The 112,409-nt window shown below is 73.9% G+C and carries 110 protein-coding genes (1 of these 110 running past the window's edge); 70 read left to right on the forward strand and 40 right to left on the reverse strand.

Features of this window, described 5'->3' with window-relative positions:
* On the forward strand, positions 1-291 hold a 291-nt coding region (locus tag ACTHLI_RS14570), incomplete at its 5' end, for a hypothetical protein (protein ID WP_440185159.1).
* Here ACTHLI_RS14570 and gabT read toward each other — a convergent pair.
* Together gabT and ACTHLI_RS14580 are read right to left on the reverse strand one after the other, a co-directional pair.
* Complete coding sequence (gene gabT / locus ACTHLI_RS14575) at positions 292-1,650, reverse strand: 4-aminobutyrate--2-oxoglutarate transaminase (RefSeq protein ID WP_440185162.1); 1,359 nt, start codon at positions 1,648-1,650, stop codon at positions 292-294.
* A gap of 52 nt (positions 1,651-1,702) precedes the next feature.
* Complete coding sequence (locus ACTHLI_RS14580; protein WP_440185164.1) at positions 1,703-1,990, reverse strand: hypothetical protein; 288 nt, start codon at positions 1,988-1,990, stop codon at positions 1,703-1,705.
* Between ACTHLI_RS14580 and ACTHLI_RS14585 the strand changes: the two genes are divergently transcribed.
* From ACTHLI_RS14585 to ACTHLI_RS14615, 7 genes are all read left to right on the forward strand, one after another.
* The gene (locus ACTHLI_RS14585) at positions 1,962-2,729 is read left to right on the forward strand and encodes an FKBP-type peptidyl-prolyl cis-trans isomerase (RefSeq protein ID WP_440185167.1); all 768 of its coding nucleotides are present in this window, start codon (positions 1,962-1,964) and stop codon (positions 2,727-2,729) included. The two genes, ACTHLI_RS14580 and ACTHLI_RS14585, sit on opposite strands and share 29 nt — an antisense overlap.
* A gap of 51 nt (positions 2,730-2,780) precedes the next feature.
* Positions 2,781-3,251, forward strand: a complete 471-nt coding sequence (locus tag ACTHLI_RS14590; RefSeq protein WP_440185170.1) for an OsmC family protein — start codon at positions 2,781-2,783, stop codon at positions 3,249-3,251.
* The gene (gene dxr / locus ACTHLI_RS14595) at positions 3,244-4,338 is read left to right on the forward strand and encodes a 1-deoxy-D-xylulose-5-phosphate reductoisomerase (protein ID WP_440185173.1); all 1,095 of its coding nucleotides are present in this window, start codon (positions 3,244-3,246) and stop codon (positions 4,336-4,338) included. The genes ACTHLI_RS14590 and dxr overlap by 8 nt, the downstream gene beginning before the upstream one ends.
* Before the next feature lie 130 nt (positions 4,339-4,468).
* Positions 4,469-5,872, forward strand: coding sequence for a M50 family metallopeptidase (locus ACTHLI_RS14600; RefSeq protein ID WP_440185175.1), 1,404 nt, complete (start codon positions 4,469-4,471; stop codon positions 5,870-5,872).
* Between the two features lie 118 nt (positions 5,873-5,990).
* The gene (gene ispG, locus ACTHLI_RS14605) at positions 5,991-7,124 is read left to right on the forward strand and encodes a flavodoxin-dependent (E)-4-hydroxy-3-methylbut-2-enyl-diphosphate synthase (RefSeq protein ID WP_440185494.1); all 1,134 of its coding nucleotides are present in this window, start codon (positions 5,991-5,993) and stop codon (positions 7,122-7,124) included.
* A 173-nt stretch (positions 7,125-7,297) separates the two neighbouring features.
* Entirely contained in the window at positions 7,298-9,073 is a 1,776-nt protein-coding gene (locus tag ACTHLI_RS14610) for a proline--tRNA ligase (protein ID WP_440185178.1), read from the forward strand.
* Positions 9,074-9,076: 3 nt separating this feature from the next.
* Positions 9,077-9,253 carry a hypothetical protein gene (locus tag ACTHLI_RS14615; protein ID WP_440185181.1) on the forward strand — a complete coding sequence of 59 codons (177 nt, stop codon included), beginning with the start codon at positions 9,077-9,079 and terminating at the stop codon, positions 9,251-9,253.
* A 31-nt stretch (positions 9,254-9,284) separates the two neighbouring features.
* On the opposite strand, the gene ACTHLI_RS14620 is transcribed toward ACTHLI_RS14615, so the two are convergent.
* The 3 genes from ACTHLI_RS14620 to ACTHLI_RS14630 are packed head-to-tail and all read right to left on the reverse strand — an operon-like array spanning position 9,285 to position 13,733.
* Positions 9,285-12,224, reverse strand: coding sequence for an AAA family ATPase (locus ACTHLI_RS14620; RefSeq protein WP_440185183.1), 2,940 nt, complete (start codon positions 12,222-12,224; stop codon positions 9,285-9,287).
* The gene (locus tag ACTHLI_RS14625) at positions 12,221-13,375 is read right to left on the reverse strand and encodes an exonuclease SbcCD subunit D (RefSeq protein WP_440185186.1); all 1,155 of its coding nucleotides are present in this window, start codon (positions 13,373-13,375) and stop codon (positions 12,221-12,223) included. Before ACTHLI_RS14625 ends, ACTHLI_RS14620 begins: the two co-directional genes overlap by 4 nt.
* A gap of 49 nt (positions 13,376-13,424) precedes the next feature.
* Entirely contained in the window at positions 13,425-13,733 is a 309-nt protein-coding gene (locus ACTHLI_RS14630; RefSeq protein ID WP_440185189.1) for a hypothetical protein, read from the reverse strand.
* An 82-nt stretch (positions 13,734-13,815) separates the two neighbouring features.
* Between ACTHLI_RS14630 and nusA the strand changes: the two genes are divergently transcribed.
* The 4 genes from nusA to ACTHLI_RS14650 all read left to right on the forward strand — a co-directional run bounded on the left by nusA (position 13,816) and on the right by ACTHLI_RS14650 (position 18,902).
* Positions 13,816-14,814 (forward strand): transcription termination factor NusA, encoded by a 999-nt coding sequence (gene nusA / locus ACTHLI_RS14635; RefSeq protein ID WP_440185191.1) that lies wholly within the window; start codon positions 13,816-13,818, stop codon positions 14,812-14,814.
* Positions 14,815-15,137: 323 nt separating this feature from the next.
* Complete coding sequence (infB, locus tag ACTHLI_RS14640; protein WP_440185194.1) at positions 15,138-17,972, forward strand: translation initiation factor IF-2; 2,835 nt, start codon at positions 15,138-15,140, stop codon at positions 17,970-17,972.
* Positions 17,973-18,090: 118 nt separating this feature from the next.
* On the forward strand, positions 18,091-18,525 hold the full coding sequence (rbfA, locus tag ACTHLI_RS14645) for a 30S ribosome-binding factor RbfA (protein ID WP_440185197.1): 435 nt from the start codon (positions 18,091-18,093) through the stop codon (positions 18,523-18,525).
* Complete coding sequence (locus ACTHLI_RS14650) at positions 18,522-18,902, forward strand: DUF6804 family protein (RefSeq protein ID WP_440185200.1); 381 nt, start codon at positions 18,522-18,524, stop codon at positions 18,900-18,902. The genes rbfA and ACTHLI_RS14650 overlap by 4 nt, the downstream gene beginning before the upstream one ends.
* Before the next feature lie 58 nt (positions 18,903-18,960).
* On the opposite strand, the gene ACTHLI_RS14655 is transcribed toward ACTHLI_RS14650, so the two are convergent.
* Together ACTHLI_RS14655 and ACTHLI_RS14660 are read right to left on the reverse strand one after the other, a co-directional pair.
* Positions 18,961-19,827, reverse strand: coding sequence for an A/G-specific adenine glycosylase (locus ACTHLI_RS14655; RefSeq protein WP_440185202.1), 867 nt, complete (start codon positions 19,825-19,827; stop codon positions 18,961-18,963).
* The gene (locus ACTHLI_RS14660) at positions 19,824-20,279 is read right to left on the reverse strand and encodes a GNAT family N-acetyltransferase (RefSeq protein WP_440185205.1); all 456 of its coding nucleotides are present in this window, start codon (positions 20,277-20,279) and stop codon (positions 19,824-19,826) included. Before ACTHLI_RS14660 ends, ACTHLI_RS14655 begins: the two co-directional genes overlap by 4 nt.
* 34 nt (positions 20,280-20,313) lie before the next feature.
* Here ACTHLI_RS14660 and ACTHLI_RS14665 point away from each other — a divergent pair, with 34 nt between their 5' ends.
* Positions 20,314-20,901 (forward strand): hypothetical protein, encoded by a 588-nt coding sequence (locus ACTHLI_RS14665; RefSeq protein ID WP_440185208.1) that lies wholly within the window; start codon positions 20,314-20,316, stop codon positions 20,899-20,901.
* 52 nt (positions 20,902-20,953) lie between these two features.
* Here the strand turns inward: ACTHLI_RS14665 and ACTHLI_RS14670 are convergent, their stop codons facing one another.
* Complete coding sequence (locus ACTHLI_RS14670; protein ID WP_440185211.1) at positions 20,954-21,949, reverse strand: ketopantoate reductase family protein; 996 nt, start codon at positions 21,947-21,949, stop codon at positions 20,954-20,956.
* A 39-nt stretch (positions 21,950-21,988) separates the two neighbouring features.
* Here ACTHLI_RS14670 and truB point away from each other — a divergent pair, with 39 nt between their 5' ends.
* From truB to ACTHLI_RS14690, 4 genes are read left to right on the forward strand one after another with little or no spacing between them, the layout of a single operon-like run.
* Positions 21,989-22,855: a tRNA pseudouridine(55) synthase TruB gene (truB, locus tag ACTHLI_RS14675; RefSeq protein WP_440185214.1), complete on the forward strand. Its 867-nt coding sequence runs from the start codon at positions 21,989-21,991 to the stop codon at positions 22,853-22,855.
* Positions 22,852-23,220, forward strand: a complete 369-nt coding sequence (locus ACTHLI_RS14680; protein ID WP_440185216.1) for a hypothetical protein — start codon at positions 22,852-22,854, stop codon at positions 23,218-23,220. Before truB ends, ACTHLI_RS14680 begins: the two co-directional genes overlap by 4 nt.
* 42 nt (positions 23,221-23,262) lie before the next feature.
* Complete coding sequence (locus tag ACTHLI_RS14685; protein ID WP_440185219.1) at positions 23,263-23,697, forward strand: hypothetical protein; 435 nt, start codon at positions 23,263-23,265, stop codon at positions 23,695-23,697.
* A gap of 2 nt (positions 23,698-23,699) precedes the next feature.
* The gene (locus tag ACTHLI_RS14690; RefSeq protein ID WP_440185221.1) at positions 23,700-24,635 is read left to right on the forward strand and encodes a bifunctional riboflavin kinase/FAD synthetase; all 936 of its coding nucleotides are present in this window, start codon (positions 23,700-23,702) and stop codon (positions 24,633-24,635) included.
* A gap of 56 nt (positions 24,636-24,691) precedes the next feature.
* Here ACTHLI_RS14690 and deoC read toward each other — a convergent pair whose 3' ends face one another.
* On the reverse strand, positions 24,692-25,417 hold the full coding sequence (gene deoC, locus ACTHLI_RS14695; protein ID WP_440185224.1) for a deoxyribose-phosphate aldolase: 726 nt from the start codon (positions 25,415-25,417) through the stop codon (positions 24,692-24,694).
* A 60-nt stretch (positions 25,418-25,477) separates the two neighbouring features.
* Between deoC and ACTHLI_RS14700 the strand changes: the two genes are divergently transcribed.
* On the forward strand, positions 25,478-26,020 hold the full coding sequence (locus ACTHLI_RS14700) for a GDSL-type esterase/lipase family protein (protein WP_440185227.1): 543 nt from the start codon (positions 25,478-25,480) through the stop codon (positions 26,018-26,020).
* A gap of 175 nt (positions 26,021-26,195) precedes the next feature.
* On the forward strand, positions 26,196-27,782 hold the full coding sequence (locus ACTHLI_RS14705; RefSeq protein ID WP_440185229.1) for a stealth family protein: 1,587 nt from the start codon (positions 26,196-26,198) through the stop codon (positions 27,780-27,782).
* Positions 27,783-27,798: 16 nt separating this feature from the next.
* Here the strand turns inward: ACTHLI_RS14705 and ACTHLI_RS14710 are convergent, their stop codons facing one another.
* The 3 genes from ACTHLI_RS14710 to ACTHLI_RS14720 all read right to left on the reverse strand — a co-directional run bounded on the left by ACTHLI_RS14710 (position 27,799) and on the right by ACTHLI_RS14720 (position 30,789).
* The gene (locus ACTHLI_RS14710; protein ID WP_440185232.1) at positions 27,799-28,794 is read right to left on the reverse strand and encodes a phosphodiesterase; all 996 of its coding nucleotides are present in this window, start codon (positions 28,792-28,794) and stop codon (positions 27,799-27,801) included.
* A gap of 197 nt (positions 28,795-28,991) precedes the next feature.
* Positions 28,992-29,861, reverse strand: a complete 870-nt coding sequence (locus ACTHLI_RS14715) for a carbohydrate kinase family protein (RefSeq protein ID WP_440185235.1) — start codon at positions 29,859-29,861, stop codon at positions 28,992-28,994.
* A gap of 1 nt (position 29,862) precedes the next feature.
* The gene (locus ACTHLI_RS14720; protein ID WP_440185238.1) at positions 29,863-30,789 is read right to left on the reverse strand and encodes a pseudouridine-5'-phosphate glycosidase; all 927 of its coding nucleotides are present in this window, start codon (positions 30,787-30,789) and stop codon (positions 29,863-29,865) included.
* Between the two features lie 89 nt (positions 30,790-30,878).
* Between ACTHLI_RS14720 and ACTHLI_RS14725 the strand changes: the two genes are divergently transcribed.
* From ACTHLI_RS14725 to yidC, 4 genes are all read left to right on the forward strand, one after another.
* Positions 30,879-32,336, forward strand: a complete 1,458-nt coding sequence (locus ACTHLI_RS14725; RefSeq protein WP_440185241.1) for an FAD-dependent oxidoreductase — start codon at positions 30,879-30,881, stop codon at positions 32,334-32,336.
* 43 nt (positions 32,337-32,379) lie between these two features.
* Complete coding sequence (locus ACTHLI_RS14730; protein WP_440185244.1) at positions 32,380-34,605, forward strand: DEAD/DEAH box helicase; 2,226 nt, start codon at positions 32,380-32,382, stop codon at positions 34,603-34,605.
* Positions 34,606-34,807: 202 nt separating this feature from the next.
* Positions 34,808-35,059: a DUF6412 domain-containing protein gene (locus tag ACTHLI_RS14735; protein ID WP_440185246.1), complete on the forward strand. Its 252-nt coding sequence runs from the start codon at positions 34,808-34,810 to the stop codon at positions 35,057-35,059.
* A 108-nt stretch (positions 35,060-35,167) separates the two neighbouring features.
* Positions 35,168-35,893 carry a membrane protein insertase YidC gene (gene yidC, locus ACTHLI_RS14740; protein ID WP_440185249.1) on the forward strand — a complete coding sequence of 242 codons (726 nt, stop codon included), beginning with the start codon at positions 35,168-35,170 and terminating at the stop codon, positions 35,891-35,893.
* Positions 35,894-36,011: 118 nt separating this feature from the next.
* On the opposite strand, the gene ACTHLI_RS14745 is transcribed toward yidC, so the two are convergent.
* The 6 genes from ACTHLI_RS14745 to ACTHLI_RS14770 all read right to left on the reverse strand — a co-directional run bounded on the left by ACTHLI_RS14745 (position 36,012) and on the right by ACTHLI_RS14770 (position 43,757).
* Complete coding sequence (locus tag ACTHLI_RS14745) at positions 36,012-37,145, reverse strand: glutathione-independent formaldehyde dehydrogenase (protein WP_440185252.1); 1,134 nt, start codon at positions 37,143-37,145, stop codon at positions 36,012-36,014.
* A 142-nt stretch (positions 37,146-37,287) separates the two neighbouring features.
* Positions 37,288-39,390, reverse strand: a complete 2,103-nt coding sequence (locus ACTHLI_RS14750) for a S9 family peptidase (RefSeq protein WP_440185255.1) — start codon at positions 39,388-39,390, stop codon at positions 37,288-37,290.
* The gene (locus tag ACTHLI_RS14755; RefSeq protein WP_440185258.1) at positions 39,387-40,721 is read right to left on the reverse strand and encodes a maltokinase N-terminal cap-like domain-containing protein; all 1,335 of its coding nucleotides are present in this window, start codon (positions 40,719-40,721) and stop codon (positions 39,387-39,389) included. Before ACTHLI_RS14755 ends, ACTHLI_RS14750 begins: the two co-directional genes overlap by 4 nt.
* A 37-nt stretch (positions 40,722-40,758) precedes the next feature.
* On the reverse strand, positions 40,759-41,175 hold the full coding sequence (locus tag ACTHLI_RS14760; RefSeq protein ID WP_440185261.1) for a hypothetical protein: 417 nt from the start codon (positions 41,173-41,175) through the stop codon (positions 40,759-40,761).
* Positions 41,172-41,309, reverse strand: coding sequence for a hypothetical protein (locus ACTHLI_RS14765; protein WP_440185263.1), 138 nt, complete (start codon positions 41,307-41,309; stop codon positions 41,172-41,174). Before ACTHLI_RS14765 ends, ACTHLI_RS14760 begins: the two co-directional genes overlap by 4 nt.
* 42 nt (positions 41,310-41,351) lie before the next feature.
* Positions 41,352-43,757 (reverse strand): ATP-dependent DNA ligase, encoded by a 2,406-nt coding sequence (locus ACTHLI_RS14770; protein WP_440185265.1) that lies wholly within the window; start codon positions 43,755-43,757, stop codon positions 41,352-41,354.
* Positions 43,758-43,883: 126 nt separating this feature from the next.
* On the opposite strand from ACTHLI_RS14770, the gene ku reads away from it, so the two are divergent.
* Together ku and ACTHLI_RS14780 are read left to right on the forward strand one after the other, a co-directional pair.
* Complete coding sequence (gene ku, locus ACTHLI_RS14775) at positions 43,884-44,711, forward strand: non-homologous end joining protein Ku (RefSeq protein WP_440185268.1); 828 nt, start codon at positions 43,884-43,886, stop codon at positions 44,709-44,711.
* Between the two features lie 40 nt (positions 44,712-44,751).
* Positions 44,752-45,249, forward strand: a complete 498-nt coding sequence (locus ACTHLI_RS14780) for a 2-phosphosulfolactate phosphatase (RefSeq protein ID WP_440185270.1) — start codon at positions 44,752-44,754, stop codon at positions 45,247-45,249.
* Between the two features lie 25 nt (positions 45,250-45,274).
* On the opposite strand, the gene ACTHLI_RS14785 is transcribed toward ACTHLI_RS14780, so the two are convergent.
* A complete protein-coding gene (locus ACTHLI_RS14785) occupies positions 45,275-45,784 on the reverse strand; it encodes a DUF6328 family protein (protein WP_440185272.1) in 510 nt (169 codons plus the stop codon).
* Positions 45,785-45,827: 43 nt separating this feature from the next.
* Here ACTHLI_RS14785 and ACTHLI_RS14790 point away from each other — a divergent pair, with 43 nt between their 5' ends.
* Positions 45,828-46,982: a PrsW family intramembrane metalloprotease gene (locus ACTHLI_RS14790; protein WP_440185275.1), complete on the forward strand. Its 1,155-nt coding sequence runs from the start codon at positions 45,828-45,830 to the stop codon at positions 46,980-46,982.
* A gap of 64 nt (positions 46,983-47,046) precedes the next feature.
* On the opposite strand, the gene ACTHLI_RS14795 is transcribed toward ACTHLI_RS14790, so the two are convergent.
* Positions 47,047-47,763, reverse strand: a complete 717-nt coding sequence (locus ACTHLI_RS14795) for a M50 family metallopeptidase (protein ID WP_440185277.1) — start codon at positions 47,761-47,763, stop codon at positions 47,047-47,049.
* On the reverse strand, positions 47,760-49,085 hold the full coding sequence (locus ACTHLI_RS14800; RefSeq protein WP_440185280.1) for an MFS transporter: 1,326 nt from the start codon (positions 49,083-49,085) through the stop codon (positions 47,760-47,762). The genes ACTHLI_RS14795 and ACTHLI_RS14800 overlap by 4 nt, the downstream gene beginning before the upstream one ends.
* 66 nt (positions 49,086-49,151) lie before the next feature.
* Here ACTHLI_RS14800 and ACTHLI_RS14805 point away from each other — a divergent pair, with 66 nt between their 5' ends.
* From ACTHLI_RS14805 to ACTHLI_RS14820, 4 genes are all read left to right on the forward strand, one after another.
* Positions 49,152-49,529, forward strand: a complete 378-nt coding sequence (locus ACTHLI_RS14805; RefSeq protein ID WP_440185282.1) for an FKBP-type peptidyl-prolyl cis-trans isomerase — start codon at positions 49,152-49,154, stop codon at positions 49,527-49,529.
* Positions 49,530-49,594: 65 nt separating this feature from the next.
* Positions 49,595-50,119 carry an adenine phosphoribosyltransferase gene (locus ACTHLI_RS14810; protein ID WP_440185285.1) on the forward strand — a complete coding sequence of 175 codons (525 nt, stop codon included), beginning with the start codon at positions 49,595-49,597 and terminating at the stop codon, positions 50,117-50,119.
* Positions 50,120-50,220: 101 nt separating this feature from the next.
* The gene (locus ACTHLI_RS14815; RefSeq protein ID WP_440185288.1) at positions 50,221-51,555 is read left to right on the forward strand and encodes a DUF4192 family protein; all 1,335 of its coding nucleotides are present in this window, start codon (positions 50,221-50,223) and stop codon (positions 51,553-51,555) included.
* 5 nt (positions 51,556-51,560) lie between these two features.
* A complete protein-coding gene (locus ACTHLI_RS14820) occupies positions 51,561-53,786 on the forward strand; it encodes a HelD family protein (RefSeq protein ID WP_440185290.1) in 2,226 nt (741 codons plus the stop codon).
* 19 nt (positions 53,787-53,805) lie between these two features.
* On the opposite strand, the gene ACTHLI_RS14825 is transcribed toward ACTHLI_RS14820, so the two are convergent.
* Entirely contained in the window at positions 53,806-54,981 is a 1,176-nt protein-coding gene (locus ACTHLI_RS14825) for a MarP family serine protease (protein ID WP_440185293.1), read from the reverse strand.
* 217 nt (positions 54,982-55,198) lie between these two features.
* Here ACTHLI_RS14825 and rpsO point away from each other — a divergent pair, with 217 nt between their 5' ends.
* On the forward strand, positions 55,199-55,468 hold the full coding sequence (gene rpsO / locus ACTHLI_RS14830; RefSeq protein ID WP_440185296.1) for a 30S ribosomal protein S15: 270 nt from the start codon (positions 55,199-55,201) through the stop codon (positions 55,466-55,468).
* A gap of 75 nt (positions 55,469-55,543) precedes the next feature.
* Here the strand turns inward: rpsO and ACTHLI_RS14835 are convergent, their stop codons facing one another.
* A complete protein-coding gene (locus ACTHLI_RS14835; RefSeq protein ID WP_440185299.1) occupies positions 55,544-55,960 on the reverse strand; it encodes a transferase in 417 nt (138 codons plus the stop codon).
* 98 nt (positions 55,961-56,058) lie between these two features.
* Between ACTHLI_RS14835 and ACTHLI_RS14840 the strand changes: the two genes are divergently transcribed.
* Genes ACTHLI_RS14840 through ACTHLI_RS14850 form a run of 3 tightly spaced genes read left to right on the forward strand, consistent with a single transcriptional unit; the run spans position 56,059 to position 57,737 of the window.
* Positions 56,059-56,478 carry a hypothetical protein gene (locus tag ACTHLI_RS14840; RefSeq protein ID WP_440185302.1) on the forward strand — a complete coding sequence of 140 codons (420 nt, stop codon included), beginning with the start codon at positions 56,059-56,061 and terminating at the stop codon, positions 56,476-56,478.
* Between the two features lie 40 nt (positions 56,479-56,518).
* Positions 56,519-57,490: an aldo/keto reductase gene (locus ACTHLI_RS14845; RefSeq protein WP_440185305.1), complete on the forward strand. Its 972-nt coding sequence runs from the start codon at positions 56,519-56,521 to the stop codon at positions 57,488-57,490.
* 13 nt (positions 57,491-57,503) lie between these two features.
* Entirely contained in the window at positions 57,504-57,737 is a 234-nt protein-coding gene (locus ACTHLI_RS14850; protein WP_440185307.1) for a hypothetical protein, read from the forward strand.
* 9 nt (positions 57,738-57,746) lie between these two features.
* On the opposite strand, the gene ACTHLI_RS14855 is transcribed toward ACTHLI_RS14850, so the two are convergent.
* Complete coding sequence (locus tag ACTHLI_RS14855) at positions 57,747-58,520, reverse strand: siderophore-interacting protein (protein ID WP_440185309.1); 774 nt, start codon at positions 58,518-58,520, stop codon at positions 57,747-57,749.
* 57 nt (positions 58,521-58,577) lie between these two features.
* Between ACTHLI_RS14855 and ACTHLI_RS14860 the strand changes: the two genes are divergently transcribed.
* From ACTHLI_RS14860 to ACTHLI_RS14870, 3 genes are all read left to right on the forward strand, one after another.
* Positions 58,578-59,642: an LLM class flavin-dependent oxidoreductase gene (locus ACTHLI_RS14860; RefSeq protein WP_440185312.1), complete on the forward strand. Its 1,065-nt coding sequence runs from the start codon at positions 58,578-58,580 to the stop codon at positions 59,640-59,642.
* Positions 59,643-59,732: 90 nt separating this feature from the next.
* The gene (locus ACTHLI_RS14865) at positions 59,733-63,020 is read left to right on the forward strand and encodes a DEAD/DEAH box helicase (protein WP_440185314.1); all 3,288 of its coding nucleotides are present in this window, start codon (positions 59,733-59,735) and stop codon (positions 63,018-63,020) included.
* A 142-nt stretch (positions 63,021-63,162) separates the two neighbouring features.
* Positions 63,163-64,251, forward strand: a complete 1,089-nt coding sequence (locus ACTHLI_RS14870) for an FUSC family protein (RefSeq protein ID WP_440185316.1) — start codon at positions 63,163-63,165, stop codon at positions 64,249-64,251.
* Positions 64,252-64,259: 8 nt separating this feature from the next.
* On the opposite strand, the gene ACTHLI_RS14875 is transcribed toward ACTHLI_RS14870, so the two are convergent.
* The gene (locus ACTHLI_RS14875) at positions 64,260-65,060 is read right to left on the reverse strand and encodes a fumarylacetoacetate hydrolase family protein (RefSeq protein WP_440185496.1); all 801 of its coding nucleotides are present in this window, start codon (positions 65,058-65,060) and stop codon (positions 64,260-64,262) included.
* 277 nt (positions 65,061-65,337) lie between these two features.
* Between ACTHLI_RS14875 and ACTHLI_RS14880 the strand changes: the two genes are divergently transcribed.
* The 3 genes from ACTHLI_RS14880 to ACTHLI_RS14890 all read left to right on the forward strand — a co-directional run bounded on the left by ACTHLI_RS14880 (position 65,338) and on the right by ACTHLI_RS14890 (position 68,171).
* Entirely contained in the window at positions 65,338-66,177 is an 840-nt protein-coding gene (locus tag ACTHLI_RS14880; protein WP_440185319.1) for a hypothetical protein, read from the forward strand.
* Between the two features lie 9 nt (positions 66,178-66,186).
* Positions 66,187-66,996, forward strand: coding sequence for a ferritin-like domain-containing protein (locus ACTHLI_RS14885; RefSeq protein ID WP_440185321.1), 810 nt, complete (start codon positions 66,187-66,189; stop codon positions 66,994-66,996).
* Positions 66,997-67,151: 155 nt separating this feature from the next.
* A complete protein-coding gene (locus ACTHLI_RS14890; protein ID WP_440185324.1) occupies positions 67,152-68,171 on the forward strand; it encodes a hypothetical protein in 1,020 nt (339 codons plus the stop codon).
* A gap of 60 nt (positions 68,172-68,231) precedes the next feature.
* Here the strand turns inward: ACTHLI_RS14890 and ACTHLI_RS14895 are convergent, their stop codons facing one another.
* The 3 genes from ACTHLI_RS14895 to ACTHLI_RS14905 form a co-directional block, all read right to left on the reverse strand.
* Positions 68,232-68,645, reverse strand: coding sequence for a DUF779 domain-containing protein (locus ACTHLI_RS14895; protein ID WP_440185326.1), 414 nt, complete (start codon positions 68,643-68,645; stop codon positions 68,232-68,234).
* Between the two features lie 73 nt (positions 68,646-68,718).
* Complete coding sequence (gene exaC / locus ACTHLI_RS14900; protein ID WP_440185328.1) at positions 68,719-70,302, reverse strand: acetaldehyde dehydrogenase ExaC; 1,584 nt, start codon at positions 70,300-70,302, stop codon at positions 68,719-68,721.
* A gap of 138 nt (positions 70,303-70,440) precedes the next feature.
* Positions 70,441-71,631, reverse strand: coding sequence for a GAF domain-containing protein (locus tag ACTHLI_RS14905; protein ID WP_440185331.1), 1,191 nt, complete (start codon positions 71,629-71,631; stop codon positions 70,441-70,443).
* 175 nt (positions 71,632-71,806) lie between these two features.
* Between ACTHLI_RS14905 and ACTHLI_RS14910 the strand changes: the two genes are divergently transcribed.
* Complete coding sequence (locus tag ACTHLI_RS14910; RefSeq protein ID WP_440185334.1) at positions 71,807-72,055, forward strand: glutaredoxin family protein; 249 nt, start codon at positions 71,807-71,809, stop codon at positions 72,053-72,055.
* A gap of 30 nt (positions 72,056-72,085) precedes the next feature.
* On the opposite strand, the gene ACTHLI_RS14915 is transcribed toward ACTHLI_RS14910, so the two are convergent.
* Genes ACTHLI_RS14915 through ACTHLI_RS14925 form a run of 3 tightly spaced genes read right to left on the reverse strand, consistent with a single transcriptional unit; the run spans position 72,086 to position 75,891 of the window.
* Entirely contained in the window at positions 72,086-72,784 is a 699-nt protein-coding gene (locus ACTHLI_RS14915; RefSeq protein ID WP_440185336.1) for an HpcH/HpaI aldolase family protein, read from the reverse strand.
* Positions 72,785-72,832: 48 nt separating this feature from the next.
* A complete protein-coding gene (locus ACTHLI_RS14920) occupies positions 72,833-73,600 on the reverse strand; it encodes a putative protein N(5)-glutamine methyltransferase (protein WP_440185338.1) in 768 nt (255 codons plus the stop codon).
* The gene (locus tag ACTHLI_RS14925; RefSeq protein WP_440185341.1) at positions 73,597-75,891 is read right to left on the reverse strand and encodes an SDR family oxidoreductase; all 2,295 of its coding nucleotides are present in this window, start codon (positions 75,889-75,891) and stop codon (positions 73,597-73,599) included. Before ACTHLI_RS14925 ends, ACTHLI_RS14920 begins: the two co-directional genes overlap by 4 nt.
* Positions 75,892-75,912: 21 nt before the next feature.
* On the opposite strand from ACTHLI_RS14925, the gene ACTHLI_RS14930 reads away from it, so the two are divergent.
* From ACTHLI_RS14930 to ACTHLI_RS14940, 3 genes are read left to right on the forward strand one after another with little or no spacing between them, the layout of a single operon-like run.
* Complete coding sequence (locus tag ACTHLI_RS14930; RefSeq protein ID WP_440185344.1) at positions 75,913-76,692, forward strand: SDR family NAD(P)-dependent oxidoreductase; 780 nt, start codon at positions 75,913-75,915, stop codon at positions 76,690-76,692.
* Complete coding sequence (locus ACTHLI_RS14935; protein WP_440185347.1) at positions 76,689-77,444, forward strand: lysophospholipid acyltransferase family protein; 756 nt, start codon at positions 76,689-76,691, stop codon at positions 77,442-77,444. The genes ACTHLI_RS14930 and ACTHLI_RS14935 overlap by 4 nt, the downstream gene beginning before the upstream one ends.
* Complete coding sequence (locus ACTHLI_RS14940; RefSeq protein ID WP_440185350.1) at positions 77,441-79,159, forward strand: FAD-binding oxidoreductase; 1,719 nt, start codon at positions 77,441-77,443, stop codon at positions 79,157-79,159. Before ACTHLI_RS14935 ends, ACTHLI_RS14940 begins: the two co-directional genes overlap by 4 nt.
* Here ACTHLI_RS14940 and ACTHLI_RS14945 read toward each other — a convergent pair.
* A complete protein-coding gene (locus ACTHLI_RS14945) occupies positions 79,146-80,123 on the reverse strand; it encodes a PrsW family intramembrane metalloprotease (RefSeq protein WP_440185352.1) in 978 nt (325 codons plus the stop codon). The two genes, ACTHLI_RS14940 and ACTHLI_RS14945, sit on opposite strands and share 14 nt — an antisense overlap.
* A 119-nt stretch (positions 80,124-80,242) precedes the next feature.
* Between ACTHLI_RS14945 and ACTHLI_RS14950 the strand changes: the two genes are divergently transcribed.
* From ACTHLI_RS14950 to ACTHLI_RS14965, 4 genes are all read left to right on the forward strand, one after another.
* Positions 80,243-81,463, forward strand: a complete 1,221-nt coding sequence (locus tag ACTHLI_RS14950) for an MFS transporter (RefSeq protein WP_440185355.1) — start codon at positions 80,243-80,245, stop codon at positions 81,461-81,463.
* Between the two features lie 276 nt (positions 81,464-81,739).
* Positions 81,740-83,953 (forward strand): polyribonucleotide nucleotidyltransferase, encoded by a 2,214-nt coding sequence (locus ACTHLI_RS14955; RefSeq protein WP_440185357.1) that lies wholly within the window; start codon positions 81,740-81,742, stop codon positions 83,951-83,953.
* Between the two features lie 127 nt (positions 83,954-84,080).
* The gene (locus tag ACTHLI_RS14960) at positions 84,081-85,025 is read left to right on the forward strand and encodes an aldo/keto reductase (RefSeq protein ID WP_440185360.1); all 945 of its coding nucleotides are present in this window, start codon (positions 84,081-84,083) and stop codon (positions 85,023-85,025) included.
* A gap of 67 nt (positions 85,026-85,092) precedes the next feature.
* Positions 85,093-86,214, forward strand: a complete 1,122-nt coding sequence (locus ACTHLI_RS14965; protein WP_440185362.1) for an aldo/keto reductase — start codon at positions 85,093-85,095, stop codon at positions 86,212-86,214.
* A 9-nt stretch (positions 86,215-86,223) separates the two neighbouring features.
* Here ACTHLI_RS14965 and ACTHLI_RS14970 read toward each other — a convergent pair whose 3' ends face one another.
* Positions 86,224-86,808 carry a TetR/AcrR family transcriptional regulator gene (locus tag ACTHLI_RS14970; protein ID WP_440185365.1) on the reverse strand — a complete coding sequence of 195 codons (585 nt, stop codon included), beginning with the start codon at positions 86,806-86,808 and terminating at the stop codon, positions 86,224-86,226.
* 123 nt (positions 86,809-86,931) lie between these two features.
* Here ACTHLI_RS14970 and ACTHLI_RS14975 point away from each other — a divergent pair, with 123 nt between their 5' ends.
* Entirely contained in the window at positions 86,932-87,534 is a 603-nt protein-coding gene (locus ACTHLI_RS14975; protein ID WP_440185367.1) for a histidine phosphatase family protein, read from the forward strand.
* 14 nt (positions 87,535-87,548) lie between these two features.
* On the opposite strand, the gene ACTHLI_RS14980 is transcribed toward ACTHLI_RS14975, so the two are convergent.
* Positions 87,549-88,022 carry a GNAT family N-acetyltransferase gene (locus ACTHLI_RS14980; RefSeq protein ID WP_440185370.1) on the reverse strand — a complete coding sequence of 158 codons (474 nt, stop codon included), beginning with the start codon at positions 88,020-88,022 and terminating at the stop codon, positions 87,549-87,551.
* Between the two features lie 27 nt (positions 88,023-88,049).
* On the opposite strand from ACTHLI_RS14980, the gene dapB reads away from it, so the two are divergent.
* Together dapB and ACTHLI_RS14990 are read left to right on the forward strand one after the other, a co-directional pair.
* Positions 88,050-88,772 (forward strand): 4-hydroxy-tetrahydrodipicolinate reductase, encoded by a 723-nt coding sequence (gene dapB, locus ACTHLI_RS14985; protein WP_440185372.1) that lies wholly within the window; start codon positions 88,050-88,052, stop codon positions 88,770-88,772.
* Positions 88,769-89,203, forward strand: coding sequence for a hypothetical protein (locus ACTHLI_RS14990; protein WP_440185374.1), 435 nt, complete (start codon positions 88,769-88,771; stop codon positions 89,201-89,203). Before dapB ends, ACTHLI_RS14990 begins: the two co-directional genes overlap by 4 nt.
* A gap of 25 nt (positions 89,204-89,228) precedes the next feature.
* On the opposite strand, the gene ACTHLI_RS14995 is transcribed toward ACTHLI_RS14990, so the two are convergent.
* Both ACTHLI_RS14995 and ACTHLI_RS15000 read right to left on the reverse strand, forming a co-directional pair.
* The gene (locus tag ACTHLI_RS14995; protein ID WP_440185377.1) at positions 89,229-90,236 is read right to left on the reverse strand and encodes a TIGR01777 family oxidoreductase; all 1,008 of its coding nucleotides are present in this window, start codon (positions 90,234-90,236) and stop codon (positions 89,229-89,231) included.
* 25 nt (positions 90,237-90,261) lie between these two features.
* Positions 90,262-90,684 carry a thioredoxin gene (locus ACTHLI_RS15000; protein ID WP_440185380.1) on the reverse strand — a complete coding sequence of 141 codons (423 nt, stop codon included), beginning with the start codon at positions 90,682-90,684 and terminating at the stop codon, positions 90,262-90,264.
* A 79-nt stretch (positions 90,685-90,763) separates the two neighbouring features.
* Between ACTHLI_RS15000 and thyX the strand changes: the two genes are divergently transcribed.
* From thyX to dapF, 16 genes are all read left to right on the forward strand, one after another.
* Complete coding sequence (gene thyX / locus ACTHLI_RS15005) at positions 90,764-91,462, forward strand: FAD-dependent thymidylate synthase (RefSeq protein ID WP_440185498.1); 699 nt, start codon at positions 90,764-90,766, stop codon at positions 91,460-91,462.
* Between the two features lie 47 nt (positions 91,463-91,509).
* Positions 91,510-92,478: a 4-hydroxy-tetrahydrodipicolinate synthase gene (gene dapA, locus ACTHLI_RS15010; RefSeq protein WP_440185382.1), complete on the forward strand. Its 969-nt coding sequence runs from the start codon at positions 91,510-91,512 to the stop codon at positions 92,476-92,478.
* Positions 92,478-94,154, forward strand: coding sequence for a ribonuclease J (locus ACTHLI_RS15015; RefSeq protein ID WP_440185385.1), 1,677 nt, complete (start codon positions 92,478-92,480; stop codon positions 94,152-94,154). Before dapA ends, ACTHLI_RS15015 begins: the two co-directional genes overlap by 1 nt.
* 118 nt (positions 94,155-94,272) lie before the next feature.
* Positions 94,273-94,626, forward strand: coding sequence for an ArsR/SmtB family transcription factor (locus tag ACTHLI_RS15020; RefSeq protein WP_440185388.1), 354 nt, complete (start codon positions 94,273-94,275; stop codon positions 94,624-94,626).
* Between the two features lie 171 nt (positions 94,627-94,797).
* Complete coding sequence (locus tag ACTHLI_RS15025) at positions 94,798-95,130, forward strand: SRPBCC family protein (protein WP_440185390.1); 333 nt, start codon at positions 94,798-94,800, stop codon at positions 95,128-95,130.
* 105 nt (positions 95,131-95,235) lie between these two features.
* Entirely contained in the window at positions 95,236-98,121 is a 2,886-nt protein-coding gene (locus ACTHLI_RS15030) for a DNA translocase FtsK (protein WP_440185392.1), read from the forward strand.
* 90 nt (positions 98,122-98,211) lie between these two features.
* Complete coding sequence (pgsA, locus tag ACTHLI_RS15035; RefSeq protein WP_440185394.1) at positions 98,212-98,811, forward strand: CDP-diacylglycerol--glycerol-3-phosphate 3-phosphatidyltransferase; 600 nt, start codon at positions 98,212-98,214, stop codon at positions 98,809-98,811.
* Positions 98,808-99,290, forward strand: coding sequence for a CinA family protein (locus tag ACTHLI_RS15040; protein WP_440185396.1), 483 nt, complete (start codon positions 98,808-98,810; stop codon positions 99,288-99,290). Before pgsA ends, ACTHLI_RS15040 begins: the two co-directional genes overlap by 4 nt.
* A 154-nt stretch (positions 99,291-99,444) precedes the next feature.
* Positions 99,445-99,780: a helix-turn-helix domain-containing protein gene (locus ACTHLI_RS15045; protein ID WP_440185398.1), complete on the forward strand. Its 336-nt coding sequence runs from the start codon at positions 99,445-99,447 to the stop codon at positions 99,778-99,780.
* Positions 99,777-99,998 (forward strand): DUF3046 domain-containing protein, encoded by a 222-nt coding sequence (locus ACTHLI_RS15050; protein WP_440185500.1) that lies wholly within the window; start codon positions 99,777-99,779, stop codon positions 99,996-99,998. The genes ACTHLI_RS15045 and ACTHLI_RS15050 overlap by 4 nt, the downstream gene beginning before the upstream one ends.
* Positions 99,999-100,295: 297 nt before the next feature.
* Positions 100,296-101,387 carry a recombinase RecA gene (gene recA, locus ACTHLI_RS15055; RefSeq protein ID WP_440185400.1) on the forward strand — a complete coding sequence of 364 codons (1,092 nt, stop codon included), beginning with the start codon at positions 100,296-100,298 and terminating at the stop codon, positions 101,385-101,387.
* Between the two features lie 3 nt (positions 101,388-101,390).
* Positions 101,391-102,131: a regulatory protein RecX gene (locus ACTHLI_RS15060; RefSeq protein WP_440185402.1), complete on the forward strand. Its 741-nt coding sequence runs from the start codon at positions 101,391-101,393 to the stop codon at positions 102,129-102,131.
* Positions 102,132-102,244: 113 nt separating this feature from the next.
* Entirely contained in the window at positions 102,245-103,687 is a 1,443-nt protein-coding gene (gene miaB / locus ACTHLI_RS15065; RefSeq protein WP_440185502.1) for a tRNA (N6-isopentenyl adenosine(37)-C2)-methylthiotransferase MiaB, read from the forward strand.
* A gap of 7 nt (positions 103,688-103,694) precedes the next feature.
* The gene (gene miaA, locus ACTHLI_RS15070) at positions 103,695-104,618 is read left to right on the forward strand and encodes a tRNA (adenosine(37)-N6)-dimethylallyltransferase MiaA (protein WP_440185404.1); all 924 of its coding nucleotides are present in this window, start codon (positions 103,695-103,697) and stop codon (positions 104,616-104,618) included.
* 90 nt (positions 104,619-104,708) lie between these two features.
* Entirely contained in the window at positions 104,709-105,839 is a 1,131-nt protein-coding gene (locus ACTHLI_RS15075; RefSeq protein WP_440185406.1) for an MFS transporter, read from the forward strand.
* Between the two features lie 11 nt (positions 105,840-105,850).
* Positions 105,851-106,717: a diaminopimelate epimerase gene (gene dapF / locus ACTHLI_RS15080; protein WP_440185408.1), complete on the forward strand. Its 867-nt coding sequence runs from the start codon at positions 105,851-105,853 to the stop codon at positions 106,715-106,717.
* A 3-nt stretch (positions 106,718-106,720) separates the two neighbouring features.
* Here the strand turns inward: dapF and ACTHLI_RS15085 are convergent, their stop codons facing one another.
* Positions 106,721-107,323 (reverse strand): class I SAM-dependent methyltransferase, encoded by a 603-nt coding sequence (locus ACTHLI_RS15085; protein WP_440185410.1) that lies wholly within the window; start codon positions 107,321-107,323, stop codon positions 106,721-106,723.
* Here ACTHLI_RS15085 and hflX point away from each other — a divergent pair.
* Entirely contained in the window at positions 107,309-108,808 is a 1,500-nt protein-coding gene (gene hflX, locus ACTHLI_RS15090; RefSeq protein ID WP_440185412.1) for a GTPase HflX, read from the forward strand. The genes ACTHLI_RS15085 and hflX overlap by 15 nt on opposite strands.
* A gap of 4 nt (positions 108,809-108,812) precedes the next feature.
* On the opposite strand, the gene ACTHLI_RS15095 is transcribed toward hflX, so the two are convergent.
* Positions 108,813-108,956, reverse strand: a complete 144-nt coding sequence (locus ACTHLI_RS15095; RefSeq protein ID WP_440185414.1) for a hypothetical protein — start codon at positions 108,954-108,956, stop codon at positions 108,813-108,815.
* An 82-nt stretch (positions 108,957-109,038) separates the two neighbouring features.
* On the opposite strand from ACTHLI_RS15095, the gene ACTHLI_RS15100 reads away from it, so the two are divergent.
* Positions 109,039-109,992 carry a GlxA family transcriptional regulator gene (locus tag ACTHLI_RS15100; protein ID WP_440185416.1) on the forward strand — a complete coding sequence of 318 codons (954 nt, stop codon included), beginning with the start codon at positions 109,039-109,041 and terminating at the stop codon, positions 109,990-109,992.
* Positions 109,993-110,003: 11 nt separating this feature from the next.
* Positions 110,004-110,885: a DNA-3-methyladenine glycosylase family protein gene (locus tag ACTHLI_RS15105; protein ID WP_440185418.1), complete on the forward strand. Its 882-nt coding sequence runs from the start codon at positions 110,004-110,006 to the stop codon at positions 110,883-110,885.
* Between the two features lie 130 nt (positions 110,886-111,015).
* Here ACTHLI_RS15105 and ACTHLI_RS15110 read toward each other — a convergent pair whose 3' ends face one another.
* On the reverse strand, positions 111,016-111,822 hold the full coding sequence (locus tag ACTHLI_RS15110) for a hypothetical protein (RefSeq protein WP_440185420.1): 807 nt from the start codon (positions 111,820-111,822) through the stop codon (positions 111,016-111,018).
* Positions 111,819-112,409 carry the 3' portion of an ABC transporter ATP-binding protein gene (locus tag ACTHLI_RS15115; protein ID WP_440185422.1) on the reverse strand. Its footprint extends 336 nt past the window's final position, so only the last 591 of its 927 coding nucleotides appear in the window; its start codon lies beyond the right edge, outside the window; its stop codon occupies positions 111,819-111,821. Before ACTHLI_RS15115 ends, ACTHLI_RS15110 begins: the two co-directional genes overlap by 4 nt.

A 112,409-nucleotide genomic window follows, 5' to 3' on the forward strand; every position in this document is an offset into this window, starting at 1 on the left:
CGGCTCACCGACGCGGGATGGACGGTGCTGCCTGCGGGCGACCTGCCGGAGGCGGTGGGGCCGACGACGGCGCTCGTCGGGTCACCCGCCGATTGGCAGGGGGCATGGCGCGCGCTGGGGGCGCTCCGGGCGGAGCACCCGGTGCTCGTGGACGGGTGCGGACCGGGGGACGTGCGCACGCTGCTCGCTGTCGCCGAGCTCCTGCCGCCGGTCGGGCACCCCGACGACGTGGTCCTGATCCCTCCGGAGGGGACTCCGGGGCGCGTCCGGCTGCCGTCCCCGCGGCCCTGATCAGAGCGTGCCGAGCGCCTCGCGCAAGACCGACAGCGCGTCGTCGAGCTGCTCGTCGGTGATGACGAGGCTGGGCAGGAAGCGGATGACGTTGCCCCAGGTGCCCGCCGTGAGGATCAGCACGCCGTGCTGTGCGGCGTAGTCGGCGATGCGCTTGACCGCGGCGGCGTTCGGGACCTTCGTCGTGTCCCTGGTGCCCGGCTCGACGAGCTCGATCGCGAGCATCGCGCCCTTGCCGCGCACGTCGCCGATCACGTCGAAGTCCCGCGCGAGCGCCTCGAGCGCCGGGCGGAGCCGGGCCTCGATCCTGCGGCCGGCGGCCAGGAGGTCCTGCGCCTCGATCTGCTCGATCACCGCGACCGCCGCGGCGGCGGCGACCGGGTTGCCGCCGAAGGTGCCGCCGAGGCCACCCGGCTGCGCCGCGTCCATGATCTCGGCGCGGCCGGTCACGCCGGCGAGCGGGAGCCCACCGGCGATGCCCTTCGCGAAGAAGACGAGGTCGGGCTCGAAGCCGAAGTGCTCGCTCGCGAACCACGCGCCCGTGCGGCCCATGCCGCTCTGGATCTCGTCCGCGGCGATCACGACGCCGTTCGCGTTCGCCCAGCGCTGGAGCGCGGGCAGGAAGCCGTCGGCGGGCGTGTGGAAGCCGCCCTCGCCCTGGATGGGCTCGACGACGAGGATCGCGAGGTCCTCGGCCCCGACGTGCTTCTCGAGGTAGCCGATCGTGCGGGCCGCGGCCTCCTCGCCGCTCAGTCCGTCGCGGAACGGGTACGAGTTCGGCGCGTGGTACACGTCGCCGGGGAACGGGCCGAACCCCGAGCCGTACGGCATCGCCTTGAAGTTCATCGCCATCGTGAGGCTCGTCCGGCCGTGGTAGCCGTGCTCGAGCACGGCGACGCCCCGGCGCCGCGTGAACTTCCTCGCGATCTTGACGCCGTTCTCGACCGCCTCCGCCCCGGAGTTCACGAGGACCGTCTTCTTCGCGAACGTGCCCGGCGTGCGCTCGGCGACGAGCTCCGCCACCTGCACGTAGGACTCGTACGGGGTGATCGTGAACAGGGTGTGCAGGAAGTCGCCGAGCTGCGCCTTCGCGGCGGCGACGACCGCGTCGTCGGTGTGCCCGATCGTGGTCACCCCGATGCCGGCGCCCAGGTCGAGGAACCGGTTCCCGTCCACGTCCTCGATCACGGCGCCGTGCGCCTTCGTGATGTAGACGGGCAGGGTGCTGCTCACCCCGACCGGGACGGCCTTCAGGCGGCGCTCGTGCAGCGCCAGGGAGCGGGGGCCGGGCACCTCCGTCACGATCCTCCTGCCCGTGAGGGCGTCGTCGGTGGAGGGCTGCGGCAGCACGGAAGTCACGAGCACAGTCTAAGAACTCGGGTGCGCCGCGCGGCAGGGACCTTCGAATGGCTCAGGATGCTTCGGTGCGTCCTCCCCGTCGGCTCCTGCCCGCTCTCGCCGCCGTGAGCGGCATCGTCCTGCTCGCGGGCTGCGCGGCCTCCTCGCCGAAGACGTCGTCGTCCCCGTCGTCCTCGTCGGCCTCGTCGGCGTCCACCGCGGCGAGCGCGGCGCCGCTGGCGTGCCCGCCCTCCGGGTCCGCGTCCGACGCGGTCAAGGTCACCGCCTCCGGCAGCGGTGAGCCGAAGGTCTCGTTCCCGACCCCGACGACGGTGACCAGCACCGAGCGCACGACGGTCACCGCGGGCAGCGGGGCGGAGGCGAAGCAGGGCGACAGCGTGACCCTCGCCTACGCCATGTACGACGCGAAGACCGGCAAGAAGATCGACAGCCGCGGATGGACCTCCGGCTCCCGGCAGGTGTTCCCCGTCGACGGCACGCAGGTGCTGCCCGGCTTCGCCCAGGCGATCGTGTGCGCCAAGGAGGGTGACACCGTCGCGACCGTGATCCCCGCCGCGAAGGCGTTCGGCACCGCCGGGTCGGAGCAGATCGGCGTCGGCGGTGGCGACTCGATCGTCTTCGTCGCGACCATCTACGGGCACTCGCCGACCAGGGCCACCGGCGCCTCGAAGGCGCTGCCGAGCGGCTTCCCGAAGGTGACGCTGGGCTCGGACGGCGCGCCGACCGTGAAGATCCCCGCGACCGACCCGCCGAAGACGCTCCAGATCGCGGACAGCAAGGTCGGCACCGGCGCGACCGTCAAGAGCGGTGACTCGGTCACCGTGCAGTACCAGGGCGTGCTGTGGCGGACGGGCACGGTCTTCGACCAGTCGTGGGGTAAGAGCCCGACCACCTTCGCCACGACGCAGGTCGTGACCGGCTTCGGGAAGGCGCTCGTCGGCCAGAAGGTGGGCTCGCAGGTCGTCGCGATCGTGCCGCCGTCGGAGGGCTACGGCTCGAAGGGCAGCCAGGACGGGACGATCAAGGGCACCGACACGATGGTGTTCGTCATCGACATCCTCGCCGACTCCCACAACTGAGTCGCTGCTCCGCCGAGCGCCTGCGCTGAGCGGACCGCCTACGCTGCGGGCGTGGCATCCGAGCATTCGTACGCGCTCGAGGCGGAGTGGACGGGGAACCGGGGCGCCGGCACGACCGGCTACCGCGACTACGGCAGGACCGTGGTCCTGCGGGTGGACGGCAAACCCGACCTGCTCGCCTCCGCCGACACCCCGTTCCGCGGCGACGCCGACCGCTGGAACCCGGAGGAGCTCCTGCTCGCGGCGCTCGCCGAGTGCCACCTCCTGTCGTACCTGCACGTCGCCGTGAAGCACGGCGTCGTCGTGACGGGCTACGCCGACGAGGCCACCGGGCAGATGGTCGTCACCCCGGACGACGCCGGGCACTTCACCCGCGTCGACCTGCACCCCCGCGTCGAGCTCGCGGACGAGTCGCAGCGCGCGCTCGCGGACTCGCTGCACGCGGAGGCGAACCGGCTCTGCTTCATCGCCAACTCGGTGAACTTCCCGGTCCACCACGAGCCGGTGGCGCCCCGTGGCTGAGCGGAGGCGGGTCCTGCTGCTCGGCTCGACCGGCTCGATCGGGACGCAGACGCTCGACGTGATCGCCCGCAACCCCGAGCGGTTCGAGGTCGTCGGTCTCGCCGCCGGGCGCAACCGGGCGCTGCTCGACGAGCAGGCGGAGCGGTTCGGCGTGCGCGCGGTCGCGCAGGGGACCACGGAGGCGGAGGCGCTCGTCCGCGACGTCGAGGCCGACGTCGTCGTGAACGGCATCACCGGGGCGGCGGGACTCGGGCCGACGATCGCCGCGCTCGAGACCCACGCGGTGCTCGCGCTCGCGAACAAGGAGTCGCTCATCATCGGCGGTCCCGTGGTCAAGCCGATGATGGCGCCCGGCCGGGTCGTGCCGGTCGACAGCGAGCACTCGGCGATCCACCAGTGCCTCGCCTCGGGGGCCCGCGGCGAGGTGCGGCGGCTCGTCGTCACCGCCTCCGGCGGTCCGTTCCGCGGCAGGCGGCGCGAGGAGCTGCGCGACGTCACGCCGGAGCAGGCGCTCGCGCACCCCACGTGGTCGATGGGGCTCATGGTGACCACGAACTCCGCGACGCTCGTGAACAAGGGGCTCGAGGTGATCGAGGCGCACCTGCTGTTCGACGTGCCGTTCGACGCCATCGAGGTCGTCGTCCATCCGCAGTCGATCGTGCACTCCATGGTCGAGTTCGTCGACGGGGCGACGATCGCGCAGGCGTCGCCGCCGGACATGCGGCTCCCGATCTCGCTCGCGCTCGACCACCCCCACCGGGTCGCCGACGCCGGGCTGCCGATCGACTGGACGACCGCGCAGTCGTGGACCTTCGAGCCGCTCGACGACGACGCCTTCCCCGCCGTCGCGCTCGCCAAGGCCGTCGGCGCGGCGGGCGGCACCCGGCCCGCAGTCTTCAACGCGGCGAACGAGCAGGCGGTGCACGCCTTCCACGCCCGGCGTCTCGCGTTCCTCGACATCGTGCCCGTCATCGAGGCCGCGCTCGCGACGGTGCCCGAGCCGACCGGCACGGTCGACCTCGCGGCGGTGCTGGAGGCGGACCGGCTCGCGCGCGCCGCGGCGGACGCGCTCATCGCCGCCTCCTGATGGTGTCCGTGGATCCGGGGATCGGCGCAAACCCCCGGATCGGGGAGCACCTTCGGATGCTCAGGCGCTTCATAGCGGAGGGTCGCCGGGTCGCGCGATCCTCCTGCCGCCGCCACGTACCCTGTCGGCCGTGACCGCGCTCCTCTTCCTCGCCGGGGTCCTCGTGATCCTCGTCGGCGTGGTCCTCTCCATCGGTCTGCACGAGGTCGGGCACCTCGTGCCCGCGAAGCTGTTCGGCGTCCGGGTGACGCAGTACATGATCGGATTCGGCAGGACCGTGTGGTCGCGCCGACGCGGCGAGACCGAGTACGGCGTCAAGGCGATCCCGCTCGGCGGCTACATCTCGATGGTGGGGATGTTCCCGCCCGCCCGGCAGCGGCAGGGCAGGCGGGAGCGGCTGTTCCAGGCGCCGCCTCCCACGGTGGGCGAGGCGGTCGAGGACGCGATCGAGCCGGAGGCGGGGCGCACCGCGACCACGAGCCTGTTCGGCACGCTCGTGCAGGACGCGAGGGACACGAGCGCGGAGTCGATCCCCGCTGGCGAGGAGCACCGCGCGTTCTACCGCCTCGCGGTCTGGAAGCGGATCGTCATCATGCTGGGCGGCCCGAGCGTCAACCTCCTGCTCGGGATCCTGTTCACGGGCATCCTGCTCATGGGGTTCGGGACGCTGACGCCCACGACCACCGTCGCCTCCATCTCGCAGTGCGTGGTGCCGGCGACGCAGACGCGGGACACCTGCACCGCGTCCGACGCCGCCGCGCCGGCCGCCGGGACCGCGCTGCGCCCCGGTGACCGCATCACCGCCATCGACGGCACGCCCGTGTCCACCTGGACGGACATCACCACGATCATCAGGCGGTCCCCTGGCAAGGAGCTCGACCTGACCGTCGCCGCGAGGACCGGCGGCACCCGGCACATCCGGGTCACCCTCGCGCGGAACACCGTCGCGGTCACCGACGCGGCGGGCAACCCCGTGAAGGACGCGGCCGGGAGGATCCGCACGCAGACCGTCGGGTTCCTCGGCATCTCGCCGACCGAGGCCCTGCAGCAGCAGCCCGTCACGGCGGTGCTGCCGGCGGTCGGGAACAACGTCGCCGCGGTGGCCGGCGTGATCGTCAACCTCCCTGCGCGCCTCGTCGGCGTCGCGCACGCCGCCTTCGGCTCCGGGCCGCGGGACCCGAACGGCCCGATCAGCGTCGTCGGGGTCGGCCGGGTCGCCGGCGAGATCGCCGCGAACCCGCAGATCACGCTCACCTCGAAGATCGCGAGCCTCATCGGCATCCTCGGCAGCCTGAACATCGCGCTCTTCGTCTTCAACCTGATCCCGCTGCTGCCCCTCGACGGCGGCCACGTGATCGGCGCCCTGTGGGAGGGGCTGCGGCGCAGCGTGGCCCGGCTGCTCGGCCGGCGCGACCCGGGCCCGGTCGACACCGCGAAGCTCATGCCGCTCACCTTCGCCGTCACGATCCTGCTCGGGGGGATGAGCCTCCTGCTCATCTACGCCGACCTCGTGCACCCCATCCAGATCTTCTGAGTCCGTCGTCCGTCCCGGCTCCCCTCGTCCGGGAACGCGAGGATGCGCCGGGCGTTCACCTGAGGCACGTAGCCTTGGCCGCACGCAAGGAGGTGCCGTGCCCGCACTGAACATCGGGATGCCGAAGCCCCAGCCCGAGGTGCTCGCGCCCCGACGGAAGTCCCGTCAGATCAAGGTCGGGAAGGTGCTCGTCGGTGGTGACGCGCCCGTCAGCGTCCAGTCCATGACGACGACGCCGACGCCGGACATCAACGCCACGCTGCAGCAGATCGCGGAGCTCACCGCCGCCGGCTGCGACATCGTCCGGGTGGCCGTCCCGTCACGCGACGACGCGGAGGCGCTGCCGATCATCGCCAAGAAGAGCCAGATCCCCGTCATCGCGGACATCCACTTCCAGCCGAACTACGTCTACGCGGCGATCGACGCGGGCTGTGCGGCGGTCCGGGTGAACCCGGGCAACATCCGCAAGTTCGACGACCAGGTGAAGCAGATCGCCGAGCGGGCCAAGGCCGCAGGCGTCTCCATCCGGATCGGCGTCAACGCCGGGTCGCTCGATCCGCGCCTGCTCGAGAAGTACGGGAAGGCGACCCCGGAGGCGCTCGTCGAGAGCGCGGTCTGGGAGGCGAGCCTGTTCGAGGAGCACGACTTCCACGACTTCAAGATCTCCGTCAAGCACAACGACCCGATCGTGATGGTGAAGGCCTACCGGCTCCTCGCCGAGCGCGGCGACTGGCCGCTGCACCTCGGCGTCACCGAGGCGGGGCCGGCGTTCCAGGGCACGATCAAGTCGGCGACGGCCTTCGGGATCCTGCTGGCGGAGGGCATCGGCGACACCATCCGCGTGTCCCTCTCCGCGCCGCCCGTGGAGGAGGTCAAGGTCGGTCTGCAGATCCTCCAGTCCCTGAACCTGCGGGAGCGCAAGCTCGAGATCGTCTCCTGCCCGTCCTGCGGCCGCGCCCAGGTCGACGTGTACTCGCTCGCCGAGAACGTCACCGAGGGCCTGCAGGGGATGAGCGTCCCGCTGCGCGTCGCCGTGATGGGGTGCGTCGTCAACGGCCCGGGGGAGGCGCGGGAGGCGGACCTCGGCGTCGCCTCCGGCAACGGCAAGGGGCAGATCTTCGTCAAGGGCGAGGTGATCAAGACGGTGCCCGAGTCGGAGATCGTCGCGACCCTCATCGCCGAGGCGAACCGGATCGCCGAGGAGATGGGCCCCGGCGCCGCGACCGGCGCCCCGGAGGTCGTCACCGTCTGACCGGTTGCCCTCGGCCCCTGCACTGGGGACCCGCGAACCATTGAGCGCCGTCGCGCCGCGGCCGTAGCCTGGGCGCCCAGCGCGGCCCGAACGCCCGCTCCACCGGCCCCGATCGCCCGCCCGATCGGGGCCGTCGTGCGTCCGGCGCCGGCCGGTCGATAGGCTCCTGGACCGTGGTCACGCGTCTCAGCCGGTTGTTCCTCCGCACCCTGCGGGAGGACCCGGCGGACGCCGAGTTCCGCAACCACAAGCTGCTGGTCCGCGCCGGGTACATCCGTCGTGTCGCGCCGGGCGGGTTCGCCTGGCTGCCGCTCGGCCTGCGGGTGAAGGCGCGCATCGAGGCGATCGTCCGCGAGGAGATGGAGGCGGCCGGCGCCCAGGAGGTGCACTTCCCCGCCCTGCTCCCGAGCGAGCCGTACCGCCTGACCGGGCGCTACGACGACTACGGCGACGACATCTTCACGCTCGAGGACCGCAAGGGCGTCGAGTACGTGCTCGCGCCGACGCACGAGGAGGCGTTCGCGCTGCTCGTGAAGGACCTGTACTCCTCGTACAAGGACCTGCCGCTGACGATCTACCAGATCCAGGAGAAGTTCCGCGACGAGGCCCGGCCTCGCGGCGGCATCCTGCGCGGCCGCGAATTCACGATGAAGGACGCCTACTCGTTCGACATCGACGACGAGGGCCTCGACGCCTCCTACGACCTGCAGCGCGCCGCCTACGAGCGGATCTTCGCCCGGCTCGGGCTCGAGTACGTGATCGTGTCCGCGCACGCCGGTGCGATGGGCGGCTCCCGCAGCGAGGAGTTCCTCCACCCCACCCCGATCGGCGACGACACCTTCGTGCGCTCCGCGGGCGGCTACGCGGCCAACGTGGAGGCGTTCCGCACCCTGCCTCCCGCGCCCCGGGAGATCGCCGGGCAGGCGCCCGCGACCGTGTTCGACTCGCCGGGCACGCCCACCATCGCGACCCTGGTCGACCTGCTCAACGAGCGGCACCCGCGCGAGGACGGGCACGCGTGGACCGCCGCGGACACGCTGAAGAACGTCGTGCTCGCGCTGACGCACCCGCACGGGGAGCGCGAGCTCGTCGTGGTCGGCATCCCCGGGGACCGCGACGCCGACCTGAAGCGGGCCGAGGCCGCGTTCTTCCCGGCGGCCGTCGAGGCGGCGACCGAGGAGGACTTCGCGGCGCACCCCGCGCTCGTGAAGGGCTACATCGGCCCCTGGAGCGCGGCCGGTCCGGTGCTGGGGGAGACCTCGACCAGCCGGATCCGGTTCCTCGTCGACCCGCGCGTCGTCGACGGCACCTCCTGGGTCACGGGGGCGAACGAGCCCGACCGGCACGTGCTCTCGCTCGTCGCGGGCCGCGACTTCGTCGCCGACGGCACCGCCGAGGTCGCGGAGGTGCGCGCCGGGGATCCGGCCCCGGACGGCAGCGGTCCGATCGAGCTCGCGCGGGGCACGGAGCTCGGGCACGTGTTCGCGCTCGGCCGCAAGTACGCCGACGCCCTGGGGCTCAAGGTGCTCGACCCGAACGGCAAGCTCGTCACCGTCACGATGGGCTCGTACGGCATCGGCGTCAGCCGGGACATGGCGCTCATCGCCGAGACGAACGCCGACGAGAAGGGGCTGGTCTGGCCGCGCGCCGTGGCGCCCTTCGACGTGCTCGTCGTCGCGGCCGGCAAGGACGAGGCCGCGTTCGAGGAGGCGGAGCGGATCGGTCGCGAGCTCGAGCTGCGCGGCGCGGACGTCCTCGTCGACGACCGGCGCCTGTCGCCGGGCGTGAAGTTCAAGGACGCGGAGCTGATCGGCATCCCGACCGTGATCGTCGTCGGCAGAGGACTCGCGGAGGGGGTCGTCGAGGTGTGGGACCGGGCGTCGGACTCCCGGGCCGAGACGCCCATCGCGACCGTCGTCGACGAGATCGCCGCGCTGATCGCGGGCTGAGCGATGGGCCGCCTCCCGCCCATCGTGTGGGCCGGCATCGTCGCGGTCGTGGTGCTCGCCGCCGCGGTCACCTTCGGCCTGCTGACCGGCCCCGGTCCGGCGCCGACCTGCACGTCGAGCCCGGGCGCATCGACGTCCCCCACGGCCTGCCCGACCTCGAGCACGTCCCCGACCGGCTGACCGGGGCCGGCCGACCGCGGCTCCGCGCGGCTCAGCGCACGGCGGGGATGCGGGAACGGATGGCGCTCGAGCCGTCCGCCCGGCGCTCGACGTGCAGCCCGGCGGGGATGTCCTCCTGCATCGCCTCGACGTGGCTGATCAGACCGACCGTCCGGCCGCCTGCCCGCAGCGAGTCGAGCGTCTCCATGGCGGTGTCGAGGGTCCTGCGGTCGAGCGACCCGAAGCCCTCGTCGACGAACAGCGTGTCGAGCCGGACGCCGCCCGCCTCGGCGGAGACCACCTCGGCGAGACCGAGTGCGAGCGCCAGGGAGGCGAGGAACGTCTCACCGCCCGACAGGGAGGCGACGGGGCGCGGGCGGCCGGTGTGCTCGTCGAGCACCTCGAGCCCGAGACCGCTCCTGGCGCCGCGATACGCGACGGTGTCGTCGTGCTGCAACGTGAAGCGGCCGTCGGTCATGGCGGAGAGGCGGACGTTCGCCGCCGCGACGATCTGCTCCAGCCTCGCGGCGAGCACGTAGCTCTCGAGCCGCATCCGGAGCGCGTTCGAGCCGCCGCCGCGGACCACCTCGGCGAGGGGGCCCACGACCTGCAGCCGGGCTCGCTCGTCCGCCGTCCCCGCGACGGCCGTCGTGATCGATCCGGCCAGCGCCGCAGCGACGTCGACCCGCGACCTGGCCGTGATGAGCGCCTCGGCGCGCTCGTCCCGCCGCTGGAGCGCCACGGCCTTCGCCTCGATCGCCCCGGCGACGTCGGCCGGCTCCTCCGGAGCGCCCGCGACGCCGGGGTCGGCGAGCTGGGCGGTGGCCCCGTGCCGCGCCGCTTCCCACGCCCGGACGCGCTCCTCGAGGGCGGCGCGGTCCGCGGCGGTCAGCGCGGCCTCCCGCGCCAGGCGTGCGTCGGGGACCCCCGCCTCGGCGAGCGCGGCCGCCAGGCGGGCCCGGGCGTCCGAGTCGGCCCCCGCCCCCGCCCCATGGCGCGCCGCGGCGGGGGGGCCCCTCCCGAGCGCCAGGCGCGCGCTGCGCAGCGCGGTCACGAGCGCCGAGATCGACACGGCGTCCCCCCTCGCGGCGACCACGCGCGCCCCTGCCGCGTCCGCCGCGGCCTTCGCGCCGGCGGAGTCCGCAGCGCGCGCGTCCAGCGCCGTGCGCGCGTCCGCGCCCGCGCGATCGAGCTCGGCCGCTCTCGTCTCGAGCGCCTCCAGCTCCCGCGCCGCCGAACCGCGGTCCGCAGCGGCGCGGCGGGCGACGTCGAGCCGCTCCTGCGCGGTCGCGATCGCCCGCTCGGCCGCCTCCGCCGTGGCCCCGTCCGCCGCTGCCGTGGCAGCGGCCCGGGCGGCACGGGTCTCCGCCACCTGCGCGTGCGCCGCCGCCCGCCGATCCGCGGCGGCCTGCTGGGCCGCCTCCGCCTCGCCGACGGCCGCGTCGTCGGGGGTGGCCACGTCCCGCTCGGCGGGCGCGGGATGGTCGACCGAGCCGCACACGGGGCACGGGTCGTCGGGCGTGAGCGCCGCGGCGAGGAGCCCGGCGGCGCCGGCGAGCCGCGCGGCGACCAGCGCACGCGTGCGCCCGACCGCCTGCTCCTCGTCGGCCAGGGCGGCTTCGAGCCCCCGCCCGGCGGCGGCCGCGGCGTCCGCCGCGTGCCGCGCCGCCTCCACGGCGCGGGCGACGGCGCGGGCCCGCTCCAGCTCGGCCGCGGCCGCATCGGCGCCCTCCGCGGCGGACTCGGCCGCGCGCAGCCGCTCCTGGAGCGCCGCGCGACGGTCCGGGAGGGTCTGCGCCTCCTCCGCCACCCGCAGCAGCGCCTGCTCGGCCGCGGTGCGCGCCGCGGCCGCCCGCTCGGCCGCGGCCGCGAGGCGGGGGAGCTCCTCCTCGTCGCGCAGGCGGTCGGCCAGCGCCCCGAGCCGCTCGTCGAGCTCGGCGACCGCCGCGAGCGGATCGGGCACGTCGGCGCCCGGCACGGCGCGCGCGGTCTCGCGCGCCCGCACCGCGGCCGCGCGCTCGTGCGCGGCGCGCTCCGCCGCGTCCACCGCGGGGATGAGCGGCAGGACGCGCACCGCCTCCCCGATGCGCCCGCGCGCGGCCTCGACCTCGTCGCGCTGCGCCTCCAGCGCCGCGAGCGCCTCCCGTGCGGCCCTCCGCCTGCGCTGCCGCTCCGCGACGGCGGCCGCGTCCGCTGCGGCCCGGTCCGCCGCCTCGAACGCGGTGCGCGCCGTCTCCGCCTCCGCCTCCGCGGCCGCGGCCGCCGTGCGCAGCCGCTCGACGATCGAAGCCGCCCAGGACGGCTCCGGCTCCTCCGGGACGTCCTCCTCGACCAGCGCGGCGAGTCGGGCCGCATCCGCCCGCACGGCCGCGGCACCAGCGGCCACCTGCTGCTCGAGCGCCTTCGCGCGCTCCGACACCTCGGCCTCGAACCGCTGGAACCGCTCGGTGCCGAACAGCGCGCGCAGCAGCCCGAGCCGCTCGTCCGTCTTGGCCTTCAGGAACTCCTGGAACCGGCCCTGGGCCAGCAGGATCACCTGCAGGAACTGCTCGCGGGTGAGCTGCAGGACGGGACCGAGGTGCTCGGCGACGTCGACGGGGCGCGCCGCGACCCCGATCCAGCCCGCGCCGTCCCAGCGCTCGAGCGTCGCCGACTGCGGTTCGCGGGTCGTGCCGGAACCGCGCTGCTTCGGGCGGTCGTACTCGGGGGAGCGCACCACCCGCCAGCGCTCGCCGCCCACCGCGAACTCGAGCGTGACCCTGGTCGGGGACCCCACCGGCGCGTGGTCGCTGCGCAGCCGCGCCTGGGCGCCGTCGTAGCGCGGCGCCGTGCCGTAGAGCGCGAAGCAGATCGCGTCGAGGATGCTCGACTTGCCGCTGCCGGTCCTCCCGGTGATGAGGAACAGCCCGGCCTCGTCGAGCGGGGCGAAATCGATCGACTGCTCCGCCGCGAACGGGCCGAAGCCCTCGACGGTGAGCCGTTCGATCCTCACGCGGCCCGCTCCGCCGCCGCGACGGAGGCGAGCACCTCGGCCACGAGCGCCGTCTCCGCGTCGCTCGGGCCGGTGCCGGCCCGGACGTGCTCGAGGAAGCCGGCGATGAGCGCGGCGTCCGGCAGGCCGGCCGTGCGCTCGCCGTAGCTGCGGGCGTCGGCCGGGCGCACCCCCTCCGGCCGGTGCTCGATGCGGGCGATGTGGGGGAAGCGCTCCCGCAGCCGCGTCATCGCGTCCTGCTGCCGCGTGGGATCGGTGAGCACCGCCTGGACCCAGTCCTGCTCGAGCGGCGCGAGGGCGGGATCGGCGAGGAGGGTGTCCAGCGGCCCCGTGATCTCCGACAGGCGCCGCGGCACGGGCAGATCGACCCAACGCACGCCGGCCAGCCCCGCGGCGTCGAGCTCGAGCAGCCAGGCGCCGCGCATCGGCGACGTCTCGCCGAAGGAGTAGTGGAGGGGCGCGCCCGCGTAGCGAACGTGCTCCGCGAGGCGCACGCGGGAGTGCAGGTGGCCGAGCGCGACGTAGTCGACCCGCGAATCGCCGGTCGCCTCGAAGACCGCCGCCGGCACGACGTCGAGGCCGCCCGCGGTGATGTCGCGCTCCCCGCCGGCGGCCTGCGGGACCACACCGGCGGACGCGAAGCAGTGCGCGAGCACGATGCTCCGGTTGCCTCGCGCGGCCGACGCGGCGCGCACGCGATCCATCGCGGCGCCGAGCGCGGCCGCGTGGGTGCGGACGCCCATGAGCAGGGGCTCGAGGTAGGGGATGCCGTACACGTCGAGCGGACCGTGCTCGTCGGTCAGCTCGACCGGGGCGTCGAGCGCCTCCGCGCGCGTCCGCACGTGCACGCCCCCCGCGGCGGCGAACGGCGACTGATGCCCGAGCCGGGCCGCGGAGTCGTGGTTCCCGCTGGTCATCACGACCTGCGCGCCCGCCCCGCGGATCGCGAGCACCGCCCCCTCGAACAGCTCGAACGCGGCCGCGGCGGGCGTCGCCGAGTCGAAGACGTCGCCCGCGACCAGCACCGCGTCGACGCGCTCGCGGCGCACCGTCTCCGCCAGCTCGAGCAGCACGCCGCGGAGCGCCTCGAGCGTCGAGTGCCCGTGGAAGGTGCGGCCGATGTGCCAGTCGGAGGTGTGGAGCAGGCGCATGCCGCGCACGCTAACGGCGCGGTCGGACACCGGGACCGCCCCGCCGGGATCAGACCGCGGGGACCGCGATCCGCAGGTCCATCGCGGCCACGCGCTGCGGGACGCCCTCGAACACGGCGGCCCGCTCGCCCGACCCGGCCCACGCCGCGTCGAGCGCGGCGAACGCCGCCTCGTCGCCCTCGGCGGAGACCGCCCAGACGAACTCGCCGGTCTCGGGCACCACGAGCGCCGACTCGAGCCGGAACCCGTACGCCTGCCGGGCAGGCAGCAGCCGGGACCGCCACCAGTCGAGGAACGCGGGCAGCTCGCCCTCGACGATCCGGTAACGGCGCAGCTGCACCGTGCGCTCCTCGCTCATGACGTGCCTCCAGGCGCTCGATCCGGCGCTGCTAGCGTAAGGGGGCTCGAAACGCGGGCGTCGCGAGCAGGAGGGACCGCCGATGGAGATCGACCTCGCCGTCCTCCGGCTGATGGAACGCGAGCGGGAGATCCCGTTCGACGAGCTGGTCCGGATCATCGAGGCCGCCATCCTCACGGCGTACCTCAAGCACACGGGACAGCCGGAGCACGCGCCGGCGGGCACGCCCCAGCCGCGGGTCGAGATCGACCGCAAGACCGGCAAGGTCACCGTGTACGTGCCCGAGCTCGACGAGCAGGGCGAGCAGGTCGGCGAGGCCGTCGACGACCCGCACGACTTCGGCCGGGTCGCGGCGTTCGCCGCGAAGCAGGTCATCAACCAGCGCCTCCGGGACCTCGGGGACGAGCGCGTGCTCGGGGAGTTCAAGGGCCGCGAGGGCGACATCGTGGCCGGCATCATCCAGCAGGGACCGAACCCGCGCATGGTGCACGTGGACCTCGGCTCCGTGGAGGCGATCCTCCCTCCCGAGGAGCAGGTCCCCGGGGAGAGCTACCGGCACGGCGACCGCATCCGTGTGTACGTCACGAGCGTCTCCCGCGGTTCGAAGGGCCCCTCGATCACCGTGTCGCGCACCCACCCGGCGCTCGTGCGCAGGCTGTTCGCGCTGGAGGTGCCGGAGATCGCGTCCGGGCTCGTCGAGATCACCTCGATGGCCCGCGAGGCAGGGCACCGCTCGAAGGTCGCCGTCCGCGCGACCCAGCCGGGCATCAACGCGAAGGGCGCGGCCATCGGGGAGCTCGGCGCGCGGGTGCGGGCCGTGTCGGCCGAGCTCGGCGGGGAGAAGATCGACATCGTCGACCACTCCGACGACCTCGCGACCTTCGTCGCGAACGCGCTGTCCCCGGCGCGCGTGACGAGCTCCTTCGTGCTGGACCGGAGCGCGAAGGCGGTCCGCGCGCTCGTCCCCGACTACCAGCTGTCGCTCGCGATCGGCAAGGAGGGGCAGAACGCCCGCCTGGCCGCCAAGCTCACCGGCGCGAAGATCGACATCCAGCCCGACTCGATCCTCGAGGACGAGTAGCGCCGCACCGTCCGGGCCTTCGTTTTGAAGGGGTTTCGGCGTCGACCCTTCGAACCGTTCAAATCGGGCTGCGCCGAAACCCCTTCAAAACGCACTTCGGAACAAGCCCGCACCGGCCCGCGTTGCAGGACATCGAGGCGGGTACACTGTCCTCCTGGAGCGGCCGAGGCTGCCGCTCCGTTCGCTGCCGCTCCATCCGGATGCGGGCAGTTCTCCCACGCGAAGTGGAACAGGCACATGGACAAGCGATGAGCGACTCGAAATGAGACCCGCACCGCAGCAGTGACCTGCCCTGTTCTGGGCAGGCTCAGAACAGGAGAGAAGTGGCGAAACCACGCGTCCACGAGATCGCATCCGACCTCGGGATCGAGACCAAGCTCGCGCTCGAGAAGCTCAAGGAGATGGGCGAGTTCGTCAAGGGCCCGTCCTCGAGCGTCGAGCCCCCGGTCGTCCGCAAGCTGAAGGCGAAGCTCGCAGCCGACGGCATCACCACCGCCGGAGGTCCCTCCGGACCCCGCCCCGGTGCGCCCGTCGCCGGCCGCCCCGGCCCGGCACGCCCCGCGGCGCCCGCACCGCGACCGGCACCGGCCCAGCGCGCCGCGGCCGAGGTGACGCCGGCGCCCGCGCCGCAGGCCCAGCCCGCCCCGCAGGCCCAGCCCGCGCCCGAGCCGCAGGCCGAGCGCCCCGCGGCGCAGGCCGCGCCGCGCCCTGCGGCATCGGTCGATGAGACCGCCCACCCGGTGGAGGAGCGCTCCGCTGCGCCCCGCCCCGGTGGTGCCGCACCCGCGGCGGGCACGCCCGGCGCGATCCCGCGTCCCGGTGGCGCGCCGCGTCCCGGTCAGCCCCGGCCGGGGAACAACCCGTTCGCGTCGAGCCAGGGCATGGGTCGCCCCGCGGCCCCTCGTCCCGGCAACAACCCCTTCGCCTCCAACCAGGGCATGCGCCCGGGCGGCTCCGGCGGCGGTGCGAACGGCGCCATCCCGCGTCCCGGTGCTCCTCGCCCCGGTGCTCCGCGTCCCGGCGCTCCGCGTCCGGGCGCTCCGCGTCCCGGCGGCCCCGGCATGGGCCAGCGCCCGCAGGGCTTCGGCCAGCGCCCGAGCTTCCAGCGTCCCGGTGGCGCGGGTGGCGGCGCAGGGCGGCCCGGCGGTGCGGGTGGCGGCTTCCAGCGGCCGGCCGGCGGCTTCAGCGGCCCCCGTCCCGGCGGTGGCGGCCGCGGTCGCGGCCCCGGCGGCGGTACCGCGGGTGCGTTCGGCAAGGGCGGCGGCAAGTCCCGTCAGCGCAAGTCGAAGCGGACGAAGCGCGCCGAGTTCGAGATGCGGTCGGCGCCGACGCTCGGTGGCGTCAGCGTCCCGCGCGGCGACGGCTCGACGGTCATCCGCCTCCGGCGCGGTGCCTCGATCACGGACTTCGCGGACAAGATCGACGCGAGCCCCGGCAACCTCGTCACGGTGCTGTTCCACCTCGGTGAGATGGCGACCGCGACGGAGTCGCTCGACGAGGCCACGTTCCAGGTGCTGGGCGAGGAGCTCGGCTACCGGATCGAGATGGTCTCGCCCGAGGACGAGGACCGTGAGCTGCTCGAGGGCTTCGACATCGAGTTCGAGTACGACGAGGACGACGAGGACCTGGAGATCCGGCCCCCGGTCGTGACCGTCATGGGCCACGTCGACCACGGCAAGACGAAGCTGCTCGACTCGATCCGCCACTCCAACGTGGTCGCGGGCGAGTCCGGCGGCATCACGCAGCACATCGGTGCGTACCAGGTGTGGAAGGAGCACGAGGGCAACGAGCGGGCCATCACCTTCATCGACACCCCTGGTCACGAGGCGTTCACCGCCATGCGTGCCCGCGGTGCCGAGGTGACCGACCTCGCGATCCTCGTGGTCGCCGCCGACGACGGCGTCATGCCGCAGACGGTGGAGGCGCTGAACCACGCCCAAGCCGCCGGCGTGCCGATCGTGGTCGCCGTGAACAAGGTCGACAAGGAGGGCGCGAACCCGGCCAAGGTCCGGCAGCAGCTCACCGAGTTCGGCCTGGTCGCGGAGGAGTACGGCGGCGACACGATGTTCGTCGACGTCTCCGCTCGGACCGGCGCCGGCATCGACGACCTGATGGAGGCGGTCCTGCTGACCGCCGACGCGGGGCTCGATCTGCGCTCCAACCCGAACCGGGACGCGCGCGGCGTCGCCATCGAGGCGCGCCTCGACAAGGGCCGCGGTGCGGTCGCGACGGTGCTGATCCAGACCGGGACGCTCCGCGTGGGCGACTCGATCGTGGCGGGCACGGCCTACGGCCGCGTCCGTGCGATGACCGACGAGAACGGCATCGCGATCGTCGAGGCGTACCCGTCACGGGCCGTCCAGGTCCAGGGCCTCTCCTCCGTCCCGCGCGCCGGCGACACCTTCCTCGTCACCGAGGAGGACCGCACGGCCCGTCAGGTCGCGGAGAAGCGCGAGGCCGCCGAGCGGAACGCGTCGCTGGCGAAGGCCCGCAAGCGCATCTCGCTCGAGGACTTCATGGGCCAGATCGAGGCCGGCAAGGTCGACTCGCTGAACCTCATCATCAAGGGCGACGTGTCCGGTGCCGTCGAGGCACTGGAGGAGTCGCTGCTGAAGATCGAGGTCGACGACAGCGTCCAGCTGCGGATCATCCACCGCGGCGTCGGCGCCGTCACCGAGTCGGACGTGAACCTGGCGACGGTCGACAACGCGATCATCATCGGCTTCAACGTGCGCCCCGACCCGAAGGCCCGCGAGCGGGCCGCTCGCGAGGGCATCGACATCCGCTTCTACTCGGTGATCTACTCCGCGCTGGAGGACGTCGAGCAGTCGCTGAAGGGGATGCTCAAGCCGGAGTTCGAGGAGGTCCAGTCGGGCCTCGCCGAGATCCGCGAGGTCTTCCGCTCCTCGAAGTTCGGCAACATCGCGGGTGTCATCGTCCGCAGCGGCACGATCACCCGCAACGCGAAGGCGCGGGTCATCCGGAACGGCGTGGTCGTGGGGGACAACCTCGCGATCGAGTCGCTCCGCCGCTTCAAGGACGACGTCACCGAGGTCCGCACGGACTTCGAGGCCGGCATCGGCCTCGGTCGCTTCAACGACATCCAGGTCGGTGACGAGATCGAGACGATCGAGACCCGCGAGAAGATCCGCGCCTAGTCGCGGATCCGGAATCCCTTCGCGGATCCGCAGTTCCTGACCGACACGCCGTCCTGAGCCCCGCTCGGGGCGGCGTGTCGCGTCGGAGATGCGGATCCGCGAGAACGAAGGAGGAGCAGTGGCTGACCACGGCAGGGCCGCGAAGCTCGGCGACGCCATCAAGGAGATCATCGCGAGACGCCTCGAGAAGGGGCTCCGCGACCCCCGGCTCGGCTTCGTCACGATCACCGACGTCCGCATGACGGGCGATCTGCAGCACGCGAGCGTCTTCTACACCGTCTACGGGACGGAGCAGGAGCGGGAGGACTCGGCCGCGGCGCTCAAGGCGGCGACCGGGCTGCTGCGCACCGAGGTCGGGCGGAACATCCGGGCGAGGCTCACGCCGACGCTCGAGTTCATCCCGGACGCGATCCCGGAGAACGCGGCCCACGTGGCCGACCTGCTCGCGCAGGCGAGGGAGGCGGACAGTGCGACCCGGGCGCTCGCCGCCGGCGCGCAGTACGCGGGCGAGGCCGACCCGTACGTGAAGCCGCGCGAGATCGACGGGGAGTGAGCGGCAACCGGGCCGAGCGGCGTGCCGCCGCCGCTCGGCCGACCCTCCAGAACCGGTACGGCACGAGGAAGCAGCGCCGGGCGATGGCGCCCGCGACGCTGGGCGCGATCGTGCTGCTCGGCGGCCTGCTGCTCGTCGGGCAGGACGCCTACTTCCTGATCCGCTACGGCGTGAGCATCCTCGCCGTGATCACGGCGGTGTTCGTGTGGCAGGCGCGTCAGTGGGCGTGGCTGCCGGTCCCGCTCGTCGTGGCGGTGCTGTGGAACCCGGTGCTCCCGCTGTCGTTCTCCGGTCAGCCGTTCCGGCTGGGGCACCTGGCCGGCGCGGCGGCGCTCCTCGTCACCGGCGTCTTCGCGCGGTACACCCCGCGCGACTGACCTTCGTGGTTCAGGAGAAAAGCCGGCTCCGCCGCCGTTTCTCCTGAACGACGAAGGCTCAGGGGAGGGACCAGCCGGTGTCCGTGCGCGCGGCGAGGCCGTCGCGCTCGAGGCCGGACAGGATGCGGGCGCGCTCGGCCGGGTCGGGCAGCACCTGCTGCAGCTCCGCGTCCGTCACCGGGACGTCGCTCGCGCGCAGCTCCGCCATGACGCGCCCGCGCCGCTGCCGGTCGGAGCCGTCGAACCTCGGCTGCCGCCGCGGCGCCGGTCCGTCGTGGGCGGGGAGGCCAGCCGCCCGCCAGGCGCAGACCGCGGCGAGCGGGCACTCGGCGCATCGCGGCGCCCGCGCGGTGCAGACGACCGCGCCGATCTCCATCATCCCGGCGTTGAACGCCCGCTGCTCCTCCCGCCCCTCCGGCAGCAGCGCCGCCATCGCCGGCAGGTCCCGCCGCGCGTTCGGCGCCCCTGGCAGCGCGACGCCCTGCACCGCGCGCGCGATCACCCTGCGCACGTTCGTGTCCACGACCGGGTGCCGGTGGCCGTGGGCGAACACCGCGACCGCCCGTGCCGTGTAGTCGCCGACGCCCGGCAGCGCCAGGAGCTCGTCGACGTCCTCCGGCACGAGATTCCCGTGCCGCTCCGCGATCGCGGTGGCGCAGGCGTGCAGCGCGAGGGCGCGCCGCGGGTACCCGAGCCGGCCCCAGGCCCGCAGCACCTCGGCCGGCGGCGCCGCGGCGAGGTCGGCGGGCGTCGGCCAGCGCCGCAGCCACTCCTCGAGGATCGGCACGACCCTGGCCACCTGCGTCTGCTGCAGCATGAACTCGGACACGAGCGTGCCCCATGCGCTGAACCCCGGTCGCCGCCACGGGAGGTCGCGCGCGTGCACCGCGAACCAGTCGGTGACAAGCGCCGGATCGAGGCTCACGCGAGCCGCTTCTCGAAGAACACGCGGTCGAACCCGTCCTCGTGCCGGCGGGCGGTGACGGCGTAGCCGCGCCGCGGGTAGAACGCGAGCGCCTCCGGCATCGCGGCGTTCGTGTACAGCCGCACCGTGTTCGTGCCCGTCTCGATGGCCGTCAGCTCGGCGCGGTCGAGCAGGAGGGAGCCGACGCCGGAGCCCTGCGCGGCAGGGTCCACCGCGACGGTGTCGACGAGCACGGCGTCCGGGTGCGGCCAGAGCACGAGCACGCCGACGACGCGCTCGTCGAGGACGGCGACGGTCACCGCGGTGGCCGAGATCACGGTCGGCCAGTCGAGCAGGAGCGGAGCGGGCCGCACCCCGCTCCGGTCCACGAACGCGGCGAACGCGGCGGTGACGACCGCCTCGATCGCCCGTGCATCCGCGTGCCGCGCGGCGCGCAACCGGATCCCCGACATCGACGAACGAGCGTAGGCGGCTAGCGTCGCTCCCGTGGCCCGATGGCAGCCCGAGCGGGCGGACGTGATCGCGGAGTACGCCCGCGAGGTGGTCGCCGTGCATCCGCGCGGGCGCCTCCTCGTCGGCATCGACGGGATCGAGGACCCGGAGGGGGATCCGTCGTCCGGTCGTGAGCGCTTCGCCGTCGATCTCGCCGCCGCCGTACGCGCAGGGGGCGTGCCGTCGGCGGCGGTGCCGATCGCCCGGTTCGCGGCGCGGCCGCTCGCGGCGACGCCCGAGCGCTACCTCGACGAGGCGCGGTTCCGGACCGAGCTGCTCGCGCCCTACCGCGGCGGCGGGCTCGCCGGACTGCAGGCCGAGCGCACCGTGCTCGTCGTCTCCGGCCCGTTCCTGCACCTCGGCGACCTCGCCGGCGTCTGGCACACGAGCGCGTGGCTGCAGGTGCCGCGGGCGGAGGCGCGGGAGCGCGACGCCGCGCGCCGCCCAGGAGCCGACCCGGCGCCCTGGTCCGCGCTCGTCGACATCGCCTTCCGCCGGGTCGACGCCCGCAAGCGCGCGAACGCGAGCTTCGACCTCACCGATCCGGAGCACCCCAGGCGCGTGTTCGAGGACGCCTGCTGAGGGTGTTCGTGGATCCGGGGGTGCGATCACTTCCCCGGATCGACGCACGCCTTCAGGCGCGGAGGGCCCGGGCCGCGTCGTCGGGGCTGCGGAAGCGGCCGGTCGCCTCCACCTCGTGGACGAGCTCCACGATGCGGCGGTTCACCGGGGTGGGGACGCCGACGCGGGCGCCCACCTCCACCACCGCCCCCGACAGGTGGTCGATCTCGGTCGGGCGGCCCCTGCGGATGCTCTGGAGGGTGCTGCCCGGGTTCGGCACGGTCCCCATGCGGGCGGTCACGCCTCGCCGCAGCGCACGCGCGGCGAGCGGCACCGGGAGCAGCTCGAGCGTGCGCACGAGCGACTCGGGCAGCGCGGGAAGCCCCTCGAGGCGGACGCCGTCGGCCCTGGCCACCCGGATCGTCTCGCGCATCGCGGTCGCGATCGCCGCGGTGAGCGCCGAGGACCGCAGCGCCTCCTGCAGCGACAGGCCCGTGATCGCCGGCGCGGCGTTCAGCTGGTTCACCACCAGCTTCGACCACTGCAGACCGGCGAGCCCCGGCGCGGTGCGCACCTCGGCCACCGAGCCGAGCACCGCGGCCGCCTCCTCCAGCTCGGCTCGGGTCGCGCTGTCGCGGGCCAGCACCGTCACGCCGGTTGCGGTGACCGTCACCACCCCGGGGGAGAGGTAGGAGGCCGCGATCATCGACGCCGCGCCCATGAGCGGCGACGTCGGCAGCGCCGAACGGAGCGCCTGCGGCCCCTGCACCCCGTTCTGCACGACCACGACCGGTACCCGGTCGAGCACCCCCGCGTTCTGCGCCGCCGCGGCGGGCGCGTCCTGGGCCTTCACCGCGAGCAGGGCGAGCTCCGGCGGCTCCGGGAGCACCTGCGCTGCGCCGATCCGCGCCGTCGCGTCGCCGTACGCGCCCTCGAGTCGCAGCCCGTGCTGCCGGATCGCATCGAGCTGGGCGCCCCGCGCGGTCACCACCACCTCGTGGCCCGCCCGGTCGAGGAGCGCCGCGAACGTGCCGCCGAGCGCTCCCGCTCCGATCACGCCGATCCGCACCGGGGCATCGTAGTGACCGGCTGATGGGACGATGGAGGCGTGACCTCCGGCCTGCTGCTCCTGGACAAGCCGGTCGGCCCCACCTCGCACGACCTCGTGCAGCGGACGCGTCGCCTCGCCGGCACGCGGCGCGTCGGGCACGCCGGCACGCTCGACCCGGCGGCGAGCGGCCTGATGATCCTCGGCGTGGACGGCGCGACCCGGTTGCTCACCTACCTCGTCGGGCTCGACAAGACGTACACGGCGACGATCCGGCTCGGGGTCGCGACCTCGACCGACGACGCCGAGGGCACGCCGGTCGGCGAGGCGCTGCCGGTCACGGCGGCGGTGCGCGAGCGGATCCCCGGCGCGGTGCGGGCCCTGACCGGCGAGGTCGACCAGGTCCCGTCCTCGGTGAGCGCGGTGCACGTCGACGGGCGCCGCGCGCACGAGCTGGTGCGCGCCGGGGTCGAGGTCGACCTGCCGTCGCGGCGCGTGACGATCCGGCGCTTCGACGTGCTCGCGACCCGGGAGGAGGAGCTCGACGTGGTCGTGGACTGCTCCTCCGGCACGTACATCCGGGCGCTCGCCAGGGATCTCGGCGCGGCGCTCGGCGTCGGCGGTCACCTGACGGCGCTCCGGCGCACCCGGGTCGGCCCGTTCGACGTCGCGGAGGCAGGCGCGCTCGAGGCGCCCCTGCCGTTCCGCAGTCCCGCCTCCGTCGCCGAGGCGCTGTTCCCGGTGCTCCGGCTGGACGCGGACGAGCAGGTGGCGCTCCAGCAGGGCAAGCGCCTGCCAACGGGGCTCGCGGACACCCCGGTGGTCGCGGCCGTGGGGGAGGACGGGCGGCTCATCGGGCTCGTGGAGGTCCGTGCGGGGCGCACCCGGGTCCTCATGAACCTGCCGCCCGAACCGGTCGCGGCATGATCCTCGGGTTCACCGTCGCCGCCGCGATCATCGCGGGCGCCGCCGCGCTCCTCGCCGTCGTGCTGGGTCTCGCCGGACGCGAGCCCTCCGATCTGTCCCTCGCCGGGCCCGCGCTCGTCGAGCTGCTCCTGCTCGCCCAGCTCGTGATCGCGATCGTCGCGCCGTTCGTCGGGAACCCGCCCTCCGGCAGCGTCGTCGAGTTCTACGCCTACCTGATCTCGGCGCTCGTGATCCCGCCTGCGGCGATCTTCTGGGCCCTCACCGAGCGGACCAGATGGTCCGTCGTGGTCGTGGGGATCGCCTGCTTCGCGATCGCCGTGATGTTCGTCCGCATGCAGATCATCTGGACGCTGCAGGGGCAGTGAGCGCGAACCGCCGACCTGCGGCCGTGGGAGGATTCCGGGGCGATGACCGAGAAGAGCGCCGAGCGGCCGAAGACCTCAGGACCGGGGCGCACCCTCATCGTCTTCTACTTCATCATGACCATCGCGGCCCTGGCCAGGAGCCTCTACGAGATCGCCGCCCACTTCCAGGTCGCGCCGGTCGCGTACCTGCTCTCGCTCTTCGCCGGGCTGGTCTACCTCGTCGCGACCATCGCGCTGATCCGGCCAGGGCGCACCGCGTTCCGGGTCGCGCAGGCGGCGATCACCGTCGAGCTCGTGGGCGTGCTCGCGGTCGGCACGCTGTCCGTGGTCGACCTCGCGCTCTTCCCGTTCGCGGGTGACCGGAGCACCGTCTGGGCCTACTTCGGGCTCGAGTACCTGCTCATCCCGCTCGTCCTGCCGATCCTCGGCCTGCTGTTCCTCCGCAGCCAGCGCGCCGTCTTCACCCGGGCGGCCTGACCGTGGAGGTCTTCACGGGCATCGCCGCGGTGCCGGAGGGGTTCGGCCCGTCCGCGGTGACGATCGGCAAGTTCGACGGGCTGCACACCGGCCACCGCGTCGTCATCGAGGACCTCCTCGAGCTCGCGGGGGACGACCTCGAGCCCGTGGTCGTGACCTTCGATCGCAACCCGCTCGAGCTCCTCCACCCGGACCGCTGCCCGCAACCGCTGGTCGGCCTCGACCAGAAGCTCGACCTGCTCGCCTCCGCCGGCGTGGCCGCGACCGTGGTGCTGCCGTTCGACGCCGCGCTCGCCGCGCTCGAACCGGAGGCGTTCGTGGACGAGGTGCTCCTCGGCCCGCTCGGCATGCGGCGGCTGCTCGTGGGCGACGACTTCCGCTTCGGCCGCCACGGTCGCGGCGACGTGGCGCTGCTCGAGCGGATGGGAGCGGAGCGCGGCTTCACCGTGCGCGTGCAGCGGCAGGTGACGCGCGAGTCGCGGCGGGTCTCCTCCACCTGGATCCGGGAGCTGCTCGGTGCCGGCGCGATCGAGGAGGCGACCGCGCTGCTCGGCCGCCCGCCCGCGGTGCGCGGCGAGGTCGTCCACGGCGCGCACCGGGGCCGTGAGCTCGGCTTCCCCACCGCCAACCTCGCGGAGCGGTCGGACGGCATGATCCCCGCGGACGGCGTGTACGCCGGGCGGCTCGTGGACCGCTCGCTCGATCCGCCGGTGGCGTACCCCGCGGCGATCTCGGTGGGCAGCAACCCGACCTTCGAGGGCGTTCCGCCGAAGCAGGTGGAGGCGTACGTGCTCGATCGCACCCTCGACCTGTACGGGCACCTCGTCGACGTGGAGTTCACCCACCGCATCCGCGGGCAGGTCGCCTACCGCGGCATCGAGCCGCTGATCGCGCAGATGACCGTCGACGTCGAGCAGGTCCGCACGCTCGTCGGCTGACCTGCGTTGTACCGGAGATCCGGGCCGCGGCGCGCTGGATCTCCTGAACGACGAAGTCAGTAGGAGGACGCGTCCGTCGCGCCGGAGGCGGCGCCGGTCGCGACGAGCCGCTGCACGTCGCCGAGGATCGTCTCCGTCGCGCTCGTGCCGAAGCGGTCGACGCCCACCGCGCGCATCTCGAGCAGCGTCGCGAGCCCCCGCACGCCGCCAGAGGCCTTCACCCGCACCGCGGGGGAGACCGCGTCGCGCATGAGCCGCAGGTGGTGCAGCGTCGCGCCGCCGCCCGCGAACCCGGTCGACGTCTTCACGAACGACGCCCCGGCGGCCTCCGCCGCCTTCGCGCCCGCGACGACCTCGTCGTCGGTGAGGAACGCGGTCTCGAGGATGACCTTGACGACGTGGCCGCCGGCGACCGCGACGACCGCGGCGATGTCGTCCGTCACCGCCGCGAGGTCCCCGCTGCGCAGGCGCCCGATGTGCAGGACCATGTCCAGCTCGCTCGCCCCGTCGTCGAGCGCCCTGCGGCTCTCCTCGGTCTTCGCCGCGGTCGAGGTGGACCCGTGCGGGAACCCGATGACGGTGCCCGTCGCCACCCCGGTGCCGTCCAGCCTCGCCACGGACCGGGGGACGTCGGATGGGCGGACGCAGACGCTGAAGACCCCCCAGCGGGCCGCGAGGTCGAGGTCCGCGGCGACCTGGTCGTCGGTGAGCTCCGGCTTCAGGATCGCGTGGTCGATCAGGGCGGCGATGGACTCGACGGTGATGGGCTCGGTCGCTGGCACGGCCGCACAGCCTACGCGTCCGCGTTTGGCCTGTTCAGGACGGCCCCTTAGCCTGACCGGGTGAGCGACTCGGAAGCCTCCCAGCCCGACCAGGCGCCTGCAGGGCCGCTGCTCCTGCTGGGCGACAGCCTCACCGAGGCGGGTCCCTGGGCCGAGGCCTTCCCCGACCAGGAGGTCGTGAACGCCGGCGTCGCAGGGGACACGACCGCCGATGTCGCGGAACGGCTCGACGACGTCATCGCCCTGCAGCCGGGCACGGTCGTGCTCATGGCGGGCACGAACGAGTCCCGCCGGGCCACGGTCGAGCAGGTGGTGCGCGGCCTCGAGGACATCCTGTTCCGCCTCCGGCACGAGCTGCCGGACGCCAGGCTCGTGGTCTGCTCCGTCCTGCCCCGCGAGCGCGAGCGCGCGGACTGGATCCGCGAGGTGAACATCCACGTGCGGCAGTTCGCCCCGACCGTGAAGGCCGAGTTCCTCGACCTGTGGCCGGCGTTCGCGGAGGAGGACGGCGAGCTGCGTCCGGAGCTCACCACCGATCGCCTCCACCTGACCGACGCCGGGTACGCGGCTTGGGCGGAGGAGCTGCGCGCCCAGCTCGCCTGATCGGCAGCGCGCGCCGAATCGCGGCGATCTCGCAGCCGATCAGGTGATCGGCGGGTACACGGGACGGATACCATTCGTCCAGGAGCGCCTCCTCCACAGGCGCCGCGACGACGCCGCCCCGGTGCGGCTGGAGGACCGTCAGCGAAGCTCCACGACCTGAACAGGGGATCCCGCCATGCCCGTGCGCTCCAAGCTCCGTCCCCTGCAGAGTCCGGCGTCGCGCATCCGGTCGCGCCCCGACGTGGTCCAGGTCGACGGCGTGCTGGCGCTCGCCGACCGCCACGAGACCCCCTCCGAGGCGCGCGTGGCCGATCTGCTGTTCCTCGCCGACGCGCTCGACGCGGCCGACATCGAGTACCTGCTCGTCCGGGACGACGCGCACCGGCCGATCCTCGTCGTCGACGAGAGCGAGCGGCTCGCGGTCACCCGCGCCCTCGTCGCCGCCTGCGCGGACGAGCCGTTCCTCGCAGTCGCCCTGAAGCGCAACCTGCGCCCCAGGGACGAGTCGGTGCTCGTCGCGGACGGCGACGTCGCTCCGGCGCGCACGGACCGCCTCCTGTCCCTGTACCGCCCGAGGGTCGACGGCGCCGGCGTGCTGCACGCCGATCCCGCCGACGGGGTGCGCTTCGAGTTCTGGGTCCGGCAGGGCGCCGAGGTCCGGGTACCGGCCCCGAACGCCCTGACCCGCAGGCGGTTCATCACCGCGGAGCTGCACCCGGAGACGACCGAGCGGTACGGGCGCACCTGGTCGACGATGCGCGACATGTTCGCGGACCTGGTGTCCGACGTGACGTTCCCGATCGACATGGTGTTCTCCTGGGTCGACGGCACCGACAAGGAGTGGCAGCGGGCGCGCGCCAGGCGGATGGCGGCCTACGTGGTGGGGGAGGGCGACGACTCGGAGGCGCGCTTCCGCCAGATCGACGAGCTGCGCTACGCGCTGCGCAGCGTGCACACCTTCCTGCCCTGGGTCAGGAACATCTACATCGCCACCGACTCCAACCCGCCCGCCTGGCTCGCGGAGCACCCGAGGGTGCGCATCGTGCGCAGCGAGGAGTTCTTCTCGGACCCCTCCGTGCTCCCGACGCACAACTCCCAGGCGGTGGAGAGCCAGATCCACCACATCGAGGGCCTCTCCGAGCACTTCATCTACTCGAACGACGACATGTTCATCGGGCGCCCCCTCCGGCCGGACGTGTTCTTCTCGCCGGGAGGCGTCAGCCGGTTCATCGAGGCGGACACCCGGATCGGGCTCGGTGACAACGACCCGGCGCGCAGCGGGTTCGAGAACTCCGCCAGGGTGAACCGGGCGCTCCTGAAGGAGCGCTTCGGACGCGTGATCACCCGGCATCTCGAGCACACCGCCGCGCCGCTGCGGAAGAGCGTCATCGAGGAGATGGAGCAGGAGTTCGCGGCCGAGTTCAGGGCGACGGCGGCGAGCCCGTTCCGCGCGAAGGACAACATCTCCGTCACGAACAGCCTCTACCACTACTACGCGTTGCTCACCGGGCGGGCGGTGCCGAACACCGCGTCCTCGATGCTCTACGTCGACACCACCACCCACAAGGGCCTCGGCCTGCTCAAGCGGCTCGCGAAGCGCCGCGACTACGACTTCTTCTGCCTCAACGACGGCAGCTTCCCCGAGGTGTCGCCGGAGGTGCGGGCGAAGAAGGTCACGGCGTTCCTGCAGACCTACTTCCCGCTCCCGGCCCCGTGGGAGCGGACGGAGCAGGCGGAGGAGACCCCGGCGCAGGCCGGGTGACCGGGCTCGGCTCCGGCTAGGGGCGGATGACCGGGATCGGCCTGGTCATCGCCTCGAGCTCCTCGTCGACGCGGTCGAAGACGCGCGACGGCAGGTGCGCGTTGACCGCGTCTGGGATCGTGACGCCGTGCGCGGCGAGGATCTCGGCGCTCTCCGCCGCGGACGTCGTCGACATCGCGAGGCCCGCGGCGACCGGCACGACCGAGTGCAGCACCAGCTCGTCGTAGACGTGCACGAGGTTGTACGACTGGTTGCCGTCCTGCGGGCGGGTGCCGCGCGTCTCGCCGGTCAGGTCCTGCGTGTAGCAGGTGGCCGACGCGACGGAGACGGGGATGCCCGCGAAGGTGCCGCTCGTGGAGAAGTGCACGTGCCCGGCGAGGATCGACCGGACGTCGCTGCCCTCGACGACCTCGCGGAGCCCCGCCTGGTCGCGCAGCTCCACCATGACGGCGAGGTCCTGGATGCAGGGCAGCGGCGGGTGGTGCAGGGCGAGGATCGTCCCGTGCGGCGCGGGGGAGGCGAGCTCCTCCGCGAGCCAGTCGAGCTGCGCGCCCGTGAGCTCGCCGTGGTGGTGCCCGGGCACCGAGGTGTCCATCGTGATGACCCTGAGGCCGTGCACGTCGTAGACGCGGTCCACCGGCCTGCGGTTGCGCGCCTGGCCGAACAGCTCGCGCCGGAACGTGGCGCGGTCGTCGTGGTTGCCCATGCACCAGATGACCTGGGCGCCGAGCCGAGCCGCGGCCGGTTCGACGATCGAGCGCAGGAGGCGGTACGCCTCCGCGTCGCCGTGGTCGGCGAGATCACCGGTGAAGACGATCGCCTCCGGGCGGGTGCCGGAGGCCTCGAGCTCTGCGAAGATGCGCTGCAGGCTGCGTTCCGGCGCGATGCGGTCGTAGAGCCTGCCGCCGGGGATCAGCAGATGCGTGTCGCTCAGGTGCAGGAGGAAGTGGTCAGGACGGCCGTGCTCGGCCGTCCTCGCGGTATCGGACCCGTCAGCGCCTCGGCTGGACAATTCGGCTTCTCGCTTTCCGTCGCGTGGCGGCACAAGTTACTCGCGGCCGAGGACGGCCCGCGTCCCCCCGAATGGATGTCGTCTGAACAGGCATCGTCGCCGCGGTGAACGGGATGCCGCGCAACCCGGCTGGCGGGTCGGCGTTTCCGTCCTCCGGGTGCACGGATCCGCGGCCGACCGTGCCCGGCGGAGCGCGGTCAGGGCCGGGCGCCCACCCTCCCGACCGCGAGCGCGGCGAGGGAGGCGGCCCGCGCGCCCGCCTCCGCGTCGGTCGCGCCGTCGAGCAGCGCGCCGAGCAGCCCGGCCGCGTACGCGTCCCCGGCACCGGTCACGTCCACGACGTCCGCGGCGACGGCCGCCACCCGTTCGACGCCGCCCGCCGTGGCGAGCAGGGAACCGCCGGAGCCGAGCGTCACGACCACGAGCGGATGTGCCGCCGCGAGCTCGCGGGCCGCCGCGACCGGGTCCGTCCTGCCGGTGAGCAGCTGCGCCTCCTCGAGGCCCGCGATCAGCAGGTCCACCCCGGCGACGATGCGGCGGAACCGGTCGGGCCCGAGCACCCGCAGGTGGCCGGCGGAGCCCGGCGCCACGGAGGTGGTGAGCCCCGCCGCGGTCGCCCGCTCGAACAGCGCGCGCCAGCCCGCGTCCCGGTCGGGGCCCGCGAACACGTGCCCGGTGACGTGGAGCAGGGCGTGCCCGGCGAGCAGGTCGTCGCGGACGTCCGCGGGATCGGTGTCCTCGTTCGCGCCGCGGTCGGTGAGCATGGCGCGCGACTCGCCCTGCGACAGCACCACGATCGTGCCGGTGGGCCGACGGCGCGGGATGAGGTGCGGCACGACGCCCCGCTCGACGAGCAGCGCCTCGTGCCGCTGCACGTCCTCGCGGCCGACGGAGGCCACGAGCGTGACGGGCGTGCCCGTGCCCGCGAGCCAGCACGCGGTGTTCGCGGCCGATCCGCCTGCGACGCGCTCGATCCTGCTCGGGGTGTCCGTGTCGGGGCTGATGGGCCCTGAGGGCCGCACGAGCACGTCGTCGATCACGTCCCCGACGGCGAGGACCCCGGCCATCTCAGCGGGCGGCGGCGTACGCGGTGGCGATCGCGGCCGCGACGCGCACGTTGTTCCTCGCGAGGGCGAGGTTCACCTCGAGCGAGGTCCCCCCTGAGGCGGTGACGATGAACGACAGGAGGAACGGCGTCACGGCCTTGCCCCGCACGTTCGCGGCTTCGGCCGCGGCGAACGCCTCCGCGAGCACGCGGTCGTGCTCGGCCCGGTCCCAGCCCTCCGCCTCCGGTACCGGGTTGGCGACGACGAGGCCGGGCCGGGGTCGACCGTCCTCGGGTGCGGCGTCCTGCGCGCGCAGGATCGCGGCGACCTCCTCCGGGCCGTCCACCCGCCAGTCCAGGTCGAACCCCGACGTCGGGAGCCAGAAGCTCGGGAAGGCCGTCGTGCCGTAGCCGACCACCGGGACCGAGAGCGTCTCGAGGCGTTCGAGCGTCGCGCCGATGTCGAGCACGCTCTTCACCCCGGCGGAGACGACCGCGACGGGGTGCTCGGCGAGGGCGACGAGGTCGGCGGACTCGTCGAAGGTGGCCGACGCGCCGCGGTGCACACCGCCGAGGCCGCCCGTCGCGAACACGCGCACCCCCGCCAGCGCCGCGAGATGCGTGGTGGCTGCGACCGTCGTCGCCGCGCTCGCGCCACGAGCGGCGAGCACCGGCAGGTCGCGGATGCTCGCCTTCGCCATGTCCTCGTTCGCGATGCGCTCGACACCCGTCCCGTCGAGACCGACGCGGGGCACGCCGTCCAGCACGGCGACGGTCGCCGGCACGACGCCCGCGTCCCGGAGGATCGCCTCGAACTCCCCGGCGGCCTCGAGGTTCCGCGGGCGCGGCAGGCCGTGGCTGATGATCGTCGACTCGAGCGCGACCACGGGCCGTCCGGCCTCGAGCGCGTCGGCGACCTCGTCGGACAGGAGGAACGGCGGGTTCGGCACGGCGCACCAGCCTAGGAGAGGACGCCCGGCTCGCCGCTCCGCCGCCGCGGGCGCGGCCCGCCCGCAGGCGTCCCCGCTAGCGTCGGACCATGGCTTCGGACGCGGTCGACGACGTCGTGGTGGGCGCGGGCGTCGTGGGGCTCACCACCGCGCTCCTGCTGGCGAGGGGCGGGCACCGGGTGGTGGTGATCACGGCGGAGCCCGTCGGCGGCGGGTCCTCCGGTCGTTCCGCCGGCGTGATCAGCCAGCTGCACGGCACCGCGTACCGCCGGATGGCGGGCGAGACCGCGCGGAAGAACGCCGCGGCGTACCGGGCGATGAACGCGGCCGGCTTCGCGTTCCTCGAGGAGCTCATCGACGCGACCGGCACGGCGCACGCACGCCACGACGCGTACCTCGTCGCGTCCCGTCCCGAGGGCGCCGCGCGGATCGACGAGGAGCACCTCGCCGCCCAGCGGGCGGGCCTGAAGCTCGAGAAGCTGCAGCGGTCGCCCGCCCTCCCGTTCGGGCACCACGGCGCGCTTCGCCTGCCCGACCAGCTCCTCGTCGACCCGGCCAGGCTGCTGTCCGCGCTGGCGATCGCCGCGACCCGGGCCGGGGTGCGCATCGTGGAGCGGGAGCGCGTCGTCGACATCCGGGTCCGGCCGAAGGACGTGACCACGGTCGAGACCGGCCAGAACGAGTACTCGGCCCGGCACGTGGTGCTCGCCACCGGCACGCCGATCCTCGACCGGGGCCTGTACGCGCTGAAGACGGCCGCGTTCCGCATCGTGGCGGTGGCGGGCGCGGCCGAGGTCGGCCTGCCGATCGTGACCGCGATCGGGCCGCGCGGCAGCACGACCGTGTCGCCGACGCCCCATGGCGGCCTCACGGCGATCGGGCAGGCGCACGCGGTCGGCACGGGCGGCTCCGAGCTGCACCGCGCCGACCGGCTCGACGAGGCGGTGCGCCGGATGGCGCCCGACTTCGTGCGCACCGACGCCTGGAGCGGTCAGGACTACCGGCCGTTCAACCCGATCGCCTTCGTGGGCAGGCTGCCGCGGGCCGGCGGCGCCGTGTCGTTCGCCTCCGGGTTCGACGGATGGGGGCTCACCCAGGGCGCTGCGGCGGGGATCCGCCTGAGCCGCGACCTGCTCGGCCTGTCGCGACCCGCGTGGGCGACCACGATCGGCAGACGGGTCACCCGGCCGCGCAGCCAGGGCATCGGGCTCGTCGCCGACGTGCGGGCCGCGTCGGCGCTGGTCTCCGGCTTCCGGCGCCTCGCCCCCGCCGACCTCCGGCTGCTGAAGGAGGGCCAGGGGGTCGTCCACCGCACCGACGACGGGCCGGTCGCCACGAGCCGGACCGGGGACGTGCTGCGGAGCGTCGTCGCCACCTGCACCAGGGCGGGCGGGGTCGTGGTGTGGAACGACCTCGAGACGAGCTGGGACTGCCCCGTCTGCGGCAGCCGGTTCGACGTCGACGGCAGCGTGCTCGAGGGCGGTGCGCGCGGGCCGCTCCGTCCGGTGCCGACCCCCGGCGCGCCGGACGGCGCGTCGGACCGCTGATCCCATCCGCGGTACACTTGCTCCTGCTGCAGGCCGCGGCCCCATGGCCTTGCTCGACGACGCTCGTCCGATTCGAGTCCGCTGCCGGCACCCGTTCCACTTCGTTCCGCGCCCGCGGCGACGCCGCGGCTCTCGTTCCGCGCGGACGGCTTTCCTGGAGACCCACTTGGTTCGATCCACGGCGACCCCCACGAGGACCCGCACCGCCCGCAAGGGCGCATTCGACAACACCGGACTGATCCCCGTGCTCGCACGGGCGGTCCGGGAGGTGGAGACCGCGGCGTCCCGCGGCCCCGTCAACCCGTCCGGACGCACGAAGTTCCAGGTGATCGCGCTCCTCGTGCGCGAGGAGCGCGCGCGGGCGAAGACGGACCCGGAGCTCGGCGAGGAGGCCAGGGCGGAGACCCTGAAGCGGCTCGACGGCGTCGCGACGATCCTCGCGAAGACCGCGGCGCGCGACACCTCGCTGATCGCGCTGCTCGAGCCGGGCCACGCCCCGTCCGACTCCGCGCGGTCGCTGAAGCGCCGCATGCTGCAGGAGGCGGGCTACGACGTGCCGGAGGAGGAGACGCCGGCAGCGCCCACCGCCGCGGACCCGTTCGCCGAGCGGCAGGTGACCCCCGTGTCGGTGCGCGCGCGGCAGCTCGCGAACCCGTTCCTGCCGCCGGACTTCGCGCTCGGCCGCGCGCCGCACCTGACCCGCAGGCTCGCGAACTGGGAGCTGCTCGGCCCGCTCTTCAAGGCGTTCGAGATCGGCGGGGGCGGCGTCACCAGCATGGAGCTGCCGGAGTCGCCGGCGAAGCCGCGCTGGGCGCCTCCCGGCACCGAGCTGATGCACCACCAGGCCGCGTTCATCGAGGCCGTGGCCCGCGGCCACCGCACGTTCCTGCTCGCCGACGAGCCGGGCCTCGGGAAGACCGCGCAGAGCCTCATCGCCGCGTCGGTCGCGGACGCCTTCCCGCTCCTCGCGGTCGTGCCGAACGTCGTGAAGATGAACTGGGCGCGCGAGGTCCAGAAGTGGATCCCGAACCGCACGGCGACCGTGATCCACGGCGACGGCGACGACCTGGACGCGTTCGCGGACGTCGTGATCGTGAACTACGAGGTGCTCGACCGGCACTCGGGGTGGCTGAAGACCCTCGGGTTCAAGGGCATGGTCGTCGACGAGGCGCACTTCATCAAGAACCACGGGTCGCAGCGCTCGAAGCTCGTGCTGTCGCTCGCCGCCGCGCTCCGCGAGCGCCGCAGCGATCCCCTCCTGCTCGCCCTCACCGGCACGCCGGTGATCAACAGCACGGAGGACTTCAAGGCGATCTGGCAGTTCCTCGGCTGGATCGACGAGACGAAGCCGCTGCCCGAGCTGATGGCCAGGCTCGAGGAGACGGGGCTGTCCCCGGCCGAGCCCGGGTTCCTCCCCGCCGCCAGGCAGGCGGTCATCGACATGGGCTTCGTCCGCCGCCGCAAGGTCGACGTCGCGGCCGACCTGCCCGCGAAGCGCGTCGTGGACCTGCCCGTCGAGCTCGACGACGAGGCCGGCCGCTCGATCCGGCAGGCCGAGCGCGAGCTGCAGCAGCGGCTCGTGCAGCGGTACCGGTCGCTGGCCGCCGGTCGCAAGCCGGAGACCGACGAGCAGCGGATGCAGCTCGTGCGCCTCGTCGCGCAGCAGGAGCTCGAGGAGTCCAGGAGCGCGACCACCGGCGAGAACATCTTCACGATGATCCGGAAGATCGGGTCCGCGAAGGCGGCGCTCGCGGCGGACTACGCCACGCAGCTCGCCCGTTCGACGGGCAAGGTCGTGCTGTTCGCCAAGCACATCGACGTGATGGACCAGGCGGAGGCGACCTTCGCGCGCCGGGCGATCAAGTCGGTGTCGATCCGCGGCGACCAGACGGCCGCGGCCCGCGAGCGCGCGGTCGACTCGTTCCTGCACGACAAGGGGACGAAGGCGATCGTCTGCTCGCTGTCCGCCGCGGGCGTGGGCATCAACCTGCAGGTCGCCTCGAACGTCGTGCTCGCCGAGCTGTCGTGGACGGCGGCCGAGCAGCAGCAGGCGATCGACCGCACGCACCGCATCGGCCAGTCGGAGCCGGTCACCGCGTGGCGGATCATCGCGGCGCACACGATCGACGCCCGCATCGCGGAGCTGGTCGACTCGAAGGCGTCGCTCGCGGCGCGCGCGCTCGACGGCAACGACTCCGAGGTGACCGGCGAGACGTCGGTGCAGCTCGACGCCCTGATCAGCCTCCTGAAGGACGCCCTCAAGCTGTAGAGCACATCAGCAGGAATTCCCGCGCCCGTCAGCAGGAGGAATCCACTTCAGCAGGAAGGAACCGCCCCGTTCTTCCTGCCGAAGCGATTCCTTCCTGCTGTCGTGCTCGTCGGACGAGGTGGGTGGCGGCGACGCGGCGCGAGCGGGGCGCCGACGCCGTCCATCCGCATCCGAACGTCCCCTCGGGTCCTACGCTGGAGCGATGACGGGCGGGCTGCTGAGCGCGCTGCTGCTCCTGCGCCCGGGCGCGACGGGCGCGGAGCTGCTCCTCACGGCCGCCCTGGTGGCGGCGGCGCTGACCGTCGTCGCGGTGCTCCGCGCGGTCTCCGCGCCGCGGACCGCGCTGCCGGTCCCTGCGCAGCACGGGTTCGCCGTGCTCCGCGTGCTCCTGCGGGTGAGCGACCCGGCGGCGGATGGACATCGGAGGGCGAGGGCTCCGGGCGCGACGCGCTGAACCGACCCGCCTCGAGCGGGTGCTGCGCGCCCCCGTCCCGCGCCGGGACGGCTCCCGATCGTTCCCCTGGGGAACGCGTCCGCTTCGCCGACCTCGGAAGGTCCCGCCATGCCCGATCTCCTCGCCCCCGTCCGCTCAGCGGTCGAGGCCCTCCTCACCTGGTTCCACACGACCCTCACCGGCATCGGGCTCGATCCCGCCGCCGGGCTCACCTGGCTCGCCGCCGTCGCGCTGCTCGTCGTCGCGGTCCGCGCCCTGCTCCTCCCGCTCGCGGTGCGCTCCTTCCGGTCCACCCTCCGGATGCGCGCGCTCCAGCCCGAGCTCGCCGCGATCCGCGACCGTGCGAAGGGCCGGACCGATCTCGCCTCCCGCCGGCGGATGGCGGAGGAGACCGCCGCGCTCTACCGCGAGCGCGGCATCCGCCCGCTCGCCTCGTTCCTGCCCCTGCTGATCCAGGTACCGCTGTTCCTGGCGCTCGTGCAGGCGCTGGAGGCCGCCGCCCACTCGACGGGCGGCGCCGCCATCGGCTCGTTCGCCGCGGCAGCGGTGTTCGGTGCGCCGCTCGCCGTGACAGCCCTGGGCGGCGGCGTCCCGTCCGCGGTCGTCGGGTTCGCGCTGCTGCTGCTCACCGCGGGCGCCCAGGTCCTGACGCAGCATCTCGCCTCGGTCGGCGCCGCGCCGGCGCCCGGCGGTCGGCTGCTGCTCCTCCTGCCCCTGGTCACGGCGGCGAGCGGGCTGGCGTTCCCCGTCGGCGTCATCGCCTACTGGGCGTGCAGCGCGCTGTTCACCCTGGGCCAGCAGCTCCTCCTGCCGCGCCTGGTCCGCATCGCCTGAGGAGGCGTTCGCGGATCCGGAGATCCTGAGCGACACCCGGAGCGGGAGGCCCCGCGCCCGGCGTGTCGCCGAAAAACTCCGGATCCGCGAAGGAAAGCCGGATCCGCGAAGGACCGGGTCAGGGGTGGAGGAGCACCTTCGTCCAGCCGTCCTCACGCTCGTCGAAGTGCCGGTAGCCCTCCGGAGCCTCGTCCAGCGACAGCTCGTGGCTCACGATGATCCCCGGGTTCAGCTTGTCGCGGTGGATGAGGTTCCGCAGCTGCCGGTTGTACTGCTTGACGTTCGCCTGGCCGGTCGCGATCGCCTGCCCCTTGAAGAACAGCGTCCCGAAGTCCATCGGGAACTCGCCCTGCTTGGCGAGATCGGAGGAGGCGTTCGGGTCCTCGGGCACGTACACCCCGACCACGCCGATGCGGCCGGTCGGGCGCACCGCCTGGATCAGCGCGTTGATCGTGATCCCCGGCTGTTCGTGGCCCTCGTGGTCGTGCGCCTGGTACCCGACCGCCTCCACCCCCTTGTCCGCGCCCTCGCCGTTCGTGCGGTCGAGCACCTGCTGCACCGCGTCGCCCTTCGAGTCGTCGATGGGGGTCGCGCCCACCCGTTCGACGAGCTTCAGCCGGTCCGGCTGGCGGTCGATCACGTAGACCTCCGCCGCGCCCCGGAGGTTCGCGGACATGGCGGCCATCAGGCCGACCGGGCCCGCGCCGTAGACGACGACCGAGTCGCCGATGCCGACGTCGGCCAGCTGCGTGCCGTGGTAGCCGGTGGGGAGGATGTCGGACAGCATCACGTAGTCCTTCTCCTTCTCGTGCGCGTCGTCCGGCAGCACGAGCGCGTTGAAGTCGGCGTACGGGACCCGCAGCAGCTCCGCCTGGCCGCCCGAGTACGGGCCCATGTCGGCGTAGCCGTACGCGCCGCCCGCGCTGCCCGGGTTGACGGTCAGGCAGAACCCGGTCCGGCCCGCCTCGCAGTTCTTGCAGAAGCCGCAGGCGATGTTGAACGGCAGGACGACGACGTCGCCGACCTTGACCCGGTCGACGCCCGACCCGACCTCGATGACCTCGCCCATGTTCTCGTGGCCGAGCACCTTGCCCTGCTCGACGTCGGTGCGCCCCTCGTACATGTGGAGGTCGCTGCCGCAGATGTTCGTGGTGGTGATGCGGACGAGGGCGTCCGTGGGGCGCTCGATCCTCGCGTCCGGCACCTCGTCGATCGTCACGTGCTTCGGGCCGTGGTACACGAGTGCGCGCATGGGTTCCTCCTTCTCGGGCGCCGACGTCGACGCGGTCCCACCGTGCGTCGTGCTCCTCCGCATCCCCGGCACGGTTGCTGTGCGGAGGTCCGGCGGGGCCTGGGCGCGGGCGGTGAGACCGGGCGGGGCTCCCGCGTGACCGTCAGTCGGCGAGGCCGAGCACGTCGAGGATCCAGGCGAGCTCGAACGCGCGCTCCTGCCAGGCCGCGTAGCGGCCGGACACGCCGCCGTGCCCGGCGCTCATCTCCACCTTCAGCAGGACGTCGGCGCCCACCTCCCGCAGCCGGGCGACCCACTTGGCCGGCTCCACGTAGAGCACGCGCGTGTCGTTGAGCGAGGTGGTGGCGAGGATGCGCGGGTACGGGTGGTCACCGACGTTCTCGACCGGCGAGTACGACTTCATGTAGGCGTACACCTCCGGGTCGTGGAGGGGATCACCCCACACGTCCCACTCGATGACCGTGAGGGGCAGCGACGGGTCGAGGATCGAGGTGAGCGGGTCGACGAACGGCACCCCGGCGTGGATGCCCGCGAACAGGTCGGGGGCGAGGTTCGCGACGGCGCCCATCAGCAGGCCGCCGGCGCTCGCCCCCTCCGCGACCAGCCTGCCCGGCTCCGTCCAGTCCTCCGCGACGAGATGGCGCGCGCAGGCCACGAAGTCGGTGAACGTGTTCCGCTTCGAGCGGGTCTTGCCCTGCTCGTACCAGTGGCGGCCCATCTCGCCGCCGCCGCGCACGTGCGCGATCGCGAACAGGACACCGCGGTCGAGGAGCGACAGCCGCGCGATCGAGAACGACGGGTCGATGCTCGCCTCGTACGAGCCGTAGCCGTAGAGCAGCATCGGCGCGGCGTGCGCGCGGTCCTCCATCAGGTCGGCGCGCCCGACGATCGAGATCGGCACCCGGGTGCCGTCCGGCGCGGTCGCCCACTCCCGGTGCTCCCGGTAGGCGGCGGGGTCGTAGCCGCCGCGCACCGGCTGCTGCTTCAGCACCCGGCGGGCGCCCGTCACCGTGTCCAGGTCGAGGACGGTGGACGGGGTCACGAGCGAGCCGAAGCCGATCCTGAGGGTCGGCTGCGCCCACTCGGGGTTCGAGCCGATGCCCGCCGTGAACAGCGGTTCGTCGAACCGGATCTCCTCGATGCCGGTCGGCTGGAGCAGGCCGACCCTGGCCAGGCCGCCCTCCCGGTAGGACACCGCGACGAACCGTTCGAAGGCGTCGACCTCCTCCAGCCGCACGCCGGGGCGGGAGGGCAGCAGCACGTCGCGCGGGCCGCGCGGATCGGCGGGGTCCACGGCGACGAGCTCGAAGTCCTCGGCGCCGTCGTTGTGCAGGATGAGCAGGCGGTCGCGCCCGTCGAGCACCGCGTGCTCGACGATGTACTCGACGCCCTCGGTCCGCGGCCAGACCACCTGGAAGCCGGCCTCGGGATGGCGGGTGTCGAGCAGCAACGACTCGCTCGTCACCTTCGAGCCGATGCCGATCTCGACGTAGCGCCGGCTCCTCGTCATGCCGACCCCGACCCAGTAGCGGTCGTCGGGCTCCGTGAAGAGCACCTCGTCGGCACCCGTCGCGCCGAGCTCGTGCCGCAGCACGGTGTCGGGTCGCCACGCCTCGTCGCAGGTCGTGTAGTAGATCCCCGTCCCGTCCGCGTCGAACAGCGCGCCGGGCATGGTGCCCTCGATCACGTCGGGCAGGGCCTCCCCGGTGCGCAGGTCCTTCACCCGCAGGACGTACCGCTCGTCGCCGACCGTGTCCGCCGCCCAGAGCAGGAGGTGCCCGTCCGGCGACACGTCGAAGCTGCCGAGCGAGTAGAAGTCGTGGCCGGCCGCCTCCGCGTCGTCGTCGAGGAGCACCTGCTCGCCCGGTACCTCGTCGCCGAGCGTCGGAGGCGCCCAGTCGTCCGGTCCGGCGATCGGGGCCCGGCAGTGCCGCGCGTACTGCTTGCCCTCCTCGGTCCGGCTGAAGTACCACCAGTCGCCCTCGCGCGACGGCACGGAGAGGTCCGTCTCCTTCGTGCGCGCCTTGATCTCGCCGAAGATCGTGCGGCGGAGGGGCTCGAGGGACGCGAGGCGGGCGTCGGTGTACGCGTTCTCCGCCTCCAGGTGGGCCAGGACGGCGGGGTCGTCGCGGTCGCGCAGCCACTCGTATGCGTCGACGACCGCGTCGCCGTGGTGGGTCCTGGTGCGCGGGCGCCGCTCGGCGAGCGGCGCGGCGGGCAGGGCGAGGGGGAGCTCGGTGGTCATGCGACGGCCTCCAGCAGCCGGTGCACGGCCAGTTCGGGGATGGGGAGCCAGGTGGGGCGGTTGCGTGCCTCGTAGACGCACTCGTAGAGCGCCTTGTCGAGCTCGAGGGCGGCGAGGAGGGGCGCGAAAGGGGCGAGCGCGGTGCCGAGCTCCGCCTCGTAGCCGGCGAGGAAGGCCGTTCTCGCCTGATCCGACCACGCCCTCGCACGGGCCGCGTCGCCGCCCTCGTGGGCGATCGTCCCGGCGACGTAGTCGAACGACCGCAGCATGCCCGCGACGTCGCGCAGCGCCAGGTCCGGTTCGTTCCGCTCGGTCATCGGCCGGAGCGGCTCGCCCTCGAAGTCGAGGAGCACCCACCCCCGGCCGGGCACCTGCAGCACCTGGCCGAGGTGGTAGTCGCCGTGCACCCGCTGCAGGGCCGGCCACCTGCCTGCCGCGCCGGTCTCGAGCACGGCCGCGATCGCGTCCCGCACACGGGCGACCGACGGCACGAGCGCCGCAGCCGATGCGGCGCGGGCGCGCATGCTGCCGAGCAGCGCGGCGTGCGCGACCTCGTCGGCCCGGGCGGTCGGGAGCACGGCGGCGAGGACGCGGTGCACCTCGGCGGTCGCGGCGCCGAGGTCGCGCGCGGGCGCCGAGAAGTCGTCGTCCGCACGCGCCGCGTCCAGCGCCACGCGCCAGGCGTCGCGGGTGTCGGCGAGGAACTCCTGGACGACCGCGAGATGCCCGTGCGCGACCCCGCCGGCGGCCGCGGGGTCCGGCCACGAGCCGAGCAGCGCGCCGTAGGTGGCGGGCACGCGCGGGGACCCGGCGGCGGCGATCGCCGACTGGAGCACCACGTCGGGGTTCTCGCCGTCGTGCAGCGCGCGGAACACCTTCACCATCAGCAGCGCTGTCCCGCCGTCGGCCGTCTCCGCGTCGACGATGATCGACGTGTTGGACTGCTCGCCGGAGAGCACCTTCGCGCTCCGCACCCCGGGCACGCCGCCGGTCCACCCGATCCGCCGGCCGCGCGCTCCGGCACCGTCCCCGGTCAGCTCCGCTTCGCCGAGCGTCGCCGCGAGCAGCGCGGCGACGAACGCGGGGTCGTGCGGGCCGTCCGCGAGCCCCGATCCGCCGATCCCGTCGCCGTCCGCCGCCACCAGCGGCACCTGGTACAGCGCCTCGGCCCCTGCCGACGCGTCCCGGATGAGGAGCGTGCGCACCGTGCCGTCCGCGGTGAGCGGGAGGACGGCGGCGAGGCCGAGCGCGTCACCGGTCGCGTTCGCGAACCAGCGCTGGCGGGCGATCCAGGGAGCGAGCGCTCCGACGGGGTGGGAGGGATCGGCCATGACCCATGAACCTACCGAGCGGGGGCCGAGCGTCCGCTCAGTCCGCTCCGGACTCCGACCGGGGCTCCTCGTCCTCGTCGGGCAGCGCCGCGAGGGACTCGTCGCGCGCCTCCGCCGCCTGCCGGAGCGCGCGCTCGATGCCCTCGCTCGAGCGCTCGCGCCAGTCCTCGGCGGTGTCGACGGCCCGTGCGCGCACGCCCTCCGCCGTGGTCGTCCACCGGTCGCGCACCTCGAGCGCCGTCTCGGTCCACTGGTCGCGCAGCTCCTGCGCGGTCACGGCCGTGCGCTCGCGGAGCTGGTCGACGGAGGCCGCGGTCCGTTCCCGGAGGAGCCGAGCAGAGTCGGCCGCCCTGCGGCGGTTCTCATCGCTGAGCGTCGCCGCCACCGCGGCGATCGCCGCGCCGGCGACGAACACGCCGAGCGAGACGGTCCAGCCGACGACCCTGCCGTTCACGAGTCGTCGCCCTCGCCGAGGTCCTCGCCGCCCTCGTCCACCACCGGCCGGAGGTCCGCGTCGCCCGGCACGGTGAAGTCCTGCTCGACCTCGGTCTCGTCGGGCGTGCCGTCGGGGAGCCCCTGCCGCGTCATGGCACCACGGTAGCCCGACCGGGCGGCGCCCGTGAGCGGACCTCAGGACTCCCTGACGACCTCCTCCGGTCGCTTGTCCGGGCGCCAGCCGCGCCAGCTCGCCTGGCGCAGGCGTCCGTCGTCGGTCCACTCCGCGAACCGCACCTCGCCCACGGAGGACGGCGTGACCCAGTGCGCGTCGTTCGCGTCGGCCCTCGGCACGTCCTCGAACGGCGTCGTCCTCCGCTCGTGCGGACGCAGCCGCGCGGCGATCGCGTCGAGCTCGGCGTCGCTGAACCCGGTGCCCACGCGGCCGACGTATCGCAGCCGCCCGCCCTCGTTGACCCCGACCAGCAGGCTGCCGACGCCGCCCGCGCGCCGACCGTTGCCCGGTCGCCAGCCCCCGACGACCACCTCCTGCTGCCGTTCGTGCTTCCGCTTCACCCAGTCCTTCGAGCGGGCGCCCGGCCGGTAGGCGGCGCCGGTGCGCTTGACGACCACGCCCTCGAGGCCCAGCCGCCGGCTCGTCGCCATGGCGTCCGCCAGGGCCTCCTGCAGCCCGTCGCCGGTCGCGGTGACGACCACGGGCGGCACGTCGATCGGGCCGCCGCGCTCGACGAGCCGCTCGAGCAGCGCGCGTCGCTCGCGGTATGGCGCCCGTGTCGTCGACGTGCCGTCCACGTCGAGCACGTCGAACAGCAGGAGCCGCACGTCCTGCCGCCCCATCGCGGCCTCGACGTCCCGCGCCTTCGTCAGCCCCATCCGCTGCTGGAGGGCGGAGAAGGAGGGGCGGCCCTTCGCGTCGAGCGCGACGATCTCGCCGTCGAGCACGGCGCCGCCCGCGTGCACCCGGGCAGCGAGCTCCTGCAGCTCGGGGTAGGTCGGCGTCAGGTCGAGGTCGTTCCTGCTCGTCAGCACGACCCGGCCGTCCTCGACGCGGGCGACGCAGCGCACGCCGTCCCACTTCATCTCGATCGCCCACTCCTCGTCCGCATCGATCGGCGAGCCCGCCGTGGCGAGCATCGGCGAGGGGGCGCCGGCCCCCGGCTCATGGCGCGCCTCCGGCTCAGGATCCGGCTCGAGCGCCATGCGGTGGATCAGCCAGTGCTCGCCCTGTGCGCCCTTCGGCCGGTCGCGGTCCGTGCGGATCAGCGCGAGCCGCACGGGGTCGCCGCCGAGGCCGCCGCCCGCCCGGCCGTGCAGGACGACGATCACCTCGTCGTCGCGGAACTTCTCCGTCTCGTACGTCCCCTCGTCCCACAACTCGACGTGGCCGCCCCCGTACTCGCCCTTCGGGATCTCGCCGGTGAAGGTCGCGTACTCGAGCGGATGGTCCTCGGTGTGCACCGCGAGGTGGTTCCCGGTCCCGGACGTCGGCACGCCCTTCGGGAGCGCCCAGGAGACGAGGACGCCGCCGCGCTCGAGCCGGAAGTCCCAGTGCAGGCGCCGCGCATGGTGCTCCTGGATGACGAAGGTGTCGTCGGCGCCCTTGGCGGGGGCCGCCTCCGGCACCGGCTCGGGCGTGCGGCCGGCGTCGCGCATCGAGCGGTACCTGGCCAGCGCGTCCTCCCGCGCGGCCGCAGGAGCGAGGCCGGCGAGCAGGTCGCCGTCGCGCTCGAGCCGCTGCACGACCTCCTCCGGGCGCAGCTGCCGCAGCCCGGGGTCGTCGAGCTCCTCCCAGGTGCGCGGGGCTGCGGCGGCGACGTGGACGGTGCCCCGGAGGGAGTACGGCACGAGCGTCGTCTTCGCCGCGCGGTTCTGGCTCCAGTCGACGAGCACCCGGTGCTGCCGGTTCGCCTTCTTCATGTCGCTGACCACGAGGTCGGGGTGGTCCGCCTCGAGCGAGCGCGCGAGCTCGTGCGCGACCTCGGTGACGTGGTCCGACGTCCACCGGCCGCCGAGGTGCGCGAAGAGGTGGATGCCCTTCGACCCGCTCGTGACGGGGAGGGGCTCGAGACCCATGCCGGTCAGCACGGGGCGCAGGAGGCGGGCGACCTCGGCGCACTCCTGCAGCCCGGCGCCCTCGCCGGGGTCGAGGTCGAGGACCAGCCGGTCCGGTCGTCCCGGCTCGCCGGAAGCGGTGAAGCGCCACTGCGGCACGTGCACCTCGAGGGTCGCCTGCTGCGCGAGCCACGTGAGCGTGGCGAGGTCGTCGACGACCGGGTACGTGTTCGTCCCGGACCGGTGCGTGATGGTGCCGCGATGGATCCACTCGGGCGCGTGGGACTCGAGGTTCTTCACGAAGAACGGGTGCCCGGGCTCATCGAGGGTGCCGACCCCGTCCGGCCAGCGCTTGCGCGTCGCCGGCCGCCCGGCGGCGAGCGGGATCAGCGCGGAGGCGACGGCGGCGAAGTAGGCGAGCACGTCGCCTTTCGTGAAGCCGTCCTCCGGGTACAGCACCTTGTCGAGATTGGTCAGGGCGACGCGGTGCCCGTCGACCTCGACGACCTGTTTCGCTCCGCTGGGCACGGCCTCAGCGTGACCTGCGAGCCTGCCGACCTCCTGAGACCGCGGCGCGAGGGCTGGCCGAAGTGCGCCGGCGTCGTCATACTCGGTGCTTCATCAGGAGATCCTCGAGCCCCGGGAGGGCGGGTCATGCGCAGCATCTGGCGGGGCGCCATCACCTTCGGCCTGGTCAACGTGCCGGTGAAGCTGTACTCCGCGACGGAGGACCACGACCTGCCGCTGCACCAGGTGCACAACGCGGACGGCGGCAGGATCCGCTACCAGCGGCGCTGCGAGGTGTGCGGCCGCGTCGTCGACTACCAGGACATCGACAAGGCGTACGACGCCGGCGACCGGACGGTCGTCCTGACGAGCGAGGACCTGAAGGCGCTGCCCTCGGAACGGAGCCGCGAGATCGACGTCGTCGAGTTCGTGCCGGAGGACCAGATCGACGCGGTCCGCCTCGACCGCAGCTACTACCTCGAGCCCGACGCCAAGAGCCCCCGCTCCTACGTCCTGATGCGCAGGGTGCTGGAGGAGACCGAGCGCGTCGCGATCGTGCAGTTCACGCTGCGGCAGAAGACCCGGCTCGGCGTGCTCCGGGTGCAGGGCAAGGTGCTGCTGCTCCAGTCGCTGCTGTGGGACGACGAGGTGCGCGAGGCGGCGTTCCCCTCGCTCGACGCCGACGTCCGCATCCAGAAGCGCGAGATCGACATGGCGACGAGCCTCGTGCAGAGCTTCGAGAGCGACTTCGAGCCGGCCGACTACACCGACGACTACCAGGTGCAGCTGAAGCAGCTCGTCGACGCGAAGCTCGAGCAGGGGGAGTCCGTCGACACCGAGGCGACCTTCGGCGCCACCGAGGAAGAGGAGGGGGACGGCGAGGTGATCGACCTGATGGAGGCGCTGAAGCGCAGCGTCGAGGCGAACCGCGCGAAGGCGAAGCAGCCGGCCCGCAGCGGCAAGAAGCGGGCGTAATCACAGCGACGTCGTCGGTGACGTTTGTCAGGATGCCGTGGTGGGGGAGCAGAGTCGCTACCAGGTCCGGTTCGACTGGGGCGTGCAGGGCGCGGCCGCGATCGGCGGTGACGCGGACGTGCTGGTGTGGGTGGACGCGCTCGTGCCCGTCGCGCCGCCGCTCGACGCGCTGCCGCGGGAGTGCGCGGTCGTCGCCACGGGCCTGCCGGGCGTCGCCGAGACGGCCGCCTGGGTGCTCGCGCTGCAGGAGGCGCGCCGGGCTCGGACGGTCGTGGCGGTCGTGGCCGCAGGCGCCGACCGCGAGGGGACGCTCCGGTTCGCCGCGGAGGACCTGCTGATCGCCGGCGCGCTGATGGACGAGCTGGAGACCCGCGGCATCGACGCGATGAGCCCGGAGGCGGCGGTCGCGGACGCCGCGTACCGCACACTGCGGGTCGGCGTGCGCGCGATGCTCGGGAACGTCGTCGGCACCGGAGCGCTCGCAGGCGGCCTGCGCATCCACCGTCCGCACCGTGATCTGCTCGACCCGGTCGCCTGACATCCATAGGAGCGTCCCGATGCGGTCAGACGCTGGTGCCGCCGGGGCCCGGCTCGTGGCGCCGGACGCCCGCGGGCAGCGCGAGCCAGAGCACGCCGACGAGCAGCGCACCGAGCACTCCCGCGACGAGGGCTCCCGCGAGGCCGGCGGCGACCCCGAACACGAGGGCGAGCACGCCGACGATGGCGATGCCGGTGGAGGCCATCCCGAGTCGCAGCATCCGGTCGCCCCACCGCACCAGCTCGGCCATCGCGCGCCTCCTGAACAGGGCGCGGTGCAGCGCCACGGGCATGAGGGCCACCACGGTCGACACGACCGCGAGCGAGACGACGGCGAGGTAGAGCGCGACCTGCCAGCCGGCCAGGCCGCGGAACGTGGGCTGGAACGCCACGGTCAGCAGGAACCCGGTGAGCAGCTGCGTGCCCGTCTGCAGCACGCGCAGCTCCTGCAGCAGCGCGGTCCAGTTGCGGTCGAGCTGCTCCGCGACCGTCTCGTTCCTCCCGTCGTGCGCGTCGGCGTGCTCCGCGTCGCTCATGCCGCGACCCTAGGACCCCTGGCCGGGCTGGGAGTATGAGGCCATGACCGAGATCCGGCGGGCGCCGACCGGCCTCGCACCGATCGGCCCGGAGACCTCCGCGCCCGGCCACGCCTCGCGCGTCGTCGCCGCCGCGCTCGGCATCGCGTTCGGCGCGCTCGCGGTCGTCGCGGTGCTGCTCTCCCTCGTCGCCGCGCTCGGTGCGGCGGGCGTCGTGATCGGCGCGATCGCCGCGCTCGTCCCGTTCGCCGTCGTGGTGCTCGCCATCAGGTGGATCGACCGGTGGGAGCCGGAGCCGCGGCCGGCGCTGGTCTTCGCGGTGCTCTGGGGAGCCGGGGTCGCGGTCGGGGTGGCGCTGCTCTTCGACCTCGGCGTGCAGTTCGTCCTCGCTGCGGCGGGCGGCAGGCCGGACGACCTCGCGCAGGCGGTCGTGCAGGCGCCGATCGTGGAGGAGGCGGCCAAGGGCTTCGGAGTGCTGCTGCTGTTCTGGGTGAACCGGCGCCACTTCGACGGCCCGGTCGACGGCATCGTGTACGCCTCCTGCGTCGCGGCGGGGTTCGCCTTCACCGAGAACATCCTGTACTTCGGGCGGGTGGTGGCGGAGCAGGGCCTCGGGGGCGCCTTCGTGTTCACCTTCGTGGCCCGCGCCGTCTTCTCGCCCTTCGCGCACGCCCTCTTCACCTCGTGCACCGGGTACGCCATCGGCCGGGCGGCGGGACGCGGCGCGTCGGCGGGCGCGGGGGCAGGCGCGTCCCTGCTCGGCCTGGTCCCGGCCGTCATCCTGCACGCGCTCTGGAACGGCGGGCTCTCCATGACGGGCGACGTGATCGCGTACTACCTGCTCGTGGAGGTGCCGATCTTCCTCTGCGCCGTCGCGGTCGTCGTCGTCGTCCGGGTGCACGAGCGCAGCACGACGAGGGCGCGCCTCGGCGAGTACGCCGCCGCCGGGTGGTTCACGCCGCAGGAGGTGACGCTGCTCTCGACGCCCGGCGGTCGGCGGCAGGCGATGCGCTGGGCGGCGGCCCAGCGCGACCCGCGCGCGAAGCGGCGGGCGATGGACCGCCTCATCCGGGACGCCACGCGGCTCGGGCACGCCCGGCAGCGCCTGCTCCGCGGGCGCGCCGGGATCGGGCGCACCCCGGACGAGCAGGAGCTCCTGGCCCGCATCACGGCGGATCGGGCGGTCCTCCTCCGCTGACCTCACCTCTTCGTCGTTCAGGAGATTCTCGCCGCGGCGGCGGATTCCTCCTGAACGACGGAGGTCACGCGAGCGGGGCGACCAGGAGCCAGCCGCTGATCCCGACGCCCGCCAGCCCGACCAGCACGAACACCAGGAGCCAGAGCTCCGCGGGGATCCGGGTCAGCCGGGCGAGCTGATCGGCGTCGGAGACGCGCTCCCGCCGCCGGGACGCGGGCAGCTCGACCGCGGCGCGGAGGCCGCCGAGCACGAGCAGCGTCGCGACCGCGAGGGCGGCCCGCATCTGCCAGGCCGCGTCCGCGAGCCACGTCACCGTGCCGACCGCTGCGCCCGCCGCGAGCAGGACCCACAGGCCGAACCAGTTCCGTATCTGCACCAGCACGAGCAGCAGGAGCGCGAGCGAGCCCCAGAGCGCCGCGGCCGCGTGCCCCGCCGCGACCGCCCACGCGACGAGGACGCCGACGGCGGAGGGGGCCGGGTAGCCCGCGAGCAGGGTCAGCACCATGCCGGGACCCCGCGGGCGGCCCACGCTCACCGTGAGGCCGCTCGAGTCGGAGTGCAGCCGGATGCCGGCGAGCCGCCTCCGCATGAGCGTCGCCACGAACCCGTGCCCGGCCTCGTGGACGATCGTGATCGCGTGCCGCAGCCGGGGCCAGGTCGGCAGCAGCAGCAGGGCGGCGACGAGCGCCACGACCGGCACGAGGTCGACCGCCCGCGGCGCGGGGGAGGTCGCCGCGACGCGACGCCACAGCTCCGCGACGAACCCGGCCGCGCCCTTCACGGCGCCGGGTGCGCCGCGTCGTACGCCCGGAACCCGCGACGGCGCGCCAGCCAGGCGACCAGCGCGATGATCACGACCCCGCCCGCGAGCGGCGGCAGCGCCAGCAGCCCCGTCGTGGCGAGCAAGCCGGCGTAGAGGTCCCCGATGCGGGGACCGCCCGTCACGACGACGATGTAGACCCCCTGGAGCCGGCCGCGCATCGAGTCGGGCGCCGCCGTCTGCAGCATCGTGCCGCGGAAGATCGCGCTCACGTTGTCGGCGCCGCCCGCGCCCGCGAGGAGCACCGCGGCGAGCGTCACCCACACCGGCCCGGCGGGCGACGGCAGCACCCGGGTCGCCTCGCCGACGGCCGCGACCGCGAGCACGACCCCGAACAGCGCGATGCAGGCCCCGTACACCTGGATGGCGCGCTCGATCGCGAGGCCCTGCCTCCTGACGCCGCCGAGCCGGCCCGAGAACAGGCTGCTCAGCAGCGCACCGACGGCGAACGCGGCGGAGAGCAGCCCGACGGTCAGCGCACCGCCGCCGAGCAGCACCGCGCCGACCGCCGGATAGAGCACGCGCGGCTGCCCGAACGTCATGGCGACGATGTCGACGAGGAAGCTCGTGCGGATGTTCGGCGCCGCGCGGAGGAACGCGATTCCGCCCGCGAGGGACGCGAGCCCCGGCCGGCCGGCCGGTTCGTCGTGCGGCATGCGCGGGAGGCTCAGCAGCGCGGCGAGCGTGAAGACGAAGAGCGCGGCGTCGATCGTGTAGCACCACTGGAACCCCGCCGTGGCGACGAGCACCCCGGCGAGACCGGGACCGACGGTCACCGAGATACCGACGGTGATGCCCATCAGCGCCCCCGCGGCCGGCAGCAGCGCGGCGGGCAGCAGCCGCGGCGTCGCCGCCGACTCCGAGGCCTGCAGCACGGTGGTGGCGGTCGCGCTCAGCACGGTGAGCACGTACAGGGTCACGACCGTCTGGGTGCCGGTCCAGGACAGGACCGCCAGCGCGAGCGTGCAGAGCCAGGAGGCGACGCCGGAGGCGAGCGCGACGGTGCGGCGGTCGAACGCGTCCGCGAGCATCCCGCCGTACAGGCCGGCGAGCACGGTCGGCACGAGCGCCAGCACGCCGGTCAGCGACACCGCGAAGGTCGCCGCCGCGACGCCGGAGGCCGGGCGGACGAGGCCGAACACGTCGAGTCCCACCGCGACGAGCGTCAGCTGGCTCCCGATGCCCGCGACGGCGCGGGCGCTCCACAGCCGGGCGAAGGCGGGGGAGGCGGTCAGCGGCGCGAGGTCGAGCAGCGCACCTCGCCGAGTCGGGGCCGCGTCCATCCCCGTCATCCTCCCGGACCGAGCGGTCAGCGCGCGCCGACCGGCCGTGCGCTTGACTGGTCGGCCATGAGCGAACTCACCGATCTCACCGTGAAGCCCGAGCTGGACCCGCCGACCGGGCCGGCGCCGGACGACCTGGTCGTCGAGGACGTCGTCGTGGGCGACGGACCCGAGGCGAAGCCGGGCGGCACGGTCACCGTCCACTACCTCGGCGTCGACTACGAGACCGGGGAGGAGTTCGACTCCTCATGGAGCCGCGGCCAGTCCATCTCCTTCCCGCTCGGCAACCTCATCAAGGGCTGGCAGGAGGGCATCCCCGGCATGCGCGTCGGGGGTCGTCGCGTGCTCACCTGCCCGCCCGCGCTCGCCTACGGTCCGGCAGGGGGCGGCCACCGGCTCTCCGGACGCACGCTGATCTTCGTCATCGACCTCCTGAAGGCCTGACCCCGCCCCACGGATGAGGGCCCGCGCCCTCATCCGTGGGCGGAAGCCCGATAGCGTCCTCGGTCGTGCCCACCGCCGCCGAGCTCGTCGACCGCCTCACGACCACCGTGCCGGACTTCCCCGAACCCGGCGTCCTGTTCCGCGACCTCACCCCGACGCTCGCGGACGCGGAGGGCCTGCGGGCGATCACGGACGAGCTGACCGCCGCCTTCGCGGGCGCCTTCGACCTCGTCGCGGGCATCGAGGCCCGCGGGTTCCTGCTCGCGGCCGCCGCCGCGTACGCCTCCGGCACGGGTGTCGTCGCCGTGCGGAAGGCGGGCAAGCTGCCGCCGCGGACGCTGGTCGAGCACTACGAGCTCGAGTACGGCGCGGCGGCGCTCGAGATCCGCGCCGAGCAGCTCGCGCCCGGCACGCGCGTGCTCGTCCTGGACGACGTGCTCGCGACCGGCGGCACCGTCGACGCGACGTGCACGCTGCTGGAGCGGGCCGGCGCGACGGTGACGGGGATCGGGGTCGTCCTCGAGCTCGAGGGGCTGCCGGGCCGGGCGCGGCTCGCAGGGCGCCGGGTCCACGCGGTCCGCACGGTCTGAGCCCCGGCTCGCCTCCTCCACAGGCGCGATCCCGGGGCGCGCGGGCCTGCGGGTGGCCGTTCCGGTCCCGTGGCGGGTCCCGGGCCGCGATGCTGCGCGGCATGTCGCAGAGCCGAGCCAGAGCCGCCCGCCGCCAGTCCCCGCCGCCCCGCCGCCGTGCACCCCGGATCGTGCGGGCGGCCGGGCCGGCCGACCTCCTCCGGCACATCCCGGACCTGCTGCCCGCCGAGCCCGAGGACAGCCTGGTCCTCGTGCTGTTCGCCGGAGGACCGGGCACGGTCTCGCGCACGGTCGGGGCGATGCGCGTCGACCTGCTGCACACGGAGGACCCGGCGCCGCTGCGGGCCTGGTCGGCATCCCTGCTCGGGCGAGCCCTCCTCGTGGAAGGCGTGACCGGAGTCGCCGCCGCGGCGTACACGCCCGACGCGTTCGCGCCGTCCGGGCGGCCGCCAGCTGCCGCGCAGCTCCGCGCCGTCTGCCGCCAGGCCGAGCGGATGGGGCTCGAGGTGCAGGGCCGCTTCGTCGTCGCCGCCGACGGCTGGGGCTCGCTCGACGATCCCGAGCTGCCGAGGGGCGGCCACCCGCTCGCGCTCCTCGAGCCCGACGGGCCCCGGCCTGCTCGGCGGCGCGGGGTCGTCGCCCGGCCGGCGCGCGCCCCCGAGGACGAGCACGAGCGGTTCCTGGCGCAGTACGTCGACTGGTGGCAGCGGCCGGAGGGACCCGGCGGCGTGCTGCACGGGGTGACGCTGGGTGAGCGGTCCGCACCGCGCCCGGCCGCGTGCCCCGCCGCGCCCTCGGATCCGCCCGGTCCGGAGGCGGAGCCGTCCGCGATGGACCGGTACCGGTACGGCGGCGACCTCGATCGGCTCGTGGAGCTGATCGAGGGCGTCCTCGCGCCGCACGAGGACACGGACCGCCCGTGCGCGTGCCGGGCGCTGCTCCTCGCGCTCGTGGAACGGCAGGGGCTGATCCCGATGCTGCTCGGCCAGGTCGGCTGGGGTCCCGCGTTCGGGCGCGAGCTCTGGACCGCCTTCGCGGCGCCCGCGGGCCGTGAGCGGACCGGCGAGCGGTTGCGGGCCGCGCTCGGCGGCTCCCGGTTCCGCCGCCCGGACCGCGACCGGGTCGACGCCGCCGTCGCGGCGCTGCAGGAGGTCGCGGCGCACATCGACCTGCCCAGGCACGGCGCGGCGGTCGACGAGGCGCTCGCCTGGCTGCACTGGGCGTGCGGGGCGAGCAGCACCGCCGGCGCCCTGGCCGAACGGGCGCTGCGGCAGCACGCCGACCGGGACCTCGCGCCGATGCTGCTCGACCGGGTGCGCCGCGGTGTGCTGCCGGACTGGGCGTACCGGGAGGACCCGTCGAGGCCCGACCCGTTCGACGCGCTCCTCACCCCGCCGCGCACCGGCGGACCGGTGCGCGGCGGATCGCGGTCCTAGGATGGATGGCCGCGAAACGGGCGGTGCGCCACGTGACCGATGTCGCGGATGCGGAGCTCGTCAGGGAGCAGCGCTACGTCGCGGGCCTCTACACCCGGCTCGACGTCCTCCGCGCGGAGCTCCTGGCGGAGCTCGAGCGCGTGCGGCGCGGAGGCGCCTCCGGCACCCATCAGGCCAGGACCGAGCGCGACGCGATGGCGCGCCTGTTCGAGGACCGCGTGCGCCGGCTCCGCGACGTCGACGAGCGGCTCGTGTTCGGGCGGCTGCAGGCCGACGACGGCGCCGTGCGGTACATCGGGCGCATCGGGCTGCGTGACGACGACCAGCAGCCGCTGCTGCTCGACTGGCGTGCGCCCCAGTCGAGCGCGTTCTACCAGGCGACCGCGGCGACCCCGCTGGGGGTCCGGGTGCGGCGGCACCTCACCACGCGGGGCCGGGAGGTCACCGGCCTCGAGGACGAGGTCTTCGATCCCGCGGACATCCCGGAGGACGTCACCCTGACCGGCGAGACGGCGCTGCTCGCCGCCCTCACCGCCCAGCGCACGGGCCGGATGCACGACATCGTCTCGACGATCCAGGCCGAGCAGGACCGCATCATCCGCTCGGAGGCGCGCGGCGTGCTCGTCGTGCAGGGCGGGCCCGGCACCGGCAAGACCGCGGTGGCGCTGCACCGTGCTGCGTACCTCCTGTACGCGCACAAGGAGCGCCTCGCCCGCAACGGGGTGCTCGTCGTCGGGCCGTCCCGCAGCTTCCTCGAGTACATCGAGCAGGTGCTGCCGTCCCTCGGCGAGACCGGTGTCGTGCTGCGGACGCTCGGGCAGCTCTACCCGGGGGTCGACGCGACCGCGGTCGACCCGCAGGCCGTCGCCGAGGTGAAGGGCCGGTCCGTCATGGCCACGGTCCTGCGGCGCGCGGTGCACGGCAGGCAGGTCGCGCCGACCGAGCCGGTGGACGTGGAGGTGAACGGCGTCACGCTGACCGTGCAGCCCGCGCTCATCCAGCGCGCGATCCGCCGGGCGCAGCAGACCAGGAAGCCCCACAACGTGGCCAGGGTCGCCTTCGTGAAGGACGCGCTCGCCGACCTCACCGCGCAGCTCGTGGAGCGCGTCGCCGCTCGCGGCACCACGATCGACGACGAGGACCGCCGCATGCTCCGGGAGGACCTGCGGACCGCGCAGGACGTGAAGGTGCTGCTGAACACGGCGTGGCTGCCCCTCACGCCGGAGAAGCTGCTCGGCGACCTGTACGCGAGGCCGGAGTACCTGGCGAGGTCCGCGCCCGAGCTGACGCCGCGCGAGCGCGACCTGCTGGCCCGCCCCCGGCGGGCGCCGTTCACGGTGGGCGACGTCCCGCTGCTCGACGAGGCGGCCGAGCTGCTCGGCGAGAACGACGTGACGGGCGACGCGCGGACCCAGGCCCGGGACGCGCAGCGCAAGCGGGACATCGAGAACGCCGAGGCCGCGATCGCGAACATGGGCGTCGAGGGGCTCGTGTCCGCGGAGGCGCTCGCCGACGGGTTCGCCGAGGAGGGCGCCAGGCTCACGACCGCGGAGCGCGCCGCGGTCGACCGGACCTGGACCTACGGGCACATCGTGGTCGACGAGGCGCAGGAGCTGACGCCGATGCAGTGGCGGCTGCTCCGCAGGCGCGGCCCGCTGCGCTCCTTCACCGTGGTCGGCGACCTCGCGCAGTCGGCGGCCGAGCCGCCCGCGGCGGACTGGACGCAGGCGCTCCGGGCCCTCACGGACGAGTTCCGTCTCGAGCGCCTCTCGGTGAACTACCGCACGCCGCAGGCGATCGCCGAGCTCGCCGAGGCGAGAGCCCTCGCCGACGGGCTGCCGATCACCCCCTCCCGCTCGGTGCGGGAGGGGGAGCCCCCCGTCCGCATCCGGGGACCCGCCGGCGACCTGCCCGCTGCGGCGGTCGATGCCGTGCTCACGGACCGCCTCCGCGGCGACGGGGGCGCGCTCGCGGTCATCGCCCCGAGCGGCCACGTCCGCGAGCTGCACGACGCGATCGCGGCGGCGACCGACGAGCGGGTCGGGTACGGGGCGAACGGGCTCGGCGCGCCGGTCTCGGTGCTCGACCCCTGGACCGCGAAGGGCCTGGAGTTCGACAGCGTGGTCGTCGTCGACCCGGCCGGCATCACCCGGGAGGCCGGCCCCGGTTCGCTCTACGTCGCGCTCACCCGGCCCACGCGCCGGCTCGTCGTCGTCGAAGCGGTCTCCTGACCCTCCTGCGGCCGCGTCCTCAGCCCGCGCTGCAGGCGCCGGTGGAGACCGCGGACGAGAGCGAGGCGGCCCGCTGCGACACCGCGCCGAACTCCGCCGGGGTCATGGCGTAGCCGAGGTCCGTGCGGTTCGTGCTCTTCGCGAAGACGATCCCGATCACGCGACCGTTCGTCGTCAGCAGCGGTCCGCCCGAGTTGCCCTGCTGGACGTCGGCGGCGAGCGCGGCGATCTGCCGCGTGGTGCGGCCGCCGCCGTTGATGTCCGGCACCGCGACGGCGCCGGTCTGCTCGACCTTCGCGCCGCCCTCCGAGAACGGGCCGCCGAACGGGTACCCGGCGACCACGCCGGTGTCGCCGACCGATGGTGGGGCGGTGATCGACAGCGGGGAGGCGTGGAGCCCGCGCACCGCGACGATCGCGAGGTCGTGCCGCGGATCGAAGTAGGTCACCCTGCCGGTGAGGGCCTGGCCGTCGGGCGCGAGCACGACCGGCGCCGCGACCCCGGAGACGACGTGCGCGTTCGTGAGCACCCGGTCCGCCGCGACGACGAACCCGGAACCGGACTGCTGCTGGTTGCACGCGGGCGCCGTGCCGGTGATCTTCACCACGGACGCCGCGGCCGTGCGGAGCCCGGTCGTCTGCGTCACCCCGGGCACGCTCGCGGCGCCGCCCGTGCCGAGCGGGATGCCGAGGCGGGGGATGCCGCCCGCCAGGACCGTGGAGCGCAGCTGGGCGAGCGCGCTCGCCACGGGCGGCGGCGTGGCCGCGTCGATGGCGCGCAGCACCGCGGAGGAGGCGATCGGCTGCGCGACGTAGGGGACGCCGAGCGAGACGGCCAGGGACGCGATCATCGAGATGGCGAGCGCGCTCACGACCAGCTGGGCGGCGGCGCCCAGCACGCGGTCCACGATCCCGAGGGGGCTGCGCCGCAGCACGCCGCCGATGGCCGCGCCGATGCCCGACCCGACGGCGTGGCCGAGGAGTACGAGCACGACGGCCGACACGATGGTGGCGACGACCTTGCCCGTCTCGTCGTGGACGAGCGAACCGATGAGCGGGGCGAGCAGCGCGGCGGCGATGCCGCCCGCGATGATGCCCACGATGGCGCCGAGACTGCGGATGAAGCCGAGCCGGTACCCCTGCACGAGGTAGCCGAGCAGCACGAGTCCGAGCACGATGTCGAGCCAGATGGACATCCGTTGTGCTCCCTCCGTCGTCCAGCGGCTCCGACGCTACGGGACGGTCGCCCGCCCGGTGCGGTGCGGCGCGTCCCTCTTCAGGATCCCTTCAGAGGTCCTGGGCGGCGACGGCGCCTTGCTAGACTCTCGTGCCGCCGTGAACCGGCCGCGGTTCCAGATCGTCGACGCACTCCCGCGTCCGACACCGCGCAGCGAGCAGAATGAGGAGTCACCCATGGCATTGGACGCCGAGGTCAAGAAGGCGATCATCGCGGAGTACGCGACGCACCCGGGCGACACCGGCTCGCCCGAGGTCCAGATCGCGATGCTGTCCACCCGCATCAAGGACCTGACCGAGCACCTGAAGCTGCACAAGCACGACCACCACTCGCGTCGTGGTCTGCTGCTGCTCGTCGGCCAGCGCCGGCGCCTGCTCGGCTACCTGCAGGACGTGGACATCCAGCGCTACCGGACGCTCATCGAGCGGCTCGGGCTGCGCCGCTGAGTCGCTTCCGAGACGGGCGAAGGGCCGTCCTCCTCGACAGGAGGGCGGCCCTTCGCACGTCGCGCTGAGCGCGGATCAGGCGGCGGCGCCGAACGCGCTCTGCTGCGGGAGCACGGCGTCCTCCTCGATCCGCTGGTCCGCCGCGATCCGGGCGCCGGCGCCGATGGAGGCGCGGGCGCCGATCTTCGTGTGGCTGCCGACACGCACGTTCTCGCCGACGACGGCCGCGGCGCCGACGTGGACCGCGGCGCCGATCTCGGCGTGCGGGCCGACGATCGCCTCCCGGTCCACCCAGCTGCCGGAGGCGATCCGCACGGCGCGGCCGACGCGTGCTCCGGACTCGATGTAGACCGTGGGCGCGATGAAGGCGGTGGGGTCGACGGAGGCGTCCGTCGCGACGAGGCCACGGCCGTTGGGGTGGCGGCGGTACCGGGTGACGGTGCCGAACTCGTCCTCGATCTCTTCTGCGATCCTCGGGGTCCTGCGCTGCATGATCGACACAACGTAGAAGACGCCCCCGTTCATTCCCCGAGCGCGCCCCCGTTCCTGATGTGAATCCGATAAGAGCGGCTGCGCGGCAGAATGATCCGGTGCTCTTCCGACGCCGTGGAGGCGACCCCGGGTTCCCGAAGGGGGACCGCGGCCGCGGCTCGCTGGACGACTACAAGTTCGATCTCCTGCCGGCCGGTAGCGGCACCACCATCCGGCTCGCCGGCAGCGATCCCCACCAGGACCTGCTGCGCGACATCGCGGACGCCGTCGTGATCGAGACGGCGATCGCCAGGCGGACCGCGGACGAGGAGCGGACCGACGCGCCGATCCCGGTGCGCCTGTTCATCGACGGGCGGATCGTCGGCCCCGTCGGCCGGGTGCCGCGCGGGCTCGAGGGCGTCGTCGCCGAGGCGCTGAGCCGACTCGACCAGGCCGGCAGGAAGCCGCGCATCCCCGTCGAGGTGGTCCGCACCCGCCAGGGCCTGCGGGTGGACCTCCGCATGGGCGAGACCCGCTGACCCGAGCGCACGCTCAGTGCGGCAGGGGGAGGATCGGGGCATGGACACCATCCGACTCGGGGACGCCGGCCTGACCGTCAGCCGCGTGATCCTCGGCTGCATGAGCTACGGCGCCCCGGATCGCGGCAACCACTCCTGGAGCCTGCCGCTGGACGACGCCCGCCCCTTCTTCCGGCGCGCGATCGAGGCGGGCATCACCACCTTCGACACCGCGAACGTCTACTCCGCCGGGTCGAGCGAGGAGATCACGGGGGCGCTGCTGAAGGAGTTCGCGCCCCGCGAGGAGGTCGTGATCGCCACGAAGGTGCACGGGCGGATGGGGCCTGGCCCGAACGGCGGCGGGCTGTCCCGCGGCGCGATCATGACGCAGATCGACGCCTCGCTGCGGCGGCTCGGCACGGACTACGTCGACCTGTACCAGATCCACCGCTTCGACCCGGAGGTCCCGATCGCCGAGACGATGGCGGCGCTCCACGACGTCGTGAAGGCGGGCAAGGCGCGGTACCTCGGCGCGTCGTCGATGTGGACGTGGCAGTTCGCCGAGATGCAGCACACCGCGGACGTCGAGGGGCTCACCCGCTTCGTGTCGATGCAGGACCAGTACTCGCTGCTGCAGCGCGAGGAGGAGCGGGAGATGCACCCGTACTGCCTCGAGACCGGGGTCGGCGTGATCCCGTGGTCGCCGCTCGCGCGCGGCAAGCTCACCCGCGACTGGGACGACACCACCGCCCGCAGCGAGACCGACGAGTTCGGCCGGACGCTCTTCGGGCAGGAGGGGGACCGGAGGATCGTCGACGCGGTCGCCCGGGTCGCGGCGGCGCGCGGGGTGTCCAGGGCGCAGGTCGCGCTCGCCTGGGTGCTCGCCCAGCCAGCCGTCACCGCGCCGATCATCGGGGCGACGAAGCCGCAGCACCTCGACGACGCGATCGCCGCCGCCGAGCTGGAGCTGACCGACGACGAGCTGGAGGCGCTCGAGGCCGACTACACACCGCACGCCCCGAGCGGGTTCTGACCACCGTCCCACCGTGACCACCCCCGCGTCGCGCCTGCTCTTCTGGATCAGGGCCGCGTTCCTCGGCGACGCGGCGATCGCGGCGTTCGGGGGCATCCTGCTCGCGCTCGGCTCCGAGGGGCCGGCCATCGCGTGCTTCGGCTTCGCGCTGGTCCGCGCCGTGCTCGGCGTGGTGGCGCTGCTGATCGCGGTCCGCGTGCTCGACCGCAGGCACCCGAACGACGACCGGCCGTCGTCGGTGCGGTGAACCGGCGGCTCAGTCGGGGTCCGCGGGGTCGAGCGGCGCGTGGTGGTCGAGCCCGGCCTCCCCGCGCTTCCAGTAGCCGTGCAGGCTCCTCGCCTCCTTCGGCAGCCCAAGCGCCTTCAGGTGGCGCCGCACCGGGACGAGCGCGGTCGCTTCGCCCGCTGCCCAGACGAAGGTGTCGGCGTCGACGTCCTGCTGCTCGACGACCGTCAGCAGGTCGTGCTCCGGCTCCAGCACCTGCACGAGCGCGGCGGCGGCCTCCGCGTCGTCGAGGAACGCCGCGTCCGCGCCGCCGAAGAGGATCGCCCGCGTCGGCGGCTCGCCCGCGAAGGCCCGCACCCAGCGGCGCAGCGCCGGCAGACCGGCCGGGTCGGCGATGAGCAGCGCGTTGCGGAAGCCGGTCGGCGCCAGCCGGGAGCCGCGCGGACCGCCGAGCTCGAGCTGCGCACCCTCCTCGGCGGTCGAGGCCCAGACCGACGCGGGCCCGTCCGTCGCGTGGATCACGAAGTCGATGTCGAGCTCGGGGCCGCTGGAGGCGCCCAGGGTCCGGTGCTCGCTCGGCGTGTAGTCGCGAGCGACGAGGCCGCCGTCTGCGGGCAGGAGCAGCTTGACGTGGTCCTCGGGGCCGAGGCTCGCGAACCCCTCGAGGTCCTCTCCGCCGAAGGTGATCCTGACCATCGACCCGGGCAGCTCCTGCCGCCGCACCACGGTGAGCCGCCTGCGGCGCATCTCGTGGCGGACCACGTCGCGGATCCGCGGGGACGAGGACAGCGGGAAGGTGCGCATCGCCCGATTCTGCCGGAGGCGCGGAATGCGGGGCGCGTGCGGCCGGTTGCTGAGGGCATGCCGGATCTCGCGCTGTCGGTGCTCGACCTCGTCCCCGTCCGATCCGGGCAGACCTCCGCCGACGCGGTCGCCGCGTCCGTCGCGCTCGCGGAGCGCGCCGACGCGCTGGGGCTGCACCGGTACTGGCTCGCCGAGCACCACAACATGCCGTCGGTCGCCTCCACCAACCCGCCCGTCCTGCTCGGGGTCCTCGCGGGCAGGACCAGGCGCATCCGGCTCGGCTCCGGCGGCGTGATGCTGCCGAACCACGCGCCGTTCGTCATCGCCGAGCAGTTCGCCGCGCTCGAGGCGGCGGCCCCCGGCCGGATCGACCTCGGCGTCGGCCGCGCGCCCGGTTCCGATCCGGTCATCACCGCGCTGCTCCGCTCGGAGGGGCACACGAGCGACGTCGACCGCTTCCCCGAGCACGTGCGCGACATCGAGGCCCTCCTGGGCGCGGACGGCGCCGGCCTGCCCCTCGCGACGGGGGAGGAGTACACGGTGCGCGCCACCCCCGCCGCGGCGGGCGCACCGGTGCTGTGGCTGCTCGGCTCGTCCGACTACTCTGCCGAGCTCGCGGGCCGGCTCGGGCTGCCGTACGTCTTCGCGCACCACTTCTCCGGGCAGGGCACCGAGCACGCGCTCGAGCTCTACCGCTCCCGCTTCGAGGCCTCCGAGCACCTCGGCGAGCCGCGCACGTTCCTCACCGCCAACGTCGTCGCGGCGCCCACCGCCGCGGCGGCCGACCGCCTCGCGCTGCCCCAGCTGCAGCACATGGCGCGCCTCCGCACCGGGACCCCGCTCACGGCGCTGGACACGGTGGAGGCCGCCGAGGCGGCGGTGCTCACGAGCGCTCAGCAGGAGCTCGTCGACACGATGCGGTCGCGCTGGTTCGTCGGGGAGGCCGCCGAGGTCGCCGAGCGGCTCACGGCCTTCGCGGAGCGCTTCGGGGTCGACGAGGTGATGATCAGCCCGGCCGCCGGCGCGTTCGCCGCGGATCCGATCGGGCGGGTGCCCGCGCGGGAGGCGACGCTCGAGCTGCTCGCGGCCCACCTCCCGCAGCGCTCGCTCGCCGCCGCCTGATTCCCGGCGCTCGCCCGCCGCGAGCGCGCCGAACGCGCCGCCCTCGGCGCCTACACTCGAGGGTTCGCTGATCCGGGGAGGGACCGCCGCGTGTACTCCGATCTCGACGTGGCCAGGATCACCGGGCCCGCCGGGTTCGCCCGGGCCGACCGCTACCAGCGCGAGGGCCGCGTCTCGGACGTCCGCTGGAGCACCGACCGCACCACGCTGACCGGGCGCGTCCGCGGCTCCGAGCACGCGCGCTACTCGGCGCGGGTGCGCCTGCGCCCCACCCCGGACGGGCCCGTGCCGATCTCCGGGCGCTGCGACTGCCCGGTCGGCTCGGACTGCAAGCACGTGGGCGCGGTGCTGCTGGAGGGGCGCAGGGGTGCCCCGGCCGCGCCGGCCCCCGCGGTCGCGGACGCGCTGTGGCGCAGGACCCTCGACCCGATCCTCGACGGCCTCGACGCCGACGAGACGTCCGCCGTGCTCGGGCTCGTGTTCGAGCTGCAGCAGTCCGAGCAGCCCTGGACCGGTTCGCGGCGGACCTCGCCGCGCGAGCGGCCCGCGCAGGTCGGCGTGCGGCCCGTGCTGCTCGGCGCCAATGGGCGCTGGCGCCGCACCGGCATCTCCTGGCGCACCATCACGAACGAGTGGTCCGTGCACGAGTACGACGACGCGCAGACCCGGATCCTCCGCGAGCTGCACCGGCTGCTGACGGCCGGCCCCGCCTCGTTCGCGACCGAGAGCTGGCTGCCCCTCGGCGGGGCGCGGACGACCGCGCTCTGGCCACTGCTGCAGGAGGCGCAGGACCACGGCATCGGGCTCGTCACCGGCGGCAGGTCCCAGCAGCCGGTCGTCGTCGCCCACGAGCCGGTCGTGCCGGCCGCGGATCTCGTGCGCACCGCCTCCGGGCTCTCGCTCGCGCCGCTGCTCGCGCACGGCGACCCCGCCTCCGGTGCCGCCGTACCGCCGCCGTTCTCGCTGATCGGCGATCCGGGCATCGGGGTGGCCACCTGGGAGCCGGGGGAGACCCTCGCCGATGCGCGGATCGCGCTCGCCCCGTTCGCGGAGCCCCTGCAGCCCGCCGCGCACGCGTTCCTGAAGCTGCCGGACCCGATCGAGGTGCCCGCCGACGAGGAGCCCGACTTCCTCGCGCACCACTACCGGCGGCTCGCGAGCGTGCTGCCCGTCGTGAGCCGCGACGGGAGCTTCGCGCCTCCGGCGAGACCGATCGCCGCGCTCGAGCTCGTCGTCGAGCACGGCGCGGGAGGCGTGACCGGGCGCTGGTCGTGGCGGTACACGCTGCCGGGCAACGCCACCCCGCTCACCCTCGGCGGCGAGGAGGACGCGATCCGGGACCCGCTGCAGGAGCGGCGGATCGTGACCGGGCTGCGCGGCGCCGGGCTCGACAGCGCTCGGACGCCGGAGCTCATCGGCGCCCACGGCGAGCTGCGGGAGACGTTCGCGGTGCACGGGATGGCCGCGGTCGCGTTCGCCCGCGACCTCCTGCCCGCCGTCCGCGCGGTCCCCGGGGTGCACGTCGTCGAGCGCGGCGAGCCCGTCGAGTACCGGGCGGCGGAGGAGGCGCCGGTCGTCGCGATCGGCACCAGGGCGATCGACGGCAACCGCGACTGGTTCGATCTCGACATCGAGGTGCGGGTCGGCGGCGAGGTCGCCCCGCTCGCCGAGGTGTTCCTCGCCCTCGCGAGGGGCGACGACGCGATGGTGCTGCCGGGTGGCGTGTGGTTCCCGCTCGACGACCCGGTGTTCGAGCGGCTCAGGGCGCTCATCGCGGAGGCGCGCGAGCTCACCGACGACCCGCGCGCGCCGCTGCGCATCTCCCGTTTCCAGGGCTCGCTCTGGGACGACCTCGTCGCGCTCGGCATCGTGGCCAGGCAGGCGGAGGCGTGGCGGCGCGCCGTCGAGCTCACGGGCGGGTTCGGGACCGACGGCCACCTCGAGGCCCAGGCGCTCCCCGCCGGGTTCACGGCCGAGCTGCGGCCGTACCAGCAGGACGGCTACGACTGGCTGTCCTTCCTCTACGACAACCGGCTCGGCGGCGTGCTCGCCGACGACATGGGCCTCGGCAAGACCGTGCAGTCCCTCGCGATGATCGGGCGCGCGATCGAGCAGGCCGACGCCCGCGGCGAGGAGCGTCCCCGCTTCCTCGTCGTCGCGCCCACCTCGGTGGTGCCGAACTGGGTGGCGGAGGCGAACCGGTTCCTCCCCGGCATCGAGGTCGTCGCCGTGACCGAGACGACCAGGAAGAGCCGCGCCCCGCTCGCCGACACCATCGGCGACGCCGACCTCGTCGTCACGTCCTACGCGCTGCTGCGCCTGGACACCCCGTCGTACGCGGGCGTCCCGTGGAGCGGGCTGCTCCTCGACGAGGCGCAGTTCGCGAAGAACCGCCACTCGACCACGTACCAGCGGATCCGCGCCATCGACGTCCCGTTCCGGCTCGCGATCACCGGCACCCCGCTCGAGAACGACCTGATGGAGCTGTGGTCGATCCTCTCGATCGCGGCGCCGGGGCTCTTCCCCTCCCCGTCCGGCTTCCAGGACCACTACGCGAAGCCGATCGAGAAGGAGGGGGACCGCGAGCGGCTCTCGCAGCTGCAGCGCCGGGTCCGCCCGCTGCTGCTCAGACGGACGAAGGAGCTCGTCGCCTCCGACCTCCCGCCGAAGACGGAGCAGGTGATCGAGGTCGAGCTCGGGCGCAAGCAGCGGGCGGTGTACGACCGCTACCTGAACCGCGAGCGCCAGCGCGTGCTCGGCCTGATCGGCGAGTTCGAACGCAACCGGTTCACGATCTTCCGGGCGCTCACCACCCTCCGGCAGGTGGCGCTCGACGCCGCGCTGATCGACGCCGCGCACGAGGGCGTCCCTTCGGCGAAGCTCGACCTGTTCGACGAGCTCCTCGAGAACGCCCTGGAGGAACACCACCGGGTGCTCGTGTTCAGCCAGTTCACGCGGCTGCTCGGCCGGGTGCGGGACCGGCTCGACGCGGCCGGCGTCTCGTACGCGTACCTCGACGGTGCGACCAGGAGGCGCGGGGAGGCGATCGACCGGTTCCGCTCGGGCGACGCGGACGTGTTCCTGATCTCGCTGAAGGCGGGCGGGTTCGGGCTGAACCTCGCGGAGGCCGATTACTGCATCCTGCTGGACCCATGGTGGAACCCGGCTGCGGAGGCGCAGGCCGTCGACCGCGCCCACCGGATCGGCCAGCAGCGGCAGGTGATGGTGTACCGGCTCGTCGCGAAGGACACGATCGAGGAGAAGGTGATGGCGCTCAAGCAGGCGAAGCGAGAGCTGTTCGACGCCGTGATGGACGGCGACGGCACCGCCGCGACCGCGTCGCTGACCGCGGCGGACGTCCGCGAGCTGCTCGCCTGACGCGGGCCCGCCGCCTCCCGGGCGCCTTCCGACATCCCGGGCGCCTTCTCCCGCCCGCATCGTCGGAACCCGCCCGGATCGCGGGCGGTCGGCTCCGATCGGCGAGCACCTCCCCGCGGCCCGATCGGGCACCATGGAGTCGGTGAGCGACTCCTCTCCCCGCGCTCGGCAGGGCGCGCGGGAGCTGCTCGCCGCGCTCGTGCGCCCGGACCCGAGCCCGCCGCGGCTCGGGATCGCGGTGCAGGCCGGGCTGGCCATGCTGCTCACGGTCGGCCTGCCCGCGCTCGCCGGCCGGGTGGATCTCGGGCTGCTCGCGTCGACGGGCGCGCTGTCGGCCCTGTACCTCTCCTCCCGCAGCCGCACCGAGCGCCTCCGGCGGCTGCCGCTCGTGCAGCTGGGGCTGCTCGCGGCGGTCGCGCTCGGTACGGTGAGCGCACGGCTTCCGGCGCTCGCGCCGGTCGTGCTCGTCGTGACGGCGGGGGGTGCGGTGGTCCTCGTGTCCGGGACCGCGGTCGGGCCGCCGGGCGCGCTCTTCCCGGTGCTGGGCGCCGGGGTCGCGAGCCGGCTCACCGCGCCGGTGTCGGCGGGCGGCGCCGGGCTCGATCCGCTGCTCGTGATCGCGTGCGCGACCGCCGGCGCCGTGCTCGCGCTCCTCGTCGTGATCGCGCCCCTCGCGCTGCCCGCGGTGCGGCGGCGGGACCGCGGCCGCCCGATCGCGCCCATCCGCTTCGCGCTCGATGCCGCCGGTAGGACCGTCGTGCTCCGCGTGTCCGTGGCGGCGGTCCTGTCGGCGGTGCTCGCGGCCGTGCTCGGCGTCGAGCGCGGCTACTGGGTGGTCGTCGCGGTCGTCGCCGTGCTGCAGGCCGGGCGCGGGCGGCGCCTGTCCGGCATCCGGGCGGTCCACCGCGTCGCCGGCACCCTCGTCGGTGCCGTCGTCTTCGTGCTCGTCGTGGGACTGATCGGGCTGCCGGCGCAGGGGCTGCTGCTCGCGATCGCCCTCGGGGTGCTGCAATTCGGTGCGGAGCTCGTGATCGTCGCCCACTACGGCGCCGCGCTGATCCTCGTCACGCCGCTCGCGCTGCTGATCGCGGAGGCCGGCTCAGCGGGCGACCCGTGGGTCATCGCCGGGTCGCGGGTGCTCGACACGGCGCTCGGCTGCGGCGTGGCCCTCGTCGTCCTCCTCGGCGACCACCTCGTGGAGCGCCTGCTCCGGCGGCCGACGGCGCGCTGACCGCCGGGTCAGTCCGCGACGACGACCGAGCGCTGCGTCCCGAGCCCGTCGATGCCGATCTCGACCACGTCGCCGTCCGCGAGGTAGGGGTACCTGCCGGACATCGCCACCCCCTCCGGCGTCCCGGTCAGGAGCACGTCACCGGGCTCGAGGCGGACGTAGCGGGACAGGTCGGCGATCAGCGCCGCGACCGGGAAGACCATGTCCGCGGTGGACGAGTCCTGGCGCGGCGCTCCGGAGACGCGGGACCAGATGCGGAGCGCGGTCGGATCGACCTCGTCGGCGGGCACGAGCCAGGGGCCGAGGGGGCAGAAGGTGGGAGCGGACTTGCCCTTCGACCACTGGCCGCCGGACTCGGCGCGCTGCCAGGTGCGCTCGGAGACGTCGTCGCCGACCAGGTAGCCGGCGACGTGCTCGAGTGCCGCCGCCTCCTCGACCTGCCAGGCGGCCGTGCCGATCACGACGCCGAGCTCGGCCTCCCAGTCGAGCGACCGGGCGCCGGCCGGGCGCCGGATCTCGTCGAACGGGCCCACCACGGTGTTCGGGTGCTTGAAGAACAGGATCGGGTGGTCGGGCGGTGCGCTGCCGGATTCGGCGGCGTGCGCGGCGTAGTTCTGCCCGATGCAGAGCACCGCGCCCGGGCGGGCGACCGGTGCGCCCACGCGCAGCTCCGCCGCGCCCTCGACCTCCTGGAGCAGGCCGTCCGCGAGCGCAGCCCGCGCCCGGGCGACGCCGCCGCCGGCGAGGAACGCGCCGTCGATCTCGGCGGTCACGGGACGGAGGTCGTAGTAGCGGTCGCGGGCGAGCATGACGGGGCGCTCGTCACCCGGCGCACCGAGTCGCAGGAAAGCGGTCACCACCGCACGCTAGCGCCCGCGTCTGCGCGTGCCGCTTGCCCGGTGCGCCGCCGGCATCGGATCATGGTGCGTGCATCCGAGCGCCGCCGGGTGCACTCCGATCCGGTCGGGGCTCCGAACCACCATCGCCGAGGTGCGGGAAGGAGGGCGGATGACGGGCACGCCGCTACCCAGGACGGGGGCACGGGCACAACCCCTTGACCTGCCAGGAACGGATATTCTTCGCGAGATGAGCGCAACCGGTCCGTTCGACGTCGCCGCCTACGTGCGCGCGCCGCTCGGCCCGATGCGGGAGACGCTCCAAGGCGTCGGCGCGGCGCTGCCGGCCGATCTCGCCGACGCGCTCCGCTACGTGCAGCGGCGGGCGCAGGGCACCGGCTCGTGGCTGTCGCACGTCCTCGTCACCGCGACCCACAAGGACGCGAGGATCACCGCGTTCCTGTCCACGTGGGCCTACGAGGCGCACTGGTTCGGCGACGCCCTCAGCGCCATCGCCGGCGCCGGGCCGCTGCCCGCGATCCGCAGGGGGATCGCGGCGCGGGTGCGCGACCGATTCGGACCGCTGCGGGAGGCCGTCGTCTCGAACCTCCACGGCCGCGCGCTGACCGCCGTGCACATGACCGAGCGCCTGGTCGACGGCTGGATCGTCGACGCGATGCTCGAGCGCGCGCAGCAGCTCGCGCCGAGCGGGGTCGCCGCGGACCTGGCGCGGATCCGGGAGGGCATCGCCCGGCAGGGCCGCTTCTTCGCCGAGTCCGCGACCGACGCGCTCGGGCGGTCCCGCGCGGCGCGCGTGCTCGCCCGTCGGCGCCTCGCGAAGCGCACCTGGCCGATCGGCGCCGACCGGGAGCCGGCGGCGGCGACCGCCCGCGCGCTCGACGCGCTGTTCGGACCCGACCGCTCCTGGGCGTCGGCGATCGATCACCGGATCGACGCCCTGCCCGGGCTCGCCGGCCTCCACCTGGTGCGGCGCACCGTCCGGCGACCCGGCCGGCCGGCGTTCCGCATCCCCCTCCGCGGCGCCTCGCGCGTCACGGCACCGCTGCCCGACGGGAAGGACGCGCGCTAGCGCACACCCATGGCTTTCGACATCGACACCTTCGCGGAGACGAGCTCCGCGGTCGCCTGGAACGACATCGACCTCGACGCGTTCCGCGAGCATCCGCTGCCCGAGACCTCCCTCCGCGCGCTCCGCTACATGTGCGACGTCGAGTACCACACGGTCTGCTACCTGCGCGACATGCTCGTCACCCCGTCCCACGGCGACGGCGAGGTGTCCACGTTCATGACGATGTGGAACCGCGAGGAGTACTGGCACGGGGAGGCGCTCGCGGCGGTGCTCGGCGTGCACGGCGTCACCGTCGAGTACGACCAGCTGAAGGCCAGCCGGGTGAAGCTCGGCTGGCGGGACCGCATCGACCCGATCAAGCAGTCGCTCTTCGGCAACATCATCGGCAAGGACTTCGTCGCGACCCACATGTCGTGGGGCAGCGTCAACGAGCGCGGTGCCGCGGCGGCGTACCGGCGCCTCGCGAAGCTCGAGCCGCACCCCGCGCTCGCGCCGCTCCTCCAGCGCATCGCGCAGCAGGAGACCCGCCACATCGCGTTCTACACGACGCAGGCCACGAAGCGGCTCGAGGAGTCGAAGCTCGCGCGGATGTTCACGCGGTTCGCGCTCTCGAACGTGTGGGGCCCCGTCGGTTCGACCATCGAGCCGGAGGAGGAGGTCGCGTTCGTCATGGGCTACCTCTTCGACGGCGAGGACGGCCTGCGCGAGGTCCGCAAGATGGACGAGGCGATCGCGAAGATGCCCGGCATGTCGGGCCTCACCGTGGTCGAGAACGCGTTCCGCGCCCGCGGCCTCTACGCGGACATCCGCCCCGCCTGATCCGACGCTCCGTCCCTGATCCGACGCCGCGCCTCGTCGAATCAGGGACGGCGCGTCGATCCAGTCGGTCGGGCCGCGGCCCGCGGGAGGCCGTCCGCGGCTCCTCCAGAGGCCGTCGCCCCGCCGTCACGCCCCGGATCCGCCACGATCCCCGGATGCAAGCCACCACTTCGCCCGGGATCGACCCGTGGCGGCTCGAGATCCTCACCGTCCGGGGCGGTGCTCGGACCTCGGGTGAGCGTTCCGCGATCAGCCGGGACGTCGAACGCGGGCTCCTGCTCCGGCTCGGTCCGGCGTGCTACGTCGAGCGGGGGAGCTTCCTCGCGCTCGATCCGGAGCAGCAGCACATCGTCCGGATCCGCGCCGCCGTCGCGGCGTCGCCGGAGCCGCTCGACGTGTCCCACTGGTCGGCCGGCGTCCTGCTGGGCCATCCGGTGCTCCGCCTGCGGCTTCGGACCGTGCACGTGACGATCCCGGAGGGGAGGGATCTGCACCGGCAGGGCGTGACCCCGCACCGACACCGCCTCGGCGAGCACGAGATCGTGATGGTGCACGGGATCCGGGTCACCTCGATCGCCCGGACCGTGACGGACATCGCCGGGGCGTCGTCCTTCGAGGAGGGTGTGATGGTGTGCGACCGCGCGCTGCTGCTCGGCACCTCCCGTGCGCTCCTGGAGGAAGCAGCGGACGCCGCAGGCGATCGCCGAGCCGCCAGGCGGATCGCTCAGGTCGTCGCATTCGGCGATCCGGGTGGGGAGAGCGCCGCCGAGTCGAGGTACCGCGTCTCCTCGATGCGCGCCGGATTCGAACCTCCCGAGCTCCAGCACCGGGTGCTGCTCCGGAACGGGCGGGACGCGTGGTGCGACGCCTGGTACCGCCGGTCGGACGTGGGCGTCGAGGTCGACGGCGAGCAGAAGTACCTCGACCCGGGCATGGCGCCCGAGGGCGCCGGGATGGCGGTGCTGGCGGAGAAGCGTCGCGAGGACGACCTCCGACTCCAGATGCGGGCCCTGATCCGGCCGGGGTGGGTGCAGTCCGGGAGCCCGACCCTCATCCGCTCGATGCTCGCGAAGGTGGGGATGCAACCGACGAGGCCGAGGACGGCGATCGAGGCGTATCTGGAGCGGGCGCGGGTGTCGCGCCCCCGCCCGACCTGGCGTCCCAGCCCCCGGTAGATCGACGCCCCGTCCCTGATTCGACGCGACGCGGCGTCGAATCAGGGACAGAGCGTCGGACTAGCGGGGGAGGGGCGGCGGGCCGAGCGCGAAGCGCGGCTCGATGCCGAGCTCCGCGACCTCCTCGTCAGTGAGCATGCGACTGCGGATCAGGAAGCGCTTGCCCTCGGGCGCCTCGACGGAGAAGCCGCTGCCGCGCCCGTCGACGAGGTCGATGGTGAGGTGGGTGAACCTCCAGAGCTCGTACTGGGACGCGGACATGTACACCGGCACCGGGTCGATGCCCTCGACCCCGAGGTCCCCGAGGTGCACGTCGGAGGCGCCGGTGCGGAACATGCCGACGGGGAAGCACATCGGACTCGACCCGTCGCAGCAGCCGCCGGACTGGTGGAACATGAGCGGCCCGTGCGCGGCCGCGAGACCGCGCAGCATCGCCGCCGCTGCCGGTGTGACGTCGATCTTCGACGCGACCATCTCGACTCCTCGTCGTCACGGCGGCCCGTGGCGCGCGTCGATGCGCCGCGCCACGGGCCGGTCGGGTGGTGGATCAGAAGAAGCCCATCGGGCCCTCCGCGTACGACACGAGGAGGTTCTTCGTCTGCTGGTAGTGGTCGAGCATCATCTTGTGGTTCTCGCGGCCGATGCCCGACTGCTTGTAGCCGCCGAACGCGGCGTGCGCCGGGTACTGGTGGTAGGTGTTGCACCAGACCCGCCCGGCCTCGATCGCCCGGCCGGCCCGGTAGAGCTGGGAGCCGTCACGGCTCCACACCCCGGCGCCGAGCCCGTAGAGCGTGTCGTTCGCGATCCGGATCGCGTCGTCGAACCCGTCGAACGACGTGAGCGCGAGCACGGGACCGAAGATCTCCTCCTGGAAGATCCGCATGTCGTTCGTGCCCTCGAAGATCGTCGGCTGCACGTAGTAGCCGTCGGTCAGCTCGCCGCCGAGGTCGGCGCGCTCGCCGCCCACGAGCAGCTTCGCGCCGCCCTGCTTGCCGATGTCCATGTACGACAGGATCTTCTCGAGCTGGTCGTTCGACGCCTGCGCGCCGATCATCGTGGACACGTCGAGCGGGTTCCCCTGCTTGATGCGCTTGACCCGCTCCACGCCGTCGCCGACGAAGCCGTCGTAGATCGACTTCGCGACGAGCGCGCGCGACGGGCACGTGCACACCTCGCCCTGGTTGAGGGCGAAGAACGAGAAGCCCTCGAGCGCCTTGTCGTAGAACGCGTCCTTCTCGCGCGCGACGTCCTCGAAGAAGAGGTTGGGGCTCTTCCCGCCGAGCTCGAGCGTGACCGGGATCAGGTTCTCGCTCGCGTACTGCATGATCAGCCGCCCGGTCGTCGTCTCACCCGTGAACGCGATCTTGCGGATCCGCGGATGGGAGGCGAGCGGCGCGCCCGCCTCGAAGCCGAACCCGTTGACGATGTTCAGCACCCCCGCGGGGATCAGGTCCCGGATGAGGTCGAGCAGCAGGTGGATGGAGGCGGGCGTCTGCTCCGCCGGCTTCAGCACCACGCAGTTGCCCGCGGCGAGCGCTGGGGCGAGCTTCCACGTCGCCATGAGGATCGGGAAGTTCCAGGGGATGATCTGCCCGACCACGCCGAGCGGCTCGTGGAAGTGGTACGCGACCGTGTCGTGGTCGATCTCCGACACCCCGCCCTCCTGGGCGCGCAGCGCGCCCGCGAAGTAGCGGAAGTGGTCGATCGCGAGCGGGATGTCGGCCGCGAGCGTCTCGCGGACCGGCTTGCCGTTCTCCCACGTCTCGGCGACGGCGATCGCCTCGAGGTTCGCCTCCATCCGGTCCGCGATCCGCGTGAGCATGAGCGCGCGCTCGGCGGGGGAGGTGCGGGACCAGGCGGGGAACGCCTTCCACCCCGCCTCGACGGCGGCGTCGACGTCCTTCGCCGTGCCGCGCGCCATCTCGGTGAAGGGCTTGCCGGTCACGGGGGTGATGTCGTCGAAGTACTGCCCCTCCGCGGGCGGCACGTATCGCCCGCCGATGAAGTGGTCGTACCTCGGCTTGTAGGCCACCACCGAGCCCTCGGCACCCGGAGGCGCGTAGACCTGCGGGCTCGAGGTCGGTGCCGCCTCCGCCGCCCTGTCGGCCGGAGCATCCGCAGCAAGTGTCATCGTCGGAACCTGTCCTTCCAGACGTCGTCGTCCGGACCGCGTCGTCGCGGGTTCGCGGCGCTGCGGTCGGGCACGGCCGTCCGTGCCCGAGCGGCACGGTAGGCGCGCCCACGTTGCGCCGGGTTGCGCGCGGGAGCGTCAGTCGAGCGCCTCCAGGCGGGCGACGATCCCGGCCCGCTTCGGCGACCGCGGCGGCAGCAGCTGCAGGGCCGTCAGCAGAGGCTCGGGGTCGGACGGCGCGACCCGCTCCGCGTACGACAGCAGGAGGCCGGGCGCGGCGCTCTCGAGCAGCGCCTCCCGCAGCCGCCCCTGCACCTCGAGGCGGATCTGCTCGATCCCGGGCGCGACGGAGGAGGGGAGCACCTCCCCGCGGTACGCGTCGAGCGCGGCCCGGTGCGCGCCGCGGTCGAGCATCGCGAGCACCTGACGGACGTCCGTCTCGACCGGCACGGGCAGCCGGTACGGCCTCGCGAGCGGCGCGAGGCCCGGCGCTGCGCCCTCCAGCACGTGCCGGAGGCGCACCATCTCCGGCCGCACGGTCGCGGTCGCGTCCTCGCGGCCGTGCACGAGCTCCGCGAGGCGCTCGGCGGAGAGCCCGGAGCGGTGCCAGGCGAGCAGCGTCAGCAGCTCCGCGTGCCGGACGGACAGGACGAGCTCGCGGCCGCCGACCGCGAGCACGGCCCGGTCGCGGCCGAGCACCGACAGCCGGGGCGCACGCGCGACGCCCGGAGGGCCCGCGGTCCGCGCCGGACGCTGCAGGCGCTGGAGCAGCAGCTCGCGCTCCACCGCTGCCGCGGTCGCCTCGAGCAGCGGCAGCGCCCTCGGCCCGACCGCGTCCGGGCCGCCCGTGATGTCGAGCACGCCGATCGTCTCGTGGGTGCGGAGGTCGTGCACCGGCACCGCGGTGCAGCTCCACCGCTGCACCTGCAGCGCGAAGTGCTCGCCGCCCGCGATCTGCACCGCGCGGTCCAGGGCGAGCGCCGTGCCCGGGGCGGAGGTGCCGACGGTCGACTCGGACCAGTCGGCCCCCGCGACGAAGCGCATGCCCTCCGCTCTGCGCACCAGCGATCGGTCGCCCTCCACCCAGAGCAGGCGGCCGACGGCGTCGCCCACCGCGACGACGACGCCGGAGCCGTCGTCCGCGCCCCGCACGAGGAGGGACCGGATGACGGGGAGGGCCGCTGCGAGCGGATGGCCGCGCCTGACGTCCTCGAGCAGATCGTCGTCGAGCGGGACGCCGGGCTCCGCGTGATCCGGCGCGAGGCGGCGTGCGCGGGCCCGTGCCCAGGACTCCGCGACGAGGCGGCGTCGAGCGGTCGTCGAGCCCATCGCCCTCCCGTCGTCGTCGACAGAGCACCAGGCGCTCACGGTAGCCGTCGCGGTCGTCGCCGTCGACGGGCTGCGGGCGTCTCAGCGGACGCGGACAGCCCGCGGTCAGGTGCCGGGGACGCGGCGGCGCCCGCCGGCGCACGGGGAGCCTCCCCGCCGCGGATACGCTCGGACCATGACGGATCCCCAGGCGATCACCGTGTACGGCGCCGACTGGTGCAGCGACTGCCGCCGCTCGAAGGCCCTGCTCGACCGGGACGGCGTGGCGTACCGCTGGGTCGACGTAGAGGCGTCGAAGGAGGCCGCCGACGAGGCGATGGCCATCAGCGGCCGCCCGAGCATCCCGGTCGTCGTGTTCCCCGACGGCTCGCACCTCGTCGAGCCCTCCGACGAGGCGCTGCGCGCGAAGCTCGCCGCGGTCTGAGCACCTCGCGGATCCGGATCCGCGAAGGGCTCAGGCGCGGACCCGATCCGCGATCGCCCCGCCCGCCGCGAGCACGGACGTGTCGAGCGCCGCGACCACGTCGGTGAAGCCGAGCTCCACGAACCGGCGCGCCCGCGGCTCGGTCGCCCCGAACGCGCCGGCACGGACCCCCGCAGCGCGGCACGCGGCGAGGATGCGGCGCAGCGGCGCGTCCGGCCGCTCGTCCGCGAGCAGGTCGTCGACGGTGGTGCCGAGGCTCTGCGACAGGTCGAACGGACCGACGAAGACCAGGTCGAGGTCGGGCGTCGTCGCGATCGCGTCGACCGCGGCGAGCCCGTCCGCCGTCTCCACCATGACGCCCCCGCACGGCCGGGGTGCCTGCGCGGAGCCGGGCAGCGGTCCGAAGCTGCGGATGCCGCGGGGCGGGTACCTGGCCGCTGCGACCGCGGCCTCCGCCTCCTCCGCGCGCTCGACGAGCGGCACGATCACGCCGTCGGCCCCCGCGTCGAGCGCCCGGCCGATCAGGTCAGCGCGGTTCGCCGCGGGGCGGACCAGGACCGGCACCCTCGGCTCCAGGCGCAGCGCGAAGGTCGCGCGCACGGCCGCGTCGTCGAAGTGCCCGTGCTGCGCATCGAGCAGCACCCAGTCGAACCCCGCGTCCTCGAGGGCCGCCGTCGTCCTCGGCTCGCCGAGCATCGCCCAGACCCCGAGCCGCACGTCCTCGCCCATCGGCACCTCCGTCCCGACGACGCTAGCGCCGCCCGGCTGGGGTGTCGGCTACGGGAGGACGCCGATCGCGACCGTGCCGTCGATCCCGTCGTCCGAGACGACGTCGGCGTCGAGGCCCGCGCCTTCGAGCAGCAGCGCGGTCCACGCCGCCTGGGTCCTGCCGGTCTCGATGAGCAGGCTGCCGCCCGGCCGGAGCCAGTCCGCGGCGCCCGCCGCGACGCGACGGTGCAGGGCGAGCCCGTCGTCGCCCCCGTCGAGCGCGAGGTGCGGTTCGAAGTCGCGGGCCTCCCGGGGCATGTCCGCGATGCGGTCCGTCGGCACGTACGGCGCGTTCGCGGCGATGACGTCGACGCCGTGCCGGAGCCGCTCGGGCAGCGCCGCGTAGAGGTCGCCCTCCCAGACCGCGCCGCCGACGGAGGTCACGGTGCGGCGCGCGTTCGTGACCGCCGCGGGGTCGAGGTCCGCGGCGTGCAGCCGGACGCCGGGGACGCGGGTCGCGATCGCGAGCCCGACCGCGCCGGTGCCGCAGCAGAGGTCCACGACCACGGAGCCGGGCCTCGCGCGCGCGGCCGCCTCCCTGGCGAGGAGCTCGGTGCGACGGCGCGGCACGAACACGCCAGGGTCGACCGGTACGCGGAGTCCGTCGAACGCCGCCCAGCCGAGCAGCGGCTCGAGCGGCTCACCCGCCATCCGGCGCGCCACGAGCGCCTCGAGCCGGTCGCCGGTCGCCGCGTCCGCGAGCAGCGCCGCCTCCTCCTCCGCGAACACCACACCGGAGGCGCGCAGCCGGGCGACGACGTCGGCCGGATCGGTCACGCGGTGCCGAGGTCCGCCCTGGACACCCCGCCGCGCCGCCAGTCGACGATCGCCCAGCGCCGCTTCAGCGCCGCGCGGGCGAGCCGGGCGTCCGGGTTCACCGCGGTCGCGGTGCCGACGAGCGACAGCCAGGGCAGGTCCGCGACGCTGTCGCCGTACGCGTAGGAGCCCGCGAGGTCGTACCCGCCGCGCTCGGCGTACTGCACGAGCCAGGCGCCCCTCGCCTCGTCCACCAGCGGAGGCGCCCCGAGGTAGCCGGTGAGGGTCCCGCCGTCCTCGTGCATGGTGCCGGCGACGACCTCGTCGAACAGCGCGGCGAGCGGCTCGGCCAGCACGCCGATCGAGCCGGTCACGAGCACCGTGCGATGGCCGGCGGCGCGGTGCTCGCGCACGCGCCGCAGCGCCGCGCTGCTCGTGTGCGCGAGCAGCGCGTCGGTGTACCCGCCGCGCACGGCCGCCTCCAGCCGCTCGGCGGGCATGCCCGCGTACCGGCGGAGGAAGGTCCGGAGGAACTCCCCGCGGTCGCGCCGCTCGGCCGCCAGGTACGACGGCAGGCGGGTGAGGATGGAGCCGGCCTCCGCGGCGGCAGCCGCCTCGCCGCCCTGCGCCCTGCGCACCCACAGCAGCTGCTGCACGATGTTCGACTCGACGACGGTGCCCTCGAGGTCGAACACCGCCACGACGTCGGTCCGCTCCGGCAGCGGCTTCGGCGCGGCGCCTGTCGGCGTGCGGTCGCCGCCGCGGCCGCGCGAGAACACCCGCATCAGCTGCGTGATCGCCGGCACGTGCACGCGCTGGAGGTAGTCGCCCCAGTCGATCCGCGTCGTGTCGAACCCCTCACCGGGCCACGCCTCCGCGATCCGCGCGTTGAGGGCCCGTGCGACGGTGTCGTCGAAGATCAGCTCGGTCCCGACGTACGCCCGGTACAGGTCGGAGAGCTGGCGGAGGCTGCTCACGTCGCGCTCGCGGCGGCCCATCGTCCGCTGCCACTCCCGCGTCCTCGGGGTCGAAGGCAGCCGGTCGAGCGCGGTGTTCGCGGCGCCGACGAGCGTCTCCGCGCGCCGGATCGCGCGCTCCACGCGCCGGTCGCCGGGGAACTGCCACGTCGGCACGCGCTCGGCCCCCGGCGTGTCCGGGATCGGGTTCGCCGTGAAGTACTCGTGGACGTTGCGGTACATCTCGTGGAACGGCAGCGGGTTGCTGGCCCCGGAGGCGACGTGCAGGTACCTCGGGGCGGCAGGATGCGGCGGCGTGGCCGCGGCCGCGAGGATCGCGTTCACGACGAAGTCCACGGGGATGATGTCGAGCACGGAGTCGGGCACGCCCGGGAAGTCCGGCAGCTGACCGCGGCCGAACGCGATGATCAGCGGGTCGGCGACCTTGAACCCGTCGATCCAGCCGGGGAACGGGTGCTCCAGCGCGCTCTCGATCACGCTCGGGCGCACCACCGACAGCCGGTGCTCGGCACCCCACAGCTCCTCCGCGGCCCGCTCCGCGAGCGCCTTCGTGAGCGTGTACACGTCGGTCCAGCCGAGGCTCTGCGCGCGGGCGCGGCCCGCGGTGACCAGCCGCTTCTTCACCCAGTCGACGCGCGCGGCCTCCGCGGCCGCGGCGACGGCCCGCGGGCCCTCCTTGCCGTGCTCGGCCCTGGCGCGGAGCAGCAGGGTCCTGAGCACGCCGGGCTCGCGGCTGCGGAGCTCGACGCGCTGCCTCGAGGCCGCGGCGGCAGCGGACTCGACCCGCCAGTCGGCGCCGTGGTCGAGGGACGCCTCCGGCAGCACGCCCTTGCGCATCCCGCCCACGTAGCAGGTGGAGACGTGCACGACGTGCGGGTCGGCGCCGCTGTCGCGGAGGGCGCCGTAGATCCCGGAGGCGCCGCCCACGTTCGTCGCGAAGGCCTCGTCGATCGGCGGATCGAAGGACACGGTCGACGCGCTGTGGATCACGACGTCGAGGTCGGCGGGCAGCGCCGGCACGGCGTCGAGCGAGCCCTCGATCGCGGACACGCGCTCCGTGAAGATCCGCGCGGCCTCGTCGCGGCCCACCGCCTCGCGCCAGGCCTTGAACACCGGCTTCGACAGCAGCTTGCGCACGCGGTCGTCGGCGCTCTGGCCCGTCTTGCCGCGCACGAGCAGCGAGATGCGGGTCTCGGGATGCGAGACGAGCAGCCGCTCGAGCACCGCCTGGCCGACGAAACCGGTGCCACCGGTGACGAGCACGTGCCCGGAGAGTCGCCCCACGGGCCCGTCGGAGTTGAGGGCGCCGCTGTCGGCACCAGCGGGGGCAGTCATCGGGTCCGTATCGTATGCGGAATGGCGACCGCGCTCGTGACCGGGGCGACGAGCGGCATCGGCGCGGCCTTCGCGCGAGCCCTCGCCGCCCGAGGCTGGGACCTCGTGCTCGTGGCCCGCGACGAGGCGCGCCTCGAGTCCGAGGCCGCGCGCTACCGGGCGGCAGGCAGGGCCGTTGAGGTGCTCAGGGCCGACCTCGCCGATCGGGCGGACGTGAGCCGGGTCGCGGCGCGGCTCGAGGACGCGGCGCGCCCCGTCGACCTGCTCGTCAACAACGCCGGCTTCTCGGTGCGCGCCCCGCTGCTGTCGACCGACCAGGCCGCGCACGACCGCGCGTTCGAGGTCATGGTCCGGGCGGTGCAGGTGCTGTCCGGCGCGGCGGGACGCGCGATGACCGCCAGGGGGCGCGGCCGCATCGTCAACGTCGGGTCGACGGCCGGCCGCATCACCATGGGGGCGTACTCGGCCATCAAGGCGTGGGTGACGGTGTTCACGGAGGGGCTCGCGAACGAGCTCGAGGGCACCGGCGTGACCGCGATGGCGCTGGAACCCGGCTGGGTGCGCACCGAGTTCCATGCCCGCGCGGGCATCAGCGGCTCCTCCATGCCGGGAGGCCTGTGGCTCGACGCGGACGACCTCGTCGCGGCGGCGCTCCGCGACCTGTCGCGCGGGAAGGTCGTCTCCACCCCGAGCGCCAGGTACAAGGCGCTCATGTTCGTCGCGAGGCATGCGCCGAGATCGGGCATCCGGCGGGTCTCCAGAGCGCTCAGCGAGCGCCGCCGCAGTAGCCTTCCCGAGTGACGACGCGGGTGACGACCAAGCGACCCGTCGGCTCCGAACCCCCGGGTGTGCGGTTCGATCGATACACCTCGAAGCCGATGGCGGCCGCGCGCTGGGTCGCGCAGCGCGTCCTCCTGGGCGGGGTGCTGCGCTCGGTGGTGCGGGTCAGGATCCTCGGGCGCGAGCGCCTGACCGGTCTGCGCGGGGCGTTCGTGGTGGTCGCGAACCACACCAGCCATCTCGACGCACCGCTGCTCTGCACGACACTGCCGCGCCGCCTCGCACGGTACGTGTCGGTTGGCGCCGCGGCCGACTACTTCTTCGACGTGCGCTGGAGGAAGGGGCTGACCGCGTTGTTCTTCAACGCGTTCCCGATCCATCGCGCGGGCATCAACCGGCCGGCGTCCGAGGCGCGGGCGCTGCTCGCGCGCGGCGTACCGCTGATCATCTTCCCGGAGGGGACCAGGAGCCGGACCGGCAGGATCGGCCAGTTCAAGGTCGGCGCCGCCGCGCTCGCGAGCCAGTCGAACGTGCCGATGCTGCCCGTCGCGATCATCGGCGCGCACTTCGCCCACCCGCGCGGCTCGAAGTGGCCGAAGCCCGGTCGTCCGCCGGTCGCCGTCGTCTACGGCGACCCGGTGTTCGCGGAGGCGGGGGAGAACCCGACCGACTACATGCGCCGCGTCCGCGGCGAGGTGCAGCGACTGCACGACGAGCACGCGCACGCCGTCCTCTCCCGGGGGCGCGGCGCCGCGACGAGAGGATCCCGATGACCGACCTCGCCCCCCTCACCGGCGCCGCGGCCGAGCGCTCCGATCCGGCCGCGCCGGTCGAGCACATGAAGTGGTGGGGCTGGGGCGTCCCCGGCGTCGCGTTCCACCACGAGGACAAGCCCGCCTTCGCCCCCTTCGTGCTGAAGGCGGTCGGGCTCGACCTCCACGCCGTGCGCCCCCTGGACCAGCCCGACTTCGGCGCGATCGACGTGCCCGCCTCCATCGCGGGAGGCGACCTGCGGGCGGCGCTGGCCGACGCCGTCGGGGCCGAGCGGGTGCGGGACGGCGACCTCGACCGGGTCGTCCACACCTACGGCAAGAGCATCCGCGACCTGATCAAGGTGCGCGCCGGCCGGCTGCCCCGGGTGCCCGACCTCGTCGTGTACCCCGCGGACGAGACCGCGGTGCAGGCGGTCGTCGACGTGGTGGTCGCGCACGACGCGGTGCTCATCCCGTTCGGCGGCGGCAGCAACATCGCGGGCTCGCTCGAGCCGGTGCCGAACGAGACGCGCCCGGTCGTCTCGCTCGACATGGGCCTGCTCGACCGCGTGCTCGACATCGACGAGGGCTCGGGGCTCGCGAGGATCCAGGCCGGTGCGCTCGGACCGGCGCTCGAGGCCCAGCTGAACGCGCGGGGCTGGACGATCGGGCACTTCCCCGACTCGTTCACCCACTCCAGCCTCGGCGGCTGGATCGCGACGCGCTCCTCCGGGATGCAGTCGGACAAGTACGGCGACATCGCCGACATCACGAAGGGGCTGCACGTCGCGCGGCCGGGCGGCCTCCTCGAGCTGCGGCCGTCGCCGTCCGCCTCCACCGGCCCGTCCGTCAAGGAGATGGTGCTCGGGAGCGAAGGGCGCCTCGGGGTGATCACCGAGGCGACCGTGCAGGTGCACCGCACGCCCGCGAAGCGCGTCATCCACGCCTACTTCTTCCCGAACTGGCGCGCGGGCAGCCGCGCGATGCGGCAGATCGCCGAGAGCGACGTCCATCCCGCCGTCACCCGCGTCTCCGACGGCCGGGAGACCGGGTTCTCCCTCGCCACCTCGAAGGAGTCGAAGGGGTTCTCCGGGCTCGCGCAGCGGGGCCTCTTCGCGTTCCTGAAGCGCCGCGGCTGGAACCTCGACGAGATGTGCCTCTCCTTCATCGGCTACGAGGGTGCGCCGGACCACGTGGCGAAGCAGCGCCGCGCGGTGGAGCGCATCGTCAAGCGCAACGGCGGCATCGGCGTCGGCACCGGCCCGGGCGTGCTCTACGACCAGAAGAAGTTCGACACCCCGTACCTGCGCGACTTCCTCCTCGACCGCGGCACCGCGGGCGACGTCTCGGAGACGAGCGTGCCGTGGACCGGGCTCGACCGCATGCACGACGGCGTCATCGCCGCCGCCGAGGCGGCGTACGAGTCGATCGGGCGCAAGGGCTGGATCATGAGCCACCTGTCGCACTCGTACCACTCCGGCGCGTGCCTCTACTTCACCTTCGCGTTCGTGATGGGGGAGGACCCTGAGGCGGAGTACGACGTCGTGAAGCACGCGATCCAGCAGGCGTTCATCGACCTCGGCGGCGTGCCGAGCCACCACCACGGCATCGGGGTGGAGCACGCGGAATGGCTGCCGGACGTGCTGTCCGAGTCGGGCATCGGGGTGCTCGAGGGGCTGTTCACCGCGACCGACCCCGGGCGGAACCTGAACCCCGCGAAGATCACGGCGAGCTGACCGGCTCCTCGCCGGCCTGCGGCCGCGCGAGCTGCTCCGACAGCGCGCGGTCGCGGGTCCGGTGGTGCCGCACGATGCCGCGCAGCGCGATGCCGCCGATGACCGACACCACGCCGAGCCCGAGCACGTAGACGCCGGTGGTGATGGCGCCCACCTCGCCAGCGGTCCCGGGCCGGAGGGTGTTGTAGTAGAGCGCGGGCACGGCGTTGCCGGTCGACAGGATCGCGATGATCGTGCTGATGCCGCCCATCGAGTCCCAGAGCCCGTGCAGCACGGCCACGAGCAGGTAGGTGAGCACCACCCCGATCGAGAGCCGGTACCGATAGCCGTCCCTGGACGCCGCGAAGATCGCCGCACCGAGCACCGCCGTCCACAGCACGTGCCCGAGCGGGGTCAGCACCGCTCGGACCACCTCCGTCTGCAGGAGGCCGAGCAGGTCGATGCCGCGGCTCGAGAGGGCCGCGTTGAACGCGTAGCCCGCCGATTCGAAGGCTGCGAAGCCGGCACCCACGGTCGCGCCGAGGAGCGCGCCCTGCCGGGCGGTCTTCGGCGCGATCCGTGCTCCGATCACGACGAGGAGGACACCCTTGACGAGCTCCTCGATCAGCCCGACGAGCATGAACCCACCGAGGCCGCTCGCGCGGAGCGGGGCTTCGAGCAGCGAGGCGCCGAGCACGCCGAGCACGCCGCCGACGAAGAACGCGATCATCAGCGACGTGAGCGGGAACGACCGGTTCATCCGCTCGGCGGCGAACAGCACGACGGTGAACGGGATCAGGAAGCTGCCGAGCAGGATCAGCGTCGGCACGAGGTTCGCGTTCAGCGTGAGGACGGTGGCCACGATGGTGGCGAGCCACAGCGCGGCACCGGCGAGGAGGAACTTCCACCACCAGCCGTGCCGGCGCGTGCGCTCCGGCTCCTCGGCGTGGCGGAAGACGGGTTGGTGCGGGGCCGCGGTGCTCATCGGCGCAGCGTGACACGCGGAGCCGGAGTCCGGCTGATGGTCGGCGGGCACCCGGCCGGCGCCCGGTTCCGCACGAGTGCGAGGACCGCCGAGGGGTCAGGTCGGGGGAGGCACCATGGATGCCCGTGACCACCTCCAGCCCGCCCGCTCCCGCGACCCGCCTCCCGGCTGGGGCCGCGTTCTGGACGACCGCGGCGGTGTTCCTGGCCGCGATGGCGTTCACGACGATCCCGACGCCCCTGTACGCGATCTACCAGCAGCGGGACGGCTTCCCGACCTGGGTGGTCACGGTCGTCTTCGCGGCGTACGCCGTGGGCGTCGCGCTCAGCCTGTACCTGGTCGGGCACGTCTCCGACTGGGTGGGACGCAAGCGGCCGGTCCTGGTCGCCCTGGTCCTCGAGCTGATCGCGGCGGTGCTCTTCGCCCTGGTGCCGACCGTGCCGGTGCTGATCGCCGCCCGGTTCCTGACCGGTCTCGGGGTGGGGGCGCTGACCGCCGCGGCGACGGCGCACCTGGGGGAGCTGTGGCGCACCGCCCACGGCGAGGCTCGCGCGGGCGTGCCCGCCGCGGTCGCGACGGTCGCGAACATCGGCGGGCTGGGGCTCGGTCCCCTGGTCGGCGGCGTGCTGGCCGCCTTCGTGCCCGCGCCGCTCGTGACGCCCTACCTGGTGGCGGTGGTCGTGCTGGTCCTCGCGGCGGCGGTGATGCTGGCGACACCCGAGACGGTGCACCGCACCGCCAGGCCGTGGCGGCCCCAGCGGGTCGCGGTGCCCGCGGAGGGCAGGGACGTGTTCTCCGCCGCGGGCGCCGGCGTCTTCGGCGCCTTCGCCGTGTTCGGCCTCTTCACCTCCCTGGCGCCCTCCTTCCTGGCTGGCGAGTTCCACTCCCCGTCGAGGCTGGTGGCGGGAGCGGTGCCGTTCGGCGTCTTCGCCGTGGCGGCCGTCGCGCAGCTCTTCTTCACCCCCGTGCCCGTCCGTGTGCAGCTCGTCGTCGCGACGGTCGCGATGGTCGTCGGCCTGGCCGGGCTGGCGACCGGCGCCCTCCTCGCTGCGGAGGCGGTCTTCGTGGTGGGGGGTCTCGTCGCCGGAGCCGGCGTGGGCCTCCTGTTCCGCGCCTCGCTCGGCGTCGCGGGCGGCCTGGTGGAGCCCGAGCGGAGGGGGGAGGTGCTCGCCGCGATGTTCCTCATCGCCTACGTGGGGCTCACCGTCCCGGTGCTCGCCGTCGGCGCCGCGATCGCCTTCCTGCCCGCCGTTCCCGTGCTCGTGGTCTTCAGCGCCGTGGTCGCGGTGCTGGTCGCGATCGCCGGCCCCCGCATGGCCACGAAGGTCGGCAGCCGCTGAACACGGCCGACCCCGGATCCGCGGACACCGTCGGCGCGACACGCCTCCTGGTACGATCAACGCGCTTCGCGTCTGCGCGGAGCACCGGAGCAGACCGGCAGGGAGCTGGTCGTTAGTGGTGGACTTCGGGACCGGTGCCGGCCCCGCGCTCTTCTACTGATGACCAGAAGCCGTGCTCGGCCCCGTCCACCGTGGACGCGGCACGACTCGGCTTGCCACGCTCCTCCCCGCTGATCTCCGTCTGCTTCGACCACGAATCAGAAAAGGAGACACCTCTTGGAGGGTCCCGAGATCAAGTCCGCCGAAGCCGTCCTGGACAACGGGAAGTTCGGCAAGCGCACCATCCGCTTCGAGGCAGGCCGCCTCGCGCAGCAGGCGCAGGGTTCCGTCGCCGCGTACCTGGACGAGGACACGATGCTGCTGTCCGCGACCAGCATCGGCAAGCACCCGAAGGACCAGTTCGACTTCTTCCCGCTGACGGTGGACGTCGAGGAGCGGTCCTACGCCGCCGGGAAGATCCCCGGCTCCTTCTTCCGCCGTGAGGGCCGCCCCTCGACCGAGGCGATCCTCGTCTGCCGCCTGATCGACCGGCCGCTGCGCCCGTCCTTCATCACCGGCCTCCGCAACGAGGTGCAGATCGTCATCACGGTGCTCTCGATCGCGCCGGGCGAGTTCTACGACGCGCTCGCGATCAACGCGGCGTCCGCCTCCAGCCAGCTGTCCGGCGTGCCCTTCAGCGGCCCGATCGGCGGCGTCCGGCTGGCTCTGATCGACGACCAGTGGGTCGCGTTCCCGACCTTCGCGCAGCTCGAGGACGCCGTCTTCGACCTGACCGTCGCGGGCCGCGTGACCGAGACCGGCGACGTCGCGATCATGATGGTCGAGGCGGAGGCGACGGAGACGGCGTTCGAGAAGATCCGCGCCGGCGCGACGAAGCCGAGCGAGGCGGTCGTGGCCCAGGGCCTCGAGGCCGCCAAGCCCTTCCTGAAGACGCTCGTCGAGGCGCAGGCGAAGCTGGCCGAGCAGGCCGCGAAGGAGACCCGCGAGTACCCGGTCTTCCTGCCCTACTCCGACGAGACGTACGCGGTCGTCGAGGAGCTCGCGCTCGAGGACCTGAAGGCCGTGTACCGGATCGCCGGCAAGATCGAGCGGCAGGACGCCGACGACGAGCTCAAGGCGCGGGTCAAGGACGCCGTGCAGGAGCGAGTCGACGCGGGCTCGCTGCCCGCCTCCGCGCTCGGCGAGGTCTCCGGCGCCTACAAGTCGGTCACGAAGAAGGTCGTCCGCGGCCGGATCCTCGCCGAGGGCGTCCGCATGGACGGCCGCGGGCTGAAGGACATCCGCCCGCTCGACGCCGAGGTCGCGGTCATCCCGCGGGTCCACGGCTCGGCGATCTTCCAGCGCGGCGAGACGCAGATCCTCGGCGTCACCACGCTGAACATGCTGAAGATGGAGCAGCAGATCGACTCGCTGTCGCCCATCACGAAGAAGCGCTACCTGCACCACTACAACTTCCCGCCCTACTCGACCGGTGAGACCGGCCGCGTCGGCAGCCCGAAGCGTCGCGAGATCGGGCACGGCTTCCTCGCCGAGCGCGCGCTCGTGCCGGTGCTGCCCGCCCGCGAGGAGTTCCCCTACGCGATCCGCCAGGTGTCCGAGGCGCTCGGCTCGAACGGCTCGACCTCGATGGGCTCGGTCTGCGCGTCCACGCTGTCGCTGCTGAACGCCGGTGTGCCGCTGAAGGCACCGGTCGCGGGCATCGCGATGGGCCTCGTGTCCGACACGGTGGACGGCGAGACGCGGTACGCGACCCTCACCGACATCCTCGGCGCGGAGGACGCGCTCGGCGACATGGACTTCAAGGTCGCCGGCACCAGCGAGTTCGTCACGGCGATCCAGCTCGACACGAAGCTCGACGGCATCCCGTCGTCGGTGCTCGACGGCGCGCTGCAGCAGGCGAAGGAGGCGCGGCTCACCATCCTGAACGTGCTGAACCAGGCGATCGACGCCCCCGACGAGATGGCGCCGACCGCGCCTCGCGTCATCAGCGTCCAGATCCCCGTCGACAAGATCGGCGAGCTGATCGGCCCGAAGGGCAAGACGATCAACGGGATCCAGGACGACACCGGCGCGGACATCTCCATCGAGGAGGACGGCACCGTCTACATCGGCGCCGTCGACGGCCCGAGCGCGGAGGCGGCCCGCGCGGCCGTCAACGCGATCGCGAACCCGCACAACCCGGAGATCGGCGAGCGGTTCCTCGGCACCGTCGTCAAGATCGCGGCGTTCGGCGCGTTCGTGTCGCTCCTGCCCGGTCGTGACGGCCTGCTGCACATCTCCGAGGTGCGCAAGCTCGCCGGCGGCAAGCGGGTCGAGAACGTCGAGGACGTGCTCGCCGTGGGCCAGAAGATCCAGGTCGAGATCACGAAGATGGACGACCGCGGCAAGCTCTCGCTCGCCCCGGTCGTCGAGGAGCCCGCGACGGCCTGAGGCCTCCGCGTGCCAGCGGCCCCCGTCCCGATTCAGGACGGGGGCCGCTCTTGTCAAGCACCTTCGCAGTATTTCTGAACATGAGATACTGCGTTCTTCCAGGTCCATATGAGCGAAAGGGGACTGTGTGCCGAGTGCGCTCTCCGGTCCGATCTCGCGACGCGTGGGCCAGACGGGCATGGCCGTCTACCCGCTCGCACTCGACGGGAGCGTCTTCGGCTGGGCCACCGACGCCAAGGAGACCGCGGACCAGCTCGACCTGTTCTACGCAGCAGGGGGCGATCTGATCTCGACGGCCGCGCACTACGCGGGCGGCCGCAGCGAGATCATGATCGGCTCGTGGCTGGCCAGGCACCCCGAGCGCGACCGGCTCGTGATCGCCACCAAGGTCGGCAAGCACCCGGACGCGCTCGGTCTGTCGCCCAAGTCGATCCGGCGCGGCGTCGACGCCTCGCTCGAGCGGCTCCGGCTCGACCGGATCGACATCCTCGGCCTCGACGGCGAGGATCCCGCCACCCCCATCGAGGACACGCTCACCGCCGCGCAGGAGCTGATCGCCGCGGGCAAGGTCGGCCACATCAGTGCCGCGGGATTCGGTGCGGCGGCCCTCCGCGAGGCCGTGCGGACCGCGCGCAGGATGGAGATCCCCGGGGTCGAGATCATCCTGCCCGAGTACAACCTGCTGGACCGGCGGCCGTACGAGCAGGAGCTCGCGCCGATCGCCGTCGCAGCCGACCTCGGCGTGCTGGCGCGCACGCCGCTGGCGAACGGCTACCTGCGCGGCGACTTCCGGTCGCGGCACGACAAGCCCGCCTCGCCGATCTTCCAGGGCGCGCTGCGCCACGTGAACCGCCGCGGCGCGGCGGTGCTCGCCGTGATGGACGACATCGCGGCCGAGACCGGGCAGCACGTCGGCCGGATCGCGCTCGCCTGGCTGCTCACCCGTCCCCACGTCGTCGCCCCCCTGGTCCGCGTGCCGAGCGCCAGGGCGCTGGCCGACCTGCTGCCCGGCGCGGCGCTCGATCTGACGCCCGATCAGGTCGACCGCCTCGACCGCGTCACCGACTCCTAGCCACCGCGGCCTGCCGCGGGCCTCCTGTCCTCCGCGGCCCGTACGCTCGGGCACCGGAGGGAGGGCCATGAGCGACGAGCCACGCGGCCGGCACAGCCGGCCGGACGACGAGACCCGTCCCGTCGACCTCACCGGGCTCGGCAGCCCCCTCGCCACCGATCCGGAGCCGGCGGTCGCGGCCGCGCTCGCCGTGGTCGAGCGCTCGCTGGCGCAGATGGCGAACCGGGCCACCCGCCCGCTGCTCGACCCGCCGTCGCAGCCGTTCCGCCTGCGCCCCCTCGCCCGCACGGGGCTCGCGGTCTTCCCGGTCGTGCTCAACACCTCGAAGCTCGGCGAGACGGCGGACCGCACCTCCGCCCACCGCCTGCTCGACGCCTACGCGGCGGCCGGCGGCAACGCGCTGCTCATCGACGACGTCGCCGACGGCGGCACCGCGCAGCTCGTCGGCACCTGGCTCGCGAGCCGGCGACGGCGCGAGCAGACGGTGCTGCTCGCGAGGGTGGGCACCGCTGGGGACACGACCGCTGCGGGCCTGCACACCGCGGTCGACCGCCTCCTGCGGCGCCTCGGCACCGACCAGCTCGACGTGCTGGTGCTCGCCGGGCACGACCCCGCGGTCGTCATGGAGGAGACCCTGACGGCCGTCGCCGGGCTGCGGGACGCGCAGCGCGTCGGCCACCTGGGTGCGGGCGACCACTCGCCCGAGCGCCTGATCCAGGCGAGGGTGCTCGCCGGTCAGCGCGGGCTGCCCCGGTTCGAGGTCGTGCTGCCCGTGCACAGCCTCATGCAGCGCGCCGACTACGAGACCGGCGTGCGGCAGGTCGCGCACGCGCAGGAGCTCGCCTGCCTGCCCAGGTCGCCGCTCGCCGGCGGCTTCCTCGCCGCCCAGGTGCCGACCCGCGGGGCGCTCCGCCGCCTCCGGGAGCTCGACCCGGCGCGCGCGGAGCGCCTGCAGCCGAGCCTGACGCGCCGCGGGATGCGCATCGTGGAGACGGTCGTGCGGATCGCGGAGGAGCGGGACGTGCCGCCGGCGGCCGTCGCCCTCGGCTGGCTGCTCACCCGGCCGTATGTCACGGCGCCGATCGTGTCCGCGACCTCCGTCGAGGAGGTCTGTGCCGCGACCGCGGCGTCGGGCGTGCACCTCTCCCGCTCCGAGGCGGCTGCCCTGGAGCGCGCCTCGGCCGAGTGAGGCGGGCGGTCAGGCGCCGCCGGTGACGAGCCGGTCGGCGGCCCGCTCGAAGGCGCTGGTCGCGGCGACCGCGTCCCCGGCGTACGCCCCGCACACTGCGCCGTCGCAGAGCAGTGCGAACTCGTCCGCGGCGCCACCCGGCCGTGGGTGGCCGAGTTCGCGGAAGCGGTCCTCCAGGAACCCGGTGAACCAGTCGCGGTGCTCCACGACCGCGAGCCGGACCGGGTGCGTCGACGACGGGAACTCCGCCGCCGCGTTGAGGAGCGGGTCGCCGCGGAACCCCGGCCGGCCCGTGTCGGCCACGACCGCGTCGACGATCGCGCGGAGCGCCGCCGCCGGATCCGGGGCGGCGTCCCGGATCGCCGTCATCCTGTCCCGGCTCCGCCTGGCCCGCTCCCGGACGTACTCGAGGATGAGCGCGTCCTTCGAGCCGTACTGCTTGTAGAAGGTCGCCTTGGTGACCTGCGCGTCCGCGATGAGCCGATCGACGCCGGTGGCCGCGATGCCGTCCGCGGAGAAGCGCTCGTCCGCCACCTCGAGGAGGCGCGCCCTGGCCGGCGAGGTGTGGGCCTGCGCGGTCCGGATGTCGGTCACGGCGGGTCCCCTCCTGCAGAGCGCGGTCGCGGCACGGTACTCCGGCGGGGGTGGAACGAGCGGTCCGCCTCGCCGGGGCGCCCGGCGGCTGCACATGCTGCGGCGACTACGATCGGTGCCGCGATGACGCAGTACCTCTACCTCGTGCGGCACGGCGAGCACCGGGACGCCGAGCACGGCGTCGTCGACGGTCCGCTCTCCCCCCGGGGACGCAGGCAGGCTGCGCTCCTCGCCGAACGGCTGGGCGGCGTGCCGCTGACGAACGTCTGGTACGCCCCGAGCACCGTCGCAGCCGAGACCGCGGAGATCGTCCGGGAGCGGCTGCCGTCCCTCGAGCCCAAGCCCTCGGCGCTGCTGTTCGACTGCGTGCCGTCCGGTCCGACCCCCGAGGTGCCGCGGGCGTTCATGAGCTGGTTCGCCTCGGCGACGCCCGCGGAGATCGAAGCGGGCCGCGCGCAGATGGCGGATGCGTACGCAGAGTTCGTGGCGCCGGGCGGCAGCGAGCGCCACGACGTGCTCATCACCCACAACCTCGTGATCGCCGAGTTCGTGCGCCACACCTTCGACGCGCCGGAGTGGCGGTGGCTCGGGCTCACGCAGGCCCACTGCGGCATCACCGTGCTGAAGGCGCGGTCGGGCCGCCCGGTGACGCTCGTCTCGCACAACGACCTCGCCCACCTGCCGGTCGAGCTCCGCACCGGGCTCGTGGAGCCGCTGCCGATCTGATTCGGGGCTCGGGCTCAGGAGGCGGGCGGGGTCAGCGGCTTCGCGAACCAGTCCGTCGCGTTCGGGTTGTCGTTGTACGGGGGCACGGGCAGGAAGCCGCTCGACCGGTACAGGCCGCCTGCGGCCTCCAGGGCCCTGTTCGTGTCGAGCACGAGCCAGGCCGCGCCCGCGCGGCGCGCGTGCGCCTCGAGGAGCGTCAGGAGCCGCCTGCCGAGGCCGGTGCCCCTGGCCGCCGGGGTGACGTACAGGTGCTTGACCTCCATCCGCCGACCGTCCTCCGGCTCGATCTCGCGCAGGCCGCCGCACGCGAGCGGCGCGCCGCCGTCGTCGTCGATGCGGAGGAACAGCCCAGGTGGGGCGAACCGAGCGGGGTCCGGCAGGGCGACGCGGTACTCGCCCCCGGTGAAGCCCGCCGTCCGCTCCGCGAAGTAGGCCGTCAGCAGCTCGGCCGTCACCGGGTCGTCGGGGGTCGTCTCGATCACGCGCATGAGGACTCAAGGCTAGGGTTGACGCCCGTGATCCGCCTCGCCGTCGTGGGAGCCAGCGGCCGGATGGGCCGACTCGTCGCGGAGGTCGTCGACGGGATGCCCGACGCGCAGGTGGTGCAGCGCATCGGGTCGTCGGATCCCCCGCGGTTCGCCGAGGAGGTCGACGCGGTCGTCGACGTGACGCTGCCGCACGTCTCACCCGAGGTGGTCGCCGCGGCGACCACGGCGGGGCTGCCGGTCCTCGTCGGCACGAGCGGCTGGTCGGGGGAGCGGGTCGGCTCGCTCCGTGCCGGGCGCGCGGACGGTGCGCCTCCGGTGCTCATCGTGCCCAATTTCTCGATCGGCGCGGTGCTCGCGGCGCGGTTCGCGGAGCAGGCTGCGACCTGGTTCGAGTCCATCGAGATCGTGGAGGCGCACCACGCCGGCAAGGCGGACTCGCCGTCCGGCACGGCCGTGGCCACCGCGGAGCGGATCGCCGCGGCCAGGGCCGAGCTGGGACCCGTCGCCGCGCCGCACACCGACCAGCGCGCGCGAGGGCAGCAGGTCGGCAGCGTGCCGATCCACTCCCTCCGGCTCGACGGCGTGCAGGCGAAGCAGGACGTGCTGTTCGGCGGCAGCGGCGAGCTGCTGACGATCCGGCACGAGACCGTCTCGCCCGCCGCCTACGCGGCCGGCATCCGGCTCGCGCTCGCCGCGCTGCCGACGCTCGCGGGCGTCACGGTCGGCCTCGAGCCGCTGCTGTTCGGGTGAGGGCCTTCGGGGGCGCGGTGACGATGGCGCTCGTGCTGGCGCTCTACCTCGTCCTCGTCGTCACCCGCGCGGTCGCCTTCCTGCAGACCGGGACGCCCGTCGGCGCCGGGATCGGCGTCGCGCTGCTCGTGCTCCCGCTGATCGGCGCCTACCTGCTGGTCCGGGAGCTGCTGTTCGGGCTCCAGGCGACGCGCTTGACGCGCCGGCTCGCCGCCGAGGGGCCGCTGCCGGGCGACGACCTCCCGCGGCGGGCGAGCGGCCGCGTCGAGCGCGCGGCGGCGGACGCGGTCTTCGAGCCGTACGCGGAGGCCGCGGAGGCCCGGCCGGACGACTGGCGCGCCTGGCTGCGGCTCGGGCTCGCGTACGACCTCGCCGGCGACCGGCGCAGGGCCCGCGCCGCGGTCCGCCGCGCGATCGCCCTCTCCCGCTGAGCCCGGGCGGGAGCAGGAGCCGGGGTCAGGAGACGACGGCGTCGATCGCCTCGTCGCTGGTGCGGTAGCGGAAGACGAACCCGTCTTCCTCGAGCTTCGCCGGGATCACCTTCTGACTCGGCAGCAGGAGCTCCCGGCCCATCTCGCCCATCCCGGCGCCGACGACCGCCTCCGGGAGCCGCAGCACGTGCGGGCGGTGCAGATCCGCGGCGAGGCGGCGGGTGATCTCCTCGCTCGTGGCCGCCGTCGGTCCGACCAGGTTCACCGGCCCCTCGAGCGAGCTCGTCAGCAGGTGCACGATCGCCGCCGCCTCGTCGTGCAGCGCGATCCACGGCCAGTGCTGCGTGCCGTGCCCGACCGTCGAGCCGAGCCCGAAGCGGGTCGCGAGGGTGAGGGGCTGCAGCGCGCCGCCGCCGGGCGCGAGCACGACGCCGGTGCGCAGGAACACGGTGCGGGTGCGTGACGGCGCCAGCCCGGCGGCGCCCTCCCACTCCGCGACGACGTCGGCGAGGAAACCGGTGCCGCGGGGCGACGCCTCGGTCAGGGTCTCGCCCGGCCGGTCGCCGTAGAACCCGACCGCCGAGCCCGACAGGAAGATCGGCGGCGGGGAAGCCGCCATCCCCATCGCCTCCACGAGCGCCTGCGTCGCGCGCACCCTCGACCGCAGGATCTGCTCCTTGTAGCGCGTCGTCCAGGGGATGCGGTTGAGGGAGGCGCCGGAGAGGTTGATCACCGCGTCGACGCTCTCCAGCAGTCGGAAGTCGAGGATCTTCGCGTCGGGCGCCCAGCTGAACTCGTGCTCCCCGCGGGGCGGCCTGCGGACCAGCCGCTGGACGGTGTGGCCCGCCGCGGTCAGCTGCTGCACCAGCTCGGTCCCGATCAGCCCCGACGCGCCCGCGACGAGCACGCGCAAACGGCTGTCCTTCGCGATCGGCCTGCGGACGATCGGCTTGGGGACGGCGGCGGGCGGCGGCTCGGGCGGCCGCCTCGGCGCCGGCCGGGCGGACGGCACGGGGACCCGCTTCTGCGCCATGCAGCGAGCGTAACCGGGCCCGATATCAGGACGCGCGGCGCAGCGCCGCGTCGAGTGCCGCCCTGAGCGTGCGGCGGTCCGCAGCCCCTCGCACGCGTGCCATGAGCGCGCCGTCGCCGTCGAGCGCGAACACGCTCGGGGTGCGGGTCACCGCGTACCGTCCGGCGAGGTCACCGCGGGCCGTCAGGTCGACCTCGGCGACGAGGACCCCCTGCTCGCCGTGCGCGAGCTCCGCGAGCCGCTCGCGCACCTCCGCAGTCCTCCCGTCCTGCCGGGAGCCGAACAGCAGCAGCGTCGCCCGCGCACCGAACGCGTCGTCCGGCAGCGCCACCTCGGCGGGCCGGATGCGCTCCCCGGAACCGCGCACGAGGGCGCCGTCGCCGCGCCACCAGGACCACCCGATCAGCGCCGTCACCCCCACGGCCGCGGCGAGGACGAGCGGGAGCACGGGGGTCGAGCGTATGCGTGTCCGCGCCCGTCGATACGGTGGCGCCGTGACCGACGTCGAACCCGAGTTCCGATCCGAGATGACCGTCGAGCTCGTGCGCTCCTCCGCGCGCGACGCCGACGTCCTGTTCGCCGCCCGCGTCTCCACGGTGGGGGAGCAGTCGCTCGAGGCGGCGGAGACCGACGGCGAGCTCGCGAAGCGCGACCGCGGGCTCATCAACTACCTGATGCGCGACCGGCACGGCTCGCCCTTCGAGCACAACTCGATGACCTTCTACGTCCAGGCGCCGATCTTCGTGTTCCGGGAGTTCATGCGGCACCGGATCGCGTCCTACAACGAGGAGTCGGGGCGCTACCGCGAGCTGCAGCCGGTCTTCTACGTGCCGGACGCGAACCGCAACCTGGTCCAGGTCGGCAAGCCGGGCGCCTACGACTTCCTCCCCGGGTCCGCCGAGCAGCACGCCGTGGTGCAGGAGGCCGTTCGGCAGCAGTCGCTCGCCGCGTACGGCGCCTACCGGGCGATGCTCGAGGCGGGCGTCGCCCGCGAGGTGGCGCGCATCGTGCTGCCCCTCAACCTGTACTCGTCGATGTACGTGACGATGAACGCCAGGAGCCTGATGAACTTCCTCTCGCTGCGCACGAAGCACCCGGAGGCGACCGTGCCCTCCTTCCCCCAGCGGGAGATCGAGCTCGTGGCCGAGGCGATGGAGGCCCAGTGGGCGGGGCTCATGCCCGCGACCCACGCCGCGTTCACCGCGAACGGCCGCATCGCCCCGTAGGGATCCCGCGGAAGCGGGGGCGGCGTCGCCCGGTAGGCTCCTGGTCCGTGCCAGAGAACCCCTTCGGCCAGGTGCTGGTCGCCCTGGTGACGCCGTTCACCGCCGACGGCGAGGTCGACTGGCCGGGCGTCGAGCGGCACATCGACTCGGTGATCACCGCGGGCGCCGACGGGATCGTCGTGTCGGGCACGACCGGCGAGACGAGCACGCTCACCGACCCGGAGAAGCTGCGGCTCGTCGAGGTGGCGAGGGACGTGTCCGCGGGACGGGCGAAGATCATCCAGGGCGGCGGCTCCAACGAGACGGCCCACGCGATCGAGCTGTACAAGAAGTCCGCGCACGCCGCGGACGGCGTGATGATCGTCACCCCGTACTACAACAAGCCGACGCAGGCCGGGCTGCTGACCCACTTCCGCATGGTCGCCGACGCGACCGACCTGCCGGTGATCCTCTACGACATCCCGGGACGCACCGGCGTGCCGATCCGGTACGAGACGATCCTCCGGGCCGCCAAGCACCCGAACATCGTCGCGATCAAGGATGCCAAGGGCGACTTCAGCGAGGTCAGCCGGGTCCTGAACCAGACGGACCTCCTGTACTTCTCCGGCGACGACGCCAACGTCCTCCCGCACCTCGCCATCGGTGCGTCGGGGCTCATCGGGGTCACCGCGAACGTCGCGGCGGCGCCGTACCGGACGATCGTCGACGCGGTGAACGCGGGCGACCTCGCCACCGCCACCGCTCAGCACCGGCTGCTCGAGCCGCTGGTGCGGGCGATCATGACCCACGTGCCGGGCACCGTCGCAGCGAAGTACGTGCTGCACGGGCTCGGCCGGATCGGCAGTCCGCGCGTGCGGCTGCCCCTGGTAGGACCTGAGGAGGCGGAGGCCGCCGTGATCGAGGACGAGCTCGCACTGGTGCACGACGTGGCGGGGGCGGACTTCCGCAACTTCCGCCCCGACCGCAACGCGGCCGCCGGCGGCGCGCTGCCCAAGGTCGCCGGGACGACCCGCTGATGCGCGAGCAGCTCCCCGAGCCCCGCCCGGTCGCCCCCGGCACGCTCCGGATCGTCCCCCTCGGCGGCCTCGGCGAGGTCGGCCGCAACATGACCGTCTTCGAGATCGACGGCAAGCTGCTCGTCGTCGACTGCGGCGTGCTCTTCCCGGAGACCGACCAGCCGGGCGTCGACCTGATCCTGCCGGACTTCGGTCCGATCCGGGATCGGCTCGACGACGTCGTCGGGGTCGTGCTCACGCACGGGCACGAGGATCATATCGGTGCCGTGCCGTACCTGCTGCGGCTGAAGCGCGACATCCCGGTGCTCGGATCGGCGCTGACCCTCGCGTTCGTCGAGGCGAAGCTCCAGGAGCATCGGATCAAGCCGTACACCCACGTGGTCAAGGAGGGCGGGACCGAGCAGCTCGGGCCGTTCGCGCTCGAGTTCGTGGCGGTGAACCACTCGATCCCGGATGCGCTCGCGATCGCCATCAGCACCACGGCAGGCACGGTGCTGCACACCGGCGACTTCAAGATGGACCAGCTGCCGCTCGACCACCGCATCACCGACCTGCGCGGGTTCGCCCGACTGGGGGAACGGGGCGTCGACCTGTTCCTCGTCGACTCCACGAACGCCGACGTGCCGGGTTTCACCCCGCTCGAGCGCGCCATCGGTCCCGTGCTCGACGACGTGATCCGCAGAGCGCCGCGCCGGGTGGTCGTCGCGAGCTTCTCCTCCCACGTGCACCGCGTGCAGCAGGTGCTCGACGCCGCGCAGCGCAACGGCCGGAAGGTCGCGCTGCTCGGGCGCAGCATGGTGCGCAACATGGGCATCGCCGCCGACCTCGGCTACCTGAAGGTGCCCGGCGACGTGCTGGTCGACCTGAAGCAGGCCGCGAAGCTGCCCGACGACCGCATCGTCTACATGTCGACCGGCAGCCAGGGCGAGCCGATGGCGGTGCTCTCGCGGATGGCGAACCTCGAGCACTCGATCGAGATCGGCGAGGGCGACACGGTCATCCTCGCCTCGAGCCTCATCCCGGGCAACGAGAACTCCGTGTACCGCGTCATCAACGGGCTCATGAAGCTCGGTGCGACCGTGGTGCACAAGGGCAACGCGAAGGTGCACGTCTCCGGCCACGCCGCGGCCGGCGAGCTCATGTACGCCTACAACATCGTGCAGCCGCGCGGCGTCATGCCCGTCCACGGCGAGGTGCGGCACCAGGTGGCGAACGCGCAGATCGCGAAGGACACCGGCGTGCCGGAGGATCGCGTGATCATCGCCGAGAACGGGACCGCCGTCGACCTGGTGGGCGGCGTGCCCCGGGTCGCGGGCCAGTACGACCTCGGCTTCGTCTACGTGGACGGGTCGAGCGTCGGCGCCATCACCGACGCGGACCTGAAGGACCGCCGCGTGCTCGCCGAGGAGGGGTTCATCTCGATCTTCGTGGCCGTCGACCCGAGCACGGGGCGCTGCGTCGTCGGGCCGGAGATCCACGCGCGCGGGTTCGCGGAGGACGACGAGGTGTTCGAGAAGGTGCGGCCGCAGATCGTCGACGCGCTGCGGGAGGCGGCGCAGAACGGCACGCAGGACCTGCACGCCTACCGGCAGGTCGTGCGCCGCACCGTCGGGCGCTGGGTGAACACGAAGCACCGCCGTCGCCCGATGATCGTCCCGGTCGTCGTCAGCGCCTGATCTCCTTCAGAACGAAGCGTCGACCGGTCGCATCGCGACCAGCGGGTCGGCGTCGCGCGTCGGTGGGGTCCTCTGCGGGCCTTGACCAGGAGTGCCGCTCTCCCTAACGTGTAACCAGATGGTTGCAATTGTGGAGTTGAGTCAGGCGGAGGTCGACCGGGTCTTCCACGCGCTCGCGGACGCGACCCGGCGGGACATCCTCGTGCGCGTGATCGACCGCGAGCAGTCGGTGTCGGCGCTCGCGCGGTCCTACGCGATGAGCCTGCCCGCCGTGCAGAAGCACGTCGGCGTGCTCGAGCAGGCGGGCCTCGTCGGCAAGAGCCGCGCGGGGCGGGAGCAGCGCGTGCACGCGGAGCCGGAGCGCATCCGCGCGGCTCGCGCCCTGCTCGACCGGTACGAGTCGCTCTGGCGGCATCGCGTCGCAGCCATGGATCGCGTCCTCGCCGAGGACGATCCCGACCAGAAGGAGTGATCCCATGCCCGTCCTCTCCGTCGAGAAGGACCTCGACGTCCCGTCGCTGACCGTCACGGCCGAGTTCGCCGCACCGATCGACCGCGTCTGGGCGCTGTACGCCGACTCCGAGCAGCTCCAGGCCACTGGGGCCCTCCCGGGTGGCCGGCCCGCTTCCTCCGGCACGACTTCGTGCCGGGCGGTGGCTCGCACTACGTCATGGTCGGCCCGGACGGCGAACGCGCATACGGCGTCTGGCGCATCGTCGCGGTCGACGCGCCCCGGTCGTTCGAGCTCGACGACGCCTTCGCGGACGAGCAGGCGACGCCGAACGAGGAGCTCGGCTGGACCCGCATGGCCGCGACCCTCACGCCGACCGACGCGGGCACCAGGGTCGTGTTCGTCTCCACGTTCCCGTCGCGCGAGCAGCTGCAGCGCATGCTCGACATGGGCATGGAGGAGGGGCTGACCCTGGCGATGGGTCAGATCGACGGCATCCTCGCGTCGGACGCCGCGGCGGTCTGACGCCGGCACGACGGCACTGCCCTGCGCCGGCCCGGGCGGGCGTCCCCCAGACGGGGGGCGTCCCCCTCCCCGCCGGTGTCGCCGCCTCGACCTAGCCTGGGCCGCATGGGTGCACCCAGGGGGAAGGATGCTGCCCGCGCGACCGTCGCCCGGAGCGCGGGCACCACGACGCGGACGCGGGCGGCCTCCGGGCGGTCGGCGTCGCCGCGCAGCGGGACGAGCCGTACGAGCAGCCGCACGAAGGCGCTGACGCCGGAGGAGCAGGACACCGTCGCCACCCGCGCCTATCTGGGGCTGGCGCACGTCGCCGGCGGCGCGGCGCGCACCTTCGGTCCCGAGACGCTGCAGAAGGAGCAGCGCAGGGACGGGGTCCCCTTCCTCCTGCTCGTCCTCGCCGCGATCGGCGGTGCGGTCGAGTGGTTCTTCCGCGCGAACCCGATCGCGCAGGCGGTGCACCTCTACACGTTCGGCGGTCTGCTCGGGCAGATCACCGTCGGGCTGCCCGTGCTCATGCTGCTGCTGGCGCTGTGGCTCTTCCGGCACCCCGCGACCGTCCACGACAACGGACGCATCGGCGTGGGAGCGGCGATGCTGCTCGTCTCCGCATCGACCATCGCGCAGGTGGTCGCCGGGAACCCGCAGCCCGAGCACTTCAAGGACCTGTCCGCCGGCGGCGGCGTGGCGGGCTGGCTGGTCGTGACGCCCCTGGAGGCGCTCGCGGGCGGCAGCCCGGCCCTCCCCGCGACGATCGGCGCGGTCGTGCTCGTGCTGAGCGCCTTCGTGCTGACGAAGACCCCGCCGAACCGGCTCCCGCAGCGGCTGAAGGCCCTCTACGCGTACCTGTTCGACGCGGGCCCCGCGGCCGGTGCCGAGCCGCCCGCGGTCGCGCCCGCGCCCCGCGGCAAGCGCGGCGCCAAGGCCGACGCGCCCGTTCCCGACGCGGTCGGCGACGACCTCCACGGCGCGGACCTCACCGCGCTGGGCGCGGACGAGACGGCGACGCCGGCGCGGGGTGAGCGCCGCCGGTGGTGGCCGGGCAGCAGGAAGCAGGTCGAGGAGGTGGCCGCCGAGCCGCTCCACGACGGCGACCCCGCCTACGACAGCCCGCTGATCGACGCGACGGGCACCGCGGCCGTGCCGTCCGCGTCCCCGACCGCCTCCCTCGCCGAGCCGGACCTCCCGTTCACCGAGGACGCCTCGGCCGAGCCGCGGCAGCAGGCCGCCGACGACGGCTCCGACTTCGGCTTCCTGACGCTCGACGAGCTCGCCGCCGGGCGGACCGAGGCCCCGCGCACCGCGCCGGTCGACGTCGCACCCGCCGCGGCGCCGGTCGTCCCCGCGCCCGTGCAGCCCGCTGACGTGCCGGCCGAGGCCGGCCAGCAGGAGGAGCCGGCCGCGTTCCAGGCGCAGGCGCCGGCCGGCGCCTACCGGCTGCCTCCCGAGCACCTCCTCGCGGCGGGCACCCCGCCGAAGGCGAAGAGCGAGGCGAACGAGCGCATCAAGGCCGCGATCCAGAGCGTGCTCGACGAGTTCAAGGTCGACGCCCGCGCCACGGACTACCTGCGCGGCCCGACGGTCACCCGGTACGAGGTCGAGCTGAACCCGGGCGTGAAGGTCGAGAAGGTCACCGCGCTCGCGAAGAACCTGTCCTACGCCGTCGCCTCCAACGAGGTCAGGATCCTGTCCCCGATCCCGGGTAAGAGCGCGATCGGCATCGAGATCCCGAACGAGGACAAGGAGATCGTCAGCCTCGGCGACATCCTCCGCTCAGGCCCGGCGCGGAAGTCCCCGCACCCCATGACGATCGGCGTCGGCAAGGACGTCGAGGGCGGCCACGTCGTCGCGAACCTGGCGAAGATGCCCCACCTCCTCGTCGCAGGAGCGACCGGCGCGGGCAAGTCCTCGTTCGTGAACTCGATGATCACGAGCCTGCTCATGCGGGCGACCCCGCAGGAGGTCCGCATGGTGATGGTCGACCCCAAGCGGGTCGAGCTCACCGCGTACGAGGGCGTGCCGCACCTCATCACCCCCATCATCACGAACCCGAAGAAGGCGGCGGAGGCGCTGCAGTGGGTCGTGAAGGAGATGGACATGCGGTACGACGACCTGTCGTCGTTCGGCTTCCGGCACATCGACGACTTCAACCGGGCGGTGAGCAACGGCGAGATCCGGCTGCCGCCCGACTCCAAGCGGAAGCTCTCGCGGTACCCGTACCTGCTCGTCGTGGTCGACGAGCTCGCCGACCTGATGATGGTCGCGCCCCGGGACGTGGAGGACTCGATCGTCCGCATCACCCAGCTCGCTCGAGCGGCCGGCATCCATCTCGTGCTCGCCACCCAGCGCCCCTCCGTCGACGTCGTCACCGGCCTCATCAAGGCCAACGTGCCGAGCCGGCTCGCGTTCGCGGTGAGCTCCGCGACCGACAGCCGCGTCATCCTCGACAAGGTCGGCGCGGACAAGCTGCTGGGTCAGGGCGACGGGCTGTTCCTCCCCATGGGGTCCGCGAACCCGATGCGCATCCAGGGCGCGTGGGTGAACGAGTCCGAGATCGCGGCCGTGGTCCAGCACGTCAAGAACCAGGCGCGCCCCGACTACCGCGAGGACGTGGCCGAGGTCGCACCGGCGAAGGAGATCGACGGCGACATCGGCGACGACATGGAGCTGCTGCTCGCCGCGATCGAGCAGGTCGTCACGACCCAGTTCGGCTCGACCTCGATGCTGCAGCGCAAGCTCCGCGTCGGGTTCGCGAAGGCCGGCCGGCTCATGGACCTGATGGAGTCGAGGAAGATCGTCGGTCCGTCCGAGGGCTCGAAGGCGCGCGACGTGCTCGTCTCCGCCGACCAGCTGCAGGAGACCCTCGCCGCCGTGCGGGGCATGCCGGGCAACGGCGCGTCCGCGGGCGGCGGCGGCAAGGTCGCCCTCGACTACTTCGACGACGACGCGCCCGACGAGGGCTCCGAGGACGCCTGGGACCTCACCGGGCGCGACTGACGTCCAGGACCGCAGCCGCGGCGCGAGGAACGGGACCTTGTTCACGGTCCACCGGGAGCGTCGGGCCCTAGCCTGGGAGCGGAGGCTGCCATGACGGACACCGCGAAGCCGCGGATGCTGCGAGCCGGCGACGGGCCGGTGAGCACGTGGAGCGTGCCGAACCTGATCTCGATGCTCCGCATCGTGCTCGTGCCGGTGTTCGTGGTCGTGCTCGTGCTCGGGCAGCACGGCGGCGCGCTCCGCTGGGTCGCCACTGCCCTGTTCGTCGTCGCGATCTCGACCGACAGCCTCGACGGGCACCTCGCGCGCAGCAGGAACCTCGTCACGGATCTCGGGAAGATCCTCGACCCGATCGCCGACAAGGCCCTCACCGGCGCCGCGCTGGTCGTGCTGTCCGTGTTCGGCGAGGTGCCGGTCTGGGTCACGGCGCTGATCCTGATCCGGGAGATCGGGATCACGGTCTGGCGGTTCGCGGTGCTGTCGAAGCGGGTGGTGCCCGCCTCGAAGGGCGGGAAGACCAAGACCGTCCTGCAGTCGGTGGCCATCACGCTGGCGCTCGCGCCGCTCCCCGCCCTGCTCGGGACGTGGATGGCCTGGGTGAACGGGGTCCTGATCGCCGCCGCGCTGGTCGTGACGGTGCTGACCGGCATCCAGTACCTCGTCGACGACCGGCGCCTGAACCGCGGATGACGGCCGAGCAGGTCCTCGACCTCCTCCGTGGGAGCGGGCGCACGCTCGCGGTCGCCGAGTCGCTCACCGGGGGCCTGCTCGCCGACGCGTTCGTGCGGGTGCCCGGCGCATCGGCGGTGCTCACGGGGGCGGTCGTCGCGTACGCGACGGGCCTGAAGCACTCGGTGCTCGGGGTGGACGCGACGCTGCTCGAGTGGGAGGGCCCCGTCGACCCCGAGGTGGCGAAGCAGATGGCGGACGGGGTGCGACGGGCGCTCGCCGTGGACGGGCGTGCCGCCGATGTCGGCGTCGCCACCACGGGCGTCGCGGGCCCCGACGGGCAGGGCGGCAAGGCGCCGGGCACCGTGTGGGTCGGCGTCGCCGTCGGCACGCGGCGGCTCGCCCGCGGTGCCGTGCTGCCCGGGGACCGGGCGGCGGTCCGGGCCGGAGCGGTCGACCTGGCGCTCGCGGTGCTGCTCGAGACCCTGCGGGCGGAATAGGCGGCGTTTCGATCCCGTTACGTCTGGCACGTCGACACCACGGCGTCGGTGAGCAGCCGTACCGTTGTCGCAGCACCGCAGGGGTACAGTGGCCGTCCGCTCGACCGGCGGTTCCGAACCACTCGACACCGAACAACGAGAAGGAGGGGACAACATGGTTCTCGTTCGTCAGGAGCTCGGCGACGTCCTGCGTGACTTCCGTCTGCAGAAGGGCCGCACCCTCCGTCAGGTGGCGAGCAAGGCGTCCGTGGCCCTCGGTTACCTCTCCGAGGTCGAGCGCGGGCAGAAGGAGGCGTCGAGCGAGATCCTCGCCTCCGTCGCCGACGCCCTCGACACCCCCGTGTCGGTGATCATGCGCGAGGTCGGCGACCGGCTCGCGGTGCTGGAGGGCATCGAGGTGCCCGATGCGCTGCCCGCCGACTTCACCGAGCGCTTCGGGCGCGACGGCGGCACCGACGGCCTCCGCCGCGCGGATCTGGTCGCGCACTGAAGGTCAGCGAGTTCCGGCTCGCCGTCGACGAGGAGTTCGGTGAGCCGCAGGGTCGCGTGCTCGTCGCCGAGCTCGTGATCGACGAGCTCGGCGGCCGCACCGCCGAGCAGGCCCTGTCAGGCGGCGTGCCCGCCGGCGAGGTGTGGGCGGCGCTCTGCCGCGCCAACGAGGTGCCGCGGGAGCGCTGGCACGGTCGCGGGCGTCCCGTCCACCACTGACCGGGACCCGCGCCCGGCTCCGCCGCGGGTCGAACGCGATCGCGCATCCGCCGGACGTCTCGCGGCGTGTCGATCGAACCCGTGTTCGATCCGGCGTAGGCTCCTCCACAGGCGCTCCAGACGGCTCGATCCGCGGTCCGGGGCCCGTCCGGCATCCGCTGTCGGAGGGGCTTCGTACAGTCGGATCCAGACAGGCGGAGTGCCGCCAGCCCTGTCGATTCCGCATCGGGACGACAGCCGATGGGCAGCAGCGCGCCCCGGGGCCGCCCGGGGACACGACCACGAGGAGACCGGAACATGCCATCCATCACCGACCGCGAGAAGGCCCTCGAGACCGCGCTCGCCCAGATCGACCGCCAGTTCGGCAAGGGGTCGGTCATGCGTCTCGGCAGCGACGAGCGCGCCCCGGTCGAGGTCATCCCGACCGGATCCATCGCGCTCGACGTCGCGCTCGGCGTCGGCGGCCTGCCCCGCGGGCGCATCGTGGAGATCTACGGCCCGGAGTCCTCCGGGAAGACGACGCTCACGCTGCACGCCATCGCGAACGCGCAGCGCGCCGGCGGCATCGCGGCGTTCATCGACGCGGAGCACGCGCTCGACCCCGAGTACGCGAAGAAGCTCGGCGTCGACATCGACGCCATGCTCGTGTCCCAGCCCGACACCGGTGAGCAGGCGCTCGAGATCGCCGACATGCTGATCCGTTCGGGCTCGATCGACCTGATCGTCATCGACTCGGTCGCGGCCCTGGTGCCGAAGGCGGAGATCGAGGGCGAGATGGGCGACAGCCACGTCGGCCTGCAGGCCCGCCTCATGTCGCAGGCGCTCCGCAAGCTCACCGGCGGCCTGAACCAGACGAAGACCACCGCGATCTTCATCAACCAGCTCCGCGAGAAGATCGGGGTCTTCTTCGGCAGCCCCGAGACGACCGCGGGCGGCAAGGCGCTGAAGTTCTACGCCTCCGTGCGACTCGACATCCGTCGCATCGAGACCCTGAAGGACGGCGCGGAGGCGGTCGGCAACCGCACCAGGGTGAAGGTCGTCAAGAACAAGATGGCCCCGCCGTTCAAGCAGGCCGAGTTCGACATCCTCTACGGCGTCGGGATCTCCCGCGAGGGGAGCCTGATCGACTTCGGCGTCGAGCACGGCATCGTCAAGAAGTCCGGCGCCTGGTACACGTACGAGGGCGACCAGCTCGGGCAGGGCAAGGAGAAGGCCCGCGACTTCCTGCTGAACAACAAGGACATCGCGAACGAGATCGAGCAGAAGATCCTGAAGAAGCTCGGGGTCGGCGCATACAAGCAGCAGGCGGCCGAGGATGCCGCAGCGGCCGCCGCGCCGGTCGAGCCGCTCCAGGGCCGCGCGCCGGTCGCCCGCAAGGTGGGCGCCTGACCCATGGGTGAGCTGCTGCAGTTCCCCGGGAACCGCGCGGGCAGCGGACAGCAGGAGGGGGTCGAGCAGCGCTCGGCCCCCTCCGGCCGTTCCCGCCTCCCGCGACCCGTCCGTGAGCAGACGCTCGCCGACATCGAGCGCATCGCGGGTCCCGAGGCCCGGCGCCGCGCGGAGGACGGCGCGCCGGGCGCCGCGGACGCCGAGGACGAGGCTCAGTGGGCCGTGCCGGGTGTGGACGCGGACGCCCCTGCGCCGCTGCCGCGGACCAGGACGTCGAGGCGTGCCGAGAACGTCGCGATCGCGGCGCTCACCCGGCACGACGCGTCCGAGGGCGAGATCCGGGCGAAGCTCGTCGCCAAGGGGCTGCCGCCGGAGGACGTCGAGGGGGAGCTGGAGCGCCTGCGGCAGAGCGGCCTGCTCGACGACGCCGCCTTCGCGGCGCGGCTCGTCGACCGCCTCCGGGAGCGGAAGGGACTCGGCGATCAGGCGATCCGCTCGACGCTGCGGGGCCGCCTGGTGCCGCAGGACGTGATCGACGCCGTGCTGGTCGAGCAGGCGGAGGACGAGGAGACCGCGGAGGCGCGGTTGCAGGAGGTCGCCGACGAGCGCGCCCGCCGGCTCGGCTCGCTCGCGTTCGACGTCGCCGAGCGGCGGCTCGCGGCCTACCTCATGCGCAAGGGGTACTCGGGCTCCTCCCTCCGCACCGCGGTCCGGAGCGCGCTCGAGGGCGCGGGCATCCGCTGACGCGAGCAGCGGCGTGGAACCCCCTGCGCGGTTCCTACACTGCTCGGGTGAGCGCGACCGACCTCCTCGAGGCCCCGGCCCGCACCTACGAGGTGCGGACCTACGGCTGCCAGATGAACGTCCACGACTCGGAGCGGCTCGCGGGCTCGCTCGAGGCGGCGGGCTATGTGGCCGCCATGGCGGGCGAGCAGCCCGACGTGGTGGTGCTGAACACCTGCGCCGTGCGCGAGAACGCGGACAACCGGCTCTACGGCAACCTCGGCCACCTGGCCAAGGTGAAGCGGGAGCGCGACGGCTTCCAGATCGCCGTCGGCGGCTGCCTCGCGCAGAAGGACCGCTCGACCATCCTCGAGAAGGCGCCGTGGGTCGACGTGGTCTTCGGCACCCACAACGTCGGTGCGCTGCCGACCCTGCTCGACCGTGCGCGGCACAACCACGAGGCGCAGATCGAGATCCTCGAGTCCCTCGAGGTCTTCCCCTCCACGCTGCCGACGAAGCGCGAATCGACGTACAGCGGGTGGGTGTCGATCGCCGTGGGCTGCAACAACACCTGCACGTTCTGCATCGTGCCCTCCCTCCGCGGCAAGGAGCAGGACCGCAGGCCGGGCGACGTGCTCGGCGAGATCCGCGCGCTCGTCGCGGACGGCGCGATCGAGGTCACCCTCCTCGGCCAGAACGTGAACACCTACGGGGTCCAGTTCGGGGACCGGCAGGCGTTCGGCAAGCTGCTGCGGGCCACCGGGGAGATCGAGGGGCTGCGCCGCGTGCGCTTCACGAGCCCGCATCCCGCCGCCTTCACCGACGACGTCATCGACGCGATGGCCGAGACCGATGTGGTGATGCCGCAGCTGCACATGCCGCTGCAGTCCGGCAGCGACCGGATCCTGAAGGCGATGCGACGCTCCTACCGGTCGGACCGCTACCTGCGGATCCTCGACGCCGTCCGCGCGCGGATCCCCGACGCCGCGATCACGACGGACATCATCGTCGGCTTCCCGGGCGAGACGGACGAGGACTTCGAGGACACGCTCCGCGTCGTCGAGCAGTCGCGGTTCGCCTCCGCGTTCACGTTCCAGTACTCCATCCGGCCGGGCACGCCCGCCGCGACGATGCCGGACCAGGTGCCGAAGCACGTGGTGCAGGAGCGGTACGAACGGCTGACCGCGCTGCAGGAGCAGCTGTCCTGGGACGGCAACCGCGCCCTCGTCGGCCGCGAAGTCGAGGTGCTCGTCGGCACCGGCGAGGGCCGGAAGGACGGCGCGACCCGCCGGCTCTCCGGCCGGGCCGCCGACAACCGGTTGGTGCACGTCGGCCTGCCCGAGGGAGTCGCGCGGCCCCGACCAGGCGACCTCGTGACGGTGCGGGTCACGGATGCGGCGCCCGCGTACCTGATCGCCGACGTGCCCGCCGGTGCCGCCCCTCGACTCGAGCGCACCCGTGCCGGGGACGCGTGGGATGCGCGGGAGGCGGCCTCCTGCGCGGTTCCCGCGCCGTCGGGCGGCGCCAGGGCGGTCTCGCTCGGGCTGCCGGGCCTCCGGTCCGCCCAGGGCGGCTGAGCCGCCCGTGCTGCTCGTCCTGGCCGGCGCGACCGGCACCGGGAAGACCGGGCTGTCCCTCGACGTCGCGGAGGCGATCGCGCGCGCGGGTGGTGCGGCGGAGGTCGTCAACGCGGACGCGATGCAGCTCTACCGCGGGCTCGACGTCGGCACCGCCAAGCTGCCCGTCGATCAGCGGCGCGGCGTCCCCCACCACCTCTTCGACCTGTGGGACGTCACGGAGACGGCGAGCGTGGCGGTCTACCGGGATGCGGCGCGCGCCGCGATCGCGGCCGTCGAGGCGCGCGGAGCCGTGCCGATCCTCGTCGGCGGCTCCGGCCTCTACCTCGAGTCGGTGCTCCGGGAGCTCGAGTTCCCGGCGACCGACCCCGACCTGCGCGCCGAGCTCGAGCAGCAGGCGGAGTCGTTCGGCGCGGACGCGCTCTGGCGCAGGCTCGCCGAGCAGGATCCGGTCGCAGCGGCGAGGATCCATTCCGCGAATCTGCGCAAGGTGATCAGAGCGCTCGAGGTCGTGACGCTCACCGGCGAGCCGTTCGCCGCGTCGCTGCCGGACGCGGCGCCGTTCTGGCGGCCGGCCCTCCGGGTGGTGGTGGAGGTGCCGAACGATCCGCTCGCCGCCCGGCTCGCCGCGCGCGCGGAGCGGATGTGGCGGGAGGAGGGGCTCCTCGACGAGGTCCGCGCCCTGCTGCCCCGCGGCCTCGCGGAGGGCCAGACGGCGTCGAGGGCGATCGGGTACGCGCAGGCGATCGCCGTGCTCGCCGGACGGATGTCGGAGGAGGACGGCCTCGCCGAGACCGTGCGCCTCACCTGGCGCGTCGTCCGCAGGCAGCGGGCGTGGTTCGCCAGGGACGAGGGCGCGCTCGCGGTCGACGGCGACGATCCGAGGCGGACGGAGCGCGTTCTCGAGGCGATGGCGCAGGCGGCCGACTGACCGCGAGGCCGGTATCCTGGTCCCGGGCCGCCGTGCGGCCCCCTGAGGGAGCAGCCTCTTCCGGGTGGGTGGGTGTCTCGAAGGACCCCCGTGCGCACCTACGGCCGACTGCTGCAGCAGCCATCCACGGCCCTCTCGCTGATCGCAGCGTTGATCGGCGCGGTCCCGATCGGCATGTGGCCGCTCGGCATCGTGCTCGCGGTCCTCGACCGGCACGGGTCGGCCGGGGAGGCGGGGCTGCTCGCCGCCGCGTTCGGGATCGGGAACGCCGTCGGCGTCGTCACGCAGGGCGCGCTGCTCGCGCGCGTCCGCGCGGCGCTCCTCCTCCCGCTCTTCTCGCTGCTCGGTCCCGTCGCGGCGGTGCTGCTCGCGGGTGACGCCCGCATCGCAGGGGCCGTGCTCGCCGGCCTGGCGATCCCGGCGATCACCCCGGCCGTCCGGGGACGGTTCGCGAGCTCGGTGCCGGGCCGGGATCGCCCGGGCGCCTACGCGCTCGTGAACGTGCTGTTCCAGGCGGGCATCGCGCTCGGCCCCATCGCGGCTGCGGCGCTGGCGACGGCCGGTCGGGTGGGCCTCGTCCCGCCGATCGCCGCAGCCGGCGGGGTGCTCGCCGCGCTGCTCCTCGCGGTGGCGCATCGCGGTGGCGCCGCGGGGGGCGTCGCCCCCGTCGGTCGCGTGCCGGGTCGCGGCGTGCTGGTGCTGCTCGGCGGGGCGGCGGCCGCGGGCTTCGGGATCGGCACGCTCCAGGTGCTCGTGCCGCTGCGGACGGGTGCGGCGACCTCCGGCGCCACGTTCGCGGTGCTCGCGCTCGCGGAGGTCGCGGGCGCGGTGCTCCTGGGGGGCCGGGTGGGACCGCGGCACGCCTTCCGCCTCCTCGCGCTCGGCTCGGGCGGGATGGCGCTCGTCTACCTGCTGCTCCTCGTCGGCGCGCCCGCGGTGCCCGCCGCCGTCGCGCTGGGCCTGGCGACCGGGACGCAGTCCCTCGGGTCGGCGCTCGGCCTCGACCGGTTCGTGGCACCCGCCAGGATCCCCACCGTGTTCGCGCTCCAGGTCGCGCTGCTCATCGTCGCGGCCGCCGTCGGTTCCCTGGTCGCCGGTGCGGTCCCCGGCGTCGCGTACGCGGCGCCCGCCCTCCTGCTCGCCGCCGCGGCCGGCGCGACGACGGCCGTGCGGCGCCGGCTCGGTCCGCTCGCGCCCTCCCGCCCCGCGCACGCTCGGTAGGCTCATCCGCCATGGCCGAGCTCCGCTTCACGAAGGGACACGGCACCGGGAACGACTTCGTGCTCGTGGCCGACCCGCACGGCGAGCTCGACCTGAAGCCGAGCGACGTCGCGCGGCTCTGCGACCGGCGCTTCGGCATCGGCGCGGACGGCCTGCTGCGTGCCGTCCCCACGTCGGCGGAGCCGCTCGCGCCGCAGGGGACGGCGGCGGCGTGGTTCATGGACTACCGCAACGCCGACGGGTCCACCGCCGAGATGTGCGGCAACGGCATCCGCGTGTTCACCGCCTTCCTGATCGAGGAGGGGCTCGTCGAGCTGCCGGCGGGTGAGCGCCTGCCGATCGCGACCCGCGGCGGCGTGATGACCGTGCAGCGGAGCGGGACCGGCTACGTCGTGGACCTGGGCCGGTGGACGCTCGGCCCCGACGACGTCGCCGTGCGGATCGCCGGCGTCGACGTCGTGCGGCCCGGCCTGTCCATCGACGTGCCGAACCCGCACGTCGTCGTCGCGCTCGCGGACGACGAGGAGCTGACCGGAGCGGACCTGTCCGGGGCCCCCGTGCTGGATCCCGCGCCCCCGACGGGTGCGAACGTCGAGCTGGTGCGACCGGAGGACCCGCTCGTCGACGACGACGGCGTCGCGCGGATCCGCATGCGGGTCCACGAGCGGGGGAGCGGGGAGACGCTGTCCTGCGGTACGGGTGCGGTCGCCGCCGCGCTCGCGACCCGGCACTGGGCCGGGCGGGGAGCGCCCGACGAGTGGCGCGTCACGGTGCCGGGCGGCGTGCTGGGCGTGCGGATGTTCCCCGCCGAGGACGGCGAGCACGTGGCCCTCTCCGGCCCGGCGGAGCTCGTCTACACCGGCGTCGTCGACGTCTGACCCTCAGCCGCGGGCGACCCGCAGCACCCGGAACCCCTTGTCGGTCGTCGCGCGGCTGACGTCGAGGTCCGGGAAGGACTCCGCGATCCACCGCTGCAACGAGTCGCCGCCGAGCTGCTTCGCCACGACGAGCCACGCCTCCCCGCCGGGCGCGAGCCGGGGGAGCCAGGTCCGCAGCAGCTCGTGCAGCGCGTCCTTGCCGATGCGGATCGGAGGATTGGACCAGATCGTCGCGAACTCCAGCCCGGCGGGAATATCCTGGGGGCATGCGGTCTTGACCTGGACGCCGGCGAGTCGGGCATTCGCGGCGGCGAGCGTGAGGGCGCGCTCGTTCACATCCACCGCCCACACCGAAGCACCAGGAGACCGTCTGCCCATCGCGATCGCGATCGGACCCCAGCCGCAGCCGAGGTCCAGCAGTTCCCCCTCCGACGCCGGAGGCGGGACCGAGGCGAGCAGCACGGCGGTCCCGGTGTCGAGATGTTCCGAGCTGAACACGCCGTCCGCGGTCCTCAGCTCGAACGGCTCACCCTGGAGCACGACCCGGATGACGCGCTCGCGGCGCTCGCTCGCGGGCTGCGCGCTGAAGTAGTGCTCCCCATCCACGACGAAGCATCGAACCACACGCGGAGCATCGGGCACCGCGAAGCAGGAGGCGCATTGCGCGACACCGACACCATCCACACCGCTGACCTCGAGCGCGCGATCGACGCGACGCACGACGACTTCGACGGCGAGCAGTTCGACCTGGAGGAGCGCAACTCGCTCCGTCGGGTGCAGGGGCTCTCGACCGAGCTCCAGGACGTCACCGAGGTCGAGTACCGGCAGCTGCGGCTGGAGCGCGTCGTGCTGATCGGCGTGTACTCGCGCGGCCAGGTCGAGGCCGAGACCAGCCTGGCGGAGCTCGCCGCGCTGGCCGAGACCGCCGGCGCGCAGGTGCTCGACGGCCTGCTGCAGCGCCGGCCGAACCCGGACCCCTCCACCTACCTCGGCTCCGGCAAGGCGGAGGAGCTGCGCGACATCGTCCGCATGGTCGGCGCCGACACCGTCATCGCCGACACCGAGCTCGCGCCGAGCCAGCGGCGTGCCCTCGAGGACGTCGTCAAGGTGAAGGTCATCGACCGCACCGCCGTGATCCTCGACATCTTCAGCCAGCACGCGAAGAGCCGGGAGGGCAAGGCGCAGGTGGAGCTGGCGCAGCTGCAGTACCTGCTCCCGCGGCTGCGCGGCTGGGGCGATTCGATGTCCCGCCAGGCGGGCGGCCAGGTGGGCGGCGCAGGCGCCGGCATGGGCTCGCGCGGACCGGGTGAGACGAAGATCGAGCTCGACCGCCGGCGCATCCACTCCCGGATGGCGAAGCTCCGCCGGGAGATCGCCGACATGGCTCCGTCCCGGGCCGTCAAGCGGCAGAACCGGGTGCGCAACGCGGTGCCGTCGGTCGCGATCGCCGGGTACACGAACGCGGGCAAGTCGAGCCTCCTGAATCGCATCACGCGGGCCGGGGCGCTCGTCGAGAACGCCCTGTTCGCCACCCTGGACACCACGGTGCGGCGTGCGGAGACGGCCGACGGCCGCCCGTACACCCTCGTGGACACGGTGGGCTTCGTGCGCAACCTGCCGCACCAGCTGGTGGAGGCCTTCCGTTCGACGCTCGAGGAGGTCGAGCACGCCGACCTCGTGCTGCACGTCGTCGACGCCTCGCACCCCGACCCGGCCGCGCAGCTCGCGACGGTGCGCCAGGTGATCGCGGAGGTCGGTGCGCGGGAGGTGCCTGAGCAGGTGGTCTTCAACAAGGCCGACCTCGCGGACGAGGCGACCCGGCTCGTGCTGCGCGGGATGGAGCCCACCGCCCTGTTCGTGTCGGCGCGGACCGGGGAGGGCGTCGACCGCCTGCTCGCGACGATCGGCGCGCTGCTGCCGGTGCCGCGGCACGAGGTCACGGTGCTCATCCCGTTCGACGAGGGTGGCCTCGTGTCGCTGCTCCACGAGAAGGGTCGCGTGCTCGCGACCGTCTACGAGGAGACCGGTGCGCGCATCCAGGCGCTCGTCGGCGACGAGGAACGCGCCGTCCTCGAGCCCTACCTGGTCTGAGGCGTCAGAGCAGGCGGCGCGGGTCCGCGGTCCGGTCGGAGCGGTCGGGCCGCGGTCCGTACCCGTCCCGGCGCACGGCCTCGACCGTGCCGAGCACGGCGCCCGCGGCGACGGCGGCGAGGAGCAAGAGGAGGATCACGAAGGCCATGGCAGGGACGCTACGGCCACCGGGATCCTGCCACGAGTGGCAGAACGGACATCGTCCGTCGATTCTCTGCCAGACTGAGCGCATGCTGCGGAAGGTCGCCGTGCTCGCCATGCCTGGCATGGCCGTGTTCGAGTTCGGCGTGTTCTGCGAGGTGTTCGGCATCGATCGCCACGACGACGGCGTCCCCTCGTTCGACTTCCGGGTCGTCGCCGCCGATCCCGGACCGCTCCCGTTCCCGCACGGCATGACGCTCGACGTCCCGAACGGCCTCGACGTCGCTGCGGACGCCGATCTCGTGGCGGTGCCGGCGCTGCCCGTCGGGGACAGGGCCGACCCCCGGGTGCTCGACGCGCTCCGCGCCGCGCACGACCGGGGGGCGTGGGTGCTGAGCGCCTGCTCCGGCGCCTTCGTGCTCGGGCAGGCCGGCCTGCTCGACGGCCGACCGAGCACGACGCACTGGATGCACGCCCGGGCGCTGGCCGAGCGGTTCCCGGCGAGCTCGGTCGACCCGAACCGGCTGTTCGTGCAGGACGGGAAGATCGTCACGGGCGCCGGTACCGCAGCGGGCATCGACGCCGCGCTGCACGTGGTGCGGGAGGAGTTCGGCGCGGCCGCGGCGAACATCATCGCCCGGCGGATGGTCGTGCCTCCGCAGCGCGACGGCGGGCAGGCACAGTACATCGCCGCCCCGGTGCCGGAGCACGTCGATGACGGGTACGCGCCCCTCCTCGACTGGATCGAGGCGCACCTCGCGGACGACCTGCCGGTGGAGATCCTCGCTGCGCGCGCGCACCAGTCGCCGCGCACGTTCGCGCGCCGGTTCAGGCAGGCCACCGGCGCGACACCCGCCGCGTGGGTCGCTCGGCAGCGGCTCCTCGCGGCGCGGTCGCTGCTCGAGTCGACGGACCGCTCCGTGGAGGAGATCGCCCGCGATGTCGGATTCGGTCAAGCGTCGGTGCTCCGGCACCGTTTCGCGACGGAGCTCGGCGTGTCGCCGCAGGCCTACCGGCGCCGCTTCGGGCTGGTCCCCGCCTGAGCGCGGCACCGGTGCTGCTCCACCTGCCGTTCACCCCGCCGCTCGACCCCTCGAACCTCTACGGCCATCTCGCGGCGACCGCCGTGCCCGGGGTGGAGGAGTGGCGGGCCGGCGCCTACCGCGCCGCCGTCCGGCTCGCCCACGGCGCCGCGGTGATCGAGGTGGGGCTGCCCACAGCGCACGGCGTGCCCGCGTCGCTCCGGCTCGCCCACCGGAGCGACGAGGCGGAGGCGCTCGCCCGGGTGCGGATCGCCCTCGACCTCGCGCTCGATCCGCACGCGATGCAGGCGGTGCTCGAAGCGGACCCGGTGCTGACTCCGCTCGTCGTCGCGGCTCCGGGCCGGCGCGCGCCCGGGACGCTCGACCCGGAGGCGATGGTCCTCCGAGCGGTGATCGGCCAGCAGGTCTCCACCGCGGCCGCTCGCACGCACACGGCGCGGCTGGTCGCCGCCTTCGGCGAGCCGCTGGAGGCGCCGGACGGCGGCTTGACCCATCTGTTCCCGACCGCGGAGGCGCTCGCGGCCGAGCCGCACCGCCTCACCGAGGTGCTGCGCATGCCCTCGTCCCGCATCCGGACGGTGCTCGGCGTCGCGTCGGCGCTCGCGGACGGGACGGTCGACCTCGCCTCGCCGCCGGACGAGGTCCGCGCCGCGCTGCTCGCCCTGCCGGGCGTGGGGCCGTGGACGGCCGACACGGTGCTGATGCGCGCGCTCCACGTCGACGCGTTCCTGCCCACCGACCTCGGCGTCGTGCAGGCGGCGCGACGGCTCGGGCTCCCGGACGCGCCCCGCCCGCTCGCCGCCCGGGCGGAGTCGTGGCGCCCATACCGGACGCACGCCGTCCAGTACCTCTGGGCGACCGGGGTGCACGCCGTCAACACGCTGCCGGCCTGAGCGGGGTCAGCCGGGCAGGGTCCCGCGCCAGGTGCGGAGTGCCGTCGCCTGGTCGTCCGGGAGCATCGCGCGCGGGAGTCCGCCGAGGTCGCGCGCGTTCACGAGACCGTCGACGGCGATCCCGCGTGCCTCAGACGTCGCGGGCCCTGGTCAGCAGCAGGGCGGGGATCCACGCCGCGGCGACCCAGCAGACGAGCGCGATCAGGGCGCCCCAGAGCGGGATGGCCGTCGGGTCCGGGCCGGCGTACAGCACCCCGCCCGCGGACGAGAGGAGGTACTCGCCCGCCGTGCGCAGCCAATCCGCCCGGGTCAGCGCGGCGGCGAGGTTCACGATCGTCGGCGCGACGAAGAGGAGCGCGGCCAGGATCGTGATGCCCGCGGCCGACGCCCGGACGAGCGCGCCGAGCCCGACGGCGAACACCGCCACGACGGCGAGGTAGGAGGCCCCGCCGAGCAGCGCGCCCACGGTGTCGCCGTCGAAGGCGACGGTGACGCCCTTCGCGCCGAACAGGCCCGCGACCACCCCGAAGCTGCCGAACGTGACGACCAGCCCGAGCACGAACGACCACAGCCCGACGATCACGCCCTTGCCGACCAGCGCGGGCCACCGTGCCGGTACCGCCGTATAGGAGGAGCGGATCTGGAGGGTCGCGTACTCGCCCCCGATCGACAGCACACCGAGCACGCCGACCACGAGCGCGACGAGGCTGAGGCTGACGGAGGCGCCGACGAGCGGCAGATTCGACGGGCCGCCGCTCGGATCGGGTCGCGCGGCGACCCCGAGCAGCACGGAGACGGCCGCGGTCAGCGCGAGCGACACCGCCGTCGTCCAGAAGGTGCTGCGCACGCTGACGAGCTTCAGCCACTCCGACCGGAGCACGCCCCCGGCGGTGACCCCTCTGGTACCGGCCCGGTCGGTCGTGACGACCGCGCTCATGCCCGGCTCCCTTCGGGAACGGCGGACCCGCTCCGGTACTCGACGTCTTCGGCGGTCATCGCGAGGTAGACCTCCTCCAGCGACGACTCGACGGTCGTCAACTGGTGCAGTGGGATGCCGGCGGCGGCCGCCGCCTCGCCGACCGCGGCGGCGTCGATCCCGGCGACGTCGAACAGGTCGTGCTGCCCGTCCGAGACCGTCGCGCCGTGGGACCGGAGCACGGCGGCGAGCTCGGCGCTCCGCGGGGACGCGACACGCACGCTCGAGCCGCCGCCGGCGATGAGCTGGCCGATCGGCATGTCGGCGAGCACCCTGCCGCGGCCGAGGACGATCACGTGGTCGGCGGTCTGCGCCATCTCGCTCATGAGGTGCGAGGACAGCAGCACGGTCCGGCCCTCGGCGGCGAGCTCCCGGACGAACGTCCTGACCCACCGGACGCCGTCCGGATCGAGCCCGTTGACCGGCTCGTCGAGGATCAGCGTCGCCGGGTCGCCGAGCAGCGCCGCGGCGATGCCGAGCCGCTGCCCCATCCCGAGCGAGAACCCGCCGACGCGTTTGCGGGCCACGTCCCGCAACCCGGCGAGATC

Source organism: Amnibacterium sp., assembly GCF_051956055.1.
GTDB lineage: Bacteria > Actinomycetota > Actinomycetes > Actinomycetales > Microbacteriaceae > Amnibacterium.

Coding starts and splice junctions, on each gene's coding strand:
- miaB (WP_440185502.1), top strand. CDS start 102,245: ATGAACGTCCACGACTCGGAGCGGCTCGCGGGCTCGCTCGAGGCGGCG.
- ACTHLI_RS14950 (WP_440185355.1), top strand. CDS start 80,243: ATGCCCGTGACCACCTCCAGCCCGCCCGCTCCCGCGACCCGCCTCCCG.
- ACTHLI_RS15095 (WP_440185414.1), bottom strand. CDS start 108,956: ATGGCCTTCGTGATCCTCCTCTTGCTCCTCGCCGCCGTCGCCGCGGGC.
- ACTHLI_RS14660 (WP_440185205.1), bottom strand. CDS start 20,279: ATGTCGGGGATCCGGTTGCGCGCCGCGCGGCACGCGGATGCACGGGCG.
- yidC (WP_440185249.1), top strand. CDS start 35,168: ATGCCCGATCTCCTCGCCCCCGTCCGCTCAGCGGTCGAGGCCCTCCTC.
- ACTHLI_RS14980 (WP_440185370.1), bottom strand. CDS start 88,022: ATGCGCGTGATCGAGACGACCCCCGACGACCCGGTGACGGCCGAGCTG.
- ACTHLI_RS14805 (WP_440185282.1), top strand. CDS start 49,152: ATGAGCGAACTCACCGATCTCACCGTGAAGCCCGAGCTGGACCCGCCG.
- pgsA (WP_440185394.1), top strand. CDS start 98,212: ATGACGGACACCGCGAAGCCGCGGATGCTGCGAGCCGGCGACGGGCCG.
- ACTHLI_RS14730 (WP_440185244.1), top strand. CDS start 32,380: ATGGCCTTGCTCGACGACGCTCGTCCGATTCGAGTCCGCTGCCGGCAC.
- ACTHLI_RS14965 (WP_440185362.1), top strand. CDS start 85,093: ATGAGCGACGAGCCACGCGGCCGGCACAGCCGGCCGGACGACGAGACC.
- ACTHLI_RS14685 (WP_440185219.1), top strand. CDS start 23,263: ATGACCGAGAAGAGCGCCGAGCGGCCGAAGACCTCAGGACCGGGGCGC.
- dapF (WP_440185408.1), top strand. CDS start 105,851: ATGGCCGAGCTCCGCTTCACGAAGGGACACGGCACCGGGAACGACTTC.
- rpsO (WP_440185296.1), top strand. CDS start 55,199: ATGGCATTGGACGCCGAGGTCAAGAAGGCGATCATCGCGGAGTACGCG.
- ACTHLI_RS14845 (WP_440185305.1), top strand. CDS start 56,519: ATGGACACCATCCGACTCGGGGACGCCGGCCTGACCGTCAGCCGCGTG.
- ACTHLI_RS14890 (WP_440185324.1), top strand. CDS start 67,152: ATGCAAGCCACCACTTCGCCCGGGATCGACCCGTGGCGGCTCGAGATC.
- ACTHLI_RS14835 (WP_440185299.1), bottom strand. CDS start 55,960: ATGCAGCGCAGGACCCCGAGGATCGCAGAAGAGATCGAGGACGAGTTC.
- ACTHLI_RS14735 (WP_440185246.1), top strand. CDS start 34,808: ATGACGGGCGGGCTGCTGAGCGCGCTGCTGCTCCTGCGCCCGGGCGCG.
- ACTHLI_RS14905 (WP_440185331.1), bottom strand. CDS start 71,631: ATGGGCTCGACGACCGCTCGACGCCGCCTCGTCGCGGAGTCCTGGGCA.
- ACTHLI_RS14820 (WP_440185290.1), top strand. CDS start 51,561: ATGGCCGCGAAACGGGCGGTGCGCCACGTGACCGATGTCGCGGATGCG.
- ACTHLI_RS15040 (WP_440185396.1), top strand. CDS start 98,808: ATGACGGCCGAGCAGGTCCTCGACCTCCTCCGTGGGAGCGGGCGCACG.
- ACTHLI_RS14765 (WP_440185263.1), bottom strand. CDS start 41,309: ATGACGCGGCAGGGGCTCCCCGACGGCACGCCCGACGAGACCGAGGTC.
- ACTHLI_RS14995 (WP_440185377.1), bottom strand. CDS start 90,236: ATGGCGCAGAAGCGGGTCCCCGTGCCGTCCGCCCGGCCGGCGCCGAGG.
- thyX (WP_440185498.1), top strand. CDS start 90,764: ATGACCGTCGAGCTCGTGCGCTCCTCCGCGCGCGACGCCGACGTCCTG.
- ACTHLI_RS14800 (WP_440185280.1), bottom strand. CDS start 49,085: ATGGACGCGGCCCCGACTCGGCGAGGTGCGCTGCTCGACCTCGCGCCG.
- ACTHLI_RS14615 (WP_440185181.1), top strand. CDS start 9,077: ATGGGCCGCCTCCCGCCCATCGTGTGGGCCGGCATCGTCGCGGTCGTG.
- ACTHLI_RS14910 (WP_440185334.1), top strand. CDS start 71,807: ATGACGGATCCCCAGGCGATCACCGTGTACGGCGCCGACTGGTGCAGC.
- ACTHLI_RS15020 (WP_440185388.1), top strand. CDS start 94,273: ATGGTTGCAATTGTGGAGTTGAGTCAGGCGGAGGTCGACCGGGTCTTC.
- ACTHLI_RS14895 (WP_440185326.1), bottom strand. CDS start 68,645: ATGGTCGCGTCGAAGATCGACGTCACACCGGCAGCGGCGGCGATGCTG.
- ACTHLI_RS14750 (WP_440185255.1), bottom strand. CDS start 39,390: ATGACCACCGAGCTCCCCCTCGCCCTGCCCGCCGCGCCGCTCGCCGAG.
- ACTHLI_RS14785 (WP_440185272.1), bottom strand. CDS start 45,784: ATGAGCGACGCGGAGCACGCCGACGCGCACGACGGGAGGAACGAGACG.
- ACTHLI_RS14875 (WP_440185496.1), bottom strand. CDS start 65,060: ATGCTCGCCCGCGACCGCTACTACGACCTCCGTCCCGTGACCGCCGAG.
- ACTHLI_RS14940 (WP_440185350.1), top strand. CDS start 77,441: ATGACCGACCTCGCCCCCCTCACCGGCGCCGCGGCCGAGCGCTCCGAT.
- ACTHLI_RS15030 (WP_440185392.1), top strand. CDS start 95,236: ATGGGTGCACCCAGGGGGAAGGATGCTGCCCGCGCGACCGTCGCCCGG.
- nusA (WP_440185191.1), top strand. CDS start 13,816: ATGGAGATCGACCTCGCCGTCCTCCGGCTGATGGAACGCGAGCGGGAG.
- ACTHLI_RS14880 (WP_440185319.1), top strand. CDS start 65,338: ATGAGCGCAACCGGTCCGTTCGACGTCGCCGCCTACGTGCGCGCGCCG.
- ku (WP_440185268.1), top strand. CDS start 43,884: ATGCGCAGCATCTGGCGGGGCGCCATCACCTTCGGCCTGGTCAACGTG.
- ACTHLI_RS15060 (WP_440185402.1), top strand. CDS start 101,391: ATGGGTGAGCTGCTGCAGTTCCCCGGGAACCGCGCGGGCAGCGGACAG.
- ACTHLI_RS14755 (WP_440185258.1), bottom strand. CDS start 40,721: ATGGCCGATCCCTCCCACCCCGTCGGAGCGCTCGCTCCCTGGATCGCC.
- ACTHLI_RS14705 (WP_440185229.1), top strand. CDS start 26,196: ATGCCCGTGCGCTCCAAGCTCCGTCCCCTGCAGAGTCCGGCGTCGCGC.
- ACTHLI_RS15015 (WP_440185385.1), top strand. CDS start 92,478: ATGCGCGAGCAGCTCCCCGAGCCCCGCCCGGTCGCCCCCGGCACGCTC.
- ACTHLI_RS14915 (WP_440185336.1), bottom strand. CDS start 72,784: ATGGGCGAGGACGTGCGGCTCGGGGTCTGGGCGATGCTCGGCGAGCCG.
- ACTHLI_RS14745 (WP_440185252.1), bottom strand. CDS start 37,145: ATGCGCGCACTCGTGTACCACGGCCCGAAGCACGTGACGATCGACGAG.
- ACTHLI_RS14630 (WP_440185189.1), bottom strand. CDS start 13,733: ATGAGCGAGGAGCGCACGGTGCAGCTGCGCCGTTACCGGATCGTCGAG.
- ACTHLI_RS14855 (WP_440185309.1), bottom strand. CDS start 58,520: ATGCGCACCTTCCCGCTGTCCTCGTCCCCGCGGATCCGCGACGTGGTC.
- ACTHLI_RS14790 (WP_440185275.1), top strand. CDS start 45,828: ATGACCGAGATCCGGCGGGCGCCGACCGGCCTCGCACCGATCGGCCCG.
- ACTHLI_RS14945 (WP_440185352.1), bottom strand. CDS start 80,123: ATGAGCACCGCGGCCCCGCACCAACCCGTCTTCCGCCACGCCGAGGAG.
- ACTHLI_RS15110 (WP_440185420.1), bottom strand. CDS start 111,822: ATGAGCGCGGTCGTCACGACCGACCGGGCCGGTACCAGAGGGGTCACC.
- recA (WP_440185400.1), top strand. CDS start 100,296: ATGCCATCCATCACCGACCGCGAGAAGGCCCTCGAGACCGCGCTCGCC.
- ACTHLI_RS14815 (WP_440185288.1), top strand. CDS start 50,221: ATGTCGCAGAGCCGAGCCAGAGCCGCCCGCCGCCAGTCCCCGCCGCCC.
- ACTHLI_RS15100 (WP_440185416.1), top strand. CDS start 109,039: ATGCTGCGGAAGGTCGCCGTGCTCGCCATGCCTGGCATGGCCGTGTTC.
- exaC (WP_440185328.1), bottom strand. CDS start 70,302: ATGACACTTGCTGCGGATGCTCCGGCCGACAGGGCGGCGGAGGCGGCA.
- ACTHLI_RS14860 (WP_440185312.1), top strand. CDS start 58,578: ATGCCGGATCTCGCGCTGTCGGTGCTCGACCTCGTCCCCGTCCGATCC.
- ACTHLI_RS14885 (WP_440185321.1), top strand. CDS start 66,187: ATGGCTTTCGACATCGACACCTTCGCGGAGACGAGCTCCGCGGTCGCC.
- ACTHLI_RS14930 (WP_440185344.1), top strand. CDS start 75,913: ATGGCGACCGCGCTCGTGACCGGGGCGACGAGCGGCATCGGCGCGGCC.
- ACTHLI_RS14925 (WP_440185341.1), bottom strand. CDS start 75,891: ATGACTGCCCCCGCTGGTGCCGACAGCGGCGCCCTCAACTCCGACGGG.
- ACTHLI_RS14625 (WP_440185186.1), bottom strand. CDS start 13,375: ATGCGCCTGCTCCACACCTCCGACTGGCACATCGGCCGCACCTTCCAC.
- ACTHLI_RS14680 (WP_440185216.1), top strand. CDS start 22,852: ATGATCCTCGGGTTCACCGTCGCCGCCGCGATCATCGCGGGCGCCGCC.
- ACTHLI_RS15045 (WP_440185398.1), top strand. CDS start 99,445: ATGGTTCTCGTTCGTCAGGAGCTCGGCGACGTCCTGCGTGACTTCCGT.
- ACTHLI_RS14725 (WP_440185241.1), top strand. CDS start 30,879: ATGGCTTCGGACGCGGTCGACGACGTCGTGGTGGGCGCGGGCGTCGTG.
- ispG (WP_440185494.1), top strand. CDS start 5,991: ATGCCGAAGCCCCAGCCCGAGGTGCTCGCGCCCCGACGGAAGTCCCGT.
- ACTHLI_RS14825 (WP_440185293.1), bottom strand. CDS start 54,981: ATGTCCATCTGGCTCGACATCGTGCTCGGACTCGTGCTGCTCGGCTAC.
- ACTHLI_RS14975 (WP_440185367.1), top strand. CDS start 86,932: ATGACGCAGTACCTCTACCTCGTGCGGCACGGCGAGCACCGGGACGCC.
- ACTHLI_RS14715 (WP_440185235.1), bottom strand. CDS start 29,861: ATGGCCGGGGTCCTCGCCGTCGGGGACGTGATCGACGACGTGCTCGTG.